The organism is Ruegeria sp. AB8 (genome assembly GCF_056542605.1).
Map to the genome: position 1 here is coordinate 283,621 of NZ_JBQGAB010000001.1, position 112,235 is coordinate 395,855.

The following is a 112,235-nucleotide window of genomic DNA, read 5'->3' on the forward strand; positions in this document are numbered from 1 at the left end:
ATATCATCGCCCGGTTCGGTCACATCTCCATGCCGATCGGGTTTTATGACGATTGGGTCAAATGCGCCGAAGAGGAGTCGCGCCATTTCGAAATGGTCTGTGATTGCCTTGAACAGATGGGCAGTTTCTATGGCGCCCTGCCCGCCCATGCCGGAATGTGGCGCGCGGCTGAAGATACGGCCGACGATTTGATGGGGCGGCTGGCCGTGGTGCCAATGGTGCTGGAGGCACGTGGTCTGGACGTCACGCCGGGCATGATCGAAATCTTCCGCAAGGCTGGTGCAGATGAAGCCATCGCCGCGCTTGAGGTGATCTATGCCGAAGAGGTCGGCCACGTGGCGTACGGCTCGAAATGGTTTCATTTTCTGTGTGGACGCGAAAACGCCGACCCAAAAGACGTGTTCCACCAGCTTGTCCGGCGCTACTTTCATGGCAGCCTGAAACCACCTTTCAACGAAGAGAAACGCGCCGAAGCCGGGCTGCCCCCGGATTTTTACTGGCCCCTCACTGAAGAGATGCCATTGCCGGGAAGCACATGATCTGGGGGCCAATGCGGCTGTTTAGGCAAAATCCCGCCGACAATTGGCCCATTACCGGCTGTTAAGTTGTCTCTCCGGTCAACAAACTTGCCCAAATCGAACCGGCCCTCTATGCACTTCGCCCAAGGGACGGCTATCACTCACGACCGGTCCCCAAAATGGGGACGAGAGAGGGAAGACGCGTGCGAACACGTCTGGCAATCAAAATTCACTCACTGCTCGAGCGGCACTTTCCCGAGCGCAGAGTTTTTCTGAAATCCGACCAGGACACCCGGTTCATACGGCTGAGTTCCGAAACCCAGATTGCGGCGGTTGCCGGTGTGGCCATCATGGTCGGCTGGACCGCCGTTGCCACGGCGATCCTGCTGATGGACAGTATCGGGTCGGGCAATTTCCGCGATCAGGCAAGGCGCGATCAGGCGACATATCAGGAACGGCTGAATATCATCTCGGAAGAACGCGACGCGCGCGCACAGGAGGCATTGGCCGCGCAGGACCGGTTCAACGCCGCGCTTGAGCAGATTTCCGTCATGCAATCAGAACTGCTGGCATCGGAAAATCGCCGCCGTGAATTGGAAACCGGGATTGACGTGATCCAGACCACGTTGCGCGCGACGATGAAGCAGCGCGAAGAGGCGCGAACCGAGTTGGCCCAAGTGCAACAGGGCACCGACGGGGGCGACGTCTACATGGCCGCTGCCGCGAACCCCGCGCAAATGGGTTTCATGACCGAAGCGCTGGCGCGGACGGCGCAGGAACGCGATCAGATCGCCGCCAATGCCCGCGATGCGTTGGATCAGCGTGACGAGCTTGAACTGGAAATCCGCCTGATGCAGGAGCGCAGCGACGAGATTTTCCGGCAACTGGAAGAAGCGATGGTCATTTCTGTCGAGCCATTGGACAAGATGTTCCAGCAGGCAGGTATGCCCACAGACCGTATCATCGAAGAGGTCCGGCGCGGATATAGCGGTATGGGCGGTCCGCTGACCCCTTTATCCTTCAGCACGCGCGGTGAGGAGTTATCTCCGGAAGAAATCCGCGCGAACCGTCTGCTGCAGCAGATGGACCAGTTGAACCTCTACCGTATTGCGGCGGAAAAAGCGCCCTTTGCGAGCCCGGTGCGTGCCGCGGTGCGATACACCAGTGGCTATGGCACCCGTCGTGACCCCAAAACCGGTGGGCGCCGCATGCACAATGGTGCAGATTTTGCCGGACCGCACGGCACGGATATCTTTGCCACGGCCGATGGCGTTGTCACCCATGCGGGCTGGCAGTCAGGCTTTGGGCGGCTGGTAAAGATCAAGCACGCGTTCGGACTTGAGACACTTTACGCTCATAACACAAAGATCCGCGTGAAGGTCGGTCAAAGGGTCTCGCGCGGGGATCATATTGCTGATATGGGTAGCACCGGACGGTCAACCGGCACGCATCTGCACTATGAGGTGCGGTCGAACGGGAGACCTGTGAACCCAATGACTTACATCAAGGCTGCGAGAAATGTTTTCTAAGAGCAAAATCAACGAGCCCGGTTCCAAGGCACCTGAAGCGGCCAAGCCGGCCGCCCCGGCAACGCCGGCAGCACCCACCTCGACCGAAACCAAGGCCAGCACTCCGCCCAAGCCGAAGCCACCAGCATCGGTTCTGTCGTCGGACCTGCACATCACAGGCAACATCAAAACGTCCGGCGACATCCAGGTGGAAGGCACCGTCGAAGGCGATATTCGCGCCCATTTGCTGACCATTGGCGAGACGGCCACCATCAAGGGTGAAGTGACTGCCGATGACGTGGTGATCAATGGCCGCATTGTCGGCCGGGTCCGCGGCCTGAAGGTCCGCCTGACTTCGACCGCACGGGTTGAAGGCGACATCATCCACAAGACCATCGCTATCGAAAGCGGCGCGCATTTCGAAGGTTCGGTGCAACGTCAGGACGACCCTCTGAACCCTGGCCGCAGCGGCAAGTCGGGCGCAAACCCGGCAGCGGAAGTCAGCCAGTAACCTCTGCTGAAACAGAAAATGTCTGGAAAACGCCGCAGCAACACTGCGGCGTTTTTCTTTGACTGCATCTGGGCCTTCTAGGTCTCACGCTGGTTCCACGTGGCATTGGTTTCTATGATTCCCGCAACTGCAGTTGCCTTTTCGGCAAGTTCTGCCTTGGTGTCGTCTGCAAAAGCCAACTTCTCAAACCTCTGATGCATCTCTTTTGAAGTGTAGAAGTCGAATATTCTGGAGTTGTTCGGGCTTGGCCAAAAGGCGGTGATCCAAATCGCCTCGCGACCAGGTACGCGACCGGCGCACCAGTCGTTCCAGAAACGGCAGACCAGCTTGTCATCGGCAACATCCGCAACCTGCGCCAGCAGGGTTTCCAATGGCCACCCACCCAGGCTGAACATACAGATCGTATCATCCAGGTAATCATGCCCTTGCCGGTCGATCTCGCGCATCAGGAAGAGGCGCTGAAACCGATCGAGCACATTCCATTCCTCGGCTGACCAGTTATCCGGGTTGCCGGTTTCAAACCGGCTCAGGCTGACTTCAAGCCCGTTCGAGCTGACGTCTTCATCACATGCCAGCACTTCCAGTATACGTGGCAGGAGATAGGCCCAAATTATCTTATCGACGCCTTTCGGATCACATGCCGCAAAGAACCAATCCCGAATATAGTGCAGAGGCAGATCTTCAATACCCGGATTGAAGAAATCCGCTTCGATGGACGCCTCCATGCAGCACCCTTCGCAGACGCCGGTTCGTGTTGGCTTGGGGTAGGAAAAAACGCGATATGCATCTTCGATGACACCGGCGAACGAATGGTCCCCGGGCAGTTTTGCACTGAGAGGCATTTTCCGTTTTTGACCCATCCAAGATTTGACCTTGATCGCAATCGACTGAACAAGACATACCGCTGAGGTCCGGTCACTGAAACACTCATCAGGTATCTACATAGAATCTCGAGCCTCGGATGTAATGCGCTTGCCGCAGTCGGCAACTGGCGGCGGTCAATAGAACATCAACTAAGGATGCTTATGCGACGCGGGTTTCGCGCCCTCTATGCTCAGGCGATTGAGTAGCGCAGCCAGAGCGTCCTCGATGGTCTGTTGAGTGCGGCCCGCTTTCGCAAAAAAACTCTCCGATTTCATTAGTTTCACAAAACGTGTTTTTTGAATTATCCTGAAAATCATTGTTTTCTGGAGGACTTTTGATGTCATCAAAACTAATGGCAGAGTTTTTCGGCGCCTTCTGGTTGGTGCTGGGTGGGTGCGGCAGTGCGGTACTTGCTGCAGGTGTAGCTGATGTTGGTATTGGCTGGCTGGGTGTTTCCTTTGCGTTCGGCCTGACCGTGCTGACAATGGCCTATACGGTCGGGCATATTTCAGGCGGACATTTCAACCCTGCCGTCAGCCTGGGGCTTATGATTGGCGGGCGGTTTCCGGCCAAGGATCTGTTGCCCTATTGGAGCGCGCAGGTGGTCGGCGCGATTGTTGCGGCGATTGTTCTGTATATGATCGTCAGCGGTGCACCCGGTTTTGAAGGCGTGGGCGGGTTTGCATCGAACGGGTACGGTGATGCATCGCCCGAAGGGTATTCGATGATGTCCGCACTGATCATTGAGATCGTTCTGACGGCGTTCTTCATTCTGATCATTCTGGGTGCGACGTCTGCCGGCGCGCCTGCGGGTTTTGCCCCGATTGCAATCGGTCTGGGCCTGACTCTTATCCACCTGATCTCGATCCCGGTCACGAATACGTCGGTCAACCCGGCGCGGTCGACCGGTGTGGCGCTGTTTGCGGATGGTCCGGCGCTGGCGCAGCTGTGGCTGTTCTGGGTCGCGCCGCTGATCGGGGCCGCGATCGGAGCAGTGATCTGGAAAGTAATGTCCCCGGAAGACTAGGGTGAACTCTGTCGGAGGCCGTTAAGGGCGGCCTCCGACCATCCATTGCCCGTTCGGCCAGAAGGCATGAAAGGCAAAGGCAAACATGACATCGTGGACAACGTCCCTGCCCTTGTCATCCCGCACGCGGATCGATCCGATATCACGCCCTTTTGCAATCCGCCCCGTGTCCAGCGCCGAGGCCTGACCCGGTGACCACCGTATTGTCAGCCCCGCTTCCTGCACTTCATGTTCTTCGCTCAGGCGCGTCAGGGGCCACGCCTTGTCCCCCACCCGCACGACCCGTTCAAGCGGTGGAATACCGTGCGGCGGGTCTTGTCCGGAGTACAGAAACGGTCGACGCGACGTGTCATAGCCCCGATAGGGGTTGCGCCCATAGTCGCGGTTGTAGGCGGGTTCAGCCATCACCAGCCCGTCGGGATTGCGGGCGCTGAAATCGGCCCAGCTTTCCATCCAAACCGGCAAAGTCCTGAGTTCGCGACCTGTCATGCGTCCGACAATGGCCTGACCCGTCGCCTGTTGCCACCAGCTTTGGGTTTCGCGGTCATACATCACCATATCGGAATGACGTAGTTTGCCGGTGACGCCAAAACTCAACACACGATTGGACAATCGCCGATCAAACACGATGGCCGAGTTGCAAAGCGGGCAAAATGTAACGGCGATGGGGGTGCTGCCGATACGGTCGTTCACGATCTCATGCCACATCAGATAGCGGATTGGATAGGCGCGTGGCGCGTCTCCCGCCAGTTCCACAGTTATCACAGGTTCGACATCTGCAAGCGAGCCAGTGGAAACGGGGACAAAGCCGGGATTGTCCAATGCCGGAATCCCATCTTTCGGCGGACCACCAGACCGGATTTCGGACCAGTTCGCTATTGCGGATTTTCTGAAATCGGTCTCCGGCCATTCCGCGCGCCATTCATCAGGGCCGGCTCCTGTGGCGGTGGCCCAAATCATCAACGCACATGTAAAGAGAACGCGCATCAGCCCACCTCTTGACGTTCTGTCATGCTGACGCAGCTTTCCCCCTTGGACCAGACCGATACACGCAAAATTGAATGCACCGGATCGGGGTAAAGAAGCTTCCGCTGGCACCCAATTCTGTTTCTATCAAAAGCCAGGGCCATGTGCCGTCATAACCGGCGCACCAGTCAAGGAGGCGATCCTGACGGATTATTCACAGGCAATCGCCGATGCGATCCCTGCTGCTGCAATGTTAACATTGAAAGATGTAAGCCACTTCGCTTCGCTTCAGGCGCCGGAAGCTCATACCGTGCGATCCACGATTTAATCGATGGGTAGCGGAATGGGAAAACCCGGCGCGAAACAGCGCCGGGTTTGAGGTATTACTCGGTCACGGTGACTTTTTTCATCACGTCAGGCTGTCCGATGACGGCACCGTTCTGCCCTTCACCGCGTTTGATCGCATCAACAACATCCATGCCGTCCGTGACTTTTCCGACGACCGTGTACTGGCCGTCCAAAAACGGACCGGGCTCGAACATGATGAAGAACTGCGAGTTGGCGCTGTTGGGGTTATTACCCCGCGCCATGCCTACAACGCCACGATCGAACGTCACGTCCGAAAACTCGGCAGGCAGGTCCGGACGTTTGGAACCGCCGCGCCCGGCCAAACCCGCGTTGAACTCATCAGAGTTCTGATCGCCGAAATGCACGTCACCCGTCTGTGCCATGAACCCGTCAATCACGCGGTGGAAGATCACACCGTCATACTGACCTTCGCTGGCCAGCGCCGCGATCTGTTCAACATGTTTGGGGGCTACGTCGTCGAACAGTTCGATGGTGATGGTGCCATTGGCCCCTTGACCTTCGACCTTGATCTCAAGCCCGGTTGCCAGCGCCGGGCCGGCAATCAGAGCAAAAACTGCCGCCAGCTTATGCATCGGCCGCCACCTTGACGCTGACCATCCGGTCGGGGCTTGCAGGCGGCTCGCCGCGGGTGATGGCGTCGACATGCTCCATGCCTTCGATAACGCGGCCGTAAACAGTGTACTGGCCGTTCAGGAAATGATTGTCCTTGAAGTTGATGAAGAACTGCGAATTCGCCGAGTTCGGGTTCTGTGACCGGGCGGCGCCCAGCGTTCCCCGGTCGTGGGGCAGTTTCGAGAATTCCGCCGGAACGTTCGGCAGGGACGAACCGCCGGTACCTGCCATACGCAGGTTGAACCCGTCTTCCATGTCGCCATGCTGTACGTCGCCGGTTTGCGCCATGAAGCCGTCGATCACACGGTGAAAGGCCACGTTGTCGTATTCGCCCGCTCGCGCCAGTTCCTTCATCCGCTCACTGTGTTGGGGCGCCACGTCCGGCAGAAGCTCGATGACGACATTGCCATCCTTCAGTTCGATGATGATGGTGTTTTCGGGATCCTTGATCTCGGCCATTTGGCCCTCCTGTCGTTTATCTTGCGCAAATACCTATGATGCGGGCGCATGAATGCCAAGTGACGCATTGACCTGAATGCAAAATGCAGGAAAAGAACCGCCTAGATCGGTTCAAAAATGACGAGGATTGGGCGATGAGCTGGAAAACGCTGGACGATATGGACATGGGCGACAAACGGGTGCTGGTGCGCGTGGACATCAACGTTCCGGTCGTGGACGGCGTCGTGACCGATGCAACCCGTATTCAGCGGATCGTTCCGACCGTGCGCGATATCCTGAACGCAGGCGGCAAACCTATCCTGCTGGCCCATTTCGGACGCCCTGGCGGTGAACGCCGCGAGAGCCTGTCTCTGAAACAGCTGGTACCGACCCTGGAGGCCGCATTTGGAGCCGAGGTCCTGTTTGCTGCCGATTGCGTCGGTGCCGAAGCCGAACTGGCCGCGCAGGAACTGAAGCCCGGTCAGGTGCTGCTGTTGGAAAACACCCGTTTCCATGCGGCAGAGACCAAGAACGATGCGGACCTGGCCGCAGGTATGGCTCGCCTGGGTGATCTGTATTGTAACGACGCGTTTTCCGCCGCGCACCGCGCCCACAGCTCGACCGAGGCGCTTGCACGTTTGCTTCCCGCTTGCGCCGGTCGTCTGATGCAGGCGGAACTTGAGGCGCTGGAAGGCGCCTTGGGTTCACCGAAACGCCCCGTCACTGCCGTTGTCGGTGGGGCCAAGGTATCGACCAAGCTGGAGTTGCTGGGCAATCTGATCGACAAGGTCGACTATCTGGTCATTGGCGGAGGTATGGCGAACACATTTTTTGTCGCCAAGGGCATTGATGTCGGGAAATCGCTGGCCGAAACCGCGATGAAGGACACGGCTGCGGAAATTCTGGCAAAGGCGGAGACGTCGGGCTGCACGATTGTCCTGCCCCGCGACATCGTGGTCGCCGAAAAGTTCGAAGCCCATGCTCCGCATCAGGTTCTGCAATCTGATGGATGCCCCCCGGAGGGTATGATCCTGGATGCCGGCCCCGAAAGTGTCGCGGCCATCAACGAAATCTTTGCGCAAAGCCAGACCCTGATCTGGAACGGCCCGCTGGGTGCTTTCGAGCTGGAACCCTTCGACGCTGCCACAAACGCCGCAGCGCTTAAAGCGGCTGCGCTGACCCGGTCGGGCAAGCTGATCTCGGTTGCAGGTGGGGGTGACACGGTTGCCGCCCTTAATGCGTCGGGGGCAGCCAGCGATTTCACCTACATCTCAACCGCCGGCGGCGCGTTTCTTGAGTGGATGGAAGGCAAAACCCTGCCCGGCGTCGCGGCATTGGAAGGCTAGTCATAAAGACAAATTAGCTGCATTTCGCGCCTCATGATAAACTCTCCTTATTGAATTGGAGATTTTGTCATGAGGTACCTTGCCTGCCTGATCGTTGCATTGATCCCCGCCTATTCCGCCGCACAATCCAGTTGTGGCGGACAAACCCAACTCGACGCCAATTTCTGCGCCAAGGAAAAATGGGAAATCGCGGATCGCGAGTTGAACCGTATCTGGGCCGAAGTCAAACCGCTTGCCGATGCGCGTGGGAACGGTCAATCCCTGTTGAACGAACAGCGCGCCTGGCTGAAGGCGCGTGACGCGACTTGCGATCCGGAGCTGGCAAGCGATGGCAGCGCGGCGCCCATGTTCTATTGGGCCTGCATGGAGCAGCAAACTCTGACCCGCAATCAGGCGCTGGCGGCATGGCGCTGAGAAACCTAATTCGGCAATTCGCAAAAAAGTGCGAATCAAGGGATTCACAACGCGAATCGCCTGTGACATAGTGCGATCAGATGTCCGCAAAGGGCACGTTTTTGAGGCAGACTTCATACGGCGGTTAACAGAGTGTCCCGTTCCCATCGGCCCGGTTTGGGCTCAGTTTTGTTCTTCATGGTGGCTTTCATGCTGGGTGTCTATTTCACCTTCGCCGCTGTGCAGGGCGATTTTGGCCTGTTCAGACGGGTCGAGATTGCTGCGGAACGGGACGCTCTGTCGCGCGATCTGGCCCGGCTTGAGGCTGAGACCTCGGAAATGGAAAACCTGACCCGCCGTCTGTCGGACACCTATCTGGATCTTGATTTGCTGGACCAGCAGGCCCGCTCGGTTCTGGGCATGGTCCGAACGGATGAAATCGTCATTCATTGATCCCTGAGGTTTCAGATTTTTCATCGAAAAACCTTTGCCCGCAGTCTTTTAACGAAGACCGCAAGGCCAAGGATCGCGTATCCTGCCCCTGCGTTACTTTTACTCTCGCCAGATGCGGTCAAATGTTCTATGAGATAGTTTAACGCTAAACTATCTTGCCGAAAGGGGGAGATTGCCACAATGGCTGCGCGAAAAACCACAAAGAAACCAAACGTTTCTGCGGACGAACTCAAACTCTATTATCGCGAAATGTTGCTAATCCGCCGATTCGAGGAGAAGGCGGGACAACTATACGGTATGGGTCTGATCGGCGGATTTTGCCATTTGTACATCGGTCAGGAGGCCGTTGTGGTCGGTCTCGAAGCTGCTGCCGAAGAAGGCGACAAGCGCATCACCTCCTATCGTGATCATGGCCATATGCTGGCCTGCGGCATGGATCCCGGCGGCGTGATGGCCGAACTGACTGGGCGCGAGGGCGGCCTGTCCAAGGGCAAGGGCGGCTCGATGCACATGTTCTCGAAAGAGAAACATTTCTACGGCGGCCACGGCATCGTGGGCGCGCAGGTGCCATTGGGCGCGGGTCTGGCCTTTGCCGACAAGTACAAGGGCAACGGAAGGGTGACATTCACCTATTTCGGCGACGGAGCGGCGAACCAGGGTCAGGTGTATGAAACCTTCAACATGGCTGCCCTGTGGGATCTTCCCGTTGTCTTCGTGATCGAGAACAACCAGTACGCCATGGGCACCGCGCAAGCCCGCTCTACCTCGACCCAGGACATTTACGTTCGCGGAGAAGCCTTTGGCATTCCCGGCGAGATCGTCAACGGCATGGATGTTCTGGCCGTCAAGGAGGCCGGCGAAAAGGCCGTCGCCCACTGCCGCGCGGGCAAGGGTCCCTATATCCTTGAAGTCAAGACTTATCGCTACCGCGGCCACTCGATGTCCGACCCGGCCAAGTATCGCACACGGGAAGAAGTTCAGAAGGTCCGCGAGCAAAGCGACCCGATCGAACATGTGCGCGAGCTGCTGTTGTCCGGCAAACACGCGACAGAAGATGATCTGAAAGCAATCGACAAAGAGATCAAAGAGGTCGTCAACAAGGCCGCCGAATTCTCGAAAGAAAGCCCCGAGCCGTCACTGGACGAGCTCTGGACCGACATCTACGCCTGAGAGGACGAATAAGACATGGCAACCGAAATTCTCATGCCCGCCCTTTCGCCCACGATGGAAGAGGGCACGCTGGCCAAATGGCTGGTCAAGGAAGGCGACACCGTTTCATCCGGCGATATCATGGCCGAGATCGAAACCGACAAGGCCACAATGGAGTTCGAAGCCGTCGACGAAGGCATCGTTGGCAAGATCCTGATCGAGGAAGGCACCGAAGGGGTCAAGGTGAACACTCCAATCGCCATTCTGGTTGAGGAAGGTGAAGACGCCTCGGCCCTGCCGTCGGCCGCGCCCGCTGCTGAAGTGGCGCCCGAGGCTGCCCCGGCGGCGGTCGCTGCTGCGGCTCCGGCTGCTGCACCGGCGGCACCGGTGGTGGATCTGTCCCCCGACTGGCCGGCAGATGCCGAAATGAAACCCCAAACCGTTCGCGAAGCCTTGCGCGACGCCATGGCCGAAGAAATGCGTGGCGATGAGGACGTTTACCTGATGGGCGAAGAAGTCGCCGAATATCAGGGTGCCTACAAAATCTCGCAAGGCCTGCTGGACGAATTCGGCAGCAAGCGTGTGATCGACACTCCGATCACCGAGCACGGGTTTGCTGGCATCGCGGTGGGTTCGGCCTTTGGTGGGTTGAAACCGATTGTCGAGTTCATGACCTTCAACTTCGCCATGCAGGCAATTGACCAGATCATCAACTCGGCCGCCAAGACGCTTTACATGTCCGGCGGTCAGATGGGTTGTCCGATCGTGTTCCGTGGTCCGAACGGCGCAGCGGCACGCGTCGCAGCCCAACACAGCCAGGACTATGCGGCGTGGTACATGCAGGTGCCCGGCCTCAAGGTTGTCATGCCTTACTCTGCCGCTGACGCAAAAGGTCTGCTGAAGTCTGCCATCCGCGATCCCAACCCGGTCGTTTTCCTGGAAAACGAAATCCTTTACGGTCGCAGCTTTGACATGCCTCAGGTTGACGACCTGACCGTCCCGCTGGGCAAGGCCCGTATCTGGCGCGAAGGTTCCGACGTCACCATCGTCAGCTTCGGTATCGGCATGCAGTTCGCACTGGAAGCCGCCGACAAGCTGGCCGGAGAAGGTATCAACGCCGAAGTGATCGACCTGCGCACAATCCGCCCGATGGATACAGGTGCAATCATCAATTCCGTGATGAAGACCAATCGCCTGGTGACTGTCGAGGAAGGTTGGCCGCAAGGTTCGGTTGGCAGCTATATCTCATCCGTGGTGATGCAGGAGGCGTTCGATTACCTCGACGCGCCGGTCATCAACTGCACCGGCAAGGATGTTCCGATGCCCTACGCTGCAAACCTGGAAAAACTGGCGCTGGTGACCACCGATGAGGTGATCGCAGCCGTCAAACAAGTGACGTACCGCTAGGCGATGATTGCAAGGAACGCAGATTATCCTTCGGGAGCAGACTGGCTTTTCGAAAGCCTCGATGCCGCACGAAAGGACAACAACCGCAATCTGCTTTATGTTTGCGCAGCGTTCCTTGCCGTTTCCTTCATCAGCATAGCTTTGAATCTGGAAGGCCTGAACGGGATCGAGTTTCAGTTTTCCTTTATGGTTGGAAGTCTGACCGACGCCTGGCCTATCCGGGCAATGCTGAGCGTTGCCTGTATCGTTTCGTATGCTTCCGTCATCTACATCGTGCTCGAGCAGCAGCGCTTGCAGCTTGGCATGGATTACCTGGCGGTTTTGGATCACAGCGACGCGGCGGCACTGGGAAACTTCACTGAGTGGCTGAAGACAAACCACCCGCATGTGTCGCGCGCGCGTTCCATGGTGATTGGTGTGTTCGTCACCTTTTGTGCCGCTATTCTGCTTATCGACATCGCAACGCTGATCTACTCATTCTCGAAGTAAGAGGACATGAAGACATGCCCACCGAAATTCTGATGCCCGCCCTTTCACCCACCATGGAGGAAGGAACACTTGCCAAATGGCTGGTCAAGGAAGGCGACACCGTCGCCTCGGGTGACTTGCTGGCCGAAATCGAAACCGACAAGGCCACGATGGAGTTCGAGGCCGTCGACGAAGGTGTTGTTGGTAAGATCCTGATCCCGGAAGGCACCGAAGGGGTCAAGGTCAACACCGCTATTGCGGTTCTTCTGGACGATGGCGAAAGCGCCGATGATATCGCGGCCGCGCCTGCCGCTGCTCCAGCGGCTGCGCCTGCAGCCGCCGCGGGCAACGAGGCTGCCGCGCCCGCGGCACCCGAGGCGCCGGCCCCTGCCCCGTCTGCTCCGGCCAAAGCCGATGGCGGACGCATCTTTGCATCACCTCTGGCCAGACGCATCGCGGCGCAGAAAGGCCTGGATCTTGCGCAATTGTCCGGATCGGGTCCCCATGGCCGTATCGTCAAGGCAGATGTGGAAGGCGCGACAGCAACCGCACCTGCTGCGGCACCCGCCGCAGCCGCGTCAGCACCTGCAGCGGCGGCGGCTCCAACTGGCCCATCCGCCGATATGGTTGCCCGCATGTACGAGGGTCGTGAATACGAAGAGATCAAACTCGACGGGATGCGCAAGACCATCGCCGCGCGTCTGGGTGAAGCTAAACAGACCATCCCGCATTTCTATCTGCGCCGCGACATCAAGCTGGATGCACTGCTCAAGTTCCGCAGCCAGTTGAACAAACAACTGGAGGGCCGTGGCGTAAAGCTGAGCGTCAACGACTTTATCATCAAGGCCGTCGCCAACGCGCTGCAACAGGTCCCGGAATGCAACGCCGTCTGGGCGGGCGATCGGGTGCTGCAACTGAGGCCGTCGGATGTCGCCGTTGCGGTTGCAATCGAAGGCGGCCTGTTCACCCCAGTTCTACAGGACGCCGACACCAAATCGCTTTCTGCGCTGTCAACCGAGATGAAGGACCTCGCCGGTCGTGCCCGTGAACGCAAGCTGGCACCGCATGAATATCAGGGCGGTACATTCGCGGTTTCGAACCTCGGCATGTTTGGTATCGACAATTTCGACGCCATCGTGAACCCGCCCCATGCAGGTATTCTGGCCGTTGGTACAGGGTTGAAGAAGCCGGTCGTGGGTGAAGATGGCGAACTGACGGTCGCGACGGTCATGTCGGTCACAATGTCGGTTGATCACCGGGTCATTGACGGCGCGCTTGGTGCACAGTTGCTGCAAGCCATAGTGGACAACCTTGAAAACCCAATGGTCATGCTGGCCTGAAACAAGACAACAGCCTCGCCGCATCCTTGATCCGGCGAGGCTTTGCCCCTTGTTCAGAATGTGAGATGGCGAGATCACCATCGACCTTGTTCAGAAAGATCGGCGTCTCGCATCTCTTTGCGCATGATTCCTTTACCTGTCGGAGTGCAATGACCTCTGCGAAATCAGTCAGAATTTTGCTTTTTCTCTTTTTTGCTGGCGACAGCACTTCCAGCGCCATTAAGGGCCAAGCCCAACAGCTGCCCGCGCGAAAATTCCCGTTTCAGTTCATCTGATCCTGCTGCATTCGCAAGACAGAAAACGGCGCGATAGTGTGATCAAAGAGCGCAAGAAGCGATGGGAAGAAAGAAGGTGCGAGCGGTCGGAGAAAATGAACAACCACTCGAACTGATTTGCCTTACTGGTCTTTGCCCAGCATGTGGTCCATCGAGATCGACGGCTGATCACAGCCCGCCTCACCCACGATCTTGGCAGGAATGCCCGCCACGGTCTTGCAAGGCGGAACCTCCTGCAGCACCACCGATCCCGCGGCTATTCGGCTGCAGTTACCGACCTTGATATTGCCCAGCACTTTGGCCCCGGCCCCAATCAGAACACCGTTTCCGATCTTCGGATGGCGCTGTTCTTCTTCCTTGCCGGTTCCGCCAAGCGTCACAGAATGCAGCATCGAGACGTTATCACCGACAACGGCGGTTTCCCCGATCACGATGGAGTGTGCGTGATCGATCATGATGCCTTTTCCGATCTGCGCTGCCGGGTGAATGTCGATCCCAAAGATCTCGGACGAACGCATCTGGAAGAAATAAGCCAAGTCATGACGGCCCGTGCGCCACAGCCAATGCGCGACACGATACGCCTGCATCGCCTGATAGCCTTTGAAATACAAAATGGGCTGCAACAAGCGGTGGCAGGCCGGGTCGCGTTCGTAGACGGCCATCAGGTCTGCCCGCGCTGCTTCTATCAATCCGTGGTCGTCGGCATAGGCCTCGTCCACGATCTCGCGCAGAACCATCATCGACATCTCGTTCGAGCACAGCTTGGCCGCCACCCGATACGACAGCGCACGTTCAAGGCTGCGGTGATGGAGGATACACGCGTGCACCAACCCGCCCATCAGTGGCTCTTTTTCAACAGCCGCGTGCGCCTCGGCCGTGATCCGATCCCAGACCGGATCCATATTTCTCACTTTGGTGCGCGTTTCAAACATAGCTATTGATCCCTTGCTGCGCCTAGAATGCCATTTAGTTGTAAAAACACCAAACGCAAACCCTTGATCCGCAGTGTAACGAAAATGAATGAGTCCGAACTGGCCGATTTCGAAACACAAATTCGCGACCGATTGCGCGAACTGGCCGCGCAATCAGAGGCGGGCAAAGAGGCCCAGGCGATCGTTCCGTTGGATCAACAGGCCGTGGGGCGCCTCAGCCGAATGGATGCGCTGCAAAATCAGGCCATGGCCAAGGCCCAGCAAGCAAACCGGGATCTTGAGGCCCGCCGATTGCAAGCGGCCCTGACACGGATCGACGATGGTGAGTTCGGATATTGCGAGGATTGCGGCGATGAAATCCCGCGCGGGCGGCTGGACCTTGATCCAGCCGCCGGCAAATGTGTCAGCTGCGCATCCGGCTAACCAGAAAGCGGATCAGTTGGCTCAGAACCATCTCAAAGCACTGGCAATATTGAATATCTTCAAAGTCTGGTTCATCCGCCAGCCGACGGCTCCGCGCCGCGGCCATCAACGATCCGTTGCCGAAAACCGGATGCAGATCGCCGGTTCGCCTGACATGTTGATCGGCCAGCTCAGCCTCGGCGATCATCAGGGCGCATAGTTTCCGACGCTCCCGCTGCGGCGCGGCCAACAAGGCACGCGTCGCCAGGGACAGAACTGTCAGGCGATAGAACGCCCGATTGGCCTCCTGAGTTCGAATAGGTCGCTTCCCCCGGGGTCCCTTCAGCATCGGCGGGACCCCAAAAGGCCAGAGCGATCTCGCAGGCGGCGGCTTCCTTGGTCTTTTGAAATTCCATATCGGACGGCGAGAAACCAACCGGTTTCCAATCCAGCCCTCCTTCCAGAACCATCCGCCCCCGGCACCACATTCATCCGGTCCGATCGCAAGACGTACAACTCAACAGGCCGGCCTTCCTCGGCTTGAACCGCCTCGACATAGGCATTGCCCGACAGCAGCAACTGCCCGAACAAGGCCTCCATCAACTCCGCCCGCCCCTGCGCCGCATTTGGACGACGCACCAGCGACAGGATCGGATGAGTATCAAACCGCTGCGCCTGATCCTGCAGCACCAAAGGCAACGCCGACGCCGCCTCGGCAATCAACTTGACCGACCGAAACCCCACCGGGTTCCCCGAAAACCCCGTCCGCGTCAGCGATACCGTATCCCGAGGGCTCCACGCCACGCGCCCGCCCGTCTGCCACGCCACCACAGGCCCCGCCGCGCTCGCCTTCGCCTCGGGTGCCTCGCCAGCCGATCCATGACGCAAGAAATCGAATACCATCTGTGCTCCTTTCTGCCGCCGCTCTGCCCGGCTTGTTGAAAGGAGTTATGACGCAAAAACGTTTAAGCCTCGGGAATGGGGCGTGCGGGGGTTGTGCAACGCCCAACTCAACCGCCTGCTTCACTCCAGATTTGCATTGAGTTCAATTTGCCTCATTGCGGACGAAGCTGCCGAGATATCTGTTGGAACGAATGTCTGCTATCAAGTTAGATAACAACCAGCATCCTTTGGGTTGACTAGAAAACCAAGGAGGTCGTCATGAAGTGCAGCGCATATATCGCAACAAGCGCAGACGGGTTTATTGCCCGTGCTGATGGCAGTGTTGACTGGCTTGAATCCGCGGGCAACCCGGAGGCTGGCATGGCCGAGAGCTACATCGACTTTGCGACCTACTTTGCGACCATCGATTGCATGATCATGGGTCGCAAATGCATGGAAATGATCAGCAGCTTTGATCTGCCACCCGATCAGTGGCCCTACGGAACAACAAAGATTGTTGTGCTAAGCAAAACGATTCAAACGCCCCCAGCCAATCTGAAAAACAGAATCGAACTGTATTCAGGCGACCTGACAGCACTCTTGGATAGGCTTGAGGCTGAAGGCTACCAGAGTGCGTATATCGACGGCGGCAAGACTATTCAGAATTTTATTAACCTCGGTCGACTTGACGAGATCACCATAACCCAAATGCCGATCCTGATCGGCGATGGAACACCATTGTTCGGAAGAACTCTCCGAGATGTCACTCTAACTGACGCGCAGGCAGTCGCCTGCCCGAGCGGTTATATCCAGTTCCGCTATCGTATCGAAAAAGGCGTCCCCGAGAGCTGACTTTTGCGTCTTGCGCAGCATCAATAAAACAGGATGCTTGCAGTCGTTCGGCATCTAGGCTTGAAGTGAACAACCTCTTACAACGCCCTTACCCGCGGCCTCCGATACGCCGCCGCAGGCCCCACAACCAACTCATGCAGCGCCCAGACCAGAGCGTCGACCCGGTCAGGCGAGCCCTGCCCCTCGAACCCACGCGCGGTCATTTGGCACATCTGCTCCTCCAGCGCGTCCATCCCCGCCACATGCGCCACACGCCCCTGCTCGTACAGGGCCGCCACAGGCTCTGCCCTCGCGACCTTGCCCCGCGACGCACGGACTGCCCGGAACGGGACCAGAGGGTCCACCTGCCGAACGACCTCCTCAACCAGTTGCCCGCCCTGATTGACCTCGGCCACGAGCCGTTCCGCCGCGAACTCATCCATCGCGTCAATCGCGGCTTGCGCCCAGCCCGCCGGGCCAACACCCTGCACCGTCCGGTCAGCCAGCACGAACGCCCGCCATTCCTCGGGCGGCCCCTGCACCTGAGCGCCCACGACCACGATCCCACAGGCATCCGCATCCGATCCCGCCGTCACCGCCGGGTCCAATGCCACAACGATGCGATCCAACTCAGGCACCCGCGCACAGCGCGCCGCCTCCAGCATCGAACCCGTCCACAGCGCCCCTTCGGCATCTGACAGCAGTACCCCGTCCAACTCCTGTCGCCCCAGCCGCGTGCCCGCGTATCGCGCGCGCACCTCTTCCAAAAAGGACTCCGCCAGATTGGCCCGGTTCGCCTCGGTCTGCGCATGGGTTTGTACGGTAGAGGGCGACGCCAACAATTCCTTCAAAACCTTCACATTGCGCGGCGTGGTGGTCACACAGACCCGAGGTCGCTCGCCCAGCCGCAACGCAAATTGCAACATGTCCCAGGTCTCGCCCGCCTTCTTCCACTTGGCCAGTTCATCCACCCAGGCCGCATCGAACTGCGGTCCACGCAGCCCCTCCAGATCATGCGCCGAAAAAGCCTGCGCCTCGGCCGCATTGGGCCAGATCAGTTTCCGTTCCGATGCCTTCCAAACAGGTCGACGATCCGGGGGCGAACACTGCAATATCCCGCTATCGCCAAAGATCATCACATCACGCACCTGATCAAACGTCTCACCAACCAACGCGACCCGACTGGCCTCCCCTTTATCCAAAGGCAAAGACCCCTCGACCATCGAACGCACCCACTCGGCCCCGGCACGTGTCTTGCCCGCTCCACGCCCGCCCATGATCACCCAGGACCGCCAGTCGCCCTCGGGCGGCAACTGATGCGGCAGCGCCCAGAATTCAAACAGGAAAGGGAGGGCGCACAGCCCCCCCTTCCCGATCTCATTCAGAAACCTCTCCCTCACTGCAGCATCTGCGGAGGCGAGCCAGCCTGCACCCGATTTCAAATCGAGCGCGCTCAAGGTCAAGTGCGTATCCTCCTTGGGCAATCCCGGCTTGTCTGTGATGTTGTTCGACAAAGCTTGTCTCCACTTTTTGGCAACTTCGGATCAGCCCCTCTAACTGCCCGAGTTGTTTTGCTGTACCAGCAAGATCTGCATCCTCCCCAGCTCCGATTTGCCTGCGCAGTTCTTCCGCTGCCTGGCGCAAACCGCGAATGGACGTCTCGAGCGACTGCAAAAGTTCCGCCGTTTGGGACATCCGCTCTTCCGGGGTAATCAAAGTCATGTTTGCCTGTGACCTCATGCGAGAGTTTTTCCGCACGAGAGAAACGAAAAACGGCCACCGGGTTGCCCCGGGGCCGTTGCCCACTTCTTCTAGCATGACACAACCTTTACGCGAGAAAGGCCGCCCAGTCAAGGCTTCGCGCAACGTCGGCGCAACAGGCATCGTGACAAAATTATTAATGATTTCTTTCGCCTACCGGGCAACCTTCAAGCCTTTGTCGAACAATCAACGCAAAGGCAAAGGCGCCCGTGTTTTGTTTTGACGCAGCACGAAATTGCTCCGGGTATCCCGAACCAGCCCGGACTTCAGAAGACGCTGCATGATAAAGCCCTCAAGTTCCTCCGGTGTTCGTGCATACACTTTCAGAATAAAATCATGGTCCCCGGTGATGGACGCGCATTCCACTATCTGCGGTTCAGTCTCCACCAAACGCAGGAATGACTTGATGCTGTCCTCGTGATGATCTCGCAGCGCAACATGGACATAAGCGATCGCATTCAGCCCGATTTCCTTGGCCCTGAGCTGCGCCCCATAGCCGGCAATAACGCCCGACGCTTCCAGATCACGCACCCGCCGCCAGCATTGTGAGGCCGACAACCCGGTTCGCTCTGCCAAATCCTGCATCGACAGTCGGCCGTTCAGCTGCAACTCTCGCAAAACCGCAATATCCGCATCATGAAGCATATGTTTCACAATTTCCATTCTGGGCATCCATACATTTCAAAATAGCAATCCAATCGCCTCTTTCCAGACATTTATTCCAAGCTTCCCGGCTACAATTGTTTCAGGAGGATACATCATGCCCAAATCAACCAGCTACGTCGCGAAAGTACCCGACAGCCGCGGCCACATAGTCTACACGGATGAAGAGAACGCGGTTTGGGCCGATCTCTATGCCGCGCAAGCGCCAAATGTTCAGCGCTACATGGCGCGCGAATACCTGGACGGGCTGGCACGCCTCGATCTTCCCAAAACAACCGTACCTTCTTGCGCGGACATCTCCGAGCGTCTGCTGGATCTGACCGGCTGGCGGGTGCAGCCGGTTCCGGCCCTCATCGGGTTTAAGACGTTCTTCGGCATGCTGGCGGATCGAACTTTCCCTGCGGCATCCTTCATTCGCTCACGTGAAGATTTTGACTATATTGAAGAGCCCGACATTTTTCATGAAATCTTCGGCCATACTCCGTTGCTGAGTGATCCGCGTTTTGCGGCGTTCAGCCATGCCATCGGTAAAGCCGGGCAACAGGCCGGACCGAACGACTATGCGTGGCTGATCCGGCTATACTGGTTCACAATCGAATTTGGGCTGCGTCGACAGGAAGGTGGTATCAAAGCGCTGGGATCCGGACTGGCTTCCTCGCCCACCGAACTTGTATACGCCGTGAACAGCGACGTACCTGATCGGGAACCGTTTGATGTCCTGACGATCCTGCGCACTCCTTATCGGATCGATATGCACCAGATGGGGTATTTTTTGCTAAACGATCCAGAGGAGCTGTTCGAAGCGGCCGAGCGCAACCTTCTGGCCGACGTCCACCGCGCCCAGTCTCTCGGTCTGTTGCCGAACAAGTTCCCTGAAAAAACAACCGCTGCCGAGTGATCCACCATGACACAGAAACTAGCAGATCAAACATGCGTCCCTTGTTCCGGCGGCATACCGCCGCTGACCGCGCAAGACGCCAAGTCGCATCTCAAGGCCCTCAGCCCGGACTGGCAGCTTGATTCCGAAACCAAAACACTGACGCGGCGCTTTAAGTTCAAGGGATTTGCCAAGGCGACCTATCTGGCCAATCTTTGCGCATGGCTCGCCGATCAGCAGGGGCATCACCCCGATATCAGTTTCGGCTATGGTTACGTAGTGGTCCGGCTCACCACGCATGAGATCGGCGGCCTCAGTGACAATGACTTCATCTGGGCCGCAAAACTGGACGCTCTGACGGCGTAACACGATAATCACCCCAAACAAGCGTTTGCATTCAGCAGCGCTTGACAATTGCGCTCGTAACCCTCATGTGCCGCTCAACACAGCGCTGACGCGTGAGCATCGGCAGGCTCGTAGCCTGCCCAAAGCGCTCCTACCCTCCAGTTCCCCTTCACGCAGGGTTCTTGATGCGATGGCCGGATGGCGCAGGACCCGCCTGCCCGTCCTGAGGTCTCGCTAAACCCTGCCGGTCGCGCAAGTTGCGTGGCCAGAATCTCATGTTCGCGGCCAACCCGGCTTTGCGGACCAAAAAGGAATACGATTTGTTCGACTTCGACATGCTGGGTCTTGCACCCGCTCTGAATGACGCCCTGAAAAACGCGCAACTTACCCAACCCACCCCCATCCAGAACCAGGCCATTCCGCTTGCGCTTCAGGGACACGATATTTTGGGCCTGGCCCAGACCGGTACAGGTAAAACGCTGGCCTTCGGCCTGCCGCTGATTGACCACCTTCTGGCCCAGCCAGGCAAACCGGCCCCCAAAACGGCAAAGGCACTGATCCTGGCCCCGACCCGCGAACTGGTCAATCAGATCGCTGAAAGTCTGCGCAATCTGACCAAGAAGACCAAACTGCGTGTAGCGACCGTTGTTGGTGGCCAGTCCATCAACAAGCAGATTTCGTTCCTGTCACGCGGCACCGACATCCTCGTGGCAACGCCCGGACGCCTGATCGACCTGATGGATCGCGGCGCCGTCGATCTGGGCGCCGTCCGGCATCTTGTGCTGGACGAAGCCGATCAGATGCTGGACATGGGCTTCATCCACGCCCTGCGCCGCATTGCGCCGCATCTGGGAAGCCCGCGCCAGACCATGCTGTTCTCGGCCACGATGCCCAAGCAGATGGAGGAACTCAGCCGCGCATACCTGACCAACCCGCAAAGGGTGCAGGTTTCGCCACCGGGCAAAGCTGCGGACAAGATCACTCAATCCATCCACTTCATCGACAAGCCCGGAAAGCCCGGCAAACTGCGTGATATTCTGTCCACCGACCCCGAGGCGCTGACGCTTGTGTTTTCCCGCACCAAACATGGCGCAGAAAAGCTGATGAAGGGGCTGGTCGCAGATGGTTTCAACGCGGCATCGATCCATGGCAACAAAAGCCAGGGACAACGCGACCGCGCCATCAAGGCGTTTCGCACGGGCGAGATCAAGATTCTTGTGGCGACGGACGTGGCCGCACGCGGGATCGACATCCCCGGCGTTGCCTATGTGATCAACTATGACTTGCCCGAGGTGCCCGACAATTATGTCCACCGCATTGGGCGGACGGCCCGTGCCGGGCGCGAAGGTGAAGCCATTGCGTTTTGCGCACCGGAAGAAGTCGATCTGCTGCGGCAAATTCAAAAGCTGATGAAGATTGAAATTCCCGTCGCCAGCGGCGCGTTGCCTGAAGCAGCCGAGCCTCAGAAACCTGCGCGCCGTCAGGGCAATCGTCGCAGAGGTTCCAAACCGCATGCGGGTTCCGGAAACTCGAATGCCGCCCCTTCCAAACGGCGCAGACAGCGCCGACGCCCGGCGGCCTGATCGCACAACAACAATGGCCGGCGGCGATGCGCCCCCGGCCACTTATTCATGTCTCTTGCGGATTAGTTGCTCGAGTTGCGCTCGGCTTCGATCTCACGCCATTTGGCAACATTGCGGTTATGCTCCTGCAAGGTTTCCGCAAAAGCATGACCGCCGGTTCCGTCAGCAACAAAGAAGACATAGTCGGTTTCTTCGGGCGCAACTGCGGCCTCCAGACTTGCCAGTCCCGGATTGGCAATCGGTGTCGGCGGAAGCCCATCGATCAGGTAAGTATTCCAAGGGGTTGCGCGCCGTAGCTCACTTCTCCGCAATCCGCGTCCAAGGACACCCTGACCCTTGGTGATCCCGTAGATCACGGTCGGGTCTGTCTGCAGCTTCATGCCCTGCTTCAAGCGGTTCACGAATACGCTGGCTACTTGTCCGCGCTCTTCCGGCACGCCGGTTTCCTTTTCGATGATGGACGCGAGGATCAGCATTTCTTCCGGGCTTTCCAGTGGCAACCCGTCCTGACGACCTTCCCAGACTGCGTTGATCCGAAGCTGCTGCTTATCCTGCATTTTCTGCAAGACAGCATTCCTGTCGTCGCCCGGCTTGATATCATAGCTGTCAGGCGCCAACTCACCCTCGGCCGGAATTTGGGTTACGTCACCACTCAGCGCGTCAAATGACTTCAGCGCGTCGACAACCTGCCACGCGGTCACGCCCTCGGCCACTGACACCCGATAGCGCGTGTCAGCCTCGCCACGTTTTTCTGCGTATTCCGGCGGAGTTTCCTCATCTGATCCAAATGAGGCAACCTCGACAAAATCCAAAGTCGCAGGGTCCAATTCGCGTACCCGGGTCTGCGTGCGGGTTACACCGATACGGTACTCAATCTCGGAACCACAGGTGCTTACACCACTGCTGGTGATCTCGTCGATGATCTGCTGCATCGAGGCGCCTTCGCGCACCAGAAAGCTGCCCGCCTTCAATTTCTGCGCCTGATCCGAATAGTCGGCGCCCATGCGAAAGATCATGGCATTGCTGATCGCACCCTGATCCTCCAGATCGCGACTAACACGTGTCATGTTCGAACCGCTTTCCACCCGCAGGCAGATCGCGGATTGCAGCGGACCTTCAGCCTTGTATTGCGATTGCCCCCAAATGATCAGACCGCCCATCAGAAACAGGCCGACCACCAGCAAGGTCAGCGCGTTGGACGCTAGGGCCCGCCACATTTAACTGACCTTTCCAAAGATCACGCTTGCGTTTGTGCCGCCAAAGCCGAACGAATTGGAAAGTGCCACGTTGATCTCACGCTCACGCTTGGCGTTCGGTGCCAGATCGATGGGTGTTTCAACCGCCGGATTGTCCAGGTTGATTGTCGGTGGGGCAACCTGATCCCGGATTGCCAGGATCGAGAAAATCGCCTCAATCGCGCCTGCCGCACCCAAAAGGTGGCCCGTGGCCGACTTGGTCGAAGTCATGGTTGCCTTGCTTGCATGATCGCCCAGCAAACGTTCCACCGCACCCAACTCGATCGTATCCGCCATGGTCGAAGTGCCATGCGCGTTGATATAGTCCAGATCCTTCGGTTCCAGACCGGCACTGCGCAGCGCGGCTTTCATCGAACGCTCGGCGCCATCACCGTCCTCGGATGGCGCCGTGATGTGATAAGCGTCACCCGACATGCCATAACCCAGAACCTCGGCGTAAATCTTTGCACCGCGCGCCTTTGCGTGTTCGTATTCTTCAAGAACCACGATACCCGCACCTTCACCCATGACGAACCCGTCACGATCGATGTCATATGGGCGGCTCGCCTTTTTAGGATCATCCGCGTATTTGGTCGACAGTGCCTTACACGCGTTGAAACCGGCAATACCGATCTCACAGATGCAACCTTCGCCGCCACCGGCCACCATCACGTCAGCGTCCCCGGCGCGGATGATGCGGCTGGCGTCGCCGATCGCATGCGCCCCGGTGGAACAGGCGGTCACGACCGAATGGTTCGGCCCCTTGAAGCCATGACGGATCGACACCTGACCCGACGCCAGGTTGATCAGCGCGCCAGGAATAAAGAATGGCGAAACACGCCGTGGGCCCTTGTCGCGGATCAGATTGGCAGTTTCCGCGATGGACCCCAGCCCGCCGATGCCCGAGCCGATCAAAACACCAGTCCGCAGGCGGCTTTCCTCATCTTCAGGCAACCAGCCGGAATCCTGACAGGCCATGTCTGCAGCAGCAATCGAATACAGAATGAAATCTTCGATCTTGCGCTGCTCTTTCGGCGGCAGCCAGTCGTCAGGGTTGAAAGTCCCGTTCGTGCCGTCTCCACGCGGCACTTCGCAGGCATATGTCGTGGTGACACCACTTGCCTCAGCATCGAAATAGGTAATCGGGCCCGCGCCGGATTCCCCATCCAGCAGCCGCGACCAGGTTTCCTCGACCCCACTGGCCAAAGGAGTGACCAATCCCAGACCGGTTACAACGACTCTGCGCATGAAATGCCTCTTGCCTGCTTCCTGTATGAGAACCGTCCATACCCCGCCCCGGGGTCCGGGGGCAAGAGCAAGGGCGCATTCCTTGTTAGCGTCATTTCGCCAATTCCGGTCATATATTGTGGTTCAGCAGGAATGAACCACCTCTCTGCACAAAAAACCGCCCCTTCCCTGAAACGGAAAAGGGCGGAACAGAATTACCCGGCCGGTCCTATTGGAACTGCGCTACAGGTTCATGGGCAGCGGCCGCAACCTTAAGCGCTTCGGACAAGCTCAGTGTCTTGCGGAACAGCGCACGGCCCACAATCGCGCCCGAGATGTTAGAGATGTAGGCCAGCCGCGAAATATCGTCTGCCGTACGAACGACACCGCTGGCAATGACCGGGGTCCGCGAGTGCTTGGCCAGACCCGAAATCAATCCCAACTGCGCTTCGACGTCATCCATGTCGCTGTCGATATCAGTGACCAGAATGGCAGCAAAAGGCGTGTCGGCAAAAGCATCGATGAAGGCTTCTGGCGTAAAGGCACTTTGGCTGCGCCAGCCCTCGGTCATAACCTGACCTTGCCAGACATCCACGGCCAGAACGATCTGGTCGGGGTGCAGTTTGGCAAGTTCCTTGACCACGTGGGGATCACGCGCGGCCAGGGTTCCGATCACAACCCGGCCGGCACCTTTGTCGATCCAGTGCTCGACGTGCTCGCGGCTTCGCATACCACCGGCAAGCTGCACCGGCATTTCCGCGCTTCGAATTATTTCTTCAATCAGTTCGGCGTTGGTATTGCGCCCTTCGATTGCGTCGAAGTCCGTAAGCTGCATCCATTCGGCCCCGGCCGCGGACCAGCTGCGTGCGGTTGCAACCGGATCGACATGCCAGACCATGGCTTCATCGAGACGGCCTTTGTCCAGCGAGACACACCGTCCGTTCTGCAATTCCATCGTGGGATAAATCCTCATGAGCATGCTCCTTCGCCCAATCGCTGTAAAATCCAGCATAGCATAGACAGCGCCGAAACGGTTGTTTCAAACAGTTTCGGCAAACCACGCTCTATTTGCGGCATTGCTACAATTACTGTGTTTCAGGCGCGTGCTGGCGGACCATTTCGCCGTAACAGATGGACAGGCGTATCCATATATTCGCATTCACGCATCAGAACGTAGCCCAGCTTCTGCGCCAGACTTTGCGACGCTTCATTTGTGGCATCCACCATGGCGACCAACGGCCCGGGAATGACCCTGTCGAACCAGTCGTGAGCCGCCTGTGCGGCCTCGTATCCCAGTCCTTTTCCCTGCGCTTCGGGGGCCAGGACCCAGCCTGCCTCGGGGAAACGGCCAAAATCCTCGCCCAGACCCCGATCACCATAGAAAAATCCTGCCTGACCGATCATCTGCCGATTCGATTGCTGGATCACCGCCCATTGTCCGAATCCGGCCATCTGCCAGTGTCCGGCATTGCGCAGGAACGCATCCCACGCCTCGCCCCGCGATTTCGGTTTGCCGCCAATATGGCGCACAACACACGGATTTCGCCAGATTTCCGCAAAGCGGTTGAAATCTTCTGGTCGCATCGCACAAAGCGTCAGTCGCGCCGTGTTTATCATCGGGGTGGATCTTATCATGCCCTGCCCGCCTGGAATTTTGCCTCAGTGGAAACAGTGCGAAGCAATAAGACGCCGTGCAAGCGGGAAATCGGTCCGGGCACAAAAAAACGGCGCCTCCGTTGCCCGGAAGCGCCGCTCTATCTCGACACGAAACGCTTAGGACGCTTCGCTGATGAATTTGACGGCGTCGCCAAAGGTCTGGATGGTTTCGGCTGCGTCATCGGGAATTTCGATGCCGAACTCTTCTTCGAAGGCCATAACCAGTTCAACAGTGTCCAGGCTGTCCGCGCCCAGATCGTCGATGAAGGACGCGTTTTCCGCGACTTTGTCTTCTTCGACACCCAGGTGCTCAACAACGATCTTTTTAACGCGATCTGCGACGTCGCTCATGTCTTTTCCTCATTCCGTTTCAGGGCGCATTGCCCGGTTCTGCCCTTGCCCGCTCAGGCTGGCTTTGGTTTGCCCGTTCCGGGCGGTTTGAGACCCGGCTGACCGGGCATGGCGAAGGCCAACCTGAATGACCGGCCCCCACATATCTGCGCCGCCTATAGCACAGACAACGCACAAGGCAAACGGTTTCGCGCCTGCCCTGCGCCGCGCTTACAACATGGCCATACCGCCATTCACATGCAAGGTGGTTCCGGTAACATATCCCGCTTCAGGGCTAGCCAGATACAGAACTGCGGCGGCAATCTCCGAAGGGTCACCCATACGGCCCGCCGGAACCTGCCCCAGAATTCCGCTCTTCTGGTCGTCCGTCAGTTTGTCGGTCATCGCGGTGGTTATAAAGCCCGGAGCCACGGCGTTCGCGGTGATTCCGCGGCTTGCCACTTCGTAGGCCAGCGATTTGGTCACGCCCACCATTCCGGCTTTGGACGCCGCATAGTTCGCCTGCCCCGGATTACCGGTTGCGCCCACCACCGACGAGATATTGATGATACGACCCCAGCGGGCCTTCATCATGCCGCGCAGAACGCCTTTGCACAGTTTGGCGGTCGCGGTCAGGTTCACGTCAATCACGCTCTGCCATTCTTCATCCGACATGCGCATAAAGATGTTGTCGCGCGTGATGCCCGCATTGTTCACCAGAATATCAACGGATCCCATCGCTTCGGCCGCCTGCTTCGGCAGCGCTGCAACCGCTTCGGCGTCGCTCAGGTTGCAGGGCAAAACGTGGGCCCGTTCGCCCAGTTCGTCCGCAAGCGCCTGCAATGGCTCGACCCGTGTACCGGAAAGCCCTACCGACGCGCCCGCCGCATGCAGGGTACGCGCAATTTCGCCCCCGATACCGCCCGAAGCCCCGGTGATCAGCGCATTCTTACCTGTCAAATCAAACATTCGGTTTCCCTCTTGGTTCGTCTGTGTCGACGCGTATGGAGATTACGATTCGGCCTGCACCGCATTCTGCACGTCTTCGGGTGTACCGACAGCTTTGCCGGCAATAGCCCGGTCGATCTTTCGGATCATGCCCGACAGCGCCTTTCCCGCGCCAATTTCCCATGTCTCGGTCACACCCTGCGCCGCCATGTACTGCACGCTTTCACGCCACCGGACCGAACCCGTCACCTGTTCGACCAGCAACTGCCGGATCAGATCCGGGTCCGTCACCGCCTCGGCACGCACATTCGCCACCAACGGAACAGCAGGCGCTTTGATTTCAACGGCAGCCAGGGCCTCGGCCATCACATCGGCGGCAGGCTGCATCAAAGCACAATGGAATGGCGCGCTGACCGGCAGCATGACCGCCCGCTTGGCACCTTTTTCCTTTGCAATAACTGCGGCACGTTCCACAGCCGCCTTTGAGCCCGATACCACAACCTGTGTGGGATCATTGTCGTTCGCCGCCTGGCAGACCTCGCCCTGCACGGCTTCTTCCGCAACCGCGCGAACGGCCTCCAGATCCAGCCCCAGCACGGCGGCCATCGCGCCTTCACCTACCGGCACGGCGCTCTGCATAGCCTGACCGCGTGTGCGCAGCAGGCGGGCAGTATCGGCGACCGACAAAGCCCCTGCAGCAGCAAGCGCCGAATATTCACCCAGCGAATGCCCCGCGACATAGGACGCATTGGTAATCGCAACCCCTTCGGCCTCAAGCGCGCGCATCGCCGCCATCGAGGTCGCCATCAGCGCCGGTTGCGCGTTCTGTGTCAGCGTCAGTGTTTCGATCTCGCCATCCCAGATCAGGCTGCTCAGCTTTTCCCCCAGTGCCTCGTCCACTTCGTCAAATACCGCCTGCGCGGCGGGATAGGCTTCGGCCAGTGCTTTGCCCATACCGATGGTCTGGGCGCCCTGCCCCGGGAAAACGAACGCGAGTGTCATTGCAACCTCATGGATGACGTTAGGTTGCGGCGGGGTGTAAACCGACAATTGGCCCGGCACAAGCATTGCCTGCGCTCTGCATTCCGGCACCATCGCTGTGCGCACGGTCATATTGTGTCCTGTTCACACGGATATAGGTTGTGTCCAGACCTTCACCTTCGGAGCATCCGATCAATGCACTCGAAAAATACCTTCTCTACCTACGGAAGTATTGCCAAGACCTTTCACTGGTTGACGGCATTGCTGATTTTCACGGCATTGCCACTGGGCTTTTTTGCCAACAACCTGGCCCAGGCGATCTATGACCCGTCAATTCCGACAACCGAGGACGACATCGCACAGGCCGCACGGCTGTTTTCGCTGCACAAAACTGTGGGCATCACCGTCTTTTTCGTGGCCTTGGCCCGTATCCTCTGGGCGATGACACAAACCAAACCCGGTTTGCTGAACGCAGAAAACAAGCCCGAAGCATTCGCCGCCGAAACAGTGCATTGGCTATTGTATGGCTCGCTTGTGCTGGTTCCCCTGACCGGCTGGCTGCACCACGCAGCCGCCGAAGGGTTCGCGCCTATCCTGTGGCCCTTTGGCCAGAACCTGCCATTCATTCCCAAGTCGCCCGCTCTGGCTGAACTGACCGCCAGCCTGCATTGGCTGTTCATCCTCGTCTTGGCGGGTTCGCTGGTGCTGCACATCACAGGAGCGCTGAAACACCATGTCGTGGATAAAGACAGCACGCTGCGTCGGATGTTGCCGGGCGCAACGGATGCGCCCAAGCCGCCCGCACAGAAACACTCACTTGTCCCCGCCGCCGCCGCGCTGGTCATCTGGTGCGGTGTGCTGGCGGGTGGCTGGACCACCGGTGTTTTCAACAAACACTCTGCCGCTTCCACTGACACCGCCGAACTTGCAGAGGTTCAGTCGGACTGGCAGGTGCAGGAAGGAAACCTGTCGATCACGATCAAGCAACTTGGCAGCCCTGTAACCGGCAGTTTCTCTGACTGGACCGCCGCGATCACTTTCGACGAGCCGGCAGAACCCGGCCTCGCAGGGTCGGTGGACGTGACCATTGCCATCGGCTCGCTGAGCCTCGGAACCGTAACGGATCAGGCCATGGGCGCGGATTTCTTCGACAGCGGCCAGTTCCCGACCGCCAGCTTCGATGCCGACCTGTTCAAAACCGAATCCGGATACGAGGCGCGTGGCCCCCTGACAATCCGAGACAAGACGCTGGACATCGCTTTGCCCTTCGCTCTGAGTATTCAGGATGATGTCGCAACAATGACCGGAGAAATTACGCTGGACCGGCTGAGTTTCGACATTGGCAAAAACATGCCTGCCGAGGATTCGCTGGCTTTTGCCGTTACCGTTGCAGTAGAGTTGACCGCGTCGCAGGCCAAGTAACATTGACCGACAAAAAAACCGCCGGTGTTTCAGCACCGGCGGTTTTCCATTCAATAGCCAAATCTGACTTATTCAGCCTTTTGCGCTTCGATCGAGATCGAAATTTCCACCTCATCACTGACGAACGGTGCGAATTGACCCAGGTCGAAGTCGCTGCGCAGCAGGGTTGTGGTCGCGTCGAATCCGGCCCACTGTTTTCCAGCCATCGGATGCTCGCCAACCTGATTGAGCGTTGCGTCCAGCACCACGGGCTTGGTGATATCGTTCAGGGTCAGATCACCGGTGATCTTGGCAGTGTTCTCGCCTGTCACTTCAATACCGGTCGAGGTAAAGGTGGCCAAGTCACCCTCGGCCGCAGCAAAGAAATCCTCGGACATAAAATGATCCTCGCGCGGCTTCCAGCCCGTGATCATCTCGACCACCGGCATCGAGACAGACACGCTCGACGCAGCGGGGTCTTCCTGATTGAACATGATCTCGCCTTCAAAACCCGAGAACATCCCGGTTGTGGTCGAAAATCCGAGGTGATTGTAAGTAAAGACGACCTGGCTGTGGCTTGAGTCCAGAACATATTTCTCGGCAGCAGCAAAAGCCGATGTTGCTGATACGGCCAGTGCGGCGGCCAGGAGGATAGGTTTCATAACAAACTCCGCAGAATTGGTGGTGCAACCCAGAATGGTTGCTCACTAACGTAAATGTGCCGCCCAAGGGCGGCACTCAACCTCTATTCTCTCACAAATTCTGTTCTTTTTTGAACAGAACGGGATTTAGGCGAAGATCGTAACGTTTCCGCTGAGTTGCCCCTTGAGCGCCCGGCTTACATCCGCTGATTGCAGCGGCAGCTTCATCAGAAGGCTGCCATCCATGTCGAACAACTCGACCTGATCATCCGCAAAACGTGCACCCCCCAGGGTTTCGTAGCTGCGACGCAGAACCGTTTGCGGGCGGCCATTTTCGTTTTTCTGCAGCACGCGCACTTCGCGGCGGATCGGGTCAAAATATGCGTCCGGCCGGGCATCCATAATCTCGATCGTCAGCAAGCTAACCCCGACCAGCAGGAACATCATCGAAGCCGCCAGTTTGATGGGCCACACTTCGGGTCCTGCAACGGATCCGGACATAAGCCACATGGAAAACGCGGCTACGATCAAAATCAAGCCCAGGGCCCGCGCCAAGATCATTCTCGCTTTCCAGTTCGGTGCGAAGGCCACCATGACAGGCACAGAATGTTCAAATCGCGAACCAGTGGCCGTCTTGTGAATTGCGTTTGTGTTCGTAGCGGTCATTTTCTTTACCCCGTCTCAGGTTGCCGTACTGAATTTGCTCGTTCCGGCTAGTCCCCGGCATACAAAACAACTTTGAGCCGAAAAGCGTCAGGAATTGGGCACGCCAAAGGAATTAGGGCGACTTCACAAAGGCATATGTGGCGGGGCTTGCCCCTCGCGCTCAAACGTGTATACGGGGCCATCCTTCGCAAGAGTTATGAATCGCGCAGCCTCTCGTGGCAGGGTCGCGAAGGACCAGAAAGCCCCGCCTTTGAAATGCGCCTTGATATAAACAGGAGTGCACATGCCACTGTATGAGCATGTAATGATCGCGCGTCAGGACCTGTCCAACGCGCAGGCGGAAAGCCTCGTCGAACATTTCGGCACCGTTCTGGCTGACAACGGCGGCAAGCTGGTTGATAGCGAGTACTGGGGCGTCAAGACGATGGCCTACAAGATCAACAAGAACCGCAAAGGCCACTATGCCTTCCTGAAGACAGACGCTCCTTCGGGCGCCGTTCAGGAAATGGAACGCCTGATGCGTCTGCACGAAGACGTCATGCGCGTTCTGACCATCAAGGTCGACGGCCACGAAGACGGCCCGTCGGTTCAGATGCAAAAGCGTGACGAGCGTGGCGACCGCCGCGAGCGCCGTTGATCAAAGCCTGACGAAAGGACATAAACCATGGCCGCAAAACCATTTTTCCGCCGCCGCAAGGTCTGCCCGTTCTCGGGCGACAACGCGCCCAAGATCGACTACAAGGACACTCGTCTGCTGCAGCGCTACATCTCTGAGCGTGGCAAGATCGTTCCTTCGCGCATCACCGCCGTTTCGGCGAAAAAGCAGCGTGAACTGGCCCGTGCTATCAAGCGCGCGCGCTTCCTCGCCCTGCTGCCCTACGCCGTGAAGTAAGGAGAGACTGACATGCAAGTTATCCTTCTGGAACGCGTTGCGAAACTGGGTCAGATGGGCGACGTCGTTGACGTCAAACCCGGCTACGCCCGCAACTTCCTGCTGCCCCAGGGCAAGGCGCTGAGCGCGTCGAGCGCCAACATCGCGTCGTTCGAAGCCCAGAAAGCGCAGCTTGAGGCACGCAACCTGGAAACCAAGAAAGAAGCTGAAGCACTGGCTGAAAAGCTGGACGGTCAGCAGTTCATCGTGATTCGCTCGGCATCGGATGCCGGCGCTCTCTACGGCTCGGTCACTCCGCGTGACGCCGCAGAGGCCGCAACCGAAGCAGGCTTCACTGTCGATAAGAAACAGGTCGTTCTGATTGCTCCGATCAAGGAACTGGGCCTGCACTCGCTCGCAGTCAAACTGCACCCCGAGGTCGAAGTCGAGATCAAGATGAACGTTGCACGTTCGGAAGAAGAAGCCGAACTGCAAGCCTCCGGCAAATCGATCCAGGAACTGGCTGCTGAAGAAGAAGCTGCCGCTGAATTCGAGATTGCCGAACTGTTCGACGACATCGGTTCTGCCGCTTCGGAAGACGAAGAACTGGCACCGGAAGCTTCGGCTGAAGAAGACGAAGCCAAAGCCTGATCTGACAGGAAATGACGAGAAAGAGGCTGCGTGCCATGCGCGGCCTCTTTTTTATTTCAGCAAGTTTTTGCTGCTCCAAAAAACCCAACCTTGCAGTCAGAATTTCGTTTCATATCATCGGCCCCTCCATTGTCGGAGCTATCTTATGACTTTGTTCCTTCGCCGCAGTGTGCTGGCTATTCTGATTGCAACGCCCATAGCCGCCTGTAGCGGCTCCAACCGGCCCTCAGACGAAGCATTTGATCCACCGCTTTATCCGAACGAGACAGCCGAACTGCGCGAATCGATCAACAAGTGGGCCGATCACTACGAACTGCCGCGCGAACTGGTGCACAAGCTGGCGATCCGGGAAAGCACACATCGGCCCTGGGCAGTCAACCGCCCGTATTACGGATTGCTGCAAATCCTTCCCGCAACGGCACGCTCGATGGGGTATGACGGGAAAGCGCAAGGCTTGCTGGATGCAGACACCAATCTGGAATTCGCCGGAAAGTACCTAAGGGGGGCATGGTTGTTGTCCGACGGGGATCAGCAACGGGCGATTTTTCTGTACGCCAAGGGCTTCTATCCCGAAGCGAAAGCGCGAAAAATGCTAGTCGAAACGGGCCTGCGATCGGAATAAACCCCCTCAAAACACCCCGAACTTCGCGTCAACCGGAGGTTTTCCGGGATATTAAGTGCCGAAAAGGTATGTTTTTCCCCGTTCTGTTGCTTTAAGTACGCAATAAGCATACGCGGCTTGCACAAATGGCTTGCACAACACCCCAAGGTTGACGCAACGTATACACCGTGAAGGACGAAGACGGCATTTCTTTGGGGCTAGGAGTGTCACTGTAAGGGTTGGACCGGTGAAACTGATAGACTTGGCCGCAATCGACCATGAGGAAAAGTCGGCCTCAGACATCATCAATGCCGTCTGCGATGAGCTCGGCTTTGACTACGCTTCCTATGCAACCATGAACCCCATCAAAGGTGATGTGCAGGGTTATGCTAACTACCCTGACGAGTGGAAGATTCACTATGGCAGCCACGGCTATCACCACTTTGACCCCACGATTTATCAGTCAGTACTGAGCATCGCGCCCGTTGACTGGGGGCGGTTTAACCATGACGAGAAATTCCATGCTGTATTCCGGGATGCCAATGATTTCGGGATTACATCGCGCGGGCTGACTGTTCCGATCCGGGGGCCTTACGGCGAATGCGGAATGCTCAGCGTCACAAGGGATTGCTCGGACGCGGAATGGGAAAAGCTGAAGAAGCATGTGATGGGCGATCTTCAGATGGCCGCGGTTCACGCGCATGACACCGTTATGCAATCCGGTCTTTTGGCGAAAGCGTTGTACCTGCCGACCCTTTCGACCCGGGAAAAAGAGATCCTGCAATGGGTCGCCGAGGGCAAATCTCAGCAGGACATTGGCGATATTCTGTCCATTTCACACCGCACGGTAGAAGTGCACATGCGGTCGGGCCGCGAGAAACTCGGCGCGCTCACCACTCCGCAGGCCATCGGACGGGCCATCGGAATGGGCCTAATTGCCCCAGGTTAATCAAAAAAAAGACAAAATTACGGGAAACCCCCAATAGCCTTAAACCGAATCTTGGTTAAATTCTAAGACACGGTAACCAGACTGTAGGGGGATGGAAATGATCATCGTAATTGATGGTATGAACCAGCACAAATTCAAAGATGTATTGGACGACATGTTCAAGCTGCGGGCACGGGTTTTCGGGGATCGCCTTGGCTGGGATGTCAACATCAAGGATGGGCGCGAGCGCGATCACTTTGACGACCTGCATCCTGCACATGTTGTCAGCATCAACGACGAAGGGGACGTCGTTGGGTGCATGCGACTGTTGCAGACGACCGGGCCACACATGCTGGCCGACGTCTTTAGCTCTATCCTGGATGGCGAGGCACCCATACGCAGTGCCCAGGTCTGGGAAGCGACGCGCTTCTGCGTCGACACCAAAAAACTCGGGCGGGGACGCGGAAAGAACTCTGTATCCTACGTCACCAGCGAAGTCATGATCGGCTCGTTCGAATACGCACAGACAGCCGGAGTTCTGGACTCGATCGCAGTGATCGATCCAGTGATGAACCGGGTCCTGCAACGTTCAGGCAACGCGCCCTATGACTATGTCGGCACAGCCAAGCCCATGGGCAAGGTCGTCGCCATGGCCGCACTCATGGATTGCTCGGATGAACGGATTGCAGGAATTCGCAACTATGCAGGGATTGAGCATGATGTCTTCTTGACCGAAGAAGCGGCTCTGGATCTTTATGCCCACGGCAAAACCGAAGCAACGCCACAGCAGCCGGTCGCTAACTTCGATCATCAGCCGCTTTCGCAACTGGAACGGTACTTTGTCGAACAGATGAACGCGGCCACGAGCAAGGCCGAAGTCGAAGATGTTCTGAAACTGATCGAAGAGCTTTCGGACCGATTTACGCCAGAGCAAAAGACCGCTCTGCTACGAACCCCCCGTGCTTTTGCTCATGAGGCCTGACCCCCTCACCTCATAAGTACAAAGCCACCCATGCGGAGCCGTCTAATTTCAGACGGCTCCGCTTTTTTGTGCCCCATGTTGCCCGGGGGATTGGAAGAGGATTACTCCTCTTCCAGTGCCTCAACGGCTTTTTGCAGATCGTCTTTGCTGACTTCCTTGTCGGCAACCTGCGCCAGTTCAACGATATAGTCGATGACCTTGTCTTCGAAGATCGGCGCGCGCAGCTGCTGCTGCATCTGAGCGTTCTGCTGCACGAACTCAAAGAACTGACGTTCCTGCCCCGGGTACTGACGGGCCTGGTTCATGATAGCTTGCGTCATTTCTGCGTCGGTGACTTCAACCTCGGCCTTCTGACCCAGTTCGGCCAGCAGCAGGCCCAGGCGCACGCGGCGTTCCGCCAGTTTGTTGTGCTCGTCAGTGGGCTCAATCTCACCGTGGTCGTGGCCTTCCACCTCCGGGTTCTCTTCGTGCCACAGCTGGTGTGCGATCTGCTTGGCTTCAGCCTCAACCAGCGACGGCGGCAGGTCGAACGAGACTTTCTCGTCCAGCACATCAAGCAGAGCACGCTTCATGACAGCGCGCGAGGCACCGGCGTATTCGGCTTCCAGACGCTCAGCGATCTGGCCCTTCAGAGCGGCCAGGTCTTCGGCACCGAATTTGGTGGCCAGCTCGTCATTGATTTCGGCAGCGACCGGCTCTTTCACCTCTTTCACGGTGCAGGTGAAGACAGCGTCTTTACCGGCCAGATGCTCGGCACCGTATTCCGCAGGGAAAGTCACGTTGACGTCTTTTTCTTCCTCGGCCTTCACACCAACCAGCTGCTCTTCGAAGCCGGGGATGAAGCTGTTGGAACCCAGAACCAGCGGATAGTCTTCGGCGGAACCGCCTTCGAACTCTTCGCCGTCAACCTTGCCGACAAAGTCGATCACAACCTGATCACCATCTTTCGCTTTGGAACCCTTGCGGCGCGCTTTGAAGTCCTGCGCGGTTTCGGCCAGGTTGCTCAGCGCTTCTTCGACAGCCGCGTCGTCTGCTTTGACAATCAGCTTATCCAGTTCGACCGACTTCAGGTCTACTTCGGGGATCGCAGGCAGCGCCTCATAGGACATTGCGACCTCGACGTCGTCGCCTTCTTTCCAGTCCTCATTGGTCATTTTGACCTCGGGCTGCAGCGCAGGACGGTCGCCGCTGTCCTCAAAGTGCTTGTTCATCGCACCGTCGATGCTCTCCTGCATCGCTTCGCCCAACAGGCGCTGGCCGAACTGCTTTTTCAGCAGCGCCATCGGTACCTTGCCTTTGCGGAAACCTTTCATTTCGATTTCCGGCTGCGCTTCGGTCAGCTTCTCGTTAACCTTTTCGTCCAGCTCGGCTGCGGATACGACGATATTGTAGCCGCGTTTCAGACCTTCGTTAAGCGTCTCGGTAACCTGCATTATGGTAGTCCCCATAGGATTCGGGGCGCGCAAAACGGCGCGCCGGGCAAATTTGACGCCTTCTATTTGCCCAGCCGCCCGCGTGCAAGGGGGCAAAGCCCGGATCAGCTTTGTTTTGCCGCTGAATTGAACAAAAAAGCGCCCCGGAACGAACCGGAGCGCTTGCATGTCTCAGAAGCAGGATCAGAACCGCCAGCGCGCGCCCAGAACCCACGCTTCGTTTTTGTCGAAACTGATCGTGTCGTCGAAATCGTGGTTGCGGTACTTCAGATATGCGTCGGTGTTGATGCTGTCGAACCGTTGAACGATGGCAATACCCCAGGACTTGGTGCTTGAACCGCTGTTCTCAAAATCCGACCCGTCGAAATAGTCGATACCAACGCCGGTTTTGCCCCAGGAAACCCAGTCCCCTTCATAAGCCAGCTTGGTGTACCAATAGTCCGGATCGCTTGCACCGGATGAGGTGTCATCGCGCGAACCAAGGGCCGCGGTAAAGCTGAACCCGCTGGGCAGCAGAACCGAGGCTGACCCGATCGTGTCTTTTCGCTCACCAGATGAGTTGTCAAAGTCGCGCACGGCGTAGGCGATGCTGGCGGCAAACTCGACGCCGTTGGAGAACGTATTGCCGTAGGAAACCGCGATGTCATAGTAGTCGTCGTCATCGCTGCTGGACAGGATGTTCTGACCATAGGCAATTGCCGCCGAGAACCCGTTGAAATCCGGCGTGTCATAGCGGATGCGCCCGCGACGTGCCCCGTCAAAGTTGCTTGACGAGTCGCCCACTGTAATCGTGCTCAGTGTGCCTGTGGGATCACGATAGAAGAACGCTCCGTTTTCATCGTTGGTGAACGAATACAAAGCGGTCCCGACATAAGACAGATCAACTTCTGCGGCCCCATCCGATGCCATGCTGCCCTGACCAGCCGAGAACTTTCCGTACCCCCCCTTCAGCGAGAAATCGACGTGGCGAATGTCTTCGCGCGACCATCCGTTGTTGTTGGTGCCGAACTGGTTGGCCGTCCCTGTGCTGGGCAAGCCCAGGCCGGTTTCCAACCAGAACATGAACTCGTTGCTGCCATAGGGCTGCATCAAACGCAGACCGACCCGGCTGTTGGACAGGTCGTTGTCCAGAACACGTGTCTCGGTATCCTGGCCGTCGTCCACCGAAACAAGAGCTGGGTGGAACTGTCCGTATAGATGCACATATCCGCCGCTGTTATTTTCATATTTTAACTCAGCAGCAGCTGGTATCGCGCCTGTTGCCGCCAAAATCGCGGCTATTGATGAGTTTCGGAGAATCTTAGTCATATCTGTCACCATGATGGGGTTCTGGTTTCACGTCCCGCCCATTTGTCCACGAAAATCTGAGGTTCCAATAGCCGGCATTTCAGACAGTAGAAGCATTGCATATTCGCCACATCGAGAGCCCAAGGCAGAGATTTATACTCAATAATTTCAACCGCTTAAATCTGACTTTCAGCAGTCAAAGGTAGTCTGCAAGAAAATTCTGCCAATCAGCCATGCAACTGGCAAACACTTGCTGTGCATTTTCGTCAACGCCGCTGGCAAAATTACGCCGATCAGCCAGCTTTTCGGCGACCCGCCGCGCAGACAATCAAACATTCAACTATTTCAAAACATTTGGCAACTGCTCGGGCAGGTCCTCGGCAATCAGTCCGGGGCCAAATTGCCGCGAACATTCCACATGCAACCACGCAGCAGCTTCGGCGGCCTGCATCGGCCCAAGCCCTCGCGCCATCAATCCGGTGATGAAGCCTGCAAGAACATCTCCGGCCCCTGCCGTGGCCAGCCATGGCGCCGATCGGTCATAAAACGCCGAGCTTATGGAACACCGCCCGTCCGGCGCCGCGATCACAGTATCCGGCCCCTTGAACAGAACCACGCATCCTGCCCGCTCGGCAGCATCACGGGTTGCGTCAACCTTGGAGTATGCCGGGCCTTTGTCGGGAACTTCTTCCAGCTTCTGTGCAATATCCGGAAACAGCCGGGCAAACTCGCCCCCGTGTGGTGTCAGCACGCAGTTCTCATGCAGATGATCGAACAATGCCTTGGGGTCCTCTGCAAACGCCGTCAACGCATCGGCATCCAGCACGGTTGAGCGCCCTGCCGACAGTGCCGCCGGCACCAAGTCACGGGCACGATCCAGCCCCATTCCCGGACCAAGGCATAACGCATTCAGTCGCCCGTCCTTCAGCACCCGGGAAAGCTCGTCAGCCCCTTCAGCCAGTTGCAACATGACAGCGGTGACCTGCGCGGCAACTTCCAACTGCGCGGCCGGGGGCACACCAATTGTCACCAGCCCTGCCCCAATCCGCAACGCGCCCCGCGCGGCCAACCGCGCGGCACCGGTTTTGCCCGGCCCGCCGGAAAGGATCAGGGCATGGCCATAAGAATATTTGTGATCTTTCGGTTCCTTCGAGACCCGAAAACTCTCTTCCAAAACCAGCTTAACAACTCGATTGTTATTTTCTCGTTCAAGGCCGATCGACTTTGTCCGAACCACACCGCAATTGGCGGGGCCTTCGCCGATCATGTGACCAACCTTCATGTCGTGAAAAGTTACGGTAAGATCCGCTTGGATCACGTTTCCCAGCACGCGCCCACTGTCGGCGCACAAGCCGCTGGGAATATCGATTGCAACCACCCGCAGGCCGCGTTCTGAAGACAGGTCCCTTACCCGCTCATTTGCCAGCAAGGAGAAGCCGCCCTGAAACGGTCGCGTCAGCCCGGTTCCGAACAATCCATCAATTACCAGGTCTAGGTCTGAAGGGAAATTGAGATTGTCATCTGCAAGCGTATCGATCTTTCGGACACTGACGTCGGACTTGCCTTGGCACCGCTCAAAGTTTCTTCGTGCGTCAGGCGGGAGTTTTGCGGCGTCGCCGTACAGAAACACCTCAACCTCCCAGCCCCACTCTTTCAACAACCGGGCAACAACAAACCCGTCACCACCATTGTTTCCCGGCCCGCACAGCACCAATGCGCGACCGGACGTTTTTGCCAGCTCGGGCCATTCCTCAAAAATCGCCTCAACAACGCCCTGCCCGGCGCGTTCCATGAGTTCCAGACCGGTAACCTTGCCCGATTCAATCGCAGCCAGTTCAATCGCCCGCATCTGCGCCGCCGTCAGCAAATCCGTCATCTCATCTCCCGCGCGATTCAATTTCGATTACATTTTGTGCAACTCGATGAAAATTTCACCGCTCGCTGAAATTCTACGCACAAGCAACCGGTCCGTTTCGCAATCAGATTGCCCAGCGATCTTAGACGTGATCACTGCCAACCTGACAAGCAGATTAGGAGGCCGGGATGAAGAAGATCGAAGCGATCATCAAACCGTTCAAACTGGACGAAGTGAAAGAGGCGCTACAGGACGTTGGCGTCCAGGGCCTCAGTGTCATCGAAGTTAAAGGGTTCGGTCGTCAGAAGGGCCATACCGAACTCTACCGCGGCGCGGAGTATGTGGTCGACTTTCTGCCGAAGGTAAAAGTCGAGGTGGTGCTGGACGACGATCAAGTCGACGCGGCCATCGAAGCCATCGTGGATGCCGCCAAAACCGACAAGATCGGCGACGGCAAGATCTTTGTCTCGCCCGTCGAACAAGCCATCCGCATCCGTACCGGCGAGACCGGCTCGGAAGCCCTGTAAATCAACCGAATATCCTGACATATTAATCAGAAGGACCAAGGGAATGAGCGCAGAAGCAGTTCTCAAAACTCTCCGCGAAGAAGACGTCGCCTACGTCGACATCCGCTTCACCGACGTGCGGGGCAAGTTGCAGCACGTGACCGTCGATGTGGATCTAGTCGATGAAGACTTCCTGGAAGAAGGCTTTATGTTCGACGGCTCCTCGATTGCTGGCTGGAAGTCGATCGAAAACTCGGACATGAAACTGATCGCCGACACTGAATCGGCCTACATCGATCCGTTCTACGCCGAAAAAACGCTGTGCCTGCACTGCTCGATCGTTGAACCTGACACCGGCGAAGCTTATGGCCGCGACCCGCGCGGCACCGCGCAGAAGGCCGAAGCCTATCTGAAAGCCAGCGGTGTTGGTGACGTGGCCTATATGGGCCCCGAAGCCGAATTCTTCCTGTTCGATGATGTCCGTTATTCAAATACAATGAACAAGGTATCGTTCGAAGTTGATGCAACCGACGCGGCCTGGAACACTGATACCGAATACGAAATGGGCAACATGGGCCACCGTCCGGGCGTCAAGGGCGGTTACTTCCCGGTGAACCCGATCGACGAGGCGCAGGACCTGCGTTCGGAAATGCTGTCGACTATGAAGCGTCTGGGCATGAAGGTCGACAAGCACCATCACGAAGTTGCCTCGTGCCAGCACGAACTGGGTCTGATCTTCAACAGCCTGACCAAACAGGCGGACGAGTTGCAGAAGTACAAATACGTCATTCACAACGTGGCGCACGCCTATGGCAAATCGGCAACTTTCATGCCCAAGCCCATCTATGGCGACAACGGCACCGGCATGCACGTAAACATGTCGATCTGGAAAGAAGGCAAGCCGCTGTTTGCAGGCGACAAATACGCCGACCTGTCAGACGAAGCCCTGTGGTACATCGGCGGTATTCTGAAACACGCCAAGACCCTGAATGCTTTCACCAACCCGTCGACCAACAGCTACAAGCGTCTGATCCCGGGCTTTGAGGCACCTGTTCTGCGCGCCTATTCGGCACGCAACCGTTCGGGCTGCATCCGTATTCCATGGACCGAAAGCCCGAAAGCCAAGCGCGTCGAGGCCCGCTTCCCCGATCCGGCTGCAAACCCCTACCTGGCGTTTGCCGCGCTGCTGATGGCCGGTCTGGACGGCATCAAGAACAAGATCGATCCAGGCGAAGCCATGGACAAGAACCTGTACGATCTGCCTGCCGAAGAGCTGGCCGACATCCCGACCGTTTGTGGCTCGCTGCGCGAAGCTCTGGAATCTCTGGCATCTGATCATGACTTCCTGCTGCAGGGCGACGTGTTTACCAAAGACCAGATCGACGGCTACATCGCGCTGAAGATGGAAGAGGTCGAAACCTACGAGCACACGCCGCATCCGGTTGAATACGGCATGTACTACAGCTGCTGATCAGGAATTTTCGACGAAAATTCTCGCAAAGGGGGCGTCCATCGGGCGCCCCTTTTCTTGTCACCGTACCGGATTTGACGGATTGCGAGCGATCTTTCACACTCGGGCCACAGATCCCAGCGGAGAAACCTCATGCCCGCCAGTGACGCGCCCTTTCTACGGTATTCGCATTTCATTACGTCTGCGGACGAACTGGAACAGATTACCGGTGCGCCCCTGCCGCAGATTGTTGCCAAGGAAATACCGGCATTGGACCAGATGTGCCGCGATTTCATCGGCACATCGCCGTTTTGCCTGATCGCGTCGGCCAATCCCGACGGTCACCTTGATATCTCGCCCCGCGGCGATCCCGCGGGGTTTGTCGAAATCCTGTCTGACACTCTGATCGCTATCCCGGATCGCCCCGGCAACAAGCGGGTGGATACGTTTCATAACATCTTGCAGGACCCACGCGTGAGTGTGATCTTTCTGGTCCCTGGGAAAATGGAAACATTGCGATTGCGCGGCACGGCCCGGCTTTGCGCCGATCCGGGTTTGCTGAGCGGTATGACCATGCACGGCAAGGCACCAAAGCTGGCACTACTGATCCATATCCAGACGATTTTTGCGCATTGCCCAAAGTGCATCGTCCGCTCTCACCTTTGGCAACCCGAAGAATGGCCGGATTCATCTCATCTACCCAATATGAACGCGATGATGGTCAAACACGCCAGAATCGACGCCACGCCGGAACAGTGGTTTGAAAGCCTCAAAGAGGCCGGAGAACTGGACCTTTACTGACCCGTCCCGGGAATTCGTTTGCCATTTTCCGCATGGCGCGTACGCTGCCCCAGAGTTTCAAGTTATTGGATAGGTTTCATGCTTCGACTTGCAACGGCGATATTCTGTGCCTTGTCCCTGCCGTCCCTGGCACTCTCCGCGCCTTGCGGCAACACCGGCAGCGGGTTTGAGGTATGGAAGGCCGATTTCGCCAAACAGGCGCGGCGCGCGGGTGTAAAAAAGAAAGGGCTGCAGGCACTGGCCCAGACGCAATACGCCACGCGAACAATTTCAGCAGATCGTAACCAGAAAAGTTTCAAATACTCGCTGGACAAGTTCATGCAGGTGCGCGGCGCCGACACGATTGTCGCGCAGGGACGCAAGCGAAAGGCCCGCAACCCGCAGTTTTACGCCGCGCTTGAACGGCAATACGGCGTACCTGCCGGTGTTCTGATCGCCATTCACGGCATGGAAACAGGGTTTGGAAACTTCATGGGCGACAGCCAGGTTGTTTCCGCAATAACGACACTGGCCTATGATTGTCGCCGTTCCGAATTCTTCATTCCGCACGCAATCGGGGCATTGAAACTGGTGGATCAGGGCAGCGTCACGATGGCGACAAAAGGGGCAAAACATGGCGAGCTGGGCCACACGCAGTTCCTGCCGGGGAATGCCCTGACCTATGGTGTCGATGCGACGGGTGACGGTCGGGTGGACTTTTACAACATGACCGACGCCCTGGCTTCGACCGCGAATTTTCTTCGCAAGAAAGGGTGGAAACCCGGCCGGGGCTATCAGAAAGGGCAGCCCAATTTTGCGGTTATCCAGCAGTGGAATGCCGCCTCGGTCTATCAGCAATCCATAGCAATCATGGGGCAGCGAATCGAGCAATAGGCGAAACAAGGTTCCAACACAGGCGATCCCAACTTTGGCCACATTGTCGCCACAGATGCCCGAATTTTCCCCTAGTCTCTTGGTTTCCAAAGCGTAATCAATCCCGCGAAAATTGATTTTTTTTGCATTTTCGTCAAATTCTCCCCCAGATCACCCGCTAGTCTGCGGTCTCAGACAGAAAGCGACAAAGGAATGCGCGGTGAGTCGGAAGCACAGTTATCATGGCGGTCTGCAATTTGACGGTGAGACCAAGGGCGCGATCGAACGCTTTGGCAATATCGTCGCGGCGACGCTGGAAGACTATGGTCATCTGATCGAGCGCAAGTCGCTGCTCAGCGGCACCGAGGCCAGCATCGTCTCAAGCCAGTATCTGGTTCGTCTGACACTGGATACGGAATTGAACGGGGTCGACGACCGTTTCGACCGGCTGGACCGCACTGCTGGCCTGAAAACGATACCCAAACCTCCGGTGACACGACCAAAGAACCGTCTGGTCATTTCGGTCTCACCGGTGTCAGCTTTGCTGGATGACAGCGAAATTTCCGAGCTTATGCTGGTTGTGATCCTGTATCGCATGGTCGACATCTGTTCGACCCAGCGCGTGGAGTGGCTTTCGCCCAACGCGGTTTTGACCATCGAACAGTTCATGAGCGCGTTTGATACGCTAATGCCAAGCAAACCCCGGGACAGAAAACAGATATTTCAGTCCGTAACCGGCCCGTTTGCAGGCGTCAGCACCTCGAATACCGCAGATCATTACCAGCCGGAAGCTGCGATACCGAAACCGAACGCAAGGCCGATCCAGTTGTCGGACGATCAATTGCTGAGCATCGCGTTCAGAACAGAGCAGACGGATCAACAGTCTTACGCACCAAATGAAACGACCACCGACGAGGTTGAAAAGCCCAGCGACATCCTGCGTCTGACAAGTTGGGGCCTGACCGGGGCCGTGGCCAGCATGTCGGCACCGATCGCGCTTTCTCTGGCTGCTGTGAACCTGATCCGGGGCGAGGATTTCCGACTCAATACTCAGGTTCTGGCTTTTACGGTCGCGATCGTGACCCTTAATTCCAGTGGCGCATTTGCAGGTGTTGCCGGCGCCCTAGGTCTATGAAGCTTTACTAGAAGACCCTCCTAGGAGGCCCCGCCATCAGGCGGGGTTTTCCATTTCCAGCACCCTGTCAGCCGCCAGAACATAAGTGTGGATCGAGAAAACAACGGCGCGCGTTTGGGGCAGTCTTAGAATGGTCTGACGCTCGCTGCGCAGAAAAGGCGTGTTTCCCGGATCCCGGATTTTCCGCGGCTCGCTGGTACTTCGGGGCTGAAACAGCTCGGCGTCATCGTACCACAGCGCGTTAAAGCGCCAGAGTGGTCGATCCGGCTGAATCCCGTCAAACAGACGCTGAACCCGCCTGGCGACGTTTTCATCATAACTGTTGACGGTATGATGAATATCGATCAGCGGACGCATGAATTTCTCGGACAGTCGCCAACTGGCCGGGAAACACAGGATCGCACCGGTCAGAACATGTTCGCCGCCCTGTTTCTGCAGAATGCAAAAATCTTCCTGAACAAGCCGACACAGAGTATCCAGGGGCCTTGCGCGGTCAATCAGCACTTCCGCCCCGTCAGACCGGATCACATGATCGGATGTTTCAGGGTAAACCTGCCGCAACACCATATCCAGCAATTCCTGCGCAGCCGGTTCTGCACCGGGATCCAGTGCCAGAACATCATCGCGTCGCTCTGCCAACAAATCCTCGCGCCTGCGCATCTGGGCTGCAAACGCTTCGTCGCGGTTCAACCAGTCTTCGGGGTGTGCGGGCTGGATCCCCGGCAGCGGCTTCGCAGCCAGCGGGTTATAGGGAATGTGTTGTTGCAGTATTTCAGTCATGGCCTAGGGCTATCACCGTATTTTGGTATTGTCGGTCCAAAAGCGACTGAACATGGGTCGCAAACTACTAAGACGGCATGGGACGGTACGACCATCTTTACCGGGCCAAAAGGGAGCGAAGCCATGAATCAGCATTACCGGGACACCCGCAAGATCGACCCGACCAAGGGGGCAACGCTGGGTGACGGTACGCCAAACGAAAACGATCGCATAGAAATCGGCCCGACCCAATTGGCGTTTGCAGAATGGGAACAAGCGGGTCTGGTTCTTCCCGATCTGGCCCGGATGCGGGAATATCGGTGGAAACAGCTGACCCAATCTATCGTTGATCGCGGATACGGCGGGTTGCTGATGTTCGATCCGCTGAACATCCGATACGCCACCGATAGCACCAACATGCAGCTGTGGAATACACATAACCCCTTTCGCGCGGTTCTCTTATGCGCCGACGGCTATATGGTGATCTGGGACTACAAGAACTCTCCCTTTCTGTCCAAGTTCAATCCATTGGTGCGTGAACAGCGTTCGGGCGCTGATCTGTTTTATTTCGACCGCGGTGACAAGGTGGACGTGGCCGCCGATGTTTTCTCGAACGAGGTGCGCCTTCTGATCGACGAACACAGCGGCGGCAACAAACGACTGGCAGTGGACAAGATCATGCTGCACGGGCTGCGCGCACTTGAAGCGCAGGGATTCGAGATCATGGAAGGCGAAGAGGTCACCGAAAAGACCCGCGCCATCAAAGGTCCCGACGAAATCCTCGCCATGCGCTGCGCCAATCACGCCTGTGAAACCGCTGTTGGCGAGATGGAAAAGTTCGCCCGCGCCAATGTTGGTGACGGCAAGACCTCGGAAGATGATGTCTGGGCTATCTTGCACGCCGAAAACATCCGGCGCGGCGGCGAATGGATTGAAACGCGCCTGCTTGCCTCGGGCCAGCGAACAAACCCCTGGTTTCAGGAATGTGGCCCCCGGGTAACCCGGAAGAACGAAATCATTGCCTTTGACACGGACCTGATCGGTTCCTACGGGATCTGCATCGACATTTCCCGCACCTGGTGGATCGGCGATGAGAAGCCGCGCGCCGACATGATCTATGCCATGCAGCACGCGCATGAACATATCATGACCAACATGGAAATGCTGAAGCCCGGCGTCACGATCCCCGAACTGACGGCCAATGCTCATAGGCTGGACGAAAAGTTCCAGGCCCAGAAATACGGCTGCCTGATGCATGGCGTGGGCCTGTGCGATGAATGGCCTCTGGTTGCCTATCCGGATCAGGCGGTTGCGGGTGCCTACGACTACCCGCTTGAACCGGGCATGGTTCTGTGTGTCGAGGCAGCGGTCGGAGAAGTCGGCGGCGACTTTTCGATCAAGCTTGAGGATCAGGTTCTGATCACCGAGGACGGATATGAGAACCTGACGAAATATCCCTTTGATCCAGCCCTGATGGGTTTGGCTTAGGTCTCCTTCCAACCAGACCGCGTCACCTGGCATTCTGCGAGAGGTTCTGCCTCTCGTGCCTTCACAGATGCTTTTGGCATAAGAAGAACTCGGGAATTCCTGTCACCTCCGCGTGAGGCACATGTCAGGCGGGTTGAGATAAGGCGTCGCTGTGCCCACTGTGAAGCCAACGACCAAGGAGTTCCTTATGCCGACCGAACGCATTACATTTTCCGGGCACGATGGCAGCCAACTGGCAGCTCGCCTTGACCTGCCCGACGGGCCGGTTTTGGCAACAGCCCTTTTTGCGCACTGCTTTACCTGTTCCAAAGACATCCCTGCCGCGCGGCGCATTTCTGCGCGCCTGGCGGTCATGGGCATTGCCGTGCTGCGTTTTGATTTTACAGGTTTGGGGCATTCTGGAGGCGAGTTTGCAAACACGACTTTTTCGTCAAATGTTGAAGATCTGATCGCGGCGGCGACTTATCTGGAAGGGCGCGACATGGCTCCTGCCCTGCTGATCGGGCATTCGCTGGGCGGCGCCGCTGTTCTGCGGGCACGTGCGGGCATTCCCTCGGTCAAGGCTGTTGTCACTCTTGGCGCACCGGCCGATCCCGGGCACGTGTCCCACCATTTCGAAGCCGCGTTGCCGGAAATCGAACAGGACGGTTCGGCCGAGGTTCTGCTGGGCGGGCGGCCGTTTCGGATCGGTAAGGCCTTTGTGGATGACATTTCAGAATCCGCTTTGACCCCGGCCATCGGTGATTTGAAGGCTGCACTTCTGATCCTGCATGCCCCACGTGACGAAACGGTGAGCATCGACAATGCCGGTGCGATTTTCCAGGCCGCCAAACATCCCAAAAGCTTTGTCACCCTCGATGATGCCGATCACCTAATTACGCGGGCCTCCGATGCCGAATACGCCGCCGATGTAATCTCGGCCTGGGTTGGACGTTACGTACCCTTGTGTCCGCCCGCACCGCCGCCCGGCGCGCCGGAAGGTGTGGTGCGGGTGATCGAGGCCGACCCATCCGGCTTCTTGCAGGATATTCAGGCTGGCCCTCGTCACCACGCGGTCGCGGATGAGCCAGCCTCGTACGGGGGCACGGATCGGGGCATGTCGCCCTATGGTTTCGTGTCATCCGGCCTGGGTGCGTGCACGTCCATGACGATCCGCATGTATGCGCGGCGCAAGAACTGGCCGCTGACCCATGTCAGCGTCGATGTCTGCCATGACAAGGTTCATGCGCAGGATGCCGGGCTTGTCACGGAAGGCAAGGTTGACCTGTTCCGCAGAAAAATCCGGCTGGAAGGCCCGCTGACGCAGGACCAACGCACCCGGCTTATGGAAATCGCCGACAAATGCCCCGTGCACAGAACTTTGGAAGCGTCCGTCCACATTACAACCGAATTGCTGCCGACCTGAACGCCCCGTTGATTACCGTCGGCGGGGAGCAGGGCGGTGTATCGGCGGTCGGGCGGCCGGAGGCCGGGTCACCGGTGGCTTCGCCACAGGTGGCCTTGGACGTGTCGGTGGTTGCCCGCCGGGTCGGTTCGGTCGATCAGGTCTGACTGGCCTGTTCACGTCAATATCGACATCCACGTCATGGTAGTAGTCGTTCCACAGCATCGAGTCGTAAAACGGGTCATATCCATATCCGACCCCGACACCAACCGAGACACCGTCGCATGCCGTCAGCAGAAGGCTGGATGCCCCAAGCCCCAGCGCCAGAACAGAGGGTTTGATAAATCTTCTTGTCATCTGAACCTCCTTACCGCGCAGGCTGGAATGACGCGAAAACGGCATTCAGTGTATCGGCATAGGCCGGATCCGCTCCGTTGCGCAGGATTGCGACGACGATCGCAACACGGTCACGCGGCAGATCGATCACAGTGGCGGTAAAGTTCACCCCCCTGCCATCCCTGTTGCCTGTCCCGCGGATCACACGTGCGGGCAAACCGCCGATGCGCCTGTCACTGGTACTTGTGACCGTCGGCTCCTTGACCAGAAACTTGTCGATATCTTCCAGATAACGCAGCCCGTCAGCGATGCTTTTGACACCGTTCGGCGACACAAAACCCATCCAGACATTATCGTCAGTGACTGGACGCATCCCCATGACCCGGGCCACAGCACGCGGATCGCCAAGTTGCGTATCTTCGATTTCCCGAATTCCGCCTGTGCGCAATGTCCAGAAATCGGGCACGTTAAACCGGAACAGCGCGCGCCCGTCGTCGGTATAGGTGACCGGTGTGTCCGCCGATGCGGGTGGGATGCATACCAACCACATCCCCGCACAGGCAGCCAGTGCGGAATTCAAAATAATACGCATATCTCAATAACCTGTTGGTTTCACTTCACGCAGCTTGGCCCACCAAAACGGTACTTGTCCAGCATCAGGGCGCGCATGGTTCGGGAAACCGGGCGGCAACGATCTTCAATATGCAGCGCTCAGCTACTTGACCAACCCATATTTTCAATCAACGTAGGTCCCATCCGTCACGCCGCCATTGTCATCGACAAAACGCACCCTCTGCCCGCTTACCTGAACGTCGTAACACGCCCACAAATCCGAAGGCGGCCAAAGCGAACAGTACCTGTCGTCACGCACATTCCAGCGGCCCGAACTGGGCCTGCCCGAGAAATACTGGGTCAGCATATTGGCGTCGAAGCTCTGCCAGGCTCCTTCTCCATAATCGAGCTTCTTGCTGGTCAAGGCGACAAGTATCTCGTTGCCCGACAACTGGCGGAACTCCTCTGCGGCCAGAAATCCGGGCCACAGCATCAAAATCAGGGCAAACCGTCTCATCTCGGCACTCGCACCTTGTTCCCTTTTGCATGCACGGCTAAACCCCGCGCAACGCCTCATCCCAAACACAAAAAGGTGCAGCCGCCAATGATACCCCGTTATTCCCGCCCTGACATGGTTGCCATCTGGTCGCCCGAGACCAAGTTCCGCATCTGGTACGAGATCGAGGCGCATGCCTGTGACGCCATGGCCGATCTGGGGGTGATCCCGCGCGAAAACGCCGAAGCCGTCTGGAAAGCCAAGGACGTGGAATTCGACGTGGCCCGCATCGACGAGATCGAAGCCGTCACAAAACATGACGTCATCGCCTTTCTGACCCATCTGGCAGAACATGTCGGCAGCGATGAGGCCCGCTTTGTCCATCAGGGCATGACCAGCTCGGACGTGCTGGACACATGTTTCAACGTGCAGCTGACCCGCGCCGCAGATATTCTGGTCGCCGACCTCGAAGGTCTGCTGGCCGCCCTAAAACGTCGCGCAATCGAACACAAGGACACTGTCCGCATTGGTCGCAGCCACGGCATCCACGCCGAGCCGACAACGATGGGCCTGACATTCGCGCGTTTCTACGCCGAGATGGACCGCAACCTGTCCCGGATGCGCGATGCGCGCGCCGAGATTGCCACGGGCGCGATCAGCGGCGCGGTCGGCACCTTCGCCAATATCGACCCGCGCGTCGAGGAGCATGTCTGCGATCAACTGGGTCTGGTCCCCGAGCCAATCAGCACCCAAGTCATCCCCCGTGACCGTCATGCCGCGTTTTTTGCAACGCTGGGCGTCATCGCCAGCAGCATCGAAAACATCGCCATCGAAATCCGCCACATGCAGCGGACCGAGGTGTTGGAGGGGGCTGAGTTCTTCTCGATGGGTCAAAAAGGCTCTTCGGCCATGCCGCACAAGAAGAACCCGGTCCTGACCGAGAACCTGACCGGTCTGGCGCGCATGGTGCGCGCGGCCGTGATCCCGGCGATGGAAAACGTGGCGCTCTGGCACGAGCGGGATATCTCGCATTCTTCGGTCGAACGCATGATCGGACCGGATGCCACAATCACGCTGGACTTTGCGCTGGCACGACTGACAGGCGTGATCGACAAGATGCTGATCTTCCCCGAGAACATGATCGAAAACATGAACAAGTTCCCCGGCCTTGTGATGAGCCAGCGGGTGCTGCTGGCGCTGACACAAGCTGGCGTCAGCCGCGAGGACGCCTATGCCATGGTTCAGCGCAACGCACTGAAAGTCTGGGAACACCGCACCGATTTCAAAGAAGAGCTGCTGGCAGACCCCGACGTCACCGCCGCATTGACCGTCGAGGAAATCGAAGAGAAATTCGACCTTGGCTATCACACCAAACACGTGGACACCATTTTCGCCCGCGTCTTTGGTGAATAGCGCAGACGTTTGATTTCTTTTAGGACCCGGGTCGCTTCCCCGATCCGGGTCTTGTTTTTTGCCAGATTGACGGAATTGGGTTATCCTGCAGGTGCATTTTCCGGATGGGAGAGTCCAATGTTTCGAACCATTCTCTGCGCGTTGACATTTTCCTGCGTTGCATCGGTCGCACTTGCCTGCAGCAATCACACCAATCAGACCCAGTCCTGCGAACCCGGCACAATCTGGGACACCGAGACACAAAGCTGCACCAAAATCGTCAACAGCTGAAAAATCTTTCCTGCTTGTGAATAAAAGCGATCAGTCAATTGTTAGCTTTTCTGAAGATCACGCTATGCTTTTGACAAGTTCCTTTGAAAACGGAGTAGGAATATGCGCCTCGTACTAGCCTCAGCACTTGCCCTTCAGGCTTTTGTGCTCGCTCCCGCCGCGTTCGCAGCAGGTGGTGGCGACAGCAGCCCCCCAAAGCCGACAAACACGACCAAGAAATGCCTGTTCGGGCGCGTGTATGACGAGACGGCTGGTCGCTGTGTCAAACCGAACAAAACCAATTTCACCGAAGATCAGCTTTATGATGCAGTTCGGGAACTGGCCTACGATGGCCAGTATGAAAACGCGCAGGCGATATTGCGCGTGATGGATCAGAATGACGACCGCGTCATGACCTACTGGGGCTTTACCTACCGCAAGATGGGCGAACTGGAACTGGCCAACGTTTTTTATCAAAACGCTATCTCCGCTAACCCGGACAACATCCTTGCCCGTAGCTATATGGCGCAGGGTTTTGTTGCAGAAGGGAAAACCGATCTAGCCATAGCACAGTGGCGCGAGATCAAGGCACGGGGCGGCGAAGGCACATGGGCCGAGACCTCTCTGCGCGATGCAATCCGCACCGGGCTGACCTACAGCTACTGAGGTTCAGGGTAAATTTACCTGTTGCTTCGTAATCTGCTCGTGAAATCGCAATTTGGGACCGCGGACAGATGCAAGACGCCAAAGCTCTGGTACATATATCTCCGGCTGCTTCGACGCCGGTGATCGAAGGGGAAGAAGAAGACGCGGCGCGTGTTGTGCCCCGACAGCTTAGCAACCGGCAAAAAGCCGCTGTTATCGTTAGGCTTCTTCTAAACGAAGGCGCCGACATTCCATTGGAAGAACTCCCGGACGCCTTGCAGGAGAAACTGACCCACCAGCTGGGACAGATGGGTCTGGTGGACCGCGTCACGCTTGATGCGGTCGCTCGGGAATTTACGCGCGCGCTTGAAGGCGTCGGCTTGGCCTTCCCGCACGGGCTGGCAGGCGCTCTGGATGCCGTCAACGGCAAAATTACACCGGCAACGGCAGCGCGATTGCGAAAGGTTGCCGGCGTGCGTCAGATCGGCGACCCGTGGCTGCGCCTTCGTGAAATACCTATCGAAGATCTGGCCAGTATGGCGCAGGCGGAAAGCACCGAAATTGCCGCCGTGATGTTGTCCAAGCTTGATACGCCCAAGGCCGCAGAACTGCTTGGTCACCTTCCAGGCCCCGTGGCCCGCCGCATAACCTATGCCGTATCCAAAACGGCCAACATCACGCCCGAAGCGGTTGAGCGGATTGGATGGTCGCTGGCCGCCCAACTGGATCAGCGCCCTGCCCCGGCCTTTGCGGACCACCCCGGCGCCCGTGTCGGTGCAATCCTGAACCAGTCGGCTGCAACAACCCGGGACGGGTTGCTGACCGCGCTGGATGAAGAGGATTCCGACTTTGCCAGTGTGGTACGCCAGTCCATCTTTACCTTTGCCCACATATCAAACCGCATCACTGCGCGGGACATCCCCGCGCTGTTGCGCGGTATCGATCAACCCGTGCTAGTGACCGCACTGGCGGGCGCAATCGCCGATGAAGACAGGGCTTCGGTCGAATTCCTGCTTTCCAACATTTCTACGCGCATGGCGGAAAATCTGCGCGAGGAAATGGGTGAACGGGGCAAGGTCAGGCAAAAGGATGCGGACGACGCGATGGCGCAGGTTGTCGGTGTCATTCGCGCACTGGTGGATGAAGGAGCCATCACCTTGATCGAACAAGAAGGCGATGAACAATAATGCGACACGCCGGAACGCAATGGTGATCCCTCCGGATTTGCTGAACGCTTGTGGTTGCGGTTTCTGACCTGTATGTCTGAGCCCGCAAATCGAATATCTGGTGAGACACCTACATGCCCGTCGAAAAGTCGGAACTGAGCCGCTTTGAGCTTGGTAAATACTACATCACCAGCCTTTTCCTCAAAGCTGTAATCGGTACGATGCGGCTATTGCCGTACGAACGGCGCATTGCGGCAATGGGTGCCATTGTGCGCGGCCTGTCGCCGATTGTTGGCTTCACAAACCGCGTGCGCCGCAACCTCAAACTGACATGCCCCGATCTGCCCGATGCCGAGGTTCGCCGCATTTGCAGCGCCGTTCCCGACAATGCGGGCCGGGCGATCATGGAGCATTTTTCGCCCGAAGGCTTTTCCGAGCGGCAGAAGGATGCCAAAATTTCGGGTCCCGGCATCGCTGCTTTTGATGCCGCCGTGGCCGAAGGCAAACCGGTCATGATGATTACCGCGCATTTCGGACACTACCTCGCGGCCCGAGTCGCGCTGCAGAACCACAGCGGCAAACCCATCGGTTGCCTGTATCGCCGAATGGCCAACCCGTATTTCAACGACATTTACGTTGAAGCTTTCTACAAAACCGGTGAGCCGATGTTCGAACAGGGCCGTCGGGGTATGGTCGAAATGGTTCGTTCGCTCAAAAAAGGCGGGATCATCGCCATCGTGTCCGACCTGCACGCCCAGGGCGGTGAGGATCTGACTTTTTTCGGCAAACCGGCTGTCACCTCGGTTTTGAATGCTGAACTGGCGATCAAATATGGTGCCGTGCTGATCCCATGCTATGCAGTGCGCCAGCCGAACGGGATCGATTTCGAGATCATTCTGCATGATCCTGTTCCGCATACTGACGCCAAAACAATGACCCAGTTCACCAATGATGATCTTGAAGCCGTGGTTCGCAAACACATGGGTCAGTGGTTTTGGATTCACCGACGCTGGAAAACATGGAACGGGCTGGGGGTTCAGCCGGAAGATATGCCCTAATTCATTTTGCCTTGGCTGCAGCAACGATGGGGCCGTGCCCCGTTTTCTGCACCAGCACAACCGCAGGAAGATCCGAGGTCAACACCGTCGAAAACCGCTGTGGCGCGACCCCGTCCCACTGCCCGGCGCTCTGCCAGGATTCGACAACATTGGCATAGTCCAGTTCGTGTCCCGCCAACTCGCCCCTGCGGATCGAGGCGTGTCGCATCGGAGAATACTGAACGACACGCACGTCATACGTCTCTCCAACCGGTAGGTTGACGGGCGTCACATCCACAACAACGTCGTTCCCAGTCCGGCTGGCATTGACTGAAGCCTTAGGGGTGGCTTTGAGATGCGCGTCAATCAGTCGGTTCAGTTCCCGCAATTGCGCGCCAACGATGTCCTGTTGGCCGTTTATCACCATCTGCGGTGTGTAAATCATCGACCGCCCGCCCTGACGGGCATAGGCGCGTTGGCGCGTGGTATGATCGGGATCGGCAAATTCGTCCTTCCAGCCGATGTAGTCCCAGTAGTCGACGTGTAGCGCCAGCCCGATGACGTCGTCGCGCTTGACCAGATCATGCAGGATTCGATCCGCAGGCGGGCAGGATGAACAGCCTTGAGAGGTGAAAAGTTCTACAACGACGGGATCGTTTTCAGCCAGAACCGGTGCCGCCAGTAGCAATGACGCAAGCGTTGAAAAGATAGTCATTCTGAACATGGCGGCCTCGGTTTGGTCGGTTGCCAGACAGGTTTAGACCGTTCAAAGATCAACCGCCAATCAAGGTTTCTTGAGACCTAGGACACCCAAATTGTAAAAAATGTGTGCAATGGTATACAAAAATTGCCGCACTTGTCGTGTTGGACCTTGAACCAAGGCTAAACGTGATGCAGATACCCCTCAGCGAATCCCATAATCCACGTCATTTTGAGAGGGAGGCCATTAGATGCCCATCAAAGTCGGACAGGATACCGCCAAGACACGCCGCAGCCTGAGCGTGAATGGCAAGTCCATTTCCTATTACTCGATCCCCGCCGCGCAAGAGGCCGGTCTGGGCGATTTTTCCAAGCTTCCCGCCGCGCTGAAAGTTGTGCTGGAAAACATGTTGCGGTTCGAAGATGACGGCTTTTCGGTCTCAGTCGACGACATCAAGGCTTTTGCCGAATGGGGTGCCAAGGGCGGCAAGAACCCGCGCGAGATCGCCTATCGTCCGGCGCGCGTCCTGATGCAGGACTTCACCGGCGTTCCTGCCGTGGTCGACCTTGCCGCGATGCGCGACGGCATCAAGGGTCTGGGCGGCGATGCTCAGAAGATCAATCCGTTGAACCCGGTTGATCTGGTCATCGACCACTCGGTCATGATTGACGAATTCGGCAACCCGCGCGCGTTCCAGATGAATGTGGACCGCGAATATGAGCGGAACATGGAGCGTTACCAGTTCTTGAAGTGGGGACAGTCGGCCTTCAACAACTTCCGCGTTGTGCCCCCCGGAACCGGTATCTGCCACCAGGTGAACCTGGAGTATCTGGCGCAGACCGTCTGGACAGACACTGACCAGAATGGGGATGAAGTCGCCTACCCCGACACGCTTGTCGGCACTGACAGCCACACCACCATGGTCAACGGCATGGCCGTTCTGGGTTGGGGCGTCGGCGGAATCGAGGCCGAGGCCGCAATGCTGGGTCAGCCGATCTCGATGCTGATCCCCGAAGTCATCGGCTTTGAACTGACCGGCGATTTGGTCGAAGGCACCACCGGGACCGACCTTGTTCTGAAGGTCGTGGAAATGCTGCGTGAAAAAGGCGTCGTGGGCAAATTCGTCGAGTTCTACGGCGAGGGTCTGGACCGTCTGCCGCTGGCCGACCGTGCGACCATCGCCAACATGGCGCCGGAATACGGCGCGACCTGTGGTTTCTTCCCGATCGACGGTGAAACGCTGCGCTACCTGCGCAACACCGGCCGTGACGAAGATCGCATCGCACTGGTCGAAGCCTACGCCAAAGAAAACGGTTTCTGGCGCGATGAGAACTATGCGCCGATCTACACCGACACCCTGTCGCTGGACATGGGCACCATCGTTCCCGCGATCTCGGGCCCGAAACGCCCGCAGGACTATGTCGCACTGACCAACGCCAAGGCCGCTTTCACCAAGGAAATGGCCGAGACGTTCAAGCGCCCTATGGGCAAGGAAGTCGCCGTCAAAGGCGAAGACTACACCATGGAATCGGGTAAGGTCGTAATCGCCTCGATCACCTCGTGCACCAACACCTCGAACCCATACGTGATGATTGGCGCGGGTCTGGTGGCGCGCAAGGCGGCTGCGCTGGGTCTTGACCGCAAGCCGTGGGTCAAAACCTCGCTGGCACCGGGTTCGCAGGTTGTGTCGGCCTATCTTGAAGCCGCCGGCTTGCAGGAAGATCTGGACCAGATCGGCTTCAACCTTGTCGGTTACGGCTGTACCACCTGTATCGGCAACTCGGGTCCCATACAGAAAGAGCTGTCCGATGCGATTGCCGAAGGCGATTTGGTTGCCACGTCGGTCCTGTCGGGCAACCGCAACTTCGAAGGCCGTATCTCGCCTGACGTACGTGCCAACTATCTGGCCTCACCGCCGCTGGTTGTCGTTTACGCGCTGGCCGGCACGATGGATATCGACCTGACGTCGGAACCGATTGGTCAGGACAAGGACGGCAATGACGTCTTTATGAAAGACATCTGGCCGACCCAGCAGGAAGTTGCGGAACTGGTCGAACAGACCGTGACCCGCGAGGCGTTCCAGTCGAAATACGCCGACGTCTTCAAGGGCGACGAGAAGTGGCAGTCGGTCGAGACCACCGATGCGGAGACCTATGACTGGCCCCCGACCTCGACCTACATTCAGAACCCGCCCTACTTCCAGGGCATGGGGTCCGAGCCTGGCACGATCTCGAATATCGATGGTGCCAAGGTTCTACTGATCCTGGGTGACATGATCACCACCGACCACATCTCGCCTGCAGGTTCCTTTGCGACGACAACTCCGGCCGGTAAGTATCTGACGGACCGTCAGGTTCAGCCGCGCGAGTTCAACTCGTACGGGTCGCGCCGCGGCAACCACGAGGTCATGATGCGCGGCACTTTTGCCAACATCCGCGTCAAAAACGAGATGCTGGACGGCGTCGAAGGCGGCTATACCAAGGGCCCTGATGGCGAACAGACCTCGGTCTACGAGGCGTCGATGGCTTATCAGGAACAGGGCGTTCCGCTGGTCGTCTTTGGCGGCGAGCAGTACGGCGCGGGGTCTTCGCGTGACTGGGCGGCCAAAGGCACGGCACTACTGGGCGTCAAGGCCGTGATCGCTGAAAGCTTCGAGCGTATTCACCGTTCGAACCTGGTTGGCATGGGTGTTATCCCGTTCGAGTTTACCGGTGGCGATACTCGTAAATCGCTGGGTCTGAAGGGGGATGAAACGGTTTCGATCCACGGTCTGGATACCATCCAGCCGCTGCAAGAGGTTCCCTGTACCATCGTCTATGGTGACGGTTCCGAGAAGACCATCAGCCTCAAGTGCCGCATCGATACCGCGCCCGAGATCGAGTACATCGAGAACGGCGGCGTGCTGCACTATGTGTTGCGGAACCTGGCCAAAGCTGGCTGAGCCGGACCAGATATAGCTTTTTGAAGGGCGCCCTTTGCGGGCGCCTTTCTCTTGCGCGGCATTGCCTCGCTCTACAGGGTATTTTTAAACAGAAGAAGTTGCCTTTTGCCCCCAATCCCGTTCTGGTGTGGGCAGGAGAAGCAGATGAAAAAAGTGGCATTGGTTACGGGCGGCGCACGGGGAATTGGACGTGCGATTGTCGAGGAACTGGAAAAAGATCATCGGGTGGCATTCACATGGCGCTCCACTGAGCCGGTCCATTGGAAAGCGAACCACAACCTGCTGTCAATACGGTCTGACCTGACGCAAAAGGACCAGCCAGAAGCTGTCATAGCACAAGTTCTGGATCATTTCGGCCAGTTGGATGTGATCGTGAACAACGCCGGTCTGGTTGCCTCGACTCCGAAAGAGTATTTTGAAGCGGAAGACCATCGGGCGATCCTGGATCTGAACCTTCTGGTTCCGGCCGCATTGCTGGCAGCGGCCCTGCCGCACCTGCAACCAGGGACGGCCATCGTCAGCATTTCTTCGGTCAATTCGGTTCTGCCACCACGTGACGCGGTCACTTACGGTGCCAGCAAAGCGGCGCTGAACCTCTGGACCCGCGCGATGGCGAAAGAGCTTGGGCCGGCCGGAGTTCGCGTCAATGCGGTCGCGCCAGGTGCGATCAACATCCCCGAGGCACCACGTCCGGATGACCTGACCGAGTTATTCGTCAAGGACACCGCGCTGGGACGCGCTGGAACCCCAAGCGATATTGCTGGGGCCGTGCGATTTCTGTGTTCCGACGCGGCGTCCTTCATAACCGGAGAGGTTCTGACAGTCTCGGGCGGATATCGCCTTTGAATGCAGTCGGCCCAAGCTTACCAGCCTATTGCACTGCCGCCTTCTCCAGTGCAGGGCGGATCGTGCTTGCGATGACGCGCTGGGTGATTGGCCCGGCATGGCGCAGAATGATGGTGCCCTCGCCGTCAATCACATAGGTCTCAGGTACGCCGTAGACGCCCCAGTCCAACCCCATACGCCCCTGCTCATCCCGTCCGATCCCGGCGTAGGGATCGCCCAGTTCGGTCAGAAAAGCTTCGGCATTACCCAACGGGTCTTTGTAATTGATGCCGTAGATCGGAATGCCTTCCTGCGCCAGAGCCTCCAGATTCGGGTGTTCGGCCCGGCACGGGGCGCACCAGCTGGCCCAGTAGTTGACCAGCTTGACCTCTCCGTCGCGCAGGGTGGCATCGTCGAAGCCGGATTTGCCGGGGAACTCAGTCATGACGACGGGCGGCGCGGTCTGGCCTTCCCGGGCCGAGGGCAATGCATTGGGGTCGTCGCGGAACATCCCGATTCCCGCCAAAACGGCAAACGCGCCAAAGATCAGCGGCGGCGCGATCATAAGTGGCGAGATCTTAGCCATTACGCGTCATCCTCTGTTCGATTTTTTCCATTTCGGCGCGCACCTTGCGTCCGCGCAGCACGCTGAACACGATCAGGGCAACCAAAAGGACAATCGAGGCCGCATAGGCCGACAAAACCGTATCCGCATATTTACCAAGATCGGGGATCATCCGCCCACCCTTTCCCGTGCCAGCAGCGCCTTGATCCGGCGCGCCCGGATTTCCGTGCCGGTGCGATACAGCACCAGCGCGATGAACAGAAGGACAAAGCCAACGATGCACAAAAGCAGCGGGTAGAAATAGATGTTGCTGACCTTCTCTTCGGTATCCGCCCCGGTCACAGCTGCAGCGCGCATCACGGATGCACCCTGATGCAGACCCTGATTCCAGAAATTCACCGCATAGCGGCTGAGGATCGCAAAGACCGACCCCACCAGACACAACACCGATGTCAGGTCGGCCGCCGTATCGGGGTCTTCGATGGCCTCCCACAGCGCGACGTAGCCCAGATAGAACAGGAAGAGAATCAGGAACGAGGTCAGGCGCGGATCCCAGGCCCACCATGTTCCCCACATCGGCTGCCCCCAGATCGCGCCGGTTGCCAGTGCGATCAGTGTCATGACTATTCCGACCGGTGCCGCAGCCCGCGCAGCCAGCGCGCTGACATGATGGCGCCGCACCAGCCAGACCAGCGATGTCGCCAGCATCATCAGCCAGCAATTGATCGCCATCAAAGCGGCGGGCACATGCAGATAGATGATCTTGACGGTCGAGCCCTGTTTGTAGTCGTCAGGGGTAAAGAAAAACCCCCAGATCAGGCCGACGACAATGCAAACCGTCGAGGTGACCCAGAAGAACGGCAGCACACGTTCACTGGTGGCAAGAAACTTGCGCGGGTTGGCATATTCCCAGAGGGCGTTGGCTTTGGCTGCAATCGACATGGGCTCTATCTAGTCCGACTCGGGTCTGTTCTCAATTGACATCAGTCAAAGTTGTGGCGGTTCACCGCAGATTGATCCGCAGCACGGCGGCGCTGGCAAAGGGCAGCAGGGCTATGGTCGCTGCCGTGATTCCGGCCAGCATCAACAGGGGCGTTTGTGTTTCCATGCCAGTCGCGCCCCGCCGGGCGACTTCGGCACCGAAAATCAGCGTCGGCACGTAAAGCGGAAGAACCAGCAGTGACAGCAGCAGTCCGCCACGTTTGAGCCCCACGGTCAGCGCCGCGCCAAACGTGCCGATGACGCTCATCGCCGGGGTGCCGATCAGCAGCGAGATGACCAACCAGAAAAAACCCGGCGCAGGCAGGTTCAGCAAAACGCCCAGAAACGGCGCGGCCAGAACCAACGGCAAGCCGGTGGTCAGCCAATGGGCCAGCGCCTTGATCGTCACGACAGCCTCGAGCGGCAGCGGCGCGGTGGCCAGCAGGTCCAGCGATCCGTCCTCCCAATCCAGTGCCAGAAGACGATCCAGCGACAAGAGGCACGCCAACAGCGCCCCCAGCCATAGGACGCCCGGTGCGATAGTCGACAGCAGCGAGGATTGCGGCCCAACGGAAAACGGTACCAGAACGGTCACGATCAGAAAAAAGGCCAGACCCAGACCAAAACCCCCGCCCGCACGGAAGGCCAGCTTCAGGTCGCGCAAAAGCAAGGCGATCACAGGAAACCTCCGTCAAAGTCGTCGATGGGTTTTGGTTTGGCCTTGTTGGGACCGACATCCAGAACCTCTCCGTCCAGCCCGAGGTCGATATGAGTGGCGATCAGGGCCGAACCACCCTGCCCCAGATGTGCCCGCACCGCATCGGCGAACATCTGCACGGCATTGCGATCCAGAGACACGGTGGGTTCGTCCAACATCCAGATCGGGCGTCCGGTGACCAGCATCCGGGCCAGACCCAGACGACGTTTCTGACCTGCGGACAGGTTGCCTGCGTGGCGGTCTGCCAGATCATTCAGATCAAAGGCGTCCAGCGCGGGCTGAATGTCCGGTTTGCCAAAAACCGAAGCCCAGAAAGTCAGGTTTTCTGTCACTGACAGGGTGGGTTTCAAACCATCCGAATGCGCGGCATAGGCGATCCGGTCTTCAGCCCCTTCGATCCGGCCAGCCAAGGGCGGCTGCAACCCGGCCAGCGTTCGTAGCAGGGTAGTTTTTCCAATCCCGTTGGGGCCGCGCAGGATCAGTGCGCGACCGGGTTCCAGCACAAAGCTCAGTCCCTCGAGAACAGGGATACCGCCCCGGGTGACGGCAAGATCGCTAACGGTCAGTGTCATGAGTTCCGCTTATCTTATTGCTGCCAGACGCAAAAGGCGGGATTTGCCGCAGGAGAACAGCCTTTGCGTTTTTGGAAGGAAGCGGAGCGAGGGGCCGGCCCCTCGCGCTCCCCGGGATACTTTTGGCCAGATGAAGAGCGGATCCGGTCAAACAGGGATCAGGGCCAGCGCCACGCGCCGGCCTTCGGACAGCAGCACGTTATAGGTACGGCAGGCCGCTGGTGAGTTCATGATCTCGACCCCAAGGCCTGCGTCCTCCAATGCGACACGCAAGTCGGCCGGGATGTGAGACAGTTCAGCGCCGGTGCCGATGAAGACCACATCGACGTCGTCGGACAACTCCAGCAAAGCGTCCTGATTATCGTAGCCGCCCCAACCGGCGGTGCCGGTCGGACCGGTTAGAACAGACCCTTCGTAGACCTGCCCGCCGATGCGGAAGAAGCCGGGACCGTAGCCGTCAACAGGTGCAGAGCTGTTATATGTTATCTCGTTCAAACGCATGGCCCGTGTTTATCCCCAAAGCGGCAAGCCCGACAAGGCCGCAACGGCAATCGCCAGATAGGCGCTTGCACGGTAGATCCTCTCGCGCTCGGGCCGGAAAAGCCACCCTCCGAGCCAGTTTCCAGCCAGATTCGGAACGGCCAGCGCCAGACCCAGCCCGATCGACGCCAGGGTGACCCGGCCCATTCCAGTCAATATCCCAAGCAGCAGGAAATCAAAGGCAAAGAGGAACAACAGAATGGTGGCCCGAACAACTTCAATCGGCAGCGGACGCGACATGTAGAACAGAATGACGGCGGGACCCGGCAACCCTGCGACACCACCAAGGAAACCAGCGGCGGCTCCGATCCCCGCAACCATGGCGCGGCGCACGCGCCCCCGATAGCGCAGGCCAGAGGCAAGTACGGCGAGCATGAACAGTGAGATCAGACTGACCGCGTACCGGAACACCACGGGTTCCACCTGCGTCAGCAGCCACAACCCGATCGGCAAGGTCACCGCACAACCAAGGACCAGCCGCAGAAGATCCGACCGATCGACGGAGGCCCAGGCCCGGCGCAGATTCGGGACCGGACCGAAAATATCCATGACTGTCAGGGCAATCAGCGCACCGAACGGGCCCAGAAATGGCGCGGACAGAGGAAGAAAGATCAGAGCGGTGCCGAACCCGGAAAAACCGCGCACGACACCGCCCAGAAAAGCCGCGAACAAAACGATGGCCAGCCCCGCCGGGGACTGGCCCGAAAGCTCAGGCATCGATGTTTGCGAACTGGTTGCCCGCCGTGTTTGACGGCTTGGACCAGTCGCGCTTGACCCCCAGCCACAGCAAGATGGTCGATGCCACGAAGACCGAGGAATAGGTACCCACGATCACGCCCCATATCATCGCAAAGACAAAGCCGCGGATCACGTCACCGCCCAGTACATACAACGAAATCAGCGCCAGCAGAGTGGTGACCGAGGTCATCACCGTCCGGCTGAGTGTTTCGTTGATCGAAAGGTTCAGAACCTCTTTGAGGTCCTTTTTCTTATACTTGCGCAGGTTCTCGCGCACCCGGTCGAACACAACCACTGTGTCGTTCAGAGAGTAGCCGACAATGGTCAGCAGCGCCGCGATGATGGCCAGATCGAAGCGGATCTGCAGCTCTGAAAAGATACCGATGGTCAGGATCACGTCATGTACCAGCGCGGCCACTGCACCCAGGGCAAACTGCCATTCGAACCGCAGCCAGATGTAGACAAGCACCGCAGCGATGGCCAAAGCCACAGCGATTACCGCAGTCTGGATCAGCTCGCCGGACACTTTTGGGCCAACGGATTCGACCGAGACGAACTGAATATCCGGCACCGCAGCTTGCAACGCCCCTTCTACTGCTGTCACGGTAGCAGCGGAAACGGCTTCGGCATCGGCTTGCGCCTGAATGCGGATCATTGCGACGTTTTCGTCCTCGCCGAAAGTCGGATCGAAAATCTCGGTGATGGTCACGTCACCCAGTTCGAGCGGCGCGATGGCATCGCGATAGGTGCCCACATCAATTTCCTGCGCGCTTTGCGTCCGAATCGTGGTGCCGCCGCGAAAGTCGATACCAAAGTTCAGGCCCTGGATCAGGAACGAGGCGAAGCCCACGATCATCAGCAAAGCCGAAATGCCCAGCCAGACTTTCCAGCGGTTGAAGAAATCGAACGAGGTTTCCTTGGGAACAAGTCTCAGTCGCATATCAAACCTCGATCGTTTTGGGGCGGCGGCGTTCGAACCACATGACGATCATCAGGCGCGTCACGAAGATCGCGGTGAAGACCGAGGTCAGAATGCCCAGACCCAGAGTGATGGCAAAGCCGCGCACCGGACCGCTGCCCATGGCGAACAGGATCGTCGCAGTGATAAATGTAGTGACGTTGGCGTCCAGAATGGCCGACAGCGCCTTTTCATATCCCAGCTCGATAGCGCGTGAGGGCCCTCTGGCGGATTTCAGTTCCTCGCGTATGCGCTCAAAAATCAGCACGTTGGCGTCGACTGCCATACCAACCGTCAGAACGATGCCCGCAATACCCGGCAGGGTCAGCGTTGCACCGATCACCGAAAGAAGGCCGAACAGCAGACCAACGTTGATGATCAACGCGATATTGGCGAACACTCCGAACAGGCCATAGCTGAGTGCCATGAAGACCAGCACTGCGGCAAAGGCGACCGTGGTGGCCACCTTCCCCGCATCGATGCTGTCCTGCCCCAATTCGGGACCAATCGTACGTTCTTCAAGGAACTCAAGCCCCGCAGGCAGGGCACCGGCGCGCAGCAGCACAGCAAGGTTGGTGCTTTCTTCCACGGTGAAATTGCCGGTGATGATACCGGACCCGCCCGGAATGTGGGATTGGATCACGGGGGCCGAAATCACCTCATCATCCAGCACAATCGCGAACGGTGCGCCGATGTTATCGAGGGTATAGTCGCCGAACTTGCGCGCGCCCGAGGTGTTGAACCGGAAGCTGACTGCGGGGCGGCCGTTCTGGTCGAAGGACGGTTGCGCATCCACCAGTTCTTCACCGGTCACGACCGGAGCGGATTCGATGGTGTAGAATACTTCGCTTTCGTCCAGCGAGGGCACGACTTTTTCACCGACACCCGGTACGGCATCCGGGTCGGTCCCACGGCCCACAACCGGATTAAAGGTCAGTTGCGCGGTCGTTCCGATGATCTCTTTCAACTCACCTGCGCTGCCGACGCCCGGGACCTGAATCAGAATACGGTCCGCACCCTGACGCTGAATGGTGGGTTCGCGTGTTCCGACCTCATCGATACGGCGGCGGATGATTTCCAGCGCCTGACGCACGGTCCGGTCATCCGAAGCCAGTTTCTCGGCTTCGGACAATTGCACGACGATTATGTCACCGTCGGCGCGCGCTTCGATGTCGGTCGCCCCAACACCTGTCAGCGTCTGCACCTGACGCGCAAGACCACGTACAACTTCCAGCCCGCGAGACATGCCTTCGGGTTGGCTGATCCGTACGCGAATCTCATCCGGTGCGGATGGCTGCTTGCGGATGGTGCCTACCGTCCCGCGTTCATCGCGCAGGGCGTCGCGAATTTCCGGCCACATCGCCTCCATTCGGGCTTCGTAGACATCGCTGGTCTGGACTTCGGCCAAGAGATGCGCGCCGCCGCGCAAATCGAGGCCCAGGTTGACTAGAGAAGACGGCAGCCAGTTTGGCCACTGGGCGGCCTCGGCCTGCATTTCCGGAGTATCAATGCCAAGTTCAATGGCGGTTTTGGCGTCGTTCGATTGCTCGACACGCGTATAGAACGCATTCGGCAGGGCCATGAGCAGACCGATCACACAGACCGACCAGATCAGAACCCGCTTCCAGGTATCAATGTGCAGCATTACCCTGCCTTTTCAAGGGATTGTCGCGCGAAGTTATTTCGCAGGCTCGGTCTTGTTCAGAACCTGTGCAATGGTCGATTTGACCACACGCACCTTGACGCCTTCAGCGATTTCAACCTCGATCTCGTTCTCGCCTTCCTTGACCTTGGACACTTTGCCGATCATCCCGCCCTGGGTGACGACCTGATCGCCCCGGCGCACGGCATCGACCATCGCCTGATGTTCCTTCATCTTCTTCTGCTGCGGACGTATCAGCAGGAAATACATGATCGCGAAAATCAGGATCAGCGGGAGAAACTGGGCGATTGCGCCACCTTCCATGGGACATTCCTTTTACTTTGGATCGCGGACAAGTTCCGCAAATTTGGCGGGAACCTATGCTTTGAGGTGTCCGTTTGCAAGCAAAGGCGGCGGTGTAACCCGTCCTGATTGTGTCACCGTGTCGAAAGATGTTTCCAAGCGTTGCAGATATACCCTAGGAACGACGGTCAGGCGGGGTATAGTCAGGCCGTGGGGGTCACAATGAATCAGCTATATAAACACCTGCAAGCATTAAAAGTTTTGCTGATCGCAGCCCTGCTGGCTTTTGCCATGTCCACTGCCGGACAGACACAGGAAGCACCCCCCGAAATTCTGGCCCCCGAGACCGATGAAACGGATGTTTTCAAGGCCCCGGTGGTTGTCGACGGCGAAACACTGTTCTTTCTGCGCGGCTCAAGCGCATTGCCGGCATCGGAACGGGCCGAGCAGGTTCAGAAGATTATTGTCGAAGTCGCCGAATCTTCGGAAGACCCCGAAGTCGACATTACTTTCGAAAAAACCGATCTTGGTACACGCATTTTCGCTGATGGCGTCAGAGTTTCGATCGTAACCGTCGCCGATGCGGAACTGGACCAGATGGAACTGGACGTTCTCAGCCTTCTGCATGGCGACGCGATAGAAGAGGCGATTGTCGACTACCGTGCGAACCGGACGGACCAGGCGCGCGTGTCAGGCGCGATCGAGGCATTAGCCTGGACTGTCGGCTTTGCATTGTTTGTCATCATTATCATGTGGCTACACCGGCGCATACGACGACGCACCCTAAAGCTGGTCAAGCGCTATCTCAAGGACGTCGAAACAGCGACCGCCAAAAGCGTTCAAGCCGAAGCGATTGCAGCCCTGATCCGATACGGCCTGAATTTCATCCTGCTGGTTATCTTCTTTCTGGGCTTTTACTACTACCTGTCCTTTGTCCTTCTGGCCTTTGCCGAAACCCGGTATTTCGCGCAACTGCTGCTGACCTATCTGACGGAACCTGTCCTGCTGATCTTCAAGGGCATCCTCAGCTATATCCCGAATTTGATCATGCTGGGCCTGATCGCCTGGATCACCGTCTACATCATCCGCGGCATGAGGGTGTTCTTCGATGCGGTCGAGGCCGGGTCCTTCGAAATGGGCGATTTCGAAAAGCACTGGGTGAATCCGACATTCAACATTGCCCGTGTCATCGTGATCCTGATCGCGCTGGTCTTTGCCGTGCCCTACATTCCGGGCTCGGATTCGGCCGCGTTTCAGGGGCTGACCATTCTGGTCGGCGCCATGCTGTCGCTGGGTGCGAACTCGGTCGTGTCGAACATGCTTGCTGGCCTGTTTGTGATTTATCGCCGTTCAACTTCGATCGGGGATCGCATTCAGATTGGTGACCATATCGGTGACGTGGTGCAGATCAAGTTGATGGAGACGCATCTGAAATCCATCAAGAACGAGCTGATCTCGATCCCAAACGCGCAGCTGATGAACTCGGATGTGGTCAACTTTTCCAAACAAACAGATGGCAGCGGCCTGTTGCTGCACACCACTGTCGGCATCGGCTATGAAGAGCCGCCCGAAAAGGTCGAGGCGATGCTGATCGAGGCGGCCAACCGTACCAAAGGGATCAAGTCCAAGCCCGTCCCCTTTGTGCTGTGGACCGCGCTGGCCGATTACGCGATCAACTACCAGATCAACGGGTACACCACACGCGGCAGCATCATCCCGAAAATCCGCTCGGATCTGCATCGCAATATCGTGGCCGTTTTCAACGAAAACAGTGTTCAGATCATGACGCCCTCTTATATGGCCGATCCACCCGAACCGAAGATCCCTGCCGAGGCTTGGGACGGCCATCTGGCGCATGAAGTCACCGAAGAGGAAGAGAAATAGTCCGGGCGTCTTGTCCCGGCTACACCCTCCCCGCGAGATAGTGCATAAGCGGTTCCAGTGATTCACGTATTCAAGGATCTGAACAATGCACGACATCCGCGCCATTCGCGAAAACCCAGCCGCCTTCGACGCCGCACTTGCGCGCCGTGGGGACGCGCCGGTGTCGTCGGACCTGCTAAGGCTGGATGAAAGCCGACGCGCCAAGATACTTGCCGCCGAGACCGCCCAGGCCGAGCAGAACAAGGCCAGCAAAGAAGTCGGCGCCGCCAAGGCGCGCGGCGACGAAACCGAGTTCGAGCGTCTGCGCGCACTGGTGGCCGAGAAAAAGGCCGAGATTGCCCGGATGCAGACCGAAGCCAAAGATCTGGACGCCCTGCTGACCGACCAGTTGGCGCGCATTGCCAACGTCCCTGCCGACGACGTGCCGCAAGGCGCGGATGAAAACGAAAATGTCGAGGTCAATCGCTGGGGTACTCCGCGTAATTTCGCATTCAAACCCAAGGAGCACTACGAAATCCCTGCCGTTGCCGCAGCCATGGACTTTGAAACCGCCGCCAAGACCAGCGGCAGCCGGTTCGTGAACCTGTCGAAAGGCGTCGCCCGCATTCATCGCGCACTGGCGCAGTTCATGCTGGACACGCATATCGACAAGAACGGCCTGACGGAAATGCAGACGCCCGTTCTGGTGCGGGACGAGGCGATGTATGGCACCGACAAACTGCCCAAATTCGGCGAGGACAGCTATCAGACAACCAATGGCTGGTGGCTTATTCCGACATCCGAGGTCACGCTGACCTATTCCGTCGCCGGTGACATTCTGGAAGAAAGCGCCCTGCCTATACGCATGACCGCACACACCGCCTGTTTCCGGTCCGAAGCCGGAAGCGCAGGCAAGGACACGGCAGGCATGCTGCGGCAACACCAGTTCGAAAAAGTCGAGATGGTCTCGATCACCCATCCCGACAACTCGGATGACGAGCAAAAGCGTATGCTGCGCTGCGCCGAGGATTTGCTGGAGCAATTGGGCATCCCCTATCGCACTGTGGTTCTGTGCACGGGTGACATGGGCTTCGGCGCACGCCGGACCTACGACATCGAGGCATGGCTGCCGGGGCAGGATGCATACCGCGAGATCAGTTCGGTTTCGACAACAGGGGCCTTTCAGGCCCGCCGCATGAACGCGCGTTTCCGCCCCGAAAGCGGAGGCAAGCCGGAATATGTTCACACCCTGAACGGTTCGGGTCTTGCGGTTGGGCGCTGCCTGATTGCCGTCCTGGAAAACGGTCAGAATGAAGACGGAACCGTCACCCTTCCGGATGTCCTGGCCCCTTACCTGGGCGGCAAGCTGACTTTGCAGACGGACGGCACACTGTCCTGAAACAAAAAACCGGCAACCGTCTGATACGGCGCCGGTTTGCGAAACAAGTCGAGGCGGAGAGGGACTACTTCTTCGCCTTTTTCTTTTCCTTCTTCTTTTTTCCCTCTTTTTTGCCGGACTTCTTGGCGGCGTCTTTGCCCGACTTCTTGGCAACGTCTTTCTTTGCCTTGTCCTTTTTGGACTTTGCCTTCTGTTTGGCCTTTTTGGACTTGGCCTTCACTTTATCTTTCGCCTCGGAAAAGGCCGCCTCCATCTCGAGCCGCTTCTTGGCGGCTTTTTCGGCTTTGGCCTTGGCTTTGGCCTTTTTTTGGGCTTTGGCTGCTGCCTGTTCCTTCGCAGCTTTTTCTTCGGCCGCCTTGCGCGCCTCTTCTTTTGCCCGCTTTTCAGCGGCAGCCGCCGCTACGGTTTTGCGGGCCGCAGGTTTTCGGGCCGGTGCGCGCCGGGTCGCCGGCTTGGTCCCAGTTGGCTTGGCAACAGCTTCCTTGGCGGCTGCGATCAGCCTTTGCGCACGTGATGCACCTATGTGCGGGATTTTGACCAGATCAGCGGCGTTTGCCTTGGCGATGGCTTCCGCAGTTTTGAAACCATTGTCGCTCAATGATTTTGCAAGCGCCTGGCCCACACCTTTTATTTTGGTCACTGCGGTCATTATTGGTCCTTTCCAATTCTTCACTCGAATACATATATACGTTGGATGTACATCAGCCCAACCCCCTGACAGTTAGGCTCACCAGCCAGACGTCAGCCGCTATGAGCCAGATCGCCTGTCGAGGCCTTCCTGGGGAACGGAACAAGGCGTTTGGCATCCTCATCCCAGAGCTTAAGGTTCAGTGCTGCCACCGCCTCGCGAAATTTGATCCGCCGCGGGGTAAATTCAGGCGGAAGGTTATAGTGGCAGGCGCGCAGTCGATAGGACGGGATGCGCGCGTTGAAATGGTGGATATCATGCAGCGTGATGCAGGCGACTGCATTGTCGAACCACCAGCCGAAGTCCAGTGCTGAAGACCCCTGCAAAGCGGCAACCTGTGGGTCCAGATCCGGGCGGCGATCCCAGTATGTGTCTTCAAAGTTATGCTGAAGATACACAAGAAACACCCCCAGCATTCCGCCCAACAACGAAAAAACCAACCAGACCAGAATCCCCGTTGTCCCGGCCACATAATAAAGCAAACCCAGAAACACGATGATCGACAGATTGTGCAACAGCACCCCACCTGCCCCAAATCGCACGGTGTTCTTGGGCCAGCGATAGCGAATGAAGTAGGTGAACAGCGCACCAACCGGCACGAGGATGAACGGATTGCGATAAAGCCGGTAAAACAGCCGCGTTTTCCAATCGGCACCATTCCATTCCCGCAAGGTCATGGTGTGAATCTCACCCGTCTCTCGATGTTCCAGATTGCCAATACCGGCGTGGTGCAGATTGTGGTTCTGCTTCATCACCTCGAAAGGTGCAAAGGTGAAGGGTGACAAGCCATGCCCCGCCCATTCGTTCTGTTGACGCGTCTCAAACAGGGAATGATGGCCGCAATCGTGCTGCAACACGTAAAGGCGCACTGCCGAAAATGCGAAAACAATGCCGGCCGGGACCATGACATACCACCGGTCCACGAAGATGATCGCCAAAGCCAGCGATGTGAAATACACCGCAAAGGTCCCAAAATAGCTTAGGCTGGCAAGCCGATTGTCCTGAACCGCATATCGGCGGGTATATTCCCTGAGATCCATAACCGTCCCACTTTCCTCTGTTGGCCGGTGTGAACGTTCATCGTCAGATTATACACGAATAGTCTCAAAGCAAGACCGGCGCAGGTAATTGTTATGCTCCAACAAAGGCATAGATAGCATTTTCTTTCAGACATTGTCCAAGTGATCGGGGAAATCCGCTCAAGTCTTTGCCAAGCTGTTCCGTCACCGGCGCCGAGATTGACCCCACGGCACCTTTGTCTCGCATTCTCAAGATCAAAACTGACGGCGCCAGTACGAACAAATATCGCGATGTTTTTATCTTTTTTGACTCATGTCCGCGCTTGACCGAAAATCGGGGCCGCGCACATCGCAATTTTCATGAACCGGCCGAAGCGTACCGAGTCTTTGGAATCGGGCACATATCAAAAATCCATGATCCGGTACGGCTACATCAGCCGAACCTGACCCAAGGATCAGCCGCGACCCTTCAGGTGCTTTGCCAGGGCCCCGGCGTTTTTCTTGCGCCGCCCCTTGTATGGGTTCTTGTCTCCTTGCCCACGCAGGGTTAGCCGGATTGGTGTGCCGGGCATGTCGAAATCCTCACGCAATCCGTTCACCAGATACCGCGAATAACTGTCCGGCATCTTGTCCGGGTGCGAGCACATGACCACGAACCCAGGCGGGCGGGTCTTGGCCTGGGTCATATAGCGCAGCTTGATCCGACGTCCCTGCGGCGCAGGCGGCGGGTGCTGTTCCAGCATGGCTGCCAGCCAGCGGTTCAAGGCTGCGGTCGGCACACGGCGATTCCAGACGTCGTGGGCACGCAGGATGGCGGCACGAAGACGCTCAAGCCCCCTGCCCGTTTTCGCTGAAACGGTGATCAGCGGGGCACCACGCAACTGGGGTAACAGCCGCTCAAAGGATTCTTTCAGATCGCGCAGTTTTTCCTGCTTGTCCTCTTCGATGTCCCATTTATTGACCGCGACCACCACGGCGCGCCCTTCGCGTTCGGCCAGATCGGCGATGCGCAGGTCTTGTTGTTCAAACGGTATGGCCGCGTCCAGCAGAACCACCACGACCTCGGCAAACTTGACCGCGCGCAGCCCGTCCGAGACGGACAGCTTTTCCAGCTTCTCCTGCACCTTGGCCTTCTTGCGCATTCCGGCGGTGTCAAAAATCCGCATCGGCGTGCTGTTGCCATCGGGATCGGCCCAGTCGATCCGCAAGCTGATGGCATCGCGGGTAATCCCGGCTTCGGGACCGGTCAGCAGACGATCTTCGCCCATAATCTTGTTGATCAGAGTGGATTTTCCGGCGTTTGGACGACCGACAACAGCAACCTGAAGCGGTTTCGCATCGGTGATCAGGCGCGCTTCGCCTTCGCCCTCTTCGTCCAGTTCCACATCCGTCACAGGCGCTTCATCGGCCTGTTGCTCAGCCATCGCATCCGCCAGCGGCATGAGGTGGGCGTAAAGGTCGGTCATTCCTTCGCCATGCTCGCCCGACAGGCGCACGGGCTCTCCCAAACCCAGATTATAAGCCTCAAGCACACCGGCATCCGCCGCGTTCCCTTCGGCCTTGTTGGCCGCAAGGATCACATGTTTGGATCGTTTACGCAGGATTTCCGCGAACATCTCGTCCGTGGGTGTCAGCCCCACACGCGCATCGATCATGAACAGGCAGACATCGGCCATATCCACCGCGCGCTCGGTCAAACGGCGCATCCGCCCCTGCAGACTGTCATCCGTTGCATCCTCAAGACCCGCCGTATCGATCACGGTGAATCGCAGATCGCCAAGCCGCCCTTCGCCTTCGCGCAGGTCACGTGTCACGCCGGGCTGATCGTCGACCAGGGCCAAGCGCTTGCCCACAAGGCGGTTGAACAGTGTGGATTTGCCCACATTCGGGCGCCCCACGATAGCGAGGGTCAGCGACATGATACTCAACTTTCAAGACTCAAGGTGCGCCCTTTAGCGCATCTTGCCGTCAACGGAAAGCGTGCAGTGCACCTTTGGTGGACACGATATACAAAGTGCGCCCCGCAACAACGGGCGACGCGGTCGCCCCGCCGGGGACTTCGATCCGGTGAACCAGGGTTCCGTCAACCGGGCTGTAAAAGCGCACGTACCCGTCATTCGAGGCCACAACGATGCGCCCGCCAGCAAGGATCGGACCATAATGCGCAAAGATCGCCCCGCGCCGTCCGGGCTTGTCCTTGACAAATCCGGGCAGGTCCTGCGCCCAGATCACCGATCCGTCTGTTGCGTTCAGTCGCACCAACTGGCTGCGGTCGCTGATCAGGAAGACGCTGTTTCCGACCGGCCAGACCGTATCAACCGCACCTTCGTTGGCGGTCCATTTACGTTCTCCGGACCCACCTTCCAGTGCCACGGTCCGGCCCGAGTGGTTCCCAATGTAGATCGTGTCCCCGGTTACCATTGGCCCCCCGGTGACATCAACGATCCGGGCCGCCGCGCGACCACGACGTCCGCCCGCGACCGAAGCGTTCCAGCGGCGGATGCCGCCCCTGCGGAACGTCGCGGCAATATCACCGGATCCGAAAGCAAAGACCGCGAGGTCCGAGGTCAGCGCGGGCGACGGTGCCCCAAGCACGTTCCCAACGCTGGGTGTTCCTTCGACCTGCCAGGCAATACGGCCATCCTTGGTATTCACAGCCCAGCCAGTCTCATCCCCGGCGACGACGTAAAGCAACCCGTCTTTGACCAGCGGCGCACCGCTGCCGGTTGCGTTCAGCCGTTTTTGCCAGCGTTGCGCGCCGGTCTTGGCATCCAGCGCCGTGAGGCGACCAAACCCGGATGAGACGTACAAAACCCCGTCGGCATAGGCCATTCCGCCACCTGTCGCGTCGGAATCACCGTCGCTTGGGGGGATAAGGTTGGTGCTCCAGGCGACCTGCCCCTGAGGTGTAACGGCCGACACTGTGGCTCCGGAATCGAGGGTATAAATCAGCCCGCCAGCAACAACTGGTTCCGCTGTAATCCGTTTCTTGCGGGAATCGCCTTCGCCAATCGAAGTGGACCAGATGCGCTGCGGCGCTGAGCTGAGCGCGGCGTTTGTGGTTCGGAAAGCGGCTGTGCCCGGACTTTGCGCCCAATTGGCGTTCGATGTCTGCCCCGGCAGGCTGATCGGTTTGGACCCACGGGTTTCAACAGTTTCGGTATCGGACGCAGGACGGATGTCTTCGCGCTCACCGGGCAGAATGACTTCGGGTTCCTGACAGGCCGCAAGCATCGTCAGGGCAATCGCCGCCAATGGCAGTCCAATGCGGGGGAATAGTCTCGTTACCATGATGTTCCGAACTCGCCTGTCGTCATTCTTGTTTCGCTGTCTCAATCAGCCTTGCTGGGCGACCAGTTGTTCCGGTTCGCCCCCCAGCGCCACGATCAGCTGGGTCGCACGCTGCTGCAGATCGACACCAACTTCGGCATCCTGCCGCAGCGCTTGCAGACGATCAATCGCGGCGGCGGTGTTGCCCTCGGCGACATCAATCAGCGCAAGCTGTTCTTCTGCCAACAGACGCAGCGGCGCACCGGGCGCGGCCAGTGCCTCGAATTGCAGGCGACGCTCGTCCGCCGAAAGGGTTTCACTTTGCAACAACAACGCCTTGAAGCTCGCGATGGCGCGATAGATTTCGGGCAGATCAGCTTGCGTCGCAACCGCGTTCAGGCTGGTCACGGCATCCTGCGCCGAACCGGCCTCGTTCTGCGATGCGGACAGCAGCATTTTCAGGACTGCGTCCCCACCCGGCGATTGCGTTTGTATCCCGCTTAGACCGGCGGCACGTTCGGCGGAATCATCTTGCGACAGCGCCGCAAGAATTTCATCGCCCAGCGCCTGCGCCTGACTTGTAATGCTGGCTTTGCGATATTCGTTGAAAGCGGCCCCGCCTACAATAAGTACAACCGCCGCAATGCCCACCCAGCCCCAGCGGCGCAAAAGCAGATACAGCCGGTCGCGGCGCACCTCTTCTGTCACCTCATCAATGAAACTGTCGACGTCGCTCATCCCTGCCCCCAGGCTTAGTGTCCTGTCATATTAGCGCCATGTCATACCCCGGCACCACGTCCAAGCCAAGGGTCCGATTTCGCACATTTTCACCGGCTTAGTGCGCCCTTGCGAAAAAAACTAAACCGAACTATTCAGTTCAGTATGGAAATGGCCTATGCCGGACCCCATTTTGAGGCATAAGCGCCAGTGAAAATCTGGCAATGAATCCTAGGAGAATTTCTGCATGCGATTGATTTCATTCGCAAACGCGCTTTTGGTAATTGTTGCATTATACTTTTTAGTGTTCGAAAGGGACGCGCTGTTCGCCTTTGCTGGAAAAGATGACGTAACGGAAGCACAAGCCGCTGAAGGTGGTGAGAGCGCGGAAGCTGCCCAAAATCCGGATGCAATCAAGGTCGTAGCCTTGCGGTCATCGGCGCGCGAGATCGACAGCGCAGTGCTTTTGCGTGGCCAGACCAAGGCGAACCGTCAGGTCGAAGTGCTGGCCGAAACGATATCGACCGTTGTGTCAGAACCCAAGCGCAAGGGCACTTTTGTCGAGGCCGGAGATCTTTTGTGCGAACTCGACCCTGGCACCCGCCCGGCCAGCCTGGCCGAAGCGATGGCGGGCAAGCTTGAGGCCGAAAGCCGCATCCCCGAAGCCGAAGCCCGGCTTGCAGAAGCACATGCGCGCGTGGCCGAGGCCGAGATCAACCTGAAAGCGGCGCGTAAGCTGTCTGAAACGGGTTTTGGGTCGGAAACACGCCGGATTTCCAGCGAAGCGGCCATGAGCACCGCTGAAGCAGGTGTGAAATCGGCCGAAGCGGGTCTGGAGGCCACTCGCGCCGGAATCGAAGCTGCCGCGGCCGAGGTGAAAGCGGCCCAGCGCGAGATTGACCGCCTTACCATCGAAGCGCCGTTCCGTGGCCTGCTGGAAAGCGACACAGCGGAATTGGGCAGCCTGATGCAGCCGGGATCGCTGTGCGCAACCGTCATCCAGCTGGATCCGATCAAACTAGTGGGTTTTGTTCCCGAGACCGAAGTGAACCGGATCATTGTGGGGTCCGAGGCTTCGGCCAAACTGGTGACCGGTCTTGAGGTTACGGGCCGTGTGACATTCCTCAGCCGTTCCGCCGATGAAACCACCCGGACCTTCGAGGTTGAGATCACCGTTCCGAACTCGGAACTGGCCATCCGCGATGGCCAGACCGCTGACATTCGCATCGCAGCCGAAGGCGCCAAGGCGCACCTGCTGCCGCAATCCGCATTGACGCTGAACAATGAAGGCCAATTGGGGGTTCGCACAATTGCAGCGGGCAATGTAGTCGACTTCATGCCTGTTCATCTGCTGCGTGACACCGCAAGCGGTGTCTGGATCGACGGATTGCCTGAAACGGTGGATATCATTGTCGTTGGGCAGGAATTCGTGACCAAAGGCGTCAGTGTCGCGCCGACCTACCGGGAATTGTCGCAATGACGGGTATTGTCAGTTGGGCCGCCGACAGAGCCCGAATGGTCCTGGCCTTCATCGCGATCTCGTTGATGGTCGGCGGGTTTGCTTATGTCAGCCTGCCAAAAGAAGGCGAGCCGGATATCGAAATTCCGGCTCTGTTCGTCTCGGTTTCGTTCCCCGGCATTTCGGCCGAGGATTCCGAGAACCTGCTCATCAAGCCCATGGAAACCGAACTGGCGGATCTGGACGGTCTGAAGGAAATGACCGCCACCGCCGCAGAAGGCTATGCCGGGATTGCACTTGAATTCGACTTCGGCTGGGACAAGACCGCGATCACCGCCGATGTCCGCGACGCGATGAACAGCGCACAGGCTGATTTCCCCGACGGTGCCGAGCAATATTCGTTGAACGAGATCAACTTCTCCGAATTTCCGATCGTCATCGTCAACCTGACCGGCGCGGTTCCCGAACGCACAATGGCCCGTGTTGCCAAAGACCTGCAGGATGATCTTGAAGCGCTGGATTCCGTTCTGGAAGCCGGGATTGCCGGCAATCGGGACGAACTGCTTGAAGTGGTGATCGACCCATTGCGGCTTGAGGCTTACAACGTCACCGCCGCAGAACTGATCAACGTTGTGCAGAACAACAACCAGCTGATCGCTGCTGGTGAGGTCGAGACGGCGCAAGGCACATTCTCGGTCAAAATCCCTTCGTCCTTCAAGACGGCGCAAGATGTTTACGGGCTGCCGGTCAAGGTCAATGGCGACCGCGTTGTCACGCTGGGCGAACTGGCGCAGATAAATTACACCTTTGAAGACCGTGAAGGCACTGCCCGGTTCGATGGTGAGGCCACCGTTGCCTTGCAGGTGGTCAAGCGCAAAGGCTTTAACGTCATCGACACAGTCAACGAGGTCAAAAAGGTCGTTGCCGAGGCTCAGAAGATCTGGCCACCGGAACTGGCGGCTGCGGTCGATGTGGGCACGTCGAATGACCAGAGCCGTATCGTCGGCTCGATGGTCAGTCAGCTCGAAGGATCCGTCCTGACGGCCGTTGCGCTGGTGATGATCGTTGTGCTGGCGTCGCTGGGCACCCGTGCGGCGCTGCTGGTGGGTTTTGCGATTCCGACCTCGTTCCTGCTGTGCTTCGCCTTCCTGGCCATGATGGGCGTCAGCATTTCGAACATGGTTATGTTCGGCCTGATCCTTGCGGTCGGGATGCTGGTCGACGGGGCCATCGTGGTGGTCGAATACGCTGACAAGCGCATCAAGGAAGGCGTTGGCCCGATGCACGCCTATGTCGAGGCGGCACAGCGGATGTTTTGGCCCATCGTGTCATCGACGGCGACCACGCTTTGTGCGTTTCTGCCCATGCTGTTCTGGCCCGGCGTTCCGGGCGAGTTCATGAAGATGCTGCCGATCACGCTGATCTTCGTTCTTTCATCCTCTCTGATTGTGGCGCTGATCTATCTGCCCGTGATGGGCGGTGTTTCGGGCCGGTTGAGCCGGACTTTTGACCGCACGTCGAACTGGCTGCGCGCGCGAACCCGCTGGTGGGTACGCGCCGTATTGGTGCCGCCATCGCTCTACCTGATTTTCCTGGGTGCGATGCAGGTTCTGAACCCGACCTATATGCTTCCAATCGGCGGCACCGCAGGCAGTTTGTTCGGCGCGTTCCTGTTTCTGACGGGCGCTTTTGCGGGGTCGGTTACGCTGAGCGCGGCAAAGATCGAACGCCGCGAAGACGACCATGTGCATACGGCCAAGGAACACACGGCCTTTGGTTACGTGGTGAAATTCCTCGTCGGAAATCCGATCATGCCGATCATCTCGATCGCGGTGATCGGATTTGCCGTTGTGTCGGTGATGACTGCCTTTTCGAACAACAACCGCGGCGTCGAGTTTTTTGTCGAGACTGAGCCCGAACAGTCCACCGCGTATGTCCGCGCCCGTGGCAACCTGTCTCTGGCGGAAAAAGACGCACTTGTTCTGGCCGCTGAACAGACCATCAGCGCGCACCCGGCTGTTATCAACGTCTTCGCCTTTGCCGGTGAAGGCGGGCTGAACCAGAACACCGGTGGCGCGCAGGCCCCCGGCGACACCGTTGGCCGCGTGCAATTCGAAATCATCCCGTGGGAAGACCGCCCGAACGTGTCAGAGCCGATCCTTGGCGGGCTGTTTGACCGTCATTTCATCGATCCCAAATACGACGGTGATAGGGTGCTTGAGGAACTGACCGCAAGTCTGGCCGAACTGCCCGGAATCATCGTCGAGCTTCAGCCGCTGGATCAGGGTCCGGCCTCGGCCAAACCGGTGCATCTGCGCATCAAGGGCAACAATTGGGAGGAGTTGACCTCAGCAACACTGTCGGCGCGTGAGGCGTTCGACACCACCCCCGGTCTGGTCCGGATTGAGGACACCCTGCCCCTGCCCGGCATTGACTGGCAGATCGACGTGGACGTGGCCAAGGCGGGTCGGTTCGGGGCCGATGTGGCGACCGTGGGCGCGATGGTGCAGCTGGTCACACGCGGTATCCTGCTGGGTGAGATGCGCCCGGACAATACCGACGAAGAAGTCGAGATTCGTGTGCGTCTGCCCGAAGAAGACCGCGTTCTTTCGACGCTGGATTCGCTGAAAGTCCGCACTTCGGATGGTCTGGTGCCACTGTCGAATTTCGTAACCCGCAAGCCGGTTGAAAAACTGGCCGAGATCAACCGCATCAATCAGGAACGGTATTACGACATCAAAGCGGATGTAGAGCCCGGGCTGAGCAAGGTCGTTATCACCGACGCGGACGGCATTGAACAAAGGCTGGCCGTTGTCCGGGCGGTTGCGGAAGGCGCGGAGCCTAAGGGCGCGACCCTGACCAGCCCCGATGGTGAGGCGTATGAGATTGTCGAGCTGACCAGCAACCAGAGCGCCGCGGATATCCGGTCTGCGATCGAGGATGGCGACGCGCAGTTCTCGCTGATCAACCCCAATGAACGGATTGCCGTCCTGACAGAGTGGTTGGACACTGGACCTTTTTCGAAAGCAGTCAGCTGGGAATGGACCGGCGACCAGGAGGAACAGGAAGAATCCGGTGCCTTCCTCGTGAATGCGTTCATGGGTGCACTGGGTTTGATGTTCGTGATCCTGCTGGCGCAGTTCAACTCGTTCTACAACTCGGTGCTGGTGCTGCTGGCGGTTGTTCTATCCACAACCGGGGTGCTGATCGGAATGATGATCATGCAACAGCCGTTCTCGATCATCATGACCGGGACGGGCATCGTGGCGCTGGCCGGGATCGTGGTGAACAACAACATCGTTCTGATCGACACTTATCAGGAATACAGCCGCTACATGCCCCGGATCGAGGCCATCGTCCGCACCGCCGAGGCGCGCATTCGTCCGGTTCTGCTGACCACTTTGACCACGATGGCGGGTCTGACACCGATGATGTTCGGTCTGTCGCTGGACTTCATCAACGGCGGTTATTCCATCGACAGCCCCACCGCCCTGTGGTGGAAACAGCTTGCCACTGCGGTTGTCTTTGGCCTGGGTATCGCGACCGTACTGACACTGATCGTGACACCATCGCTGTTGGCGCTGCGAGTCTGGGTGGCGACCTACACAATCTGGCTGGGCAAGGCACTGGCCCGCGCCTCGGCAGGCCACGCCAGCCGGCTGGCGCAGGATATGGCCATTGGACGGGCGGCGCGAAAAGCGCAGGCGACCGAGGTTATCTGGGAGGACGATGACGTCACAGACGCTCTGTCCGTGGTCAAACCGGACCAGGCGTCGGATCAGCCACCTAATCCGCCTCTGAAAGCAGCAGAATAAAGATCATGGGCCGGCCAACACCGGCCCTTTTCAATTCTGCAATCGTGTCCAGGTCTGATGGCCACAAAGGTGATGTTCACATCCTTTGACCTTGAGCGTGTCGCCCTGCAACGTCATCTGAGGCACCGCCTCGACATCCAGTAGTGGCACCCAGAACTCTCCGCCGCCATATGTGCCCGAACCTTCGCTGGACACATCCCAGAACAGTTTCTTCCCGATATTGGGCGTCTGCACCTCTTTTCCGGATTTGTCATAGGCCGACAAAATCTGACCGCAAAACTTGTCGCCACACGCCGTAATCTTGATGTGCGAGATCAAGTCCTTTCGATCCGGCTCGGTCTTCCAGACGCCTTCTATCGGATCAGCTGCGGCCAGTGTGGGAAGGTTGATAGCCACGGCAAGTATGCCCGCAATTGTGCCTTTTCGAACAAATCGACGCATCGGAAATCTCCTGTATCAACAGGCTTGTTTTATCACAAAATCATCCTGCCGGACACAACGCGCGTCAGGCAGCCTGCGTGTCCGATTGCTGCCGGTTCCATAGCTGCGCATAGCGCCCGGCTCGAGAGAGCAACTCGTCATGCGTGCCCTGTTCCAGGATCTCGCCCCGTTCCAGCACAACGATGCGATCCGCTTCGGCAATCGTGCTCAGTCGGTGGGCAATGGTCAGCACAGTGCGCCCCTCTCCCGCCCGCGCCAGTGCGTCCTTGATGTCCTGTTCGGTGTCGGTATCCAGCGCCGAGGTCGCCTCATCCAACAGCAGGATCGGCGGATTCTTCAGCAAGGTGCGCGCGATACCAACGCGCTGCTTCTCACCGCCTGAGAGTTTCAGCCCCCGCTCGCCAACCTTTGTGTCATAGCCGTCAGGCAGGCTGGCGATGAAGTCGTGTATCTGAGCAGCTTTCGCGGCCTCTTCCACGTCGGGCTGGCTGGCTCCTTCGCGGCCATAAGCAATATTGTAGCGGATCGTGTCATTGAACAGCACGGTGTCTTGCGGCACGACACCGATGGCCGCGTGCAGACTGGTCTGACTGACATCGCGGACATCCTGTCCGTCGATTTTCAGCGCGCCACCGGTGACATCGTAGAACCGGAACAAAAGCCGCCCGATAGTCGACTTGCCGGACCCAGTCGCCCCGACGATGGCAACGGTCTGCCCTGCCGGTACGGTCAGGGATACCCCTTTGAGGATTTCCCGGTCGGCCTCATACCCGAATCGCACATCCTCGAGCGTTACCTGGCCGCCATTCACCTTCAGATTGGGTGCACAAGGCTTGTCGGTTACTTCAGCGGGCTGTTCGAGCAGATCGAACATCTGCCCCATATCCACCAGAGACTGGCGGATTTCGCGATAGACCGTGCCCAGGAAATTCAGCGGTACGGTGATCTGGATCATGTAGGCGTTCACCATCACGAAATCGCCCACCGTCAGGCCTCCGTTCTGCACGCCGATGGCCGCAAGAACCATGACACCGATCAGCCCGCACGTGATCAGGAAGGACTGTCCAAAATTCAGAAAGGCCAGCGAATAAGCGGTCTTGAGGGCGGCCTTTGCATAAGCCTTCATCGAAACGTCATACCGTTCGGCTTCGCGCATCTCCGCATTGAAATACTTGACGGTCTCGAAGTTCAGCAGGCTGTCGATCGCGCGCTGATTGGCTTCGGTGTCCTGATCATTCATCTCGCGGCGCAGCTTGACCCGCCATTCCGTCACCGCGAACGTGAACCATATGTACAGTGTGATGGTGACGGCGACGACAACCAGGTACCACACGTCGAACAGCCACATCAGGATGATCGCAACCAGCAGCAGTTCCAGGATCAGCGGCCCAATCGAAAACAACAGGAACCGCAGCAGGAACTCTACCCCTTTGACGCCCCGCTCGATAATCCGGCTCAGACCGCCTGTTCGGCGTGTCACGTGATAGCGCATGGACAATTGGTGGATGTGCTGGAAGGTTTCCAGCGCAAGCGCACGCAAAGCACGCTGTCCAACCGGCGCAAAAGCCGCATCGCGCAATTGCTGGAAGCCAACGGTCATCATCCGCGCGACGCCATAGGCCACTGTCAGCCCGACAGCACCAAGCGCTATGGGCGGCACACCTTCGCCCGCCAACGCATCGACCGCGCCCTTGTACAGAATCGGCGTATATACCGCGATCAGCTTGGCCACGACCAGCATCGTCAGCGCCAGAACAACGCGGCGCTTAACCCATGGCTCATCATCGGGCCACAGGTAAGGTGAAACCTTTCGGATCGTGCGCCAGCCAGAGCGCCGTTCGTCAGGTTCTGACCCGTTATCAGATTGCATTGGGGCTGTCCGTCGCTTCACGTGTCTGTCCTGAGATCAGAAATAGGCCCCCGCCCCCAAAAGGGCCAGAGCCGGGTGTTCATTCGGGGATGGTAAAGATTTGACCCGGATAAATCAGGTCCGGATCGCGGATCGAGTCGCGGTTGGCCTCGAAAAGTTTGACGTAGAGAATACCGTCACCAAAACGTTCCCGCGAAATCGCCCAGAGTGTGTCGCCTTTCTGAACCGTGACTGACCGGATTGCGGCGGTTTGGCTCTCGGCATCCGCTTCATCCAACTGATCAGCGGCCTGCAGCGTCTCGATTGGTTCTCGCTTGAATGGGGTTTCCAGCCGACTGACGACAGTTCCGTCGGGGGCCACTTCATCCACCCGCAATGTATAGATACCTGGGTCGATACCCTCGATCTCGCCCCGCCATTTTCCGTCTTCCGCGGACGGAAGATCGCCGACAAGGCGGTTGTCCAGATAAAGGCGCACAGCCGATCCGCCCTGCGCACGCCCTGTCAGCTCGACTTCGCCGGTTTCCGAATAGCCAATCGTATCCAAAGCAATCTGATCCGGCTGCTGAGTTTGCGTCGCCGGAGGCTGCACCAGTTCGACACCTTCTTCACCAGACCGCAATACGGCGACCTGCTGATCCTGAGAAGCCTCGGCTGCCGGTTCAGATACTGTGGGTTCAGTTTCTGCCTGTTCAGTTTCTGCGGTATCGGTTTCGGCGGTTTCAGTATCTGCTGTTTCGGATTCGGGCTGGGGCTGATCCTCAGAAGATGCCTCTGCCGTCTGCTCCTCTTGCGAAGTCAAAGGCTGTTGGTCTGTTCCCGTGTCTTCCGCTGCTGCGGTCTCGGTCGGTTCGGGTTCCGTGACTTCCACTTCGGATGCACCGGGCTCAACCGTTTGCGCTCCGGCATCCTCTGACGGTTCGGCCGAAGCCACCTCGGTCTGTTGCGGCTCGGGCGCGGGCAGCGCCGCTATCAGGTAATCATCCGAACGCGACGCCGTGGCTCCGTCGGATGTCTCCAGCACCAAGCCCCTTGCGATATCGGAGAACGGGATCACCAGAAACTCGGCAAATTGCCCGCTGGCATCGACCGTGAAGCTGTGCACAGGCTCACCATCCAGCAACACGCGGATTTCGGAACCCGGTGCGGCGGTGCCGGACAACAGGGCGTTCCCGTCCGTTTCGATAAAAACCTGATCCAGAGCAGGCGCGATGACCGGCGTGGGCGCAGGTTCAACTGCCTCCCCGGTCTCAGCCTTTTCCTCGCCCGCTGGTTCCGGTTGGCTATCGCCTTGCCCGGCCTGATCTACAGACTGCTCAGGCTCCGCCGTTTCCGCAGGCTGCACAGACTTTTCAGCGGTTTCTTCTGCTTCGGTGGTGACATCTTCCTGTGGCGCTTCGGCAGCGAGTTCGGTCTGCTGAGGCACCGGAGTGTCCTGTTCATCGCCAAAAATGCCGGACAGATACAAACCTCCCGCTCCGATCAGAGCTGCAATTCCAGCGATCAATCCCCAGAGGAAGTTTCCAGAGCTTCCGCTTCCCGACTTGGCGTCCATTCTTTTCCTTTCACTCCGCAGCGCAAATGCTTTGACTTTCACACATTCTGCCTGACGGTTGAGGCAACCTATCAATCCCGCTATCAGGGGTCAAAACCTCAGACACAAGCCCGGAGAACCCATCTGATGTCTCAGAAATCAGTCTGTGTGTATTGCGGGTCACGCAATGGCACAAATCCCGCCTATGCCGCAGCCGCCGAAGCGTTCGGCACATTGCTGGCAAATGAAGGCTGGCGTCTGGTTTATGGTGCCGGAGATGTCGGGCTGATGGGCAAGGTCGCGCGCGCGGCGCAGTCCGCCGGAGGGGAAACTTTCGGTGTCATCCCGGTGCATCTGGTCCGGCGCGAGGTCGGCAAGACCGACCTGACCCATTTCGTGATCACCGAGACCATGCACGAGCGCAAGAAGGTCATGATCATGAATGCAGACGCGGTTGTCGTTCTGCCGGGTGGCCCCGGGTCGCTGGACGAACTGTTCGAAGCCCTGACATGGCGGCAGCTAGGCCTGCACGACAAACCCATCCTGATCCTGAATGTTGATGGATATTGGGACAAGCTGCGCGAACTGGTCGCGCAGGTTATCGATCAGGAATTTGCCGATCCATCGCTAGGCGAGTTTCTGACCTGGGTGGACTCCCCAACAGGGGCCATTGAGGCCTTGCGTTCGCTTCTGACGTAACTCAGGATGTTCGGAACCCCGGGGACCCTTTGGCCTCCCGGGGAAAAAATAGTCAAGCAACCGCAGGCTTTGCCAATCGCTGACGCAAGACCTGTTCGACCTTGTGCAGCGGGTGGTTGGTCAGGGTCTTGTCGACCTCGGCGACCACTTTGGCCAGCACCTCGCTGTGAAGCCGCCGGCGCAACAGGCCCAGAACATGAGGGCTGGCGACAAGAACAAGCCGCTTGAACGCACCTTTCAGCCCCTTTCGATTCAGCAAATCCGCCACATCCTGAACGAACAAGGATTTGGCGTGGGCTTTCCAGTTCGTCTCTTCCATGGCCGACTTCTGGTTCGGCCCGGAATCGAACCGGCGTCCTGCCCTGTCCTTGGGTTTGTTGTCCGCTGTGTCCTGCTCTTCAACCGAGACGACGACAAGATTGGGATCTTCGGCGTCTGTGATGTTCTCCATCACCAGCGCCTTTTCCCCGTCTGCGATGATAACCCATGTTCCCTGTTCAATTGCGACCATAGTGATCTCCTGTATCGGCCGTTGAGGTCGCCCCCCGCCCTTTGGGCACAAGTCTTTTGTAGCGTGCCAACACTGGATTGGCGCGCTTACTGTCGCTTGTCTATTTGATTTGCAGCTCACTCCTGCCGCCTACTTTACGTAGGGTCTGCGGGGCGCGATACAATCCCGGCGAAGGCAAAAGTCGACGTATCGGCAGGTTTTCACCAGCGCTAAGAAAAGGATCAGGCCGACATTTCGATCACTGTAATCTCAGGCGTGACCCCCAGCCGCACGGGCAGGATCGAACAGCCAATACCGCCTGAAACCACCAGATCCCGCCCGTTTTCCTGCACGTGCCCATAGGCGTACCGATTGCCATAGCGGGATGGCACCACGGGCGACCAGCCAAACAGGCGCACCTGTCCGCCATGAGTATGCCCGGATAGTGTCAGTGCAACTTCCTTTGGTACTTTTGGAAAAATATCCGGTTCGTGCGCCATCATCACGACCGGCGCATCGTCCGTTACTTGGCTCAAGGTGCCCGGCAGATCATCCAGCCCCTGATACCCGCCGCCCTTGCGCCGGATAGCCCACTGATCCTCAAGCCCGGCCAGCCAGAACCCCAACGATTCCAGCTTGATCGCGGTGTTCGACAGAACCGTGATGCCTTTGCGTCCCAGCGCCTCGGCGTAGATATTCGGCCCACCACCCCGCTGCTGAGCCTGCCGGTCATCCCACCAGTCGTGGTTGCCCAACACCGAAAACACCCCGTGCGGCGCATCAAGATCAGAAAGAACGTCGGCCAGATCGTCCGGCCTGACCGGTTGCATGAAGATTTTCAGGTCTGCCGAGTAATCCCCAAGCAGCAATATAAGATCCGGCGCCAGTGCATTGGTGCGCCGCACGATCTGGCGAATGCGGTCAAGCCCGATCATCGGCTCTCCGACATGCAGATCAGCCAGAACCGCAATACGAACCGGGGGCGCAGTCCAGTCGGTTCGTTTCAGGCGCCATTTACGTACGCGCAGCCGCAGGGCCGGCTCGAAAAAAAAGCCATAAGCCGCAGTAAAAAGGCCTGCCAGCGTTACCGCCAGCAGACCCCGTATGAACCCTCGTCGGGTCAATGATTACATCCGCGATGCAACGTTTTCCCAGTTCACCAGATTGTCGAGGAAGTTCGAAAGGTAAGCCGGGCGCTTGTTGCGGAAATCAATGTAGTACGAGTGCTCCCACACATCGCAGCCCAGCAGCGCGGTCTGACCGAAGCACAGCGGGTTCACGCCGTTTTCGGTCTTGGTCACGGCCAGCGAACCGTCCGCGTTCTTGACCAGCCACGCCCAGCCCGAACCGAACTGACCTGCTCCAGCGGCGCTGAACTGCGACTTGAATTCGTCAACCGAGCCAAAGCTTTCGGTCAGCGCCTTCTCCAGTTCGCCGGGTATGGCATTGCCGCCGGGGCCCATCATTTCCCAGAACTGGTTGTGGTTCCACAGCTGGCTGATGTTGTTGAAGATACCGTTCTGTGCGACTGCGTTTGCGTCGTAAGTGCCAACGATGATCTCTTCCAGCGACTTTCCGTCCCACTCTGTCCCGGCGATCAGCTTGTTGCCGTTGTCGACATAGGCCTTGTGGTGCAGATCGTGGTGATATTCCAGTGTTTCCGCGGACATACCCTTGGCTGCCAGCGCGTCATGTGCATAAGGAAGATCAGGAAGTTCAAAAGCCATGTCGGCCCCCTGTTAAAATGTAAGTTGCGGTTCCCAAGGTTAAATGCTTTGGCAGCCGCCGCAGGTCAAGAGCCGAGACAAGAAAACCCGGAGGCAGTCGATGCTGACACAGGCGCGCAAGATGTTCTACCGCGCCCGCGGATACTATGCGGGCAACCTGAACGGCGAGCCGTTTCGCCTTGACCCCTATCATTCGAAATTCTGGCGCAAGGCGTCTGCGGGTGACTGGGAACCCGAGACCTTCGCCGTTCTTGATGAGTACCTGACGCCGGGCAGCGATTATTTGGACATCGGTGCGTGGATTGGCCCGACCGTCCTTTATGGCGCACGCAAGGCGCGGCATGTCTGGTGTTTCGAGCCGGACCCGACGGCATACCGACATCTGGCGTGGAATCTGGACCTGAACGACATTCATAACGTTTCAGCCTTTGGTGTGGCACTGTCAGACGAGTTCGGTGTGGCCCGCATGGCATCCCTGCGCGGAGAGCCCGGTGATTCCACCAGTTCATTGCTTCATGACGGCGCACATGGCAGCGATGCACTGACCATTGCGTGGGATCAGTTCGAGGCGGTGAATGATCTGTCTGACGTGTCACTGGTCAAAATGGATATCGAAGGGGCCGAGTTCTTCGTAATGCCAACCCTGTTGTCATGGTTGGAAAAGGTACGGCCTGCACTGTATCTCTCTCTCCACTCCCCCCTGTTGGCCGACGAAGATCGCCTGACCCGCACATCCGAGCTGCTGGAAAGCCTTTCCTTTTACTCCGATGTTTGTGACGAAAGCGGGCAACCGACAGACGTTCAGACAATGCTCAAACCCGAAGAATTGACACGCTATCGCGCGATTGTTCTGCACGGGTAGAATGCGACAATCCACCTGCTCACTTTACGTGCGGTTTTGCTTGTTTCTCCGAGCTAAACCTGTTTCCTTACGCCATTAACTTATTGATAAATAATATTAGAAATGAAACGACTATTTGGATTTATTGTTGCGGCTTTTGCCGCTCAGACGGCAGCAGCTGAAGATTTGACATATCATTGCAAGGTCAAAGGGTCGGGAAGGTTGGTCGCACCGGAATACTACTTTCGCATTGATCCAGAAGCCAACAAAGCGAAGGTCGTCAGTAACTACCACGACTGGATGGACGCAAATCTGAATACCCGCAGAAACAGCGATTACCAGATGAGCTGGAAAGTCACATTGCCGAGTTCAGACGGGCAGGCGGTGCGCATGCGGTATCAGGCAAACCTCGATCAAGCCAAAAACAAAATTAAAGTCCGCGGTAGCTTTGGCAATGTAAGTGCATCAAACAAACCTTACGGGACCGGAAACTGCGCGTTGGTCAAATAAAAAAGCCCCGGATGACCCGGGGCTTTCGATTCAACTGCACTTAGGCAGAGGTCAGTAAACCCCAACTTCACTGCCAGGCTGCGCCGCGACTTTCAGCAGTTTGAACACATAGTCTGCAGCGGACCGGAAACAAACCACCCGGAAGGTTTCGGTGTCATCCATCCAAAACGCACCTGCCACCTGTGCCAGACGCGAGCGCCGGATCTGGCCGGGCTGGAATGCCTCTTCCGAGAACTCGACCGGAGCCAGCTTGCCCAGTACCTCGCGTGCGCTGCCGCCCGAGATGCGGAACACTGCGCGGGCATCCGAGACGTTGACGGCCAGGGCGTGTGTGCCGCTCAGGGCATTGGTCATCGCGGCCAGCTTGGCTTCGACCTCGGCGTAGGGCACCAGCACCAGCAATTCGTCGGTCGACATCCAGCAAACGCCGGTATCGCCGTTCACCAAAGCCTCGCGCTGGCCAGGAACCTTTTGGCCCGTGGCGTCTTTGACTGCCTTGGCCAGCACCTTGTCGGACAGGTCGCCGCGCAGGGTGATCATGCCCTGCAGGCCGCATTCCTCGACTTTGGCAATGCCGTCGAAGCTTGCGTGATTCAGTGCGCTGATGGGTTCAGACATTCTGCTTCTCCCCGTCCTTGTCGTAGAAGATCGGATCCACGATCTTGGCTTTGTAGACTTTGTCATCCGTACCCGGGAACTCGACAATCTCACCCATCCGGTCGGGCCCGTGTTTGATCAGACCCATGGCGATGCCCTTGTCCAGGTTGGCCGAGTAATAGGTCGAGGTCACGCGTCCTATCATATTGCGCTGACCGTTGGCGTTGACGCCCTCGCCCACTGCGTAGGCACCATCCGGCAGAACCGATCCATCCACAGTCTCAAGCCCGACCAGTTTCCAGCGCTCAGGGTCTGCCATGTGGCTGCGCGAATGGGCGCGTTTGCCCAGATAGTCCTCTTTCTTTTTCGACAGCGCCCAGTGCAGCCCCAGATCTTGCGGGATCACGGTGCCGTCGGTCTCGTCGCCGATCATGATAAAGCCTTTCTCGGCCCGCAGGATGTGCAGACATTCGGTGCCGTAAGGCATCACGCCGAACTCTTTACCTGCCTCCATCAGCGCGTCCCAGAACGCCTGACCCTGAGAGGCCGGAACCGCGATTTCATAGGACAGCTCACCCGAGAACGAAATGCGGTAGGCGCGGCAGTTGAAGTCACCGATCTTGCCATCACGCCATTCCATGAACGGCAGCGCGTCTTTGCTGACGTCCATGCCGCCCAGCTTCTCAAGCACCTTGCGGGCGTTGGGGCCAACCACGGCGACCTGCGCGTATTGCTCGGTCACGTTGGCCACGTAGACTTTCCAGTCCCACCATTCGGTCTGCAGCCACTCTTCCATGTGCCCATGGATACGCTCGGCCCCGCCGGTGGTAGTGTGGCACAGCCATGTGTCCTCGTCGATGCGGGCAACAACGCCGTCGTCGATCAGGAAACCGTTTTCCGAGCACATCAGGCCATAACGGCATTTGCCGACCTTCAGCGTGGACATCATGTTGGTGTACATCATGTCGAGGAACTTGCCGGCATCCGGGCCTTTGACAATCAGTTTGCCCAGCGTCGATGCATCAAGCAGGCCAAGGTTTTCGCGGGTGTTCTTGACCTCGCGATTGACCGCGTCATGCACGGACTCTCCGGGACGCACGTAGGCGTAGGTCCGGCGCCAGTGGCCGACCGGCTCCCAGTCGGCGCCGTTCTTGTCGTGCCAGTTGCGCATCGGTGTTTGGCGGATCGGCTGGAACACTTCACCACGCGCTTCACCGCCAATCGCACCCATCGAAATGGGGGTATAGGGCGGGCGGAAGGTTGTGGTGCCGACCTTCGGAATTTCGGATTCCAGCGCATCAGCCAGGATCGCCAAGCCGTTGATGTTGCTCAGTTTACCTTGATCCGTCGCCATGCCAAGCGTGGTGTAACGCTTGGTGTGTTCAACGCTTTCGTACCCTTCACGCGCAGCCAGCTGGACGTCGGAAACTTTGACGTCATTCTGGAAGTCGAGCCAGGATTTCATGCGCAGTTGGATTTCGGCATTGGCAGGCATCAGCCAGACAGCTTCCATCGCCGCTTCGCCGGTAGCTTCCCCAGCCGGGGCCTTGGTGTTCTTCGGTTTGAACCCGGCCGCCTTGGCCGCCGCTTTGCCAGCGGCATGGGCATCGGACAGCACCTCGCCCAGCGCCAGCGGACCGTTCGAGGAACCCGCGGCAAGAACGAAACCTTCACCATTTGCACCCAGAGGCGGGCGCGCCGGATCAGGACTGAAATGGGCCTGCGCCTCATCCCAGATCAGCTTGCCCCCACAATGCGACCACATGTGAACCACCGGAGACCAGCCCCCCGACATGGCGACCGCATCGCATTCAACTTCTTCGCGAGCGCCCCCGATTCCTTCCTGATTGCAGATCGCAACTTTCTTGACACGTTTGCCGCCTTTGACTTTGGCGATGGCCTTGCCCGGATCGACACGGATGCCAAGCTGACGCGCCTCTTCGGCCAACGGCCCGGCAGATGTACGTGCATCGACAACGCGCAGGACATCGACACCCGCCTGTTTCATCAGGATCGCCGTGCGATAAGCGTCGTCGTTGTTGGTGGCGACGATGACACGCTCGCCGGGGGTCACGCCCCAGTTGATCACATAGTCGCGCATGGCCGAAGCCAGCATCACACCCGGCACATCATTTCCGGCAAAGGACAGCGGACGCTCGATCGCGCCTGTTGCAGTCACGATCTGTTTGGCCCGGATCCGCCACAAGCGATGACGTGGGCCTTGCGTGCCCGGTTTGTGATCGTTCAGACGCTCGTAACCCAGTACGTACCCATGGTCATAAACCCCTGCGCCCATGCAACGGGACCGCATGGTGACGTTGCCCATTGTTTCGAGTTCGGAAACCAATTGTTCCACGAACTTATCCACAGGCTCGCCATTGACAGTTCCGCCATCAACCGGAGCGCGACCGCCCCAATGTGCGGTCTGCTCGATCAGCAGAACCTTGGCACCGGATTGCGCCGCTGCTTTGGCGGCCTGAAGACCGGCCACACCGCCGCCAATCACCAGAACATCGGTGAAGGCGTAGAAGTGTTCATAGGTGTCCGCGTCCTTGGTTTCCTTGTCCGGCGCTTTGCCCAGACCGGCGGACTGGCGGATGAAGGGTTCGTAGACGTGCTTCCAGAACGGCTTGGGATGGATGAACATCTTGTAGTAGAAGCCGGCCGGCAGGAACCGCGACAGGTGAGTGTTGACGGCACCGATGTCGAATTCCAGGTTCGGCCAGTGGTTTTGCGAGATCGCGGTCAGGCCGTTGAACAGCTCGGTCGTGGTGGCACGCTGGTTCGGCTCGAAGCGGCTGCCCTGCCCGAGACCGACCAGAGCGTTCGGTTCCTCGGCCCCGCTGGCGACGACGCCACGCGGACGGTGATATTTGAACGACCGGCCCATCATCATCTGATCATTGGCCAGAAGGGCCGAGGCAAGCGTATCGCCTTCGTAGCCCTGCATCGCGGTGCCGTTGAAAGTAAAGGTGACCTGTTTCGACCGGTTAATCAGTCGGCCGAGTTTTGCGAGGCGGGTGCTCATTTTGCGGACCTTTCGCAGGTGGAGGTGTCGGAGCCTCCGGCGGGAGTATTTTTGAAAAGGTGAAGCATCAGGAGAACTCTCTCCACGTCCAGCCGGGCCGTTTGGCGGCGATGGCGTCCTTGATGTCTTGCGGCGGCTCGGAGGTCTGAGCGGTGTAGGTGCCGAACACTTCGAGCGTTTGCGTACAACGCGCGGCGTGGAACCACTTGCCGCAGCCATTGGCGTGCCGCCAGCGTTCGAAATGCACGCCTTTGGGGTTTTCACGCGTAAACAGGTAGTCGTGGAATTCGTCATCCGACGAGCCGGGGCCAAAGCGCTTCAGATGCGCCTCACCACCAGCGGCCAGTTCGGTTTCTTCGGCGTCAACGCCGCAATAGGGGCAATTCAGGATCAGCATGTTTTTACACCATACTCAGACATTTCAGGTTGCGACCAGCTTCGCGTCAGCAGTTAAAGGCACAAGATTATTGAAGTGAAACATGGCCTCGATCGGAACTTTGATTCCACCCGGACGAATAGCGACGATGTCGGCAGCGACCTTGAATGCGATCAGCCCGGCCTCATTCAGAGTCGAAACGATTTTAAGCTCATCATCTTTGTTTCCATCGTTGCTTTCAATAATTGCAAGTTTGATATCGAGGCCGGACAAGTCGACGCTGTTCAGAACCGAGGCTTCGTGGCCTTCCACGTCAACAACCAACAAGTCAGCCGAGAATACGTTCAATTCAGCAAGTATATTATCAAGGCGACGCGCAACCACATTGGTCTCGGCAACGGCAGAATGCGGCAGCGCAACCTGCTGACGCCGGTTGGCCATTTCGATAGATGCAATCATGCGCTGTTTGTCCAGAGATGCGCAGCCTCGCAACCAGCTTGGGCCATCGTTGCGACATTTTTCATCCAGATGATACAAGGTGATCTGCCCCGCCGTTTCGGACACTGCCGCGTTGACCAGTTGCACATTGGGATTACGGCCATGTCGCGCGTCAAGATCCGCGAAGTATAGAGGATGCGGTTCAATCAGGACCCCGCTCCATTTTTCTTTGGACCAATAGGCCGTGATCGGATCATCTAACTGCCCATCATTTGCGCCGACCTGTATGACACGGACCTGATCTGACTGCGCATCGAAGCATGCCAGAACAAATTTCTGCAACGCCAGTTTCGTCAGGCGCGGTCGTCCTGGAACAGCCGTCGGGAGCGTTTCAACTTCCATCAATGCGCCACCCCGGCGGCGACGCTTTCGTCGATGAAGCGGCCCTCTTTGAAGCGGTCCAGCGAGAAGGCTTCGGTCAGTGGCGAATGACCGGTGGCCATCAGCTGTGCCATGCCCCAGCCCGAGCCTGGGATCGCCTTGAAGCCGCCCGTGCCCCAGCCGCCGTTGATAAAGCAGCCCTGCAGCGGTGTTTTCGACAGGATCGGCGAGCGATCACCGGTCATATCCACGATCCCGCCCCATTGGCGCAGCATCTTCAGACGCGAGATCATCGGGAAGGTCTCGACCAGCGCGCGGACAGTTTCCTCGATATGATGGAACGAACCGCGCTGGGTGAAGTTGTTGAACCCGTCGGTTCCGCCGCCGATTACCATCTCGCCCTTGTCAGACTGAGACATGTAGCCGTGCACGGTGTTGGCCATTACGACAACGTCCATGCAGGGTTTGATCGGCTCGGATACCAGCGCTTGCAGCGCGATGGCTTCCAGCGGCAGGCGGAAGCCTGCCATCTCGGCCAATTGCCCCGAGTGCCCGGCAACAACGATGCCCAACTTGTCACAGTCAATGGCGCCCTTGGTGGTATCGACACCAACCACGCGGCCATTGTCCGAACGGACGCCGGTGACTTCGCATTGCTGGATGATGTCCATGCCCATCGCGGAACAGGCGCGCGCATAGCCCCACGCCACCGCGTCATGGCGTGCGGTACCGCCGCGTTCCTGCCAAAGCGCGCCCAGAACCGGATAGCGCGGACCGTCCAGATTGATGATCGGCACCAGCTCCTTGACGCGTTCAGGCGTAATCCACTCGGTCTTGACGCCCTGCAATGCGTTGGCGTGCGCTGTGCGCTGATAGCCGCGGATTTCGTGCTGTGTCTGCGCCAGCATCATCACGCCGCGCGGACTGAACATGATGTTATAGTTTAGGTCCTGGCTCAAATCCTCATAGAGGCTGCGCGCCTTTTCGTAGATCGCCGCCGACGGGTCCTGCAGATAGTTCGAGCGGATGATCGTCGTGTTCCGGCCGGTGTTGCCACCGCCCAGCCAGCCTTTTTCAATCACGGCCACGTTCTGGATGCCGTAGTTCTTACCCAGATAGTATGCAGTGGCCAGACCATGCCCCCCTGCACCAACGATTATTACGTCGTAGCGTTTCTTGGGTTCAGGTGACCGCCAGGCGCGTTCCCATCCTGTGTGGTAACGAAGCGCTTCGCGCGCAACGGCAAAGGCTGAATAGTGTTTCATAAGCGAATCCATCCGGTTCGGTGATTGGGCGCAGATATGACCTGTGGCGACAGTTTACCCCTGCCGCACAACGCCGCAATATCGCACTATTGCGACATGTACGCCATTCGCGGCCATTTGTCCCTTTTGTCGGGCGGCCAGCGGGTCTAAGTCAGGGCAAGCGTTTCGGAGATACTATGACGTTCTGGGTCCTGATCTTACTGACTGCACTGCTGATTGCCGTGTTTTTGGGATATTCCATGCTGCGCAACAGGAAAAACCGCGAACCTGCCGCGGCCTACGACCTGCGCGTCTACCGTGAACAGTTGGCGGGCGTGGACCGGGACCTGGCCCGGGGTGTAATCCCAGCAGCGGATGCCGACAGGGTACGCACCGAAATCTCTCGTCGCATTCTGGCTGCGGATGCGCAGATGCAGCAGTCTGCAGCGGGCAACGGCCCGTCGCGTGCCGTTACGGTCGGATCACTTGTTGTCGTGGCGCTTGTTCTGGTGGGTGGTGCAATGGGGCTTTATCGTCAACTCGGTGCCAACGGGTTGCCGGATCAACCACTGGAAATGCGACTGGAAATGGCCAAGAGCCTGCGCGCCGATCGTCCGGCTCAGGCCGAATTTGAAGCGTCGACACCACACGCGCCGGCGCCTCAGCTGGAAGAAAGCTATGTCGAACTGCTGGGCCAGTTGCGCGAAACCGTTGCTAGCCGGCCCGACGACTTGCAGGGTCACATACTGCTGGCCCAACATGAGGCCAACGCAGGCAATTTTCAGGCTGCTTACAAGGCGCAGCAACGCGTGATCGAACTGTCGGGTGATGCAGCGCCAGCGGATGCCTATTCCCATCTGGCCGAGATGATGATTCTGGCCGCAGGCGGATATGTTTCGCCCGAGGCTGAGGACGCGCTGAAACAGGCGCTGGATCGCGACCCGCTTCATGGACCTGCTCGGTACTATTGGGGGCAGATGCTTGTGCAGACCGGACGACCCGACCTGGCCTACCGGCTTTGGGCCGATGCACTGGCCCAAGCGCCCGCCGGCGCACCCTGGGCAGATGCGATCCGCGCCCAAATTGACGAACTGGCCTTCAGGGCGGGCGTTTTCAATGCTCCGGAAATCCCGGCACCTTCCACCGCGCCAGGCCCTGATCAGGCCGCTGTCGACGCAGCAGCGGAACTGACGCCGGAAGAACGTCAGGACATGATCCGCGGAATGGTCAACCAGTTGTCGGACCGGCTGGCAACCGAAGGCGGATCGCCCGAAGAATGGGCCCGCCTGATTGCAGCACTGGGCGTTCTTGGGGAAGTGGAACGTGCAAGCGGAATATACGACGAAGCGCAATCTGTTTTCGCCGGCAATGCCAATGCGCTGGACATGCTGGCCGCGGCCGCCCGAAGGGCAGGTCTGGAACCATGATCCACGATCAGTTCGAAGATTTCGCCGCCGCGCTGGCCCCGATGACGGCGCTCATGGGGTTGGACCTTGGCGAGAAGACGATCGGCGTGGCGGTTTCGGACCGGATGCGCGGCGTGGCCAGCCCGCTCGAGACGGTCCGGCGCAAGAAATTCACGCTCGATTCCGCGCGGCTTCTGGAAATTGTTGCTGACCGCGAAATCGGAGGAATACTTCTGGGCCTGCCCAAAAACATGGACGGAACTGAAGGCCCCCGATGCCAGTCAACCCGCGCTTTTGCCCGGAATCTGTCGCGCCTGACGGACCTTCCCATCGGTTTTTGGGACGAGAGATTAAGCACAGTTGCGGCAGAAAAGGCACTGCTTGAGGCGGATACGACACGAAAACGTCGCGGACAGGTTATTGATCACGTCGCGGCTGGTTATATTTTGCAAGGAGCGCTCGACAGGTTGCGCTTTCTTTAAAAAGGCGGGTTGGCGCGATGACAAACATGGTTTGGAAAAGGAATGAGGTGGAAAGCCCCTGCGTCCAGATCTGTGTTGTGCACCCGACGGAACGTATCTGCACAGGATGCTACCGCACCCTTGACGAGATTTCGCGCTGGTCCAAGATGGAAAGCAGCGAGCGGGCGGAAATCATGACAGACCTGCCGGCTCGTAAACCGCGTCTCGCGAAACGGCGTGGTGGCCGCGCTGCCCGTCTGAACAAAGGCTGACACTTCAATTCCAGAATAGACCTGTCTGAAGCTGCGCCGCTGCGGGCCGAGTGAACTCCGAAGGGGTTGAGTTCGCGGATCGTGAGTGAGTGGCCAGCACAGCGGCGCGATCAGTTCAGTTGTCTTTCCGCGAAGGGATCAGCCAGCCGTAAGCCAGGATTTTGCGTTTTCGATTTCTTCCGACGGGAAATACTGCGTTCGCGCTCCCAACACGTGGCTTGCCACTTTTTGCGCAATCCTCTGCCAGCCCTTGTCGCCAACAATTGCTGCGCGATCAAGCATCCCGATATGCCCCTGCGCCAGACGGAAATGTGCAGCCAGTGCCGTCAGCCCCTGCCAGCCATCAAATTCCCGCAGATCGATCAGTAACCTGAACCCGTCACGCTCGCGAAGCAGGCTGTCCAGATCGGTCTCGGCCTGCTTGTATTCATCGGGGTCCAACTTGCCCATCAAGGAAATCTGAATACACGGGCCGCCCAGATCTGTGACATGAATGGCCCCGAGGGATTCGCGCATCCAGCGCCGGGCGGCTTCCAACTCGGTCATCTCGAATACCTGCACCGGGCACGGCAGGATCGGAGCTGCCAGCCGGATGCTAGTCTGAACCCAGCCCTGATCGGCCACCACTGCGATCCGGTCGAAGCCGCGCCAATGGCTCAGACCAAGTTTGGTGTCAGACCACGCGGCTCCAAGGTCGTAACCTTTGAACTCCGGATGCACGATCGCCAGAAGGCGAACCGCGTCATGCTCGGTCAAAGCAGCTTCGATGGCCGGAACAAGGGTCGAAGCATAGTCGTCGGCAGTGATCTGGCCAGACAGTTCAACTTCAATCTGTGCACCATCAGAATTCGTGTGGACGGTCATCATACCGAAAATCCTCCAAAGCTAAACAATGGCAGGACGTTACGGAGTTTCGAGCCACTCGGCTACACCCCCGGCACATTCCGGGCGGAAATAGGCGATCATCCGTCCGTCGGGCCCACAACTTGCAGCTTCACCCCACGGGGCGACCCCATGCAGACAGTGTCGATGCAAAAGATAAGCCTCGCCCGGTGCCGCCGGCAGTTCGATTCGCGGACATGTGTCGAAGACTTCTCGTCGTGCCGTCTGGTAGATTTCCGTCACGTCGATCTGATGCAGTGCCTCATCCGGGTGTCCGGCCATGGCGTTCCGAAAGGCCGCCCCCATGATCTTGTGGCTCCCCTCCCACAGAACCATCGGCGAAGCATCGGCGCTGGCTTTGTTCAGCGGTATTCCCAAAATCCATGCGTGCGGCTCATCCACATGGCGGCGTCGGCCAGTGCCAGAGGGGCGCAGTCCGTCCACATGGGCGGCATCCTTGTTTCGCCTGTACCGTGCGGCCGCCTCGCTTTCACCGCGTCGGGGGCGCGGGTAGCCGGGGTAGATGACCGAGACCTGCCCTTTGTGCAACGGCAGAACACCGTACTGCCCAGTGATGAAGTCCATCGCTTGCCGGGCCAGCGGCAACGAACGCCCCACCCGGCCCTGGCGATCATTGGTCAGAGCATCGACACCGATGAACCACGTCTCCTCGCAATCGAGCCACTGAGCGTGCGCCGGGTCCGAGACCGAGCTTCGGGCAGCAGGCAAAGCCTCTTCAACCCATTCGGCCAGAACCGGATCATAAGGAAACGAGATCCAGCCCTTATCTTGAAAATGGTCTACCATCCCACCGCCTTGCGAAGCATGTTGAGGGCGACCAGTGTCAGAAACACGGCAAAAACCCGTTTTAGGGGTTTGGGATCCATCGCGTGGGCCAGTTTCACCCCCCAGGGCGCCGTTATCATCGTCATTGCGACCACCACGCCAAATGCAACCAGGTTAACCGCCCCGATTGTCAGAGGCGGACGATGCTCGACCGGGATTTCCACAAACAGAAAGCCCAGGACCGATGGCACGGCGATAATCACGCCGAACCCGGCGGCAGTGGCCACGGCGCGGTGAATGGGGGTGTTGAAAAGGCTCATCAAAGGCACACCGAAACTGCCACCGCCAATCCCCATCAGCACGGACAAAAAGCCGACCGATGGCGAAAGAACCGCGCGACGCACCCCTTTGGGCATGGCGTCACCCAGCCGCCATTCTGACCGGCCCAGCCCCAGATAAGCCCCGATGACCATGCCGAGTATCCCAAACAGGGCCTGCAGCGCCTCTGTTCGCAAGGCCGAAGCCACCAGCACGCCCAGAACGGCACCAATAGCAATACCAACGCCCCATCCGCGCAGGATATCCCAGTCCACCGCGCCTTTCTCGTTGTGCGCAAGCACGGACCGGACAGACGTGACGATGATCGTGGCCAGAGATGTCGCCAGACACAGCTGCATCAGTTGCGGCCCGCCATATCCAAGCGTCTGAAACGCATAGAAAAACGCAGGTACCAGAACAATTCCGCCCCCGACGCCCAGCAACCCGGCCAGCACTCCGGCCAGGGCCCCGATCACAAGCAAAAGGCCCAGCATTTGGGCCAGCAACATCGTCTCGGGCATTGTCCCCCCAAACCGGTGTCAAACCGGATTTCGTTTAAACCTCAGCCAGTGGCGCAACCTGTTCCAGCGCCTGCAGCATCACCTCGGGCCCGGCCCCGGAATGTACTGCCCCCTCGGACAGTGCGCGTCGCCATGCCCGCGCACCGGGTCGTCCGGCGAACAGGCCCAGCATGTGACGCGTGATCTGGTGCAGTCGCCCACCGTCGGCAAGGTGTTTTTCGACATAAGGCACCATTTCATGGACAACTTCAAACGGGTCAGTGGCAAGTCCTGTTTGAAAGATCAGCGGGTCAGCATCGCAAAGAATGTCGGCGGGCTGATGATAGGCCGAACGTCCGATCATCACACCATCCAGCCCGGCGACCAGATGCTCCCTCGCTTGTTTCAGCGAGGTGATACCGCCGTTGATCGAGACATGCAGATCAGGAAAAGCCGCTTTCATCCGATGCACCAGACCGTAGTCCAGCGGCGGAATATCGCGGTTTTCCTTTGGGCTGAGCCCTTGAAGCCAGGCCTTGCGCGCGTGGATCGTAACGCGACCACAGCCTGCCGCGCGGATTGCCTCCAGAAACGCAGGCAGCACTTCTTCGGCTTCCTGATCATCGACACCAAGGCGGCATTTGACGGTAACTTCGATATCGACAGCATCAATCATCGCCGCCACGCATTCGGCGACGCGAGAGGGGTCCTTCATCAACACCGCCCCAAACGTGCCCGACTGAACCCGGTCGGAAGGGCAGCCGCAATTCAGGTTAACCTCATCATACCCGGCTTCCGCGCCCAAGCGCGCTGCTTGTGCCAGTTCTTCAGGATCCGACCCGCCCAGTTGCAGGGCAACTGGGTGCTCCTGCGGGCTGTAGTCCAGCAAATGAATTGCCCCACCCCGGACCAATGCCGGGGCCGTCACCATTTCCGTGTAAAGCAGGGTTTGACGACTGAGCAACCGATGAAAAAACCGACAATGCCGGTCTGTCCAGTCCATCATGGGGGCCACGCTCAGACGCGCTGCTTTCTGTGCGTTTTTCGTCAAAGCGCTGGCTCCGTGTTCGTGCAAGCAAAGCGCCACGAGGTTTAACCGGGCTGTCTTGCCGGTTTCGGGGCACTGGGGTTTCTGATTCGAGCGTGCCACGGTGTAGCATATTCGGTGAGAGCGAACAGCGACTTGAACGCGATGTGATCCGGTACCCATCACGCTCAAGGTTATTACCCAAACTTTGCCCGAAGGCTGGCGTTCAAACCACGGAAGGAAGATGCGCAGTTAGCGTACTGGGCTTTTTGTTGAGAGGGCTCGAAGTTGTCCGGCCCTCGACCCTCAGTCGCTTTTTGCCGCGAATACGACGTTCCGGTCAGCACCCGCAGAGCTTGAATCGCAATCCGGTACCTGGCGGTCACATTTTGCCAAGCGACGTGCCCGAAAGCTCAGTAAATGTAGCGGATCTGATCGGTCCAGTATCGCTCGACCCGGCGCAAAGACGTGGTGATATGTTCGATCCCGTCAAATTCCAGAACACCACGGCTCTGCAGGCCTTCGGCATGGCGCGAGAACAGCTCGGCCACGATGTCGCGAATCTCTCGGCCGCGTGGGGTCAGGCGCACCCGGACGGACCGCCGGTCAATCTCGCATCTCTGGTGATGCATGTAACCCATTTCGACCAGTTTCTTGAGGTTGTAGCTGACATTGCTGCCCTGATAGTAACCCCGGCTTTTTAGTTCGCCCGCCGTCACCTCGTGATCGCCAATATTGAACAGAAGAAGCGCCTGCACAGCATTGATTTCCAGCACACCGACTCGTTCGAATTCATCCTTGATGACATCCAGCAGCAACCGGTGCAGCCGTTCGACAAGGGCCAGCGCCTCAAGATAGCTGGTCATGAACCCTTTGGTTCCCGGCGCGGAAACCTGCAATTCCATACTCATCCGACCCTCCGATTCAGTCGCGCAGTTTCTGACACGATGAACCGAATTCCCGAAAAATCGGTTAAGTGGGATTTTCCGTTATTTTTGAATGGTCTGCGCGATATCCGCGATCAGGTCCGCAAAGCTTTCAGGAGGCCTGGCCTGCCCAGTCACCCATTGATAAAGGTCCTGATCGTTTTCGTGCAGCAGCGCATCGTAGGCATCCAGACCGACCGTATCCATGCCCGCAAGGTTGCGGTCGGCATAGGCCGACAGGATCAGATCCATCTCTTTGATCCCCCGCCGCATCGAGCGCATTTTCATACGCTTGATCCGAACATCGCGTGTTTCCGTCACTGTTGAGGCTCCAACATCAGGCGGATCTTTTTCTCAAGACGCGCCGCGCGTTCGGCGCTGGCGCGCATTTCGCCGCGAATTGCGCGCAACTCGGCGGCGACTCCTGCCAACTCCAGGCTTTCGGCATCCTCCTCCAAGGGAGCGCCCATCCCCTCACCTTCTCCGGTCAGCAACCACATGATCGAGACATTCACCATGCCCGCCATAATCGACAGACGGTTCGCGCGCGGCTCGGACAGATCGTTCTCCCACGCGACAATGGTCGCCTTTTTTACACCCAGCCTGCGGGCCATCTCAGACTGTGACATCCCGGCCGCTTCTCGCGCGCCTGCCAGACGATCCCCAAACGTTGCTGCATCCGGTCCGAACCAGTCGTGTTCTTCAGTCATCTGGGGCTCCAAATCTATTTTTCATAGCGCTTGATCGTCATTCGGGCGCACCCTATGACAGACAGGCAAAACATACAAACCGAGGCCACTCATGAGTTTCCTGTCTGCGACACTGTCACGCGTAAAACCTTCGCCCACAATCGCGATGACGGCAAAGGCGGCTGAAATGAAGGCCGCCGGACGCGACGTCATTGGCCTCAGCGCGGGCGAACCGGATTTCGACACCCCGCAGAACATCAAGGACGCGGCGGTCGCTGCCATTGCCGCCGGCAAGACCAAGTATACCGCCCCCGACGGTATCCCCGAACTCAAGCAGGCGGCCTGCGCCAAGATGAAACGCGACCACGGGTTGGATTACACACCGGCCCAGATATCGGTCGGAACGGGCGGCAAGCAGACGCTGTACAACGCGCTGATGGCGACGATGAACCCGGGCGACGAAGTCATCATCCCCGCGCCATACTGGGTCAGCTACCCGGACATGGTGCTTTTGGCCGGGGGCACGCCGGTTGTGGTCGAAGCCAAACTCGAAAACAATTTCAAGCTGACTGCCGAACAGCTTGAGGCCGCGATCACGCCGAAGACAAAGTGGTTCATCTTCAACTCTCCATCGAACCCAACCGGGGCCGGATATAGCCGGGAAGAACTGAAGGCGTTGACCGATGTGCTGATGCGCCACCCGCATGTCTGGATCATGTCCGACGATATGTATGAGCACCTAGCTTATGACGGATTCGAGTTCTGCACCCCTGCTGAGGTTGAGCCGGGACTGTATGACCGTACGCTCACCTGCAACGGCGTATCCAAAGCCTATGCCATGACCGGCTGGCGGATCGGTTACGCCGCGGGCCCGGTCGAGATCATTGCGGCCATGCGCAAAATCCAGTCGCAATCCACCTCGAACCCGTGTTCAGTCAGCCAATGGGCCGCGGTTGAGGCACTGAACGGCACCCAGGCGTTTCTGGCCCCTAACAACGAGACCTTCAAACGACGCCGCGATCTGGTCGTCGAGATGCTGAATGAAATCGACGGCATTTCCTGCCCCACGCCCGAAGGCGCGTTCTATGTGTACCCGTCCATCGCAGGTCTGATCGGAAAGACCAGCCCTGCAGGCACCCTAATTGACAGTGACGAAACCTTTGCCACCGCATTGCTGGAGGAAGCGGACGTCGCCGTTGTCTTTGGTTCAGCCTTTGGGCTGTCGCCGAATTTCCGGATCAGCTACGCGACTTCGGACGCGGCCCTGAAAGAGGCGTGTGCCCGCATTCAACGGTTTTGCGCCGCACTGACCTGATCGGAGAAGAATCTTGTCGACAGACCTGCCGGAATACTATTTTCGTGTCCGTGAAAACGGAGCGGTCGTGTTCAAAATCGATACGGCAAATCGACACCGCCGGATCGAAATGGATCAGATCGCCGTTATCAACATCCGCAATGACGACATCAAACCTCATGGACAGCACACGCTTTCCGATGCTGACAAGGCCGAGATCCAACGCTGGATGACAGAACGTAAAGCCCTGTTGGCGAAACGTGACATTGATGACATTCACCGCGCGGTCGATTACCTGAACCTGACGACACAGTGGGCCCAGTCCAAGGCCACGGAAGAACAGCTTGAAGATGTCAGCGACCGATTGCTGATGGCGATGCACGACCTCCGGACTGTGCTTGTACGGAAGAAGGCCGATCGCCTGAACAAAAACTGATCAGGCCGCCGGTCTTTCGACCGGCAACCCGACCTCTCGCACGGACCTGAGCCAGAAACGGGCCATCAGCATCACCGCAGCGCAGGCCAGCCCAATGACAAGGCCAAGCCAAACTCCGATACCCTCCATACCCCGCATGAAGCCAAAGTAGTAAGAGGCCGGAATACCGATCACCCAATAGCTGAGCGCGGCCATCACCATTGGGATCTTGGCGTCCTGCACACCGCGCAACAAGCCCAGCGCGATGACCTGAGCGCCATCAACCAGCTGGAACAGGGCTGCCATGGCCAGAAGCCCGGTGCCGATCGCCAGAATCTGCGGACGCTCGGGGTTGTCCGCTTCCATGAACAGCGAAATCAACGGTTCGGCGCAGGTCAGAAACAGGATGATCGTCAGCACTGACACAACCAGCGACATCCCGGTTACGGCAATCGCGCCTTTTTCCAGGTGCGCTCGATCCTTCCGGCCCAGCGCGTTGCCTGCCCTTATGGTGGCGGCGTTTGAAAGGCCCAGGTGAACCATGAACGTTGCCGAGGCGAGGTTCAGCGCAATACCGTGCGCGGCCAGCGGTACCTGCCCGATCCATCCCATCATCAGGGCCGAAGTGGCAAACAGGGAAACCTCGGCCAGCATGGTCAGGCCAATTGGAACGCCCAACCGCAGAACACTGCCGAACATTTCCCAGTCCGGCCGCCAGAAACGCTGAAACAGGCTGTGTTCAGGCAAAACGCGCACGGCATAGTAGATGACGCAAATCAACGAAACGATCTGCGTGACAACCGATGCGATGGCGGCCCCCATGACACCAAGTTCCGGAGCCCCCCAATTGCCAAAGATCAGCGCGTAGTTCGTCACCGCGTTCACCAGGGCAGCGGCAACGGTAATCCACAAGACGATCTGCGTACGCTCCAACGCAGCCAGATAAGACTTCAGCACCATGACCAATAGCGCCGGGATGATCCCCCACCCTGCGACACGCAAGTACTCCGACGCTGTTTGAGCAACCTCCGGCTCCTGCTTCAGGGCGATCAGTATGGGATAGGACCACCAAAGCAGCGGCATGATCAGGGCCGAGTAAATCAGCGACAGCCACAACCCCATGCGGGTTGATCTTCGGATGCTGGTTTCGTTCTCCTCCGCCGCGGCCGTTGCGACCATGGGCATGACCGCCAAGCCGAACCCTGCGCCGAACAGGAACAGAACAAAGTAGTAGCTGCTGGCCAACGTCACCGCCGCCAGCGCTTCGACCCCGTACCATCCCAGCATGATGGTATCGGTCAGGCCGATCGCATACTGCGCAAGATGCCCGCCGATCAGGGGCAGGCCCAGAACGGCAATCGCGCGAAAATGGCCGGGATATGACATGACTTTGCTCATCGCAACAGCCATAGGCCCGGCCATCGTCAGGGACAAGAGCCGATCATCGAATTTTCAAACTGAGACTCCGAATTCCCGAAAGGCCAGACTCTTACAAACGCGCTTCGGGATGCAGCGACGTACCCAGCACGTGATCCGAACGATGTATGACGTGATGCGCCTGCCCGACGATCAGGGGATCAGGCTCGCCAACCAATTCCTGATCCTTGTCCGGGTAATCCAGCGTCGACAAGAAATGCCGCATACAGTTCAGCCGCGCGCGTTTCTTGTCATTCGATTTGACGATGGTCCAGGGCGCATCGGCAGTGTCGGTGTAAAAGAACATCGCCTCCTTCGCCTCGGTATAATCATCCCATTTGTCCAGACTGGCCTTGTCGATTGGCGACAGCTTCCACTGCTTAAGCGGATCGGTTTCGCGGCTCTTGAACCTGCGTTGCTGTTCGGGCTGCGTGACCGAGAACCAGTACTTGTATAACTGGATACCCGATCGCACCAGCATCCGTTCCAGTTCGGGCGTCTGCCGCATGAACTCAAGGTATTCGTTTGGCGAACAGAACCCCATCACGCGCTCGACACCTGCCCGGTTGTACCAGGACCGGTCGTAGAACACCATTTCACCGACCGTCGGCAACTCCTGCACATAGCGCTGATAGTACCACTGCCCCTTCTCTTCCCACGTCGGCTTGTTCAGGGCTACCACGCGGGCCTGACGGGGGTTTAGGTGCTCCATGAACCGCTTGATCGTGCCGCCTTTGCCGGCCGCGTCGCGCCCTTCAAACAGCAGAACAAACCGCTGGCCCGTCTCCTGCGCCCAAAGCTGCACCTTGAGCAATTCAGCCTGAAGCTTCGCCTTTTCCGCCTCGTAGGTTTTGCGCGCCATCTTGTGGCCGTAAGGGTACTTGCCGCTCTCGAAAGCGTGCCGGATTTTCTCGGCGCATGGCTGCGCGGCATCCTGAACTTCAGCCTGTACAGTATTGATCTGAGTGGGTTTCAAGTCGGTCTGGACGATTGCCGCCATGCATATGCTCCTGGGTTTCAGTGTTTCCCGGAACGCCTAGCAGAAACTCATAAAATTCGCTTTGATCGGCATCAAACTCTGACAGGCGCAACAGCCTGCCCACGCTCGCTTGCGCCCTTACCGATGGCCCCAATCGTCGGGATTGTCGGAGTTGTTTGGCGACAATCCCAAAACATCCCCCTTGGTCGAACACCCCAATCCCAAAACTGTCCGGTTGGCATAGGAAAAATAGGAACAGACCTGATTGATCTCGAGGATCTCTCCGTCGTCCCACCCCGCATCTCGCAAAGCGATCACATCGGCCTCGGTCAGTTCGGCCGGCGCTTCGGTCAGCTTGCGGGCATATCCCATCGCCGCCACCTGTGCCGCATCCAGTGGCGCCGTTTCCGGCTGTCGCGCCTCAATCGCTGCGCGTATGGCATCACCTCGCTCAGTGTCACCCAGCAACCTCTGCAACCCTTTGAAGTGATGTTCGACACAATAGCCGCACCGATTCAGCGAGCTGACCCAGACACCCAGGACTTCGAGAAACCATTTGGGAATCTGGTTGCCTGAATGGTGCAGCACGTTCTTGTAGATCGCCATGTGGCCTTCCATCGAATTCGGGCGCAGGCTGTGCGCCATCATGATGTTGTCCACGTTGTTGTCCGGGCCGGTCACTCGCTCATACAGCTTTCGCAACTTACCTTTCGCCTCGTCAAACGGAATGGTTTTGATCCAGCTCATTCGCAATCCTCTCTATGGGCCAAACGCCCTTGGCCGTGAACCCTCAGCGCTCTGTCGGGATATTGATGCCAAAGGAAAAGGCGGAACAAAAGTCCAGAAAACAGCAGACTAAGAAAAGTCCAGATCTGTCACGCTTGGGTCTTGCGGCAAACAAATGTCGTAGCCGACAACGGCATCGTCATTTCGGTTGGGCCAAAAGTGCGGTGCAGAGCAGACGCCATTTCCCAGGCAACGTCATCCGAAGAAACTCCGCCTCGGGATCTGATTTCATCAATCAATGGATTCCCGAAAACCAGAGCTTTCGCAAATGTCTCGGGTGCCTCAATGTGTTTGTTCAGTCGAATGGTCTCGTACCTGATGTCACCCCATCCTGCCTCGGCAAGGTCCGCCTTGACCAACTGTGGATCACCGTAGTGAAAGGGAACCTTATAAAACCCGGGCGGATCATCCGGAAAAAACTGTCGGGCCACTTCGTGAGCCATCTGCGAAAACGGGTTCTCGGACATTGCGCTCCACACGTTGAAAACGTAACGGCCGCCAGGCTTGATAACTCGGGCTGCCTCGCGGAACGAGGCAACTTTGTCGGGAAAGAACATCACTCCAAACTGGCAAACCATAAGATCGAAACGGGCTTCCTCAAATGGTAGATCCATTGCATCCGCGACTGAGAACCGGAGATTATCGCCCTCTTCGAGTTTCTTTTTTGCCACCTCCAGCATCGGCCCGTTCAGATCCGTCACCAGCAAACTGGCGTCCTTCGGTAATCTGTCGCGCAGCTTGCCACTGACAATTCCGGTGCCAGCCGCTAGTTCGATCACATTTGCCACGGCCTCTGCACAGCATTCGTCGACAAGCCGGTCTGCATAGTCGACAAAAATATTGGGCCCTAGCCCCTTGTCGTAATGCTCAGGAATCTCTCCAACAAAACCGGACGCGCTCGTGTTCATCAACCCACTCCTTTGCAATAAGGCCGTTGCTCGAACCCAGACTAGCAAATTACCGTCGATCAGGCGAAAACTCAGCCGCCAGCACATCTATCCACAACACCTCGCGCCCCTCTTCCCCCCGCACACATCACCTGCCATAATGGAGCAAACCCAAAAACAAGAGCAGCACCCATGCCCGACGATCTGTTGACGCCCAGCGCCACCGCCGCCTATGACGCCTCCTCGATTGAGGTGCTTGAAGGGCTGGAACCGGTCCGCAAACGCCCCGGCATGTATATCGGCGGCACGGACGAACGCGCTTTGCACCACATGGTTGCCGAAATCCTCGACAACTCGATGGACGAGGCCGTTGCGGGCCACGCCAACCGGATCGAGGTCGAACTGCACTCGGATTACGCTTTGACCGTGCGCGACAATGGGCGCGGTATACCGATCGATCCGCACCCAAAGTTCCCGGATAAATCGGCGCTGGAGGTCATTCTTTGTACCCTGCACGCGGGCGGTAAGTTCTCGGGCAAGGCCTACCAGACCTCGGGCGGTCTGCATGGCGTGGGTGCGTCCGTTGTCAACGCTTTGTCGGATTCGATGGTCGTGCAGGTCGCGCGCGATAAGACGCTGTTCGAACAGCGGTTCTCGCGCGGTATCCCGCTGGGCCCTGTCGAGAAAATCGGTGCGGCCCCCAACCGGCGCGGCACCACCGTCACCTTCCACCCGGATGAGGAAATATTCGGCCATCACCGGTTCAAACCGGCGAGGCTGTTCAAGTCCATCCGATCCAAGGCCTACCTGTTCTCGGGCGTCGAAATCCGCTGGAAATCCGCCATCGATGATGGTGAAACCCCGACCGAGGCGTCCTTTCACTTCCCCGGCGGTCTGTCGGACTATCTGAAAGAGACGATGAACGGTTCGTCCACCTATGCCGAGCAACCCTTTGCCGGCACCGTGGACTTTAACGAGAAATTCGGCGCCCCCGGCAAGGTCGAATGGGCGATCAACTGGACGCCCTCGCGCGACGGTTTCATCCAATCCTACTGTAACACCGTTCCCACGCCCGAAGGCGGCACCCATGTGGCCGGGTTCTGGGCCGCGGTCCTCAAGGGGATCAAGGCCTACGGGGAACTGATTAACAACAAAAAGGCCGGTCAGATCACCCGTGACGATCTGATCACCGGTGGCTGTGCGCTGGTGTCGTGTTTCATCAGCGAACCGGAATTCGTCGGCCAGACCAAGGACCGGCTGGCCACGGTCGAGGCACAACGGCTGGTCGAAAACTCGGTCCGCGACCATTTCGACAACTGGCTGGCCGCTGATACGAAATCCGCCGGGGCGATCCTCGACTTCCTCATCCTGAGGGCCGAGGAACGTCTGCGCCGACGGGCCGAGAAGGAAACACAACGCAAGTCCGCCACTAAGAAACTTCGTCTTCCCGGTAAGCTGGTGGACTGTAGTAGTTCAACACGCGACGGCACGGAATTATTCATCGTCGAGGGCGACTCGGCGGGCGGCTCCGCCAAAATGGGACGCGACCGCAAGACACAGGCCCTGCTGCCCCTGCGCGGCAAGATCCTGAACGTGCTGGGCGCCGCCAGTTCGAAACTGGGCACCAATGCCGAAATCAACGACCTGACGCAGGCTCTGGGTGTCGGCCTTGGCACCAAGTTCAACGTGGACGACCTGCGCTATGACAAGGTCATCATCATGACCGACGCGGATGTGGACGGGGCGCATATCGCCTCGCTGCTGATGACGTTCTTCTTCACCCAGATGCGCCCGATGATCGACGCGGGCCACCTGTATCTGGCCTGCCCGCCCCTCTACCGCCTGACCCAAGGCCCCAAGCGCGTCTATTGTCTGGACGAGGCCGAGCGGGATGAGTGGCTTGAGAAAGGTCTGGGCGGCAAAGGCAAGATCGACGTCTCACGCTTCAAAGGTCTGGGCGAAATGGACGCCAAGGACCTGAAAGAGACCACGATGGACCCGGCATCGCGCAAACTGATCCGCGTTACGATCGACGAGGACGAACCCGGCGAGACCGGCGACCTGGTCGAGCGTCTGATGGGTAAAAAACCCGAACTGCGGTTCCAGTACATTCAGGAAAACGCGCGGTTTGTGGAGGAGTTGGATGTCTAGGAGAAATAATGCTTCACCAAATGCTCGCCAGAATGGCGAGGGAGTTCGTTTTTGAACGAGCCAAATCTTTTGCCGGCAGCGATTTTGGGAATTTTGTTCGACACGACGTATCAATAGAAGCCAAGAAACAGTTAATATTTCTACCCTACGCGTTAAAGGTCAAATCTAGCGTTGGTGCAGGCAACTGGGCAGCTGTACCTTGGTTGGCTTTTTTTGACCCATTAGTTACTGAGAGCGCCACAAGAGGTTTTTACGTAGTTTACCTGATTAACGCACAATCAGAAGAAATTGTGCTGTCGATGAACCAAGGGACGACGGAAATATACAACGAGTTTGGCGAACGCAAAGGTCGTCAAGTTCTGCGCCGAAGAGCAATTGGCTTGGCGGAAAGGGTTCCAGAATTTGCCAAGCTGTTCTCTGTGGAACCAATTGATTTAGGCTCCACAGAGTCCCTACCGCTTGGGTATGAATCTGGCCATTCGTTTGGGCGCACCTATTCAGCAGCTCAAATCGATTCCGATCAGTTCTACAAAGACTTAGATACAATGCTGTCTGCCTATAATGCACTTGTAGATCGCGGTGGTACTACTCCCACAGACACCATGATGGAAGAAGCGGGAACAACAGACATAACAGAAACCCGCAAGTACTTTCTATCACGTCGCATAGAACGGACGCCGAATATTAGGAAGACCGTCCTTCAAGCGAGGGGTACTGTTTGCGAAGCATGCGGTATGGATCCTAAAATACACTTTGGCTTTGACGGTCCACTACAGAACACTCCGATAGACGTACATCACGCGAAGCCAATTAGCGGCTTGGCTGAAGGTGAAAGCCGTAGATATAGAATACCAGATGATTTCTTGGTTCTTTGTCCAACGTGCCATCGAATGATCCACAAGCAAACGGACGCTTCGGATGTAAATCTGCTGATAAACTCAATTCGATTTGAATATACGATCAAGAAGTAGATACGTCCGCCTTACAACTGGCTAACGACACTAGGTTTCATGTAACTGAATTGACCCATTTAAATGGAGTGGTTTATGCTGGCCAAAATTCATAGTTGACGCGTGACAACAGCCACCCTCCAAACACATCGCTTGCCTAACCCGCTGATCCCGTTCACACTTCCCCTCAATCCGTCACCAAAGAACGACATTTGAGGTTCCGAGCGTCCAAAACCCAATTTGACCACGAACAATTTTCCGAACGGGAGGACGACATGAAAACACTAACCCTCGGGCTGGCCTTTGCCGTGCTGGCCAGCCAGGCAAACGCGCAGCAGGCTCTGCTCACCGCGTCACCGATTCCGGTCGGGGCAGAGTTACGGTTCTGCTACTATCAGGGCATGGCCTATTCACTGGATTCCTTCGTGGTGATCTCGGGCGACAACACCGTCACCACTACCTCAACATCGCGAGAGGAACATCTGCTCCGCTGTGTCAAACGGGATGATGGCACGATGAGCTGGCGGCCACAAAGCAGCTTTCAGACCAGCCGGTGATGAAATGGCGGGCCTGCTAGCCCACCTTTCCATCCAACCAATCGGCAATCTGCCCGGCGGGTTTCTCCCAGCCGGGTTCCATGAACAAGAAATGCGCGTGATCCTTTGCGGGCATTAAGGTCGCGCGGTCTCCGTACAATTCCGCCAAAGCGCGGCAGGTGTCAGGGTTCACCGCCCGATCCTCGGTGCCTGAAACGATCAGCACGGGGCAGTCGACCTTGTCGATGTCGACCTTCATCGCGTGGTGGTCGTCGAACATCCAGAAGAACATCTCGAACATCACCCGGCCACTTTCGGCGCCCAACTGGTCAAACACCGCGTGTTGTTGCGCCTCGGGCATCTTGTTCAGCGCGAAGGGCGCCATCAGGTCGAACTCGACTCGCATGGGTTGCTTCCAGAACGCCCCGCCCTCCATCAGCGCGCGGGGGATGGCCCGTTCGTCGTCGGTTTCGGGCAAGGTGCCCCACGCTGCGTTCGGGTTGATAAGGACGATGGCGCTTGCCAACCCGCGCGAGGCCACCTGCTGGGCCACCACGCCCGCAATCGCATGGCCAAGGAGAACCGGCTTGCTGTCCAGTCCTTTCACAAATTCCGCGATGTCGTCCGCATAATCCATCACGCTGGTATCGGTCAGGCCCTGATCAGGCTCGGCCTTCGGATCTCCGCCGTGATGTCGCAATGCGGGTGTGTGGACGGTCCAGCCCCTGTCGCGGAAGAAACCCGCGTAATCCTGCATGCACCACGGCCCGGCAAAGGCCCCGTGGATCAGAACAATCTCTTTGGTCATGAAAACGCTCCCTCATCACTCCGACTCAATATGAGAGATCAGGGGCGCACTCAGCAAGATGGTCTTGGGGGGATTAAACGGCCAGCCCGATCAGCGCCACGCCAACGGCCATCAGAACCGCGGCCCCCAGCCGCCGCATCCAGTTGCCTTCTTTCAGGAAAATGAACCCGATCAACGCCGCGAAGATAACCGAGGTTTCGCGCAGCGCCGAAACCGCGCCCAGTGGGGCAAAGTTCTTGGCGTAAAGCACCAACCCGTAGGCCGCCATCGACACCAGGCCACCCAACAGGCCAACAACCCACACGTTCATAGGATAATCCGCCAGTTTCTTTCGCCTGCGGATGCCGACGAATCCGGCAATAAACAAGTGCAGAAAAGCCCCCCAGGCCCAGTAGCTGAGCGTGTTTCCCGACAAGCGCACCCCGATCCCGTCGAACACCGAATAGATCGAGATACACACCCCTGTGCCTATCGCGAACAACAGGGTCGAGCGCCCGAGCCCCGAACGTAATGCCCTCCAGTTGCTGAGCTGGATACCAACCGCGATCAAAGCAATCCCGGCCCAAGCCTGCAGGGGCAGCATTTCGCCCGCCAACAGCATCGCCCACAGGGACACCAGCGCCGGTACGATCCCGCGGGCGATGGGATAGACGACGCTCAGGTCACCGTGCTGATACGCCTTGCCCAGCATGAAATAGTACCCGAAATGCACGAAGGTCGAGATCAGGATGTAGGGGAAGCTCTCGGCGCTGGGCATGGGCAGTGCAGCAACCATGATCGCTCCGGGAATAGCCTGTCCAAGAGCCACCAAGCCCATGGTCGTGGTTCGGTCGGCCGCAGATTTGACTATTGCGTTCCAAACTGCATGCAGCATTGCAGCCGCCAAAGTGATGGCGATGACAAACGGGGTCACGTCCGAACCTTTCGTGAAACAAAACCGGCCCGCAAAACGGGCCGGTGTCCTATTGTCACAAA

At 58.1% G+C, this 112,235-nt stretch carries 116 protein-coding genes and 1 pseudogene (1 of these 117 running past the window's edge); 53 read left to right on the forward strand and 64 right to left on the reverse strand.

All coding sequences use genetic code 11. The annotated features are described in order from the left end of the window. The 3 genes from ACR0CG_RS01375 to ACR0CG_RS01385 all read left to right on the forward strand — a co-directional run. On the forward strand, nt 1-539 hold the 3' portion of the coding sequence (locus ACR0CG_RS01375) for a ferritin-like domain-containing protein (protein ID WP_480522636.1). The gene continues 274 nt to the left of window position 1, outside the view; 539 of the gene's 813 nt are visible here — the last part of the coding sequence; its start codon lies off the left edge, out of view; the stop codon is at nt 537-539. A 182-nt stretch (nt 540-721) separates the two neighbouring features. Further along, a complete protein-coding gene (locus ACR0CG_RS01380) occupies nt 722-2,047 on the forward strand; it encodes a M23 family metallopeptidase (protein ID WP_321252372.1) in 1,326 nt (441 codons plus the stop codon). Beyond that, nucleotides 2,037-2,537: a bactofilin family protein gene (locus ACR0CG_RS01385; protein ID WP_170610317.1), complete on the forward strand. Its 501-nt coding sequence runs from the start codon at nt 2,037-2,039 to the stop codon at nt 2,535-2,537. Before ACR0CG_RS01380 ends, ACR0CG_RS01385 begins: the two co-directional genes overlap by 11 nt. Nucleotides 2,538-2,614: 77 nt before the next feature. Here the strand turns inward: ACR0CG_RS01385 and ACR0CG_RS01390 are convergent, their stop codons facing one another. Then, nucleotides 2,615-3,379, reverse strand: a complete 765-nt coding sequence (locus ACR0CG_RS01390) for a hypothetical protein (protein WP_480522496.1) — start codon at nt 3,377-3,379, stop codon at nt 2,615-2,617. Nucleotides 3,380-3,738: 359 nt separating this feature from the next. Between ACR0CG_RS01390 and aqpZ the strand changes: the two genes are divergently transcribed. Next, on the forward strand, nt 3,739-4,428 hold the full coding sequence (gene aqpZ / locus ACR0CG_RS01395) for an aquaporin Z (protein WP_480522498.1): 690 nt from the start codon (nt 3,739-3,741) through the stop codon (nt 4,426-4,428). A 21-nt stretch (nt 4,429-4,449) separates the two neighbouring features. Here aqpZ and ACR0CG_RS01400 read toward each other — a convergent pair whose 3' ends face one another. From ACR0CG_RS01400 to ACR0CG_RS01410, 3 genes are all read right to left on the reverse strand, one after another. Then, a complete protein-coding gene (locus tag ACR0CG_RS01400) occupies nt 4,450-5,415 on the reverse strand; it encodes a DUF3179 domain-containing protein (protein WP_480522499.1) in 966 nt (321 codons plus the stop codon). A gap of 362 nt (nt 5,416-5,777) precedes the next feature. Next, nucleotides 5,778-6,335 (reverse strand): peptidylprolyl isomerase, encoded by a 558-nt coding sequence (locus ACR0CG_RS01405; protein WP_480522501.1) that lies wholly within the window; start codon nt 6,333-6,335, stop codon nt 5,778-5,780. Next, entirely contained in the window at nt 6,328-6,834 is a 507-nt protein-coding gene (locus ACR0CG_RS01410; RefSeq protein ID WP_170610303.1) for a peptidylprolyl isomerase, read from the reverse strand. The genes ACR0CG_RS01405 and ACR0CG_RS01410 overlap by 8 nt, the downstream gene beginning before the upstream one ends. A gap of 134 nt (nt 6,835-6,968) precedes the next feature. Between ACR0CG_RS01410 and ACR0CG_RS01415 the strand changes: the two genes are divergently transcribed. The 7 genes from ACR0CG_RS01415 to ACR0CG_RS01445 all read left to right on the forward strand — a co-directional run bounded on the left by ACR0CG_RS01415 (nt 6,969) and on the right by ACR0CG_RS01445 (nt 13,369). Further along, nucleotides 6,969-8,159 (forward strand): phosphoglycerate kinase, encoded by a 1,191-nt coding sequence (locus ACR0CG_RS01415; RefSeq protein ID WP_480522502.1) that lies wholly within the window; start codon nt 6,969-6,971, stop codon nt 8,157-8,159. Nucleotides 8,160-8,228: 69 nt separating this feature from the next. After that, nucleotides 8,229-8,573 carry a lysozyme inhibitor LprI family protein gene (locus ACR0CG_RS01420; RefSeq protein WP_170610298.1) on the forward strand — a complete coding sequence of 115 codons (345 nt, stop codon included), beginning with the start codon at nt 8,229-8,231 and terminating at the stop codon, nt 8,571-8,573. A gap of 132 nt (nt 8,574-8,705) precedes the next feature. Further along, nucleotides 8,706-9,005, forward strand: a complete 300-nt coding sequence (locus tag ACR0CG_RS01425; protein WP_480522503.1) for an FtsB family cell division protein — start codon at nt 8,706-8,708, stop codon at nt 9,003-9,005. Nucleotides 9,006-9,185: 180 nt separating this feature from the next. Beyond that, nucleotides 9,186-10,175 carry a pyruvate dehydrogenase (acetyl-transferring) E1 component subunit alpha gene (gene pdhA, locus ACR0CG_RS01430; RefSeq protein ID WP_170610291.1) on the forward strand — a complete coding sequence of 330 codons (990 nt, stop codon included), beginning with the start codon at nt 9,186-9,188 and terminating at the stop codon, nt 10,173-10,175. Between the two features lie 15 nt (nt 10,176-10,190). Further along, nucleotides 10,191-11,561: a pyruvate dehydrogenase complex E1 component subunit beta gene (locus tag ACR0CG_RS01435; RefSeq protein ID WP_480522504.1), complete on the forward strand. Its 1,371-nt coding sequence runs from the start codon at nt 10,191-10,193 to the stop codon at nt 11,559-11,561. 3 nt (nt 11,562-11,564) lie between these two features. Beyond that, a complete protein-coding gene (locus tag ACR0CG_RS01440; RefSeq protein ID WP_480522506.1) occupies nt 11,565-12,050 on the forward strand; it encodes a hypothetical protein in 486 nt (161 codons plus the stop codon). Between the two features lie 14 nt (nt 12,051-12,064). After that, on the forward strand, nt 12,065-13,369 hold the full coding sequence (locus ACR0CG_RS01445) for a pyruvate dehydrogenase complex dihydrolipoamide acetyltransferase (RefSeq protein WP_480522507.1): 1,305 nt from the start codon (nt 12,065-12,067) through the stop codon (nt 13,367-13,369). A 397-nt stretch (nt 13,370-13,766) separates the two neighbouring features. Here ACR0CG_RS01445 and cysE read toward each other — a convergent pair whose 3' ends face one another. After that, complete coding sequence (gene cysE, locus ACR0CG_RS01450) at nt 13,767-14,576, reverse strand: serine O-acetyltransferase (protein WP_480522508.1); 810 nt, start codon at nt 14,574-14,576, stop codon at nt 13,767-13,769. 84 nt (nt 14,577-14,660) lie between these two features. Between cysE and ACR0CG_RS01455 the strand changes: the two genes are divergently transcribed. Then, on the forward strand, nt 14,661-14,999 hold the full coding sequence (locus ACR0CG_RS01455; RefSeq protein ID WP_480522510.1) for a TraR/DksA family transcriptional regulator: 339 nt from the start codon (nt 14,661-14,663) through the stop codon (nt 14,997-14,999). On the opposite strand, the pseudogene ACR0CG_RS01460 reads toward ACR0CG_RS01455, so the two are convergent. After that, a pseudogene (locus tag ACR0CG_RS01460) lies at nt 14,980-15,881 on the reverse strand (phage portal protein). The gene ACR0CG_RS01455 and the pseudogene ACR0CG_RS01460 sit on opposite strands and share 20 nt — an antisense overlap. Before the next feature lie 258 nt (nt 15,882-16,139). Between ACR0CG_RS01460 and ACR0CG_RS01465 the strand changes: the two are divergent. Next, nucleotides 16,140-16,712, forward strand: coding sequence for a dihydrofolate reductase family protein (locus ACR0CG_RS01465; RefSeq protein WP_480522511.1), 573 nt, complete (start codon nt 16,140-16,142; stop codon nt 16,710-16,712). 77 nt (nt 16,713-16,789) lie between these two features. Here ACR0CG_RS01465 and ACR0CG_RS01470 read toward each other — a convergent pair whose 3' ends face one another. Further along, nucleotides 16,790-18,133: a DNA-packaging protein gene (locus ACR0CG_RS01470; RefSeq protein WP_480522638.1), complete on the reverse strand. Its 1,344-nt coding sequence runs from the start codon at nt 18,131-18,133 to the stop codon at nt 16,790-16,792. Nucleotides 18,134-18,342: 209 nt separating this feature from the next. Between ACR0CG_RS01470 and ACR0CG_RS01475 the strand changes: the two genes are divergently transcribed. After that, the gene (locus ACR0CG_RS01475; RefSeq protein ID WP_480522512.1) at nt 18,343-18,675 is read left to right on the forward strand and encodes a hypothetical protein; all 333 of its coding nucleotides are present in this window, start codon (nt 18,343-18,345) and stop codon (nt 18,673-18,675) included. Here ACR0CG_RS01475 and ACR0CG_RS01480 read toward each other — a convergent pair. Beyond that, nucleotides 18,639-19,115 carry an Lrp/AsnC family transcriptional regulator gene (locus tag ACR0CG_RS01480; protein ID WP_480522514.1) on the reverse strand — a complete coding sequence of 159 codons (477 nt, stop codon included), beginning with the start codon at nt 19,113-19,115 and terminating at the stop codon, nt 18,639-18,641. The genes ACR0CG_RS01475 and ACR0CG_RS01480 overlap by 37 nt on opposite strands. A 97-nt stretch (nt 19,116-19,212) precedes the next feature. On the opposite strand from ACR0CG_RS01480, the gene phhA reads away from it, so the two are divergent. The 3 genes from phhA (at nt 19,213) to ACR0CG_RS01495 (ending at nt 21,920) form a co-directional block, all read left to right on the forward strand. Then, on the forward strand, nt 19,213-20,013 hold the full coding sequence (gene phhA / locus ACR0CG_RS01485) for a phenylalanine 4-monooxygenase (RefSeq protein ID WP_480522515.1): 801 nt from the start codon (nt 19,213-19,215) through the stop codon (nt 20,011-20,013). A gap of 6 nt (nt 20,014-20,019) precedes the next feature. After that, the gene (locus tag ACR0CG_RS01490; RefSeq protein ID WP_170610266.1) at nt 20,020-20,358 is read left to right on the forward strand and encodes a 4a-hydroxytetrahydrobiopterin dehydratase; all 339 of its coding nucleotides are present in this window, start codon (nt 20,020-20,022) and stop codon (nt 20,356-20,358) included. Between the two features lie 299 nt (nt 20,359-20,657). Next, on the forward strand, nt 20,658-21,920 hold the full coding sequence (locus ACR0CG_RS01495; RefSeq protein WP_480522640.1) for a DEAD/DEAH box helicase: 1,263 nt from the start codon (nt 20,658-20,660) through the stop codon (nt 21,918-21,920). Nucleotides 21,921-21,982: 62 nt separating this feature from the next. On the opposite strand, the gene mltG is transcribed toward ACR0CG_RS01495, so the two are convergent. The 7 genes from mltG to fabD all read right to left on the reverse strand — a co-directional run bounded on the left by mltG (nt 21,983) and on the right by fabD (nt 28,318). Next, nucleotides 21,983-23,137 carry an endolytic transglycosylase MltG gene (gene mltG, locus ACR0CG_RS01500; protein WP_480522516.1) on the reverse strand — a complete coding sequence of 385 codons (1,155 nt, stop codon included), beginning with the start codon at nt 23,135-23,137 and terminating at the stop codon, nt 21,983-21,985. Continuing rightward, entirely contained in the window at nt 23,138-24,403 is a 1,266-nt protein-coding gene (fabF, locus tag ACR0CG_RS01505) for a beta-ketoacyl-ACP synthase II (protein ID WP_480522517.1), read from the reverse strand. A 208-nt stretch (nt 24,404-24,611) separates the two neighbouring features. After that, nucleotides 24,612-25,355: a 1-(5-phosphoribosyl)-5-[(5-phosphoribosylamino)methylideneamino] imidazole-4-carboxamide isomerase gene (locus tag ACR0CG_RS01510; RefSeq protein WP_170610259.1), complete on the reverse strand. Its 744-nt coding sequence runs from the start codon at nt 25,353-25,355 to the stop codon at nt 24,612-24,614. A gap of 122 nt (nt 25,356-25,477) precedes the next feature. Further along, nucleotides 25,478-26,017, reverse strand: a complete 540-nt coding sequence (locus ACR0CG_RS01515) for a GNAT family N-acetyltransferase (protein WP_480522518.1) — start codon at nt 26,015-26,017, stop codon at nt 25,478-25,480. A 138-nt stretch (nt 26,018-26,155) separates the two neighbouring features. Continuing rightward, nucleotides 26,156-26,389, reverse strand: coding sequence for an acyl carrier protein (locus ACR0CG_RS01520; RefSeq protein ID WP_008756330.1), 234 nt, complete (start codon nt 26,387-26,389; stop codon nt 26,156-26,158). 210 nt (nt 26,390-26,599) lie between these two features. Next, entirely contained in the window at nt 26,600-27,337 is a 738-nt protein-coding gene (fabG, locus tag ACR0CG_RS01525) for a 3-oxoacyl-[acyl-carrier-protein] reductase (RefSeq protein WP_170610255.1), read from the reverse strand. A 42-nt stretch (nt 27,338-27,379) separates the two neighbouring features. Continuing rightward, a complete protein-coding gene (fabD, locus tag ACR0CG_RS01530; RefSeq protein ID WP_480522642.1) occupies nt 27,380-28,318 on the reverse strand; it encodes an ACP S-malonyltransferase in 939 nt (312 codons plus the stop codon). Nucleotides 28,319-28,492: 174 nt separating this feature from the next. Here fabD and ACR0CG_RS01535 point away from each other — a divergent pair, with 174 nt between their 5' ends. Beyond that, entirely contained in the window at nt 28,493-29,719 is a 1,227-nt protein-coding gene (locus ACR0CG_RS01535) for a cytochrome b/b6 domain-containing protein (RefSeq protein ID WP_480522519.1), read from the forward strand. Nucleotides 29,720-29,787: 68 nt separating this feature from the next. On the opposite strand, the gene ACR0CG_RS01540 is transcribed toward ACR0CG_RS01535, so the two are convergent. Both ACR0CG_RS01540 and ACR0CG_RS01545 read right to left on the reverse strand, forming a co-directional pair. Then, nucleotides 29,788-30,360, reverse strand: a complete 573-nt coding sequence (locus ACR0CG_RS01540) for a YceI family protein (RefSeq protein ID WP_480522520.1) — start codon at nt 30,358-30,360, stop codon at nt 29,788-29,790. A 126-nt stretch (nt 30,361-30,486) separates the two neighbouring features. Continuing rightward, a complete protein-coding gene (locus tag ACR0CG_RS01545) occupies nt 30,487-31,005 on the reverse strand; it encodes a hypothetical protein (RefSeq protein WP_480522521.1) in 519 nt (172 codons plus the stop codon). A 283-nt stretch (nt 31,006-31,288) separates the two neighbouring features. On the opposite strand from ACR0CG_RS01545, the gene rpsF reads away from it, so the two are divergent. The 6 genes from rpsF to ACR0CG_RS01575 all read left to right on the forward strand — a co-directional run bounded on the left by rpsF (nt 31,289) and on the right by ACR0CG_RS01575 (nt 35,038). Continuing rightward, complete coding sequence (gene rpsF / locus ACR0CG_RS01550) at nt 31,289-31,642, forward strand: 30S ribosomal protein S6 (RefSeq protein ID WP_170610248.1); 354 nt, start codon at nt 31,289-31,291, stop codon at nt 31,640-31,642. A gap of 27 nt (nt 31,643-31,669) precedes the next feature. Then, a complete protein-coding gene (rpsR, locus tag ACR0CG_RS01555) occupies nt 31,670-31,897 on the forward strand; it encodes a 30S ribosomal protein S18 (RefSeq protein WP_005982441.1) in 228 nt (75 codons plus the stop codon). A gap of 12 nt (nt 31,898-31,909) precedes the next feature. Further along, nucleotides 31,910-32,527 carry a 50S ribosomal protein L9 gene (gene rplI, locus ACR0CG_RS01560; RefSeq protein WP_480522522.1) on the forward strand — a complete coding sequence of 206 codons (618 nt, stop codon included), beginning with the start codon at nt 31,910-31,912 and terminating at the stop codon, nt 32,525-32,527. Between the two features lie 145 nt (nt 32,528-32,672). Beyond that, nucleotides 32,673-33,149 carry a lytic transglycosylase domain-containing protein gene (locus ACR0CG_RS01565; protein WP_170610244.1) on the forward strand — a complete coding sequence of 159 codons (477 nt, stop codon included), beginning with the start codon at nt 32,673-32,675 and terminating at the stop codon, nt 33,147-33,149. A 226-nt stretch (nt 33,150-33,375) separates the two neighbouring features. After that, a complete protein-coding gene (locus tag ACR0CG_RS01570; RefSeq protein ID WP_170610242.1) occupies nt 33,376-34,077 on the forward strand; it encodes a helix-turn-helix transcriptional regulator in 702 nt (233 codons plus the stop codon). Between the two features lie 97 nt (nt 34,078-34,174). Beyond that, nucleotides 34,175-35,038 carry an acyl-homoserine-lactone synthase gene (locus tag ACR0CG_RS01575; protein WP_480522523.1) on the forward strand — a complete coding sequence of 288 codons (864 nt, stop codon included), beginning with the start codon at nt 34,175-34,177 and terminating at the stop codon, nt 35,036-35,038. Between the two features lie 101 nt (nt 35,039-35,139). Here the strand turns inward: ACR0CG_RS01575 and tig are convergent, their stop codons facing one another. From tig to ACR0CG_RS01590, 3 genes are all read right to left on the reverse strand, one after another. Beyond that, the gene (tig, locus tag ACR0CG_RS01580; protein ID WP_480522525.1) at nt 35,140-36,471 is read right to left on the reverse strand and encodes a trigger factor; all 1,332 of its coding nucleotides are present in this window, start codon (nt 36,469-36,471) and stop codon (nt 35,140-35,142) included. 183 nt (nt 36,472-36,654) lie between these two features. Beyond that, nucleotides 36,655-37,779 (reverse strand): porin, encoded by a 1,125-nt coding sequence (locus tag ACR0CG_RS01585; RefSeq protein WP_170676416.1) that lies wholly within the window; start codon nt 37,777-37,779, stop codon nt 36,655-36,657. 319 nt (nt 37,780-38,098) lie between these two features. Continuing rightward, nucleotides 38,099-39,634: an NAD(P)H-hydrate dehydratase gene (locus ACR0CG_RS01590; protein ID WP_480522526.1), complete on the reverse strand. Its 1,536-nt coding sequence runs from the start codon at nt 39,632-39,634 to the stop codon at nt 38,099-38,101. Nucleotides 39,635-39,801: 167 nt separating this feature from the next. Between ACR0CG_RS01590 and ACR0CG_RS01595 the strand changes: the two genes are divergently transcribed. From ACR0CG_RS01595 to ACR0CG_RS01615, 5 genes are all read left to right on the forward strand, one after another. Then, nucleotides 39,802-40,140, forward strand: coding sequence for a P-II family nitrogen regulator (locus ACR0CG_RS01595; protein WP_480522527.1), 339 nt, complete (start codon nt 39,802-39,804; stop codon nt 40,138-40,140). A gap of 43 nt (nt 40,141-40,183) precedes the next feature. After that, complete coding sequence (gene glnA, locus ACR0CG_RS01600; protein ID WP_170610233.1) at nt 40,184-41,590, forward strand: type I glutamate--ammonia ligase; 1,407 nt, start codon at nt 40,184-40,186, stop codon at nt 41,588-41,590. A 132-nt stretch (nt 41,591-41,722) separates the two neighbouring features. After that, nucleotides 41,723-42,370: an MSMEG_1061 family FMN-dependent PPOX-type flavoprotein gene (locus ACR0CG_RS01605; RefSeq protein ID WP_480522529.1), complete on the forward strand. Its 648-nt coding sequence runs from the start codon at nt 41,723-41,725 to the stop codon at nt 42,368-42,370. A 78-nt stretch (nt 42,371-42,448) separates the two neighbouring features. After that, nucleotides 42,449-43,243 carry a lytic murein transglycosylase gene (locus ACR0CG_RS01610; RefSeq protein WP_480522530.1) on the forward strand — a complete coding sequence of 265 codons (795 nt, stop codon included), beginning with the start codon at nt 42,449-42,451 and terminating at the stop codon, nt 43,241-43,243. A gap of 199 nt (nt 43,244-43,442) precedes the next feature. Next, complete coding sequence (locus ACR0CG_RS01615; protein ID WP_480522531.1) at nt 43,443-44,357, forward strand: hypothetical protein; 915 nt, start codon at nt 43,443-43,445, stop codon at nt 44,355-44,357. 36 nt (nt 44,358-44,393) lie between these two features. On the opposite strand, the gene ACR0CG_RS01620 is transcribed toward ACR0CG_RS01615, so the two are convergent. Beyond that, nucleotides 44,394-45,137 carry a heme-dependent oxidative N-demethylase family protein gene (locus ACR0CG_RS01620; RefSeq protein WP_480522532.1) on the reverse strand — a complete coding sequence of 248 codons (744 nt, stop codon included), beginning with the start codon at nt 45,135-45,137 and terminating at the stop codon, nt 44,394-44,396. A 123-nt stretch (nt 45,138-45,260) separates the two neighbouring features. On the opposite strand from ACR0CG_RS01620, the gene dddP reads away from it, so the two are divergent. Further along, nucleotides 45,261-46,604 (forward strand): dimethylsulfonioproprionate lyase DddP, encoded by a 1,344-nt coding sequence (dddP, locus tag ACR0CG_RS01625; RefSeq protein WP_480522533.1) that lies wholly within the window; start codon nt 45,261-45,263, stop codon nt 46,602-46,604. 187 nt (nt 46,605-46,791) lie between these two features. Continuing rightward, nucleotides 46,792-48,009 carry a bifunctional alpha/beta hydrolase/OsmC family protein gene (locus tag ACR0CG_RS01630; protein ID WP_170610221.1) on the forward strand — a complete coding sequence of 406 codons (1,218 nt, stop codon included), beginning with the start codon at nt 46,792-46,794 and terminating at the stop codon, nt 48,007-48,009. A 12-nt stretch (nt 48,010-48,021) separates the two neighbouring features. Here ACR0CG_RS01630 and ACR0CG_RS01635 read toward each other — a convergent pair whose 3' ends face one another. The 3 genes from ACR0CG_RS01635 to ACR0CG_RS01645 form a co-directional block, all read right to left on the reverse strand. Next, entirely contained in the window at nt 48,022-48,345 is a 324-nt protein-coding gene (locus ACR0CG_RS01635; protein ID WP_170610219.1) for a hypothetical protein, read from the reverse strand. A 10-nt stretch (nt 48,346-48,355) separates the two neighbouring features. Continuing rightward, nucleotides 48,356-48,916, reverse strand: a complete 561-nt coding sequence (locus tag ACR0CG_RS01640; protein ID WP_480522534.1) for a hypothetical protein — start codon at nt 48,914-48,916, stop codon at nt 48,356-48,358. 144 nt (nt 48,917-49,060) lie between these two features. Continuing rightward, nucleotides 49,061-49,393, reverse strand: coding sequence for a hypothetical protein (locus ACR0CG_RS01645; protein WP_480522535.1), 333 nt, complete (start codon nt 49,391-49,393; stop codon nt 49,061-49,063). Between the two features lie 87 nt (nt 49,394-49,480). On the opposite strand from ACR0CG_RS01645, the gene purB reads away from it, so the two are divergent. From purB to ACR0CG_RS01670, 5 genes are all read left to right on the forward strand, one after another. Further along, on the forward strand, nt 49,481-50,785 hold the full coding sequence (purB, locus tag ACR0CG_RS01650; RefSeq protein ID WP_480522537.1) for an adenylosuccinate lyase: 1,305 nt from the start codon (nt 49,481-49,483) through the stop codon (nt 50,783-50,785). A gap of 117 nt (nt 50,786-50,902) precedes the next feature. After that, on the forward strand, nt 50,903-51,055 hold the full coding sequence (locus ACR0CG_RS01655; RefSeq protein WP_480522539.1) for a chitin-binding domain-containing protein: 153 nt from the start codon (nt 50,903-50,905) through the stop codon (nt 51,053-51,055). A 102-nt stretch (nt 51,056-51,157) separates the two neighbouring features. Further along, nucleotides 51,158-51,700: a hypothetical protein gene (locus tag ACR0CG_RS01660; protein ID WP_170610210.1), complete on the forward strand. Its 543-nt coding sequence runs from the start codon at nt 51,158-51,160 to the stop codon at nt 51,698-51,700. Nucleotides 51,701-51,768: 68 nt separating this feature from the next. Next, nucleotides 51,769-52,866 (forward strand): flagellar motor switch protein FliG, encoded by a 1,098-nt coding sequence (locus tag ACR0CG_RS01665; RefSeq protein ID WP_480522540.1) that lies wholly within the window; start codon nt 51,769-51,771, stop codon nt 52,864-52,866. A 113-nt stretch (nt 52,867-52,979) separates the two neighbouring features. Continuing rightward, nucleotides 52,980-53,903, forward strand: coding sequence for a lysophospholipid acyltransferase family protein (locus ACR0CG_RS01670; RefSeq protein ID WP_480522541.1), 924 nt, complete (start codon nt 52,980-52,982; stop codon nt 53,901-53,903). 1 nt (nt 53,904) lies between these two features. On the opposite strand, the gene ACR0CG_RS01675 is transcribed toward ACR0CG_RS01670, so the two are convergent. After that, nucleotides 53,905-54,606, reverse strand: coding sequence for a DUF1223 domain-containing protein (locus tag ACR0CG_RS01675; RefSeq protein ID WP_480522543.1), 702 nt, complete (start codon nt 54,604-54,606; stop codon nt 53,905-53,907). A 226-nt stretch (nt 54,607-54,832) separates the two neighbouring features. Here ACR0CG_RS01675 and acnA point away from each other — a divergent pair, with 226 nt between their 5' ends. Both acnA and ACR0CG_RS01685 read left to right on the forward strand, forming a co-directional pair. After that, nucleotides 54,833-57,523 (forward strand): aconitate hydratase AcnA, encoded by a 2,691-nt coding sequence (gene acnA, locus ACR0CG_RS01680; protein WP_480522544.1) that lies wholly within the window; start codon nt 54,833-54,835, stop codon nt 57,521-57,523. 144 nt (nt 57,524-57,667) lie between these two features. Next, a complete protein-coding gene (locus tag ACR0CG_RS01685) occupies nt 57,668-58,369 on the forward strand; it encodes an SDR family NAD(P)-dependent oxidoreductase (RefSeq protein ID WP_480522545.1) in 702 nt (233 codons plus the stop codon). A gap of 25 nt (nt 58,370-58,394) precedes the next feature. Here the strand turns inward: ACR0CG_RS01685 and ACR0CG_RS01690 are convergent, their stop codons facing one another. From ACR0CG_RS01690 to yajC, 10 genes are all read right to left on the reverse strand, one after another. Further along, a complete protein-coding gene (locus tag ACR0CG_RS01690) occupies nt 58,395-58,934 on the reverse strand; it encodes a DsbE family thiol:disulfide interchange protein (RefSeq protein ID WP_170610201.1) in 540 nt (179 codons plus the stop codon). Then, nucleotides 58,927-59,085, reverse strand: a complete 159-nt coding sequence (gene ccmD / locus ACR0CG_RS01695; protein WP_480522546.1) for a heme exporter protein CcmD — start codon at nt 59,083-59,085, stop codon at nt 58,927-58,929. Before ccmD ends, ACR0CG_RS01690 begins: the two co-directional genes overlap by 8 nt. Then, nucleotides 59,082-59,855, reverse strand: coding sequence for a heme ABC transporter permease (locus tag ACR0CG_RS01700; RefSeq protein ID WP_480522548.1), 774 nt, complete (start codon nt 59,853-59,855; stop codon nt 59,082-59,084). Before ACR0CG_RS01700 ends, ccmD begins: the two co-directional genes overlap by 4 nt. Nucleotides 59,856-59,916: 61 nt before the next feature. Further along, on the reverse strand, nt 59,917-60,573 hold the full coding sequence (ccmB, locus tag ACR0CG_RS01705) for a heme exporter protein CcmB (protein ID WP_170610195.1): 657 nt from the start codon (nt 60,571-60,573) through the stop codon (nt 59,917-59,919). Next, the gene (ccmA, locus tag ACR0CG_RS01710; protein ID WP_480522550.1) at nt 60,570-61,184 is read right to left on the reverse strand and encodes a heme ABC exporter ATP-binding protein CcmA; all 615 of its coding nucleotides are present in this window, start codon (nt 61,182-61,184) and stop codon (nt 60,570-60,572) included. The genes ccmB and ccmA overlap by 4 nt, the downstream gene beginning before the upstream one ends. 147 nt (nt 61,185-61,331) lie before the next feature. Further along, on the reverse strand, nt 61,332-61,685 hold the full coding sequence (locus ACR0CG_RS01715) for an Mth938-like domain-containing protein (protein ID WP_480522551.1): 354 nt from the start codon (nt 61,683-61,685) through the stop codon (nt 61,332-61,334). A 9-nt stretch (nt 61,686-61,694) separates the two neighbouring features. Then, nucleotides 61,695-62,441 (reverse strand): sulfite exporter TauE/SafE family protein, encoded by a 747-nt coding sequence (locus tag ACR0CG_RS01720; RefSeq protein WP_170610189.1) that lies wholly within the window; start codon nt 62,439-62,441, stop codon nt 61,695-61,697. Next, nucleotides 62,434-63,402 (reverse strand): protein translocase subunit SecF, encoded by a 969-nt coding sequence (secF, locus tag ACR0CG_RS01725; protein WP_170610187.1) that lies wholly within the window; start codon nt 63,400-63,402, stop codon nt 62,434-62,436. The genes ACR0CG_RS01720 and secF overlap by 8 nt, the downstream gene beginning before the upstream one ends. Before the next feature lies 1 nt (nt 63,403). Then, nucleotides 63,404-65,065, reverse strand: coding sequence for a protein translocase subunit SecD (gene secD, locus ACR0CG_RS01730; RefSeq protein ID WP_480522553.1), 1,662 nt, complete (start codon nt 65,063-65,065; stop codon nt 63,404-63,406). Between the two features lie 33 nt (nt 65,066-65,098). Then, nucleotides 65,099-65,386, reverse strand: coding sequence for a preprotein translocase subunit YajC (gene yajC, locus ACR0CG_RS01735; protein WP_170610183.1), 288 nt, complete (start codon nt 65,384-65,386; stop codon nt 65,099-65,101). A 201-nt stretch (nt 65,387-65,587) separates the two neighbouring features. On the opposite strand from yajC, the gene ACR0CG_RS01740 reads away from it, so the two are divergent. Both ACR0CG_RS01740 and serS read left to right on the forward strand, forming a co-directional pair. Continuing rightward, nucleotides 65,588-67,249: a mechanosensitive ion channel family protein gene (locus tag ACR0CG_RS01740; protein WP_480522554.1), complete on the forward strand. Its 1,662-nt coding sequence runs from the start codon at nt 65,588-65,590 to the stop codon at nt 67,247-67,249. 85 nt (nt 67,250-67,334) lie between these two features. Further along, nucleotides 67,335-68,627 carry a serine--tRNA ligase gene (gene serS, locus ACR0CG_RS01745; protein ID WP_480522555.1) on the forward strand — a complete coding sequence of 431 codons (1,293 nt, stop codon included), beginning with the start codon at nt 67,335-67,337 and terminating at the stop codon, nt 68,625-68,627. 64 nt (nt 68,628-68,691) lie between these two features. Here serS and ACR0CG_RS01750 read toward each other — a convergent pair whose 3' ends face one another. The 5 genes from ACR0CG_RS01750 to ACR0CG_RS01770 all read right to left on the reverse strand — a co-directional run bounded on the left by ACR0CG_RS01750 (nt 68,692) and on the right by ACR0CG_RS01770 (nt 74,342). Then, a complete protein-coding gene (locus ACR0CG_RS01750; protein ID WP_480522556.1) occupies nt 68,692-69,276 on the reverse strand; it encodes a helix-hairpin-helix domain-containing protein in 585 nt (194 codons plus the stop codon). 92 nt (nt 69,277-69,368) lie between these two features. Then, on the reverse strand, nt 69,369-70,355 hold the full coding sequence (locus ACR0CG_RS01755) for a fatty acid desaturase (RefSeq protein WP_480522557.1): 987 nt from the start codon (nt 70,353-70,355) through the stop codon (nt 69,369-69,371). Between the two features lie 434 nt (nt 70,356-70,789). Beyond that, complete coding sequence (gene der / locus ACR0CG_RS01760) at nt 70,790-72,253, reverse strand: ribosome biogenesis GTPase Der (RefSeq protein WP_480522558.1); 1,464 nt, start codon at nt 72,251-72,253, stop codon at nt 70,790-70,792. A gap of 49 nt (nt 72,254-72,302) precedes the next feature. Then, nucleotides 72,303-73,625 (reverse strand): PQQ-like beta-propeller repeat protein, encoded by a 1,323-nt coding sequence (locus tag ACR0CG_RS01765; protein WP_480522559.1) that lies wholly within the window; start codon nt 73,623-73,625, stop codon nt 72,303-72,305. 45 nt (nt 73,626-73,670) lie between these two features. After that, a complete protein-coding gene (locus ACR0CG_RS01770; RefSeq protein ID WP_170805450.1) occupies nt 73,671-74,342 on the reverse strand; it encodes a hypothetical protein in 672 nt (223 codons plus the stop codon). A 226-nt stretch (nt 74,343-74,568) separates the two neighbouring features. Here ACR0CG_RS01770 and ACR0CG_RS01775 point away from each other — a divergent pair, with 226 nt between their 5' ends. Beyond that, on the forward strand, nt 74,569-75,801 hold the full coding sequence (locus ACR0CG_RS01775; protein WP_480522560.1) for an efflux RND transporter periplasmic adaptor subunit: 1,233 nt from the start codon (nt 74,569-74,571) through the stop codon (nt 75,799-75,801). Continuing rightward, nucleotides 75,798-79,595: an efflux RND transporter permease subunit gene (locus tag ACR0CG_RS01780; RefSeq protein WP_480522562.1), complete on the forward strand. Its 3,798-nt coding sequence runs from the start codon at nt 75,798-75,800 to the stop codon at nt 79,593-79,595. The genes ACR0CG_RS01775 and ACR0CG_RS01780 overlap by 4 nt, the downstream gene beginning before the upstream one ends. A 30-nt stretch (nt 79,596-79,625) precedes the next feature. Here ACR0CG_RS01780 and ACR0CG_RS01785 read toward each other — a convergent pair whose 3' ends face one another. The 3 genes from ACR0CG_RS01785 to ACR0CG_RS01795 all read right to left on the reverse strand — a co-directional run bounded on the left by ACR0CG_RS01785 (nt 79,626) and on the right by ACR0CG_RS01795 (nt 83,461). Beyond that, nucleotides 79,626-80,036 carry a DUF2147 domain-containing protein gene (locus ACR0CG_RS01785; protein ID WP_480522563.1) on the reverse strand — a complete coding sequence of 137 codons (411 nt, stop codon included), beginning with the start codon at nt 80,034-80,036 and terminating at the stop codon, nt 79,626-79,628. Between the two features lie 64 nt (nt 80,037-80,100). Beyond that, nucleotides 80,101-81,906 (reverse strand): ABCB family ABC transporter ATP-binding protein/permease, encoded by a 1,806-nt coding sequence (locus tag ACR0CG_RS01790; protein ID WP_480522564.1) that lies wholly within the window; start codon nt 81,904-81,906, stop codon nt 80,101-80,103. A gap of 79 nt (nt 81,907-81,985) precedes the next feature. Continuing rightward, nucleotides 81,986-83,461, reverse strand: a complete 1,476-nt coding sequence (locus ACR0CG_RS01795; RefSeq protein WP_480522565.1) for a LysM peptidoglycan-binding domain-containing protein — start codon at nt 83,459-83,461, stop codon at nt 81,986-81,988. 126 nt (nt 83,462-83,587) lie between these two features. Between ACR0CG_RS01795 and ACR0CG_RS01800 the strand changes: the two genes are divergently transcribed. After that, nucleotides 83,588-84,139 carry an LOG family protein gene (locus ACR0CG_RS01800; protein WP_480522566.1) on the forward strand — a complete coding sequence of 184 codons (552 nt, stop codon included), beginning with the start codon at nt 83,588-83,590 and terminating at the stop codon, nt 84,137-84,139. Nucleotides 84,140-84,191: 52 nt separating this feature from the next. Here ACR0CG_RS01800 and ACR0CG_RS01805 read toward each other — a convergent pair whose 3' ends face one another. The 3 genes from ACR0CG_RS01805 to ACR0CG_RS01815 all read right to left on the reverse strand — a co-directional run bounded on the left by ACR0CG_RS01805 (nt 84,192) and on the right by ACR0CG_RS01815 (nt 86,356). Continuing rightward, nucleotides 84,192-84,650: a baeRF12 domain-containing protein gene (locus tag ACR0CG_RS01805; RefSeq protein WP_170676343.1), complete on the reverse strand. Its 459-nt coding sequence runs from the start codon at nt 84,648-84,650 to the stop codon at nt 84,192-84,194. 221 nt (nt 84,651-84,871) lie between these two features. Continuing rightward, nucleotides 84,872-85,753: a metallophosphoesterase gene (locus ACR0CG_RS01810; RefSeq protein WP_480522567.1), complete on the reverse strand. Its 882-nt coding sequence runs from the start codon at nt 85,751-85,753 to the stop codon at nt 84,872-84,874. A gap of 3 nt (nt 85,754-85,756) precedes the next feature. Beyond that, on the reverse strand, nt 85,757-86,356 hold the full coding sequence (locus tag ACR0CG_RS01815) for a superoxide dismutase (RefSeq protein ID WP_480522568.1): 600 nt from the start codon (nt 86,354-86,356) through the stop codon (nt 85,757-85,759). A 100-nt stretch (nt 86,357-86,456) separates the two neighbouring features. Between ACR0CG_RS01815 and ACR0CG_RS01820 the strand changes: the two genes are divergently transcribed. Both ACR0CG_RS01820 and ACR0CG_RS01825 read left to right on the forward strand, forming a co-directional pair. Then, the gene (locus ACR0CG_RS01820; RefSeq protein ID WP_480522569.1) at nt 86,457-87,218 is read left to right on the forward strand and encodes an FkbM family methyltransferase; all 762 of its coding nucleotides are present in this window, start codon (nt 86,457-86,459) and stop codon (nt 87,216-87,218) included. 102 nt (nt 87,219-87,320) lie between these two features. Then, entirely contained in the window at nt 87,321-87,707 is a 387-nt protein-coding gene (locus tag ACR0CG_RS01825) for a hypothetical protein (RefSeq protein WP_480522570.1), read from the forward strand. A 51-nt stretch (nt 87,708-87,758) separates the two neighbouring features. Here ACR0CG_RS01825 and ACR0CG_RS01830 read toward each other — a convergent pair whose 3' ends face one another. The 5 genes from ACR0CG_RS01830 to ACR0CG_RS01850 all read right to left on the reverse strand — a co-directional run bounded on the left by ACR0CG_RS01830 (nt 87,759) and on the right by ACR0CG_RS01850 (nt 93,792). Continuing rightward, nucleotides 87,759-88,325 (reverse strand): sarcosine oxidase subunit gamma, encoded by a 567-nt coding sequence (locus tag ACR0CG_RS01830; protein WP_170610149.1) that lies wholly within the window; start codon nt 88,323-88,325, stop codon nt 87,759-87,761. Next, nucleotides 88,318-91,332, reverse strand: coding sequence for a sarcosine oxidase subunit alpha family protein (locus ACR0CG_RS01835; protein ID WP_480522571.1), 3,015 nt, complete (start codon nt 91,330-91,332; stop codon nt 88,318-88,320). The genes ACR0CG_RS01830 and ACR0CG_RS01835 overlap by 8 nt, the downstream gene beginning before the upstream one ends. Nucleotides 91,333-91,399: 67 nt before the next feature. After that, entirely contained in the window at nt 91,400-91,729 is a 330-nt protein-coding gene (locus tag ACR0CG_RS01840) for a sarcosine oxidase subunit delta (protein ID WP_480522572.1), read from the reverse strand. 24 nt (nt 91,730-91,753) lie between these two features. Continuing rightward, nucleotides 91,754-92,548 carry an FkbM family methyltransferase gene (locus ACR0CG_RS01845; protein WP_480522573.1) on the reverse strand — a complete coding sequence of 265 codons (795 nt, stop codon included), beginning with the start codon at nt 92,546-92,548 and terminating at the stop codon, nt 91,754-91,756. Further along, on the reverse strand, nt 92,548-93,792 hold the full coding sequence (locus tag ACR0CG_RS01850; protein WP_170610143.1) for a sarcosine oxidase subunit beta family protein: 1,245 nt from the start codon (nt 93,790-93,792) through the stop codon (nt 92,548-92,550). The genes ACR0CG_RS01845 and ACR0CG_RS01850 overlap by 1 nt, the downstream gene beginning before the upstream one ends. A 176-nt stretch (nt 93,793-93,968) precedes the next feature. Here ACR0CG_RS01850 and ccmI point away from each other — a divergent pair, with 176 nt between their 5' ends. Genes ccmI through ACR0CG_RS01865 form a run of 3 tightly spaced genes read left to right on the forward strand, consistent with a single transcriptional unit; the run spans nt 93,969 to nt 95,910 of the window. Then, on the forward strand, nt 93,969-95,198 hold the full coding sequence (ccmI, locus tag ACR0CG_RS01855) for a c-type cytochrome biogenesis protein CcmI (protein ID WP_480522574.1): 1,230 nt from the start codon (nt 93,969-93,971) through the stop codon (nt 95,196-95,198). Beyond that, the gene (ruvX, locus tag ACR0CG_RS01860; RefSeq protein WP_170610139.1) at nt 95,195-95,659 is read left to right on the forward strand and encodes a Holliday junction resolvase RuvX; all 465 of its coding nucleotides are present in this window, start codon (nt 95,195-95,197) and stop codon (nt 95,657-95,659) included. Before ccmI ends, ruvX begins: the two co-directional genes overlap by 4 nt. Nucleotides 95,660-95,676: 17 nt before the next feature. Next, complete coding sequence (locus ACR0CG_RS01865) at nt 95,677-95,910, forward strand: DUF1289 domain-containing protein (protein WP_170610137.1); 234 nt, start codon at nt 95,677-95,679, stop codon at nt 95,908-95,910. A 138-nt stretch (nt 95,911-96,048) separates the two neighbouring features. Here the strand turns inward: ACR0CG_RS01865 and ACR0CG_RS01870 are convergent, their stop codons facing one another. The 7 genes from ACR0CG_RS01870 to ACR0CG_RS01900 all read right to left on the reverse strand — a co-directional run bounded on the left by ACR0CG_RS01870 (nt 96,049) and on the right by ACR0CG_RS01900 (nt 101,059). Further along, nucleotides 96,049-96,777 carry a SpoIIAA family protein gene (locus ACR0CG_RS01870; protein ID WP_170676324.1) on the reverse strand — a complete coding sequence of 243 codons (729 nt, stop codon included), beginning with the start codon at nt 96,775-96,777 and terminating at the stop codon, nt 96,049-96,051. A gap of 36 nt (nt 96,778-96,813) precedes the next feature. Next, entirely contained in the window at nt 96,814-97,599 is a 786-nt protein-coding gene (locus tag ACR0CG_RS01875) for a hypothetical protein (RefSeq protein WP_480522576.1), read from the reverse strand. Continuing rightward, nucleotides 97,593-98,417 (reverse strand): sulfite exporter TauE/SafE family protein, encoded by an 825-nt coding sequence (locus tag ACR0CG_RS01880; protein WP_321252227.1) that lies wholly within the window; start codon nt 98,415-98,417, stop codon nt 97,593-97,595. The genes ACR0CG_RS01875 and ACR0CG_RS01880 overlap by 7 nt, the downstream gene beginning before the upstream one ends. Before the next feature lie 34 nt (nt 98,418-98,451). After that, nucleotides 98,452-99,447, reverse strand: a complete 996-nt coding sequence (gene dusA, locus ACR0CG_RS01885) for a tRNA dihydrouridine(20/20a) synthase DusA (RefSeq protein WP_480522577.1) — start codon at nt 99,445-99,447, stop codon at nt 98,452-98,454. 389 nt (nt 99,448-99,836) lie between these two features. Next, nucleotides 99,837-100,334, reverse strand: a complete 498-nt coding sequence (locus ACR0CG_RS01890) for a winged helix DNA-binding protein (protein WP_170805411.1) — start codon at nt 100,332-100,334, stop codon at nt 99,837-99,839. A 78-nt stretch (nt 100,335-100,412) separates the two neighbouring features. Then, entirely contained in the window at nt 100,413-100,670 is a 258-nt protein-coding gene (locus ACR0CG_RS01895) for a succinate dehydrogenase assembly factor 2 (protein WP_480522579.1), read from the reverse strand. Further along, nucleotides 100,667-101,059: a helix-turn-helix domain-containing protein gene (locus ACR0CG_RS01900; protein ID WP_480522580.1), complete on the reverse strand. Its 393-nt coding sequence runs from the start codon at nt 101,057-101,059 to the stop codon at nt 100,667-100,669. Before ACR0CG_RS01900 ends, ACR0CG_RS01895 begins: the two co-directional genes overlap by 4 nt. A gap of 91 nt (nt 101,060-101,150) precedes the next feature. On the opposite strand from ACR0CG_RS01900, the gene ACR0CG_RS01905 reads away from it, so the two are divergent. Both ACR0CG_RS01905 and ACR0CG_RS01910 read left to right on the forward strand, forming a co-directional pair. Beyond that, on the forward strand, nt 101,151-102,353 hold the full coding sequence (locus ACR0CG_RS01905; RefSeq protein WP_480522582.1) for a pyridoxal phosphate-dependent aminotransferase: 1,203 nt from the start codon (nt 101,151-101,153) through the stop codon (nt 102,351-102,353). Nucleotides 102,354-102,366: 13 nt separating this feature from the next. Further along, nucleotides 102,367-102,768, forward strand: a complete 402-nt coding sequence (locus ACR0CG_RS01910) for a hypothetical protein (RefSeq protein WP_480522583.1) — start codon at nt 102,367-102,369, stop codon at nt 102,766-102,768. Here ACR0CG_RS01910 and ACR0CG_RS01915 read toward each other — a convergent pair whose 3' ends face one another. The 4 genes from ACR0CG_RS01915 to ACR0CG_RS01930 all read right to left on the reverse strand — a co-directional run bounded on the left by ACR0CG_RS01915 (nt 102,769) and on the right by ACR0CG_RS01930 (nt 106,836). Next, the gene (locus ACR0CG_RS01915; RefSeq protein WP_480522584.1) at nt 102,769-104,133 is read right to left on the reverse strand and encodes an MATE family efflux transporter; all 1,365 of its coding nucleotides are present in this window, start codon (nt 104,131-104,133) and stop codon (nt 102,769-102,771) included. 103 nt (nt 104,134-104,236) lie between these two features. Continuing rightward, a complete protein-coding gene (gene ppk2 / locus ACR0CG_RS01920) occupies nt 104,237-105,163 on the reverse strand; it encodes a polyphosphate kinase 2 (protein ID WP_480522585.1) in 927 nt (308 codons plus the stop codon). Nucleotides 105,164-105,280: 117 nt separating this feature from the next. Beyond that, nucleotides 105,281-105,889, reverse strand: a complete 609-nt coding sequence (locus ACR0CG_RS01925; protein WP_480522586.1) for a carboxymuconolactone decarboxylase family protein — start codon at nt 105,887-105,889, stop codon at nt 105,281-105,283. 128 nt (nt 105,890-106,017) lie between these two features. After that, the gene (locus tag ACR0CG_RS01930) at nt 106,018-106,836 is read right to left on the reverse strand and encodes a class I SAM-dependent methyltransferase (protein WP_480522587.1); all 819 of its coding nucleotides are present in this window, start codon (nt 106,834-106,836) and stop codon (nt 106,018-106,020) included. A gap of 171 nt (nt 106,837-107,007) precedes the next feature. On the opposite strand from ACR0CG_RS01930, the gene parE reads away from it, so the two are divergent. The 3 genes from parE to ACR0CG_RS01945 all read left to right on the forward strand — a co-directional run bounded on the left by parE (nt 107,008) and on the right by ACR0CG_RS01945 (nt 110,473). After that, nucleotides 107,008-108,966, forward strand: a complete 1,959-nt coding sequence (gene parE, locus ACR0CG_RS01935; protein ID WP_480522589.1) for a DNA topoisomerase IV subunit B — start codon at nt 107,008-107,010, stop codon at nt 108,964-108,966. A gap of 8 nt (nt 108,967-108,974) precedes the next feature. Continuing rightward, complete coding sequence (locus ACR0CG_RS01940; RefSeq protein ID WP_480522590.1) at nt 108,975-109,937, forward strand: MrcB family domain-containing protein; 963 nt, start codon at nt 108,975-108,977, stop codon at nt 109,935-109,937. Between the two features lie 254 nt (nt 109,938-110,191). Then, nucleotides 110,192-110,473: a hypothetical protein gene (locus tag ACR0CG_RS01945; RefSeq protein ID WP_170676297.1), complete on the forward strand. Its 282-nt coding sequence runs from the start codon at nt 110,192-110,194 to the stop codon at nt 110,471-110,473. Between the two features lie 16 nt (nt 110,474-110,489). Here the strand turns inward: ACR0CG_RS01945 and ACR0CG_RS01950 are convergent, their stop codons facing one another. Then, nucleotides 110,490-111,260, reverse strand: coding sequence for an alpha/beta hydrolase (locus ACR0CG_RS01950; protein ID WP_480522592.1), 771 nt, complete (start codon nt 111,258-111,260; stop codon nt 110,490-110,492). A 73-nt stretch (nt 111,261-111,333) separates the two neighbouring features. Next, the gene (locus ACR0CG_RS01955) at nt 111,334-112,173 is read right to left on the reverse strand and encodes an EamA family transporter (RefSeq protein WP_480522594.1); all 840 of its coding nucleotides are present in this window, start codon (nt 112,171-112,173) and stop codon (nt 111,334-111,336) included. Nucleotides 112,174-112,235: the final 62 nt, after the last annotated feature.

Coding starts and splice junctions, on each gene's coding strand:
- ACR0CG_RS01670 (WP_480522541.1), top strand. CDS start 52,980: ATGCCCGTCGAAAAGTCGGAACTGAGCCGCTTTGAGCTTGGTAAATAC.
- ACR0CG_RS01790 (WP_480522564.1), bottom strand. CDS start 81,906: ATGCAATCTGATAACGGGTCAGAACCTGACGAACGGCGCTCTGGCTGG.
- ACR0CG_RS01590 (WP_480522526.1), bottom strand. CDS start 39,634: ATGACGGATTTGCTGACGGCGGCGCAGATGCGGGCGATTGAACTGGCT.
- ACR0CG_RS01930 (WP_480522587.1), bottom strand. CDS start 106,836: ATGAACACGAGCGCGTCCGGTTTTGTTGGAGAGATTCCTGAGCATTAC.
- secD (WP_480522553.1), bottom strand. CDS start 65,065: ATGCTGCACATTGATACCTGGAAGCGGGTTCTGATCTGGTCGGTCTGT.
- ACR0CG_RS01720 (WP_170610189.1), bottom strand. CDS start 62,441: ATGCCTGAGCTTTCGGGCCAGTCCCCGGCGGGGCTGGCCATCGTTTTG.
- ACR0CG_RS01690 (WP_170610201.1), bottom strand. CDS start 58,934: ATGGCTAAGATCTCGCCACTTATGATCGCGCCGCCGCTGATCTTTGGC.
- ACR0CG_RS01740 (WP_480522554.1), top strand. CDS start 65,588: ATGAATCAGCTATATAAACACCTGCAAGCATTAAAAGTTTTGCTGATC.
- ACR0CG_RS01775 (WP_480522560.1), top strand. CDS start 74,569: ATGCGATTGATTTCATTCGCAAACGCGCTTTTGGTAATTGTTGCATTA.
- ACR0CG_RS01755 (WP_480522557.1), bottom strand. CDS start 70,355: ATGGATCTCAGGGAATATACCCGCCGATATGCGGTTCAGGACAATCGG.
- ACR0CG_RS01385 (WP_170610317.1), top strand. CDS start 2,037: ATGTTTTCTAAGAGCAAAATCAACGAGCCCGGTTCCAAGGCACCTGAA.
- ACR0CG_RS01765 (WP_480522559.1), bottom strand. CDS start 73,625: ATGGTAACGAGACTATTCCCCCGCATTGGACTGCCATTGGCGGCGATT.
- ACR0CG_RS01585 (WP_170676416.1), bottom strand. CDS start 37,779: ATGACTAAGATTCTCCGAAACTCATCAATAGCCGCGATTTTGGCGGCA.
- ACR0CG_RS01850 (WP_170610143.1), bottom strand. CDS start 93,792: ATGAAACACTATTCAGCCTTTGCCGTTGCGCGCGAAGCGCTTCGTTAC.
- ACR0CG_RS01715 (WP_480522551.1), bottom strand. CDS start 61,685: ATGCGTTTGAACGAGATAACATATAACAGCTCTGCACCTGTTGACGGC.
- ACR0CG_RS01595 (WP_480522527.1), top strand. CDS start 39,802: ATGAAGAAGATCGAAGCGATCATCAAACCGTTCAAACTGGACGAAGTG.
- ACR0CG_RS01465 (WP_480522511.1), top strand. CDS start 16,140: ATGAAGTGCAGCGCATATATCGCAACAAGCGCAGACGGGTTTATTGCC.
- ACR0CG_RS01480 (WP_480522514.1), bottom strand. CDS start 19,115: ATGGAAATTGTGAAACATATGCTTCATGATGCGGATATTGCGGTTTTG.
- ACR0CG_RS01870 (WP_170676324.1), bottom strand. CDS start 96,777: ATGATGACCGTCCACACGAATTCTGATGGTGCACAGATTGAAGTTGAA.
- ACR0CG_RS01545 (WP_480522521.1), bottom strand. CDS start 31,005: ATGACCGCTACGAACACAAACGCAATTCACAAGACGGCCACTGGTTCG.
- parE (WP_480522589.1), top strand. CDS start 107,008: ATGCCCGACGATCTGTTGACGCCCAGCGCCACCGCCGCCTATGACGCC.
- ACR0CG_RS01880 (WP_321252227.1), bottom strand. CDS start 98,417: ATGCCCGAGACGATGTTGCTGGCCCAAATGCTGGGCCTTTTGCTTGTG.
- cysE (WP_480522508.1), bottom strand. CDS start 14,576: ATGTTTGAAACGCGCACCAAAGTGAGAAATATGGATCCGGTCTGGGAT.
- ACR0CG_RS01645 (WP_480522535.1), bottom strand. CDS start 49,393: ATGAGACGGTTTGCCCTGATTTTGATGCTGTGGCCCGGATTTCTGGCC.
- ACR0CG_RS01410 (WP_170610303.1), bottom strand. CDS start 6,834: ATGGCCGAGATCAAGGATCCCGAAAACACCATCATCATCGAACTGAAG.
- ACR0CG_RS01610 (WP_480522530.1), top strand. CDS start 42,449: ATGCTTCGACTTGCAACGGCGATATTCTGTGCCTTGTCCCTGCCGTCC.
- ACR0CG_RS01770 (WP_170805450.1), bottom strand. CDS start 74,342: ATGAGCGACGTCGACAGTTTCATTGATGAGGTGACAGAAGAGGTGCGC.
- ACR0CG_RS01785 (WP_480522563.1), bottom strand. CDS start 80,036: ATGCGTCGATTTGTTCGAAAAGGCACAATTGCGGGCATACTTGCCGTG.
- ACR0CG_RS01655 (WP_480522539.1), top strand. CDS start 50,903: ATGTTTCGAACCATTCTCTGCGCGTTGACATTTTCCTGCGTTGCATCG.
- serS (WP_480522555.1), top strand. CDS start 67,335: ATGCACGACATCCGCGCCATTCGCGAAAACCCAGCCGCCTTCGACGCC.
- ACR0CG_RS01620 (WP_480522532.1), bottom strand. CDS start 45,137: ATGACTGAAATACTGCAACAACACATTCCCTATAACCCGCTGGCTGCG.
- ACR0CG_RS01835 (WP_480522571.1), bottom strand. CDS start 91,332: ATGAGCACCCGCCTCGCAAAACTCGGCCGACTGATTAACCGGTCGAAA.
- ACR0CG_RS01780 (WP_480522562.1), top strand. CDS start 75,798: ATGACGGGTATTGTCAGTTGGGCCGCCGACAGAGCCCGAATGGTCCTG.
- ACR0CG_RS01660 (WP_170610210.1), top strand. CDS start 51,158: ATGCGCCTCGTACTAGCCTCAGCACTTGCCCTTCAGGCTTTTGTGCTC.
- ACR0CG_RS01520 (WP_008756330.1), bottom strand. CDS start 26,389: ATGAGCGACGTCGCAGATCGCGTTAAAAAGATCGTTGTTGAGCACCTG.
- ACR0CG_RS01940 (WP_480522590.1), top strand. CDS start 108,975: ATGCTTCACCAAATGCTCGCCAGAATGGCGAGGGAGTTCGTTTTTGAA.
- rpsR (WP_005982441.1), top strand. CDS start 31,670: ATGGCCGCAAAACCATTTTTCCGCCGCCGCAAGGTCTGCCCGTTCTCG.
- mltG (WP_480522516.1), bottom strand. CDS start 23,137: ATGTGGCGGGCCCTAGCGTCCAACGCGCTGACCTTGCTGGTGGTCGGC.
- ACR0CG_RS01700 (WP_480522548.1), bottom strand. CDS start 59,855: ATGTCGATTGCAGCCAAAGCCAACGCCCTCTGGGAATATGCCAACCCG.
- rplI (WP_480522522.1), top strand. CDS start 31,910: ATGCAAGTTATCCTTCTGGAACGCGTTGCGAAACTGGGTCAGATGGGC.
- ACR0CG_RS01575 (WP_480522523.1), top strand. CDS start 34,175: ATGATCATCGTAATTGATGGTATGAACCAGCACAAATTCAAAGATGTA.
- ACR0CG_RS01440 (WP_480522506.1), top strand. CDS start 11,565: ATGATTGCAAGGAACGCAGATTATCCTTCGGGAGCAGACTGGCTTTTC.
- ACR0CG_RS01415 (WP_480522502.1), top strand. CDS start 6,969: ATGAGCTGGAAAACGCTGGACGATATGGACATGGGCGACAAACGGGTG.
- ACR0CG_RS01565 (WP_170610244.1), top strand. CDS start 32,673: ATGACTTTGTTCCTTCGCCGCAGTGTGCTGGCTATTCTGATTGCAACG.
- ACR0CG_RS01455 (WP_480522510.1), top strand. CDS start 14,661: ATGAATGAGTCCGAACTGGCCGATTTCGAAACACAAATTCGCGACCGA.
- ACR0CG_RS01535 (WP_480522519.1), top strand. CDS start 28,493: ATGCACTCGAAAAATACCTTCTCTACCTACGGAAGTATTGCCAAGACC.
- ACR0CG_RS01665 (WP_480522540.1), top strand. CDS start 51,769: ATGCAAGACGCCAAAGCTCTGGTACATATATCTCCGGCTGCTTCGACG.
- ACR0CG_RS01830 (WP_170610149.1), bottom strand. CDS start 88,325: ATGTCTGAACCCATCAGCGCACTGAATCACGCAAGCTTCGACGGCATT.
- ACR0CG_RS01915 (WP_480522584.1), bottom strand. CDS start 104,133: ATGTCATATCCCGGCCATTTTCGCGCGATTGCCGTTCTGGGCCTGCCC.
- ccmA (WP_480522550.1), bottom strand. CDS start 61,184: ATGACACTGACCGTTAGCGATCTTGCCGTCACCCGGGGCGGTATCCCT.
- ACR0CG_RS01865 (WP_170610137.1), top strand. CDS start 95,677: ATGACAAACATGGTTTGGAAAAGGAATGAGGTGGAAAGCCCCTGCGTC.
- ACR0CG_RS01400 (WP_480522499.1), bottom strand. CDS start 5,415: ATGCGCGTTCTCTTTACATGTGCGTTGATGATTTGGGCCACCGCCACA.
- ACR0CG_RS01840 (WP_480522572.1), bottom strand. CDS start 91,729: ATGCTGATCCTGAATTGCCCCTATTGCGGCGTTGACGCCGAAGAAACC.
- ACR0CG_RS01825 (WP_480522570.1), top strand. CDS start 87,321: ATGAAACGACTATTTGGATTTATTGTTGCGGCTTTTGCCGCTCAGACG.
- ACR0CG_RS01640 (WP_480522534.1), bottom strand. CDS start 48,916: ATGCGTATTATTTTGAATTCCGCACTGGCTGCCTGTGCGGGGATGTGG.
- ACR0CG_RS01805 (WP_170676343.1), bottom strand. CDS start 84,650: ATGGTCGCAATTGAACAGGGAACATGGGTTATCATCGCAGACGGGGAA.
- tig (WP_480522525.1), bottom strand. CDS start 36,471: ATGCAGGTTACCGAGACGCTTAACGAAGGTCTGAAACGCGGCTACAAT.
- der (WP_480522558.1), bottom strand. CDS start 72,253: ATGTCGCTGACCCTCGCTATCGTGGGGCGCCCGAATGTGGGCAAATCC.
- ACR0CG_RS01800 (WP_480522566.1), top strand. CDS start 83,588: ATGTCTCAGAAATCAGTCTGTGTGTATTGCGGGTCACGCAATGGCACA.
- ACR0CG_RS01945 (WP_170676297.1), top strand. CDS start 110,192: ATGAAAACACTAACCCTCGGGCTGGCCTTTGCCGTGCTGGCCAGCCAG.
- ACR0CG_RS01405 (WP_480522501.1), bottom strand. CDS start 6,335: ATGCATAAGCTGGCGGCAGTTTTTGCTCTGATTGCCGGCCCGGCGCTG.
- glnA (WP_170610233.1), top strand. CDS start 40,184: ATGAGCGCAGAAGCAGTTCTCAAAACTCTCCGCGAAGAAGACGTCGCC.
- ACR0CG_RS01890 (WP_170805411.1), bottom strand. CDS start 100,334: ATGAGTATGGAATTGCAGGTTTCCGCGCCGGGAACCAAAGGGTTCATG.
- ACR0CG_RS01675 (WP_480522543.1), bottom strand. CDS start 54,606: ATGTTCAGAATGACTATCTTTTCAACGCTTGCGTCATTGCTACTGGCG.
- ACR0CG_RS01515 (WP_480522518.1), bottom strand. CDS start 26,017: ATGATAAGATCCACCCCGATGATAAACACGGCGCGACTGACGCTTTGT.
- ACR0CG_RS01815 (WP_480522568.1), bottom strand. CDS start 86,356: ATGGCTTTTGAACTTCCTGATCTTCCTTATGCACATGACGCGCTGGCA.
- dddP (WP_480522533.1), top strand. CDS start 45,261: ATGAATCAGCATTACCGGGACACCCGCAAGATCGACCCGACCAAGGGG.
- ACR0CG_RS01605 (WP_480522529.1), top strand. CDS start 41,723: ATGCCCGCCAGTGACGCGCCCTTTCTACGGTATTCGCATTTCATTACG.
- ACR0CG_RS01540 (WP_480522520.1), bottom strand. CDS start 30,360: ATGAAACCTATCCTCCTGGCCGCCGCACTGGCCGTATCAGCAACATCG.
- acnA (WP_480522544.1), top strand. CDS start 54,833: ATGCCCATCAAAGTCGGACAGGATACCGCCAAGACACGCCGCAGCCTG.
- ruvX (WP_170610139.1), top strand. CDS start 95,195: ATGATCCACGATCAGTTCGAAGATTTCGCCGCCGCGCTGGCCCCGATG.
- pdhA (WP_170610291.1), top strand. CDS start 9,186: ATGGCTGCGCGAAAAACCACAAAGAAACCAAACGTTTCTGCGGACGAA.
- ACR0CG_RS01390 (WP_480522496.1), bottom strand. CDS start 3,379: ATGCCTCTCAGTGCAAAACTGCCCGGGGACCATTCGTTCGCCGGTGTC.
- ACR0CG_RS01845 (WP_480522573.1), bottom strand. CDS start 92,548: ATGGAAGTTGAAACGCTCCCGACGGCTGTTCCAGGACGACCGCGCCTG.
- ACR0CG_RS01630 (WP_170610221.1), top strand. CDS start 46,792: ATGCCGACCGAACGCATTACATTTTCCGGGCACGATGGCAGCCAACTG.
- ACR0CG_RS01950 (WP_480522592.1), bottom strand. CDS start 111,260: ATGACCAAAGAGATTGTTCTGATCCACGGGGCCTTTGCCGGGCCGTGG.
- ACR0CG_RS01925 (WP_480522586.1), bottom strand. CDS start 105,889: ATGAGCTGGATCAAAACCATTCCGTTTGACGAGGCGAAAGGTAAGTTG.
- ACR0CG_RS01900 (WP_480522580.1), bottom strand. CDS start 101,059: ATGACTGAAGAACACGACTGGTTCGGACCGGATGCAGCAACGTTTGGG.
- fabD (WP_480522642.1), bottom strand. CDS start 28,318: ATGACACTCGCGTTCGTTTTCCCGGGGCAGGGCGCCCAGACCATCGGT.
- purB (WP_480522537.1), top strand. CDS start 49,481: ATGATACCCCGTTATTCCCGCCCTGACATGGTTGCCATCTGGTCGCCC.
- phhA (WP_480522515.1), top strand. CDS start 19,213: ATGCCCAAATCAACCAGCTACGTCGCGAAAGTACCCGACAGCCGCGGC.
- yajC (WP_170610183.1), bottom strand. CDS start 65,386: ATGGAAGGTGGCGCAATCGCCCAGTTTCTCCCGCTGATCCTGATTTTC.
- ACR0CG_RS01820 (WP_480522569.1), top strand. CDS start 86,457: ATGCTGACACAGGCGCGCAAGATGTTCTACCGCGCCCGCGGATACTAT.
- ppk2 (WP_480522585.1), bottom strand. CDS start 105,163: ATGGCGGCAATCGTCCAGACCGACTTGAAACCCACTCAGATCAATACT.
- ACR0CG_RS01750 (WP_480522556.1), bottom strand. CDS start 69,276: ATGACCGCAGTGACCAAAATAAAAGGTGTGGGCCAGGCGCTTGCAAAA.
- ACR0CG_RS01635 (WP_170610219.1), bottom strand. CDS start 48,345: ATGACAAGAAGATTTATCAAACCCTCTGTTCTGGCGCTGGGGCTTGGG.
- ACR0CG_RS01490 (WP_170610266.1), top strand. CDS start 20,020: ATGACACAGAAACTAGCAGATCAAACATGCGTCCCTTGTTCCGGCGGC.
- ccmI (WP_480522574.1), top strand. CDS start 93,969: ATGACGTTCTGGGTCCTGATCTTACTGACTGCACTGCTGATTGCCGTG.
- aqpZ (WP_480522498.1), top strand. CDS start 3,739: ATGTCATCAAAACTAATGGCAGAGTTTTTCGGCGCCTTCTGGTTGGTG.
- ACR0CG_RS01685 (WP_480522545.1), top strand. CDS start 57,668: ATGAAAAAAGTGGCATTGGTTACGGGCGGCGCACGGGGAATTGGACGT.
- ccmD (WP_480522546.1), bottom strand. CDS start 59,085: ATGATCCCCGATCTTGGTAAATATGCGGATACGGTTTTGTCGGCCTAT.
- rpsF (WP_170610248.1), top strand. CDS start 31,289: ATGCCACTGTATGAGCATGTAATGATCGCGCGTCAGGACCTGTCCAAC.
- ACR0CG_RS01475 (WP_480522512.1), top strand. CDS start 18,343: ATGGACGTCTCGAGCGACTGCAAAAGTTCCGCCGTTTGGGACATCCGC.
- ACR0CG_RS01420 (WP_170610298.1), top strand. CDS start 8,229: ATGAGGTACCTTGCCTGCCTGATCGTTGCATTGATCCCCGCCTATTCC.
- ACR0CG_RS01795 (WP_480522565.1), bottom strand. CDS start 83,461: ATGGACGCCAAGTCGGGAAGCGGAAGCTCTGGAAACTTCCTCTGGGGA.
- fabF (WP_480522517.1), bottom strand. CDS start 24,403: ATGCGCAGAGTCGTTGTAACCGGTCTGGGATTGGTCACTCCTTTGGCC.
- secF (WP_170610187.1), bottom strand. CDS start 63,402: ATGCGACTGAGACTTGTTCCCAAGGAAACCTCGTTCGATTTCTTCAAC.
- ACR0CG_RS01510 (WP_170610259.1), bottom strand. CDS start 25,355: ATGAGGATTTATCCCACGATGGAATTGCAGAACGGACGGTGTGTCTCG.
- ACR0CG_RS01875 (WP_480522576.1), bottom strand. CDS start 97,599: ATGGTAGACCATTTTCAAGATAAGGGCTGGATCTCGTTTCCTTATGAT.
- ACR0CG_RS01905 (WP_480522582.1), top strand. CDS start 101,151: ATGAGTTTCCTGTCTGCGACACTGTCACGCGTAAAACCTTCGCCCACA.
- ACR0CG_RS01435 (WP_480522504.1), top strand. CDS start 10,191: ATGGCAACCGAAATTCTCATGCCCGCCCTTTCGCCCACGATGGAAGAG.
- ACR0CG_RS01445 (WP_480522507.1), top strand. CDS start 12,065: ATGCCCACCGAAATTCTGATGCCCGCCCTTTCACCCACCATGGAGGAA.
- fabG (WP_170610255.1), bottom strand. CDS start 27,337: ATGTTTGATTTGACAGGTAAGAATGCGCTGATCACCGGGGCTTCGGGC.